Consider the following 86,841-nt stretch of genomic DNA (forward strand, 5'->3'; position numbering starts at 1 on the left):
AGGATGTGTTTTTTTGCGTAGACATGAGATTCACCTAGCCTTTATACGTTGGTGTTCTCATCATAAAACATCTGTTGGCTCTCGGGTACTCTGAAATTGTTTACCTTTAATTGGAAATATAGTGATACAAGATTAGACTCCAGAGACGCTATAAACAGAAATCCTGCTAATATTCCACTGTTTAGAGGGAATAACGTCATCTGAATCCGCTCCAAGTTCAGAACAACTTCATTTGGCAAATAACTACTATAGAGTCCGTTAGCTCCTATAAATGAGCTTCAACCTACAGTATGGAATGCTTTCATCAAGCATGTTTGACCAAAGTCTTGTGTCCAGCACTGATTATGACGTTGAACCATAAACGTATCTGTATTTCTCCAGCTCCGCAACCATTCAAAATAGAAGCGAGAGAGTGAACAGAGAGAGTGAGAAAAAGCGACCTCGCTAGGTCGCTTGAGGCCGCTTTTCAATTTACACAACTGTTAGCTATTGATTGAGTAAACTTATAATATCTACTTATTATTCAGCAATCGCAGGATCAGTGTTAATGCTTCGGCCCGCGTGGCATGTGCCAGCGGATCATAGCGGTTACCGTCCTTACCTTGCACTAGCCCTGCCTTAACAGCGGCGGCCAATTCGCCCCTCGCCCAAGCCGGAATGCTGGCTGCATCAACGAAGGTCAGCTGCGGGTGTTCTTCTGCCGCGAGCTGCGCCGCGCGGGCGGCGATGACCGCGATCTCTGTACGAGTAATATTCCCACTTGCTCTGAACGTGCCATCGGCATAACCGTTCAGTAAGCCTGCACGACTAAGTGCCGTTACCCCTTCAGTAGCCCAGGCCGGAATTTTGGCCTGATCCTTGAAAGCTGGCGCTGAAGCCGCTGCCGAGCCAAGTTCCAAGGCACGGCTCAGGAACACGGCGAACTCACCCCGGGTCACGATATCATCTGGCCGGAAGCTGCCATCCTCGAAGCCGCGCGCAATTCCGAGCGCGGTCGCCTGACGGATGGCATCCTGTGCCCAGTGGCCCTGCACATCGCGGAAGCTCACCGGCTCCGCTGTCGGCTCAGCGGGCGATGCTCCAGCAGAGCTGCCCTCGCCGCTTTCTGCACCCACGATGGTCCCTGTTACTGCACCGCTAGAAGCAGCGCCGCCCAGACTAGGGCTTGGCGTCCCTAACGAACCCGGGTTCGTGCCGGTACCAGGGTTCGTTCCTGTCCCCGGGTTCGTGCCGGTACCAGGGTTCGTTCCTGTCCCCGGGTTCGTGCCGGTACCAGGGTCCGTTCCTGTCCCCGGGTTCGTTCCAGTTCCCGGGTTCGTTCCAGTTCCCGGGTCCGTGCCGGTACCCGGGTTCGTTCCAGTTCCCGGGTCCGTGCCTGTCCCCGGGTTCGTTCCAGTTCCCGGGTCCGTTCCAGTTCCCGGGTTCGTTCCAGTTCCCGGGTTCGTTCCGGTACCCGGGTCCTTCACCACGGAAGCCTTCAGCTGCGCCACGGCTTCCGTCAGTGCAAGCAGCAGCTCATCCGATCGCTGCTGGGTACCGCCCAGATGCACCGCTACGCGGTGTGCATCTGCAATCGCCGCGGCCAGCGTTGCCTTGGCCGCTGCCGGGTACTGCCCCGCAGCCGTGCCAACCTCGGCTGCGTCGTGGACCTGCTGCGCAGCTGTAATCGCCGCCGACAGGCGGCTGTTATCCGCTGCGCCAAAGTTCAGCCGCACCGCGTACACGGTGCCGCCCACCCGCAGCTGCGCGTCATTCAACATCGCCGGGTTAACCGGCTTGATGTACACCACGCGCGCACCCGGCGCTGTCTCTTCATCAGGTGCAGCCGTGGCTGTGCCACCACTCACCTGAAGCTCATCGACAGCCGAATCCACCGTTACGATGGCGTAGGTATCCCCCGCCACCGTTGCAATCCGTGCGGGGCTATGAATGTAGCCCCCCGCCGGAGAGAACTCGTCTTTATCAGCAGCGGCAACTGAGACGTTCACGGCATATACCGCATTCTTTTTGAATACATTCAGCGCCGCTTGCAAAGCCTGTGCGGCAGCCTTTATTTGCGGCTGCGTAGCCGCCAGATTGGCTCCAGTCTTAGCAGCGGTTTGCACCGCTTGCTCGGCCTGCTGTTTGGCAGCGATGAATACTTCTTCCGCGCCGGACGGCGCTGACGCTGTCTCTAATAATCGCTTAGCGGCAGCTACCGAGTTGTTCAAGTCCTTCAAAAGCTGTGTATTATAGCTGATATACACGCCTCTGATTTCATCTCCTACCTTATAGCGGACATAAGAGAGGCCCAACCAATTCGCTCCAGCCGTCTCCGTTCCCATAGCACTGCGGATGGTAACCTGAACCGCTTGCTCCTTTTCTGCCACCCCATTCTTCAGTGGGATTGCCCGGTAGGCCTCCTGTGAATAATCCAGTCCGTCAATAGAGAATCCTCCTCTAAAGTTCGGTATAGACTGCACCATTTCTTTGGCCTGAGGCACAACCGTAAAGTTCGCGTACGCCTTATCGCCATATTCACCTGAAGCGAGCTTAAGTAGAACCGCTGTACGGCCAAAATCGGCTTCATATACGGACAGCGTCGCCGTTTCCGTAAGTGTATCAATTACATGGACAGGAACAGGTGCAGTCGCAATATAATATCTGTCCTTATTATTGTTATACCGGGTTGTGAGCGCTTGGACCGAAGCGTCCACCGCAGTCTGCGTGGCGCTGTCATTCCCCATTACCGATACAGCAGTCCGCAAAACATCACTATTTAGAGACGTTGAGACCCCTTTTACATACTCTCCTGCCGAGGCTGGCGCAAAATTATACCCTGGCTTGCCCTCAGCCGTTCCCAACTCTTTCAGATCAGCCAACAGATCTTCCACCTTAGCGATAATATATCGCAGTGCTGTCTTATTAGCCGTGTATACCGAAGTCTTATAAGCTGCAAGCCCATCATTGAGTGCGTGGTAAGCAGACTTAATATCATCTGGAGACGGAGCTGGCTGCGCTGCGACTTCCTCCGCATGAACAATATGCGTATAGAGCACACTCCGCGATCCAATTGGGTATTGACCAAACGCCGTCCCTTCCACTGTTGTGTCGTACACGGAACGGGATACCGTTACGAGTTCCTGCAGTTGTACAAGCGTAATTGCAGATGGTCCTTCGCCGCCCCCCGGCTCTCCACCTTCTCCAGGATTCACAGGTAATCCGGAAGGATCCAGCCAAAGCTGCACATTGTACCAGTAATCATAATCCAGACCTGGATAGGTCGGATTGTTCTTGATGATGACATGCATCAGGACATCTGTGGGCTTCTGAATGTCTGCAATCGGCACGGACATGACAGTCTTTCCTGCTGAACCGCTGCCGCGTGTCACTTGGTATTCCTGATATCCCTCCATCCCTTGTACATGACTGCCGGTAATCACAGCTTTTGCCGCACCCGGCTTACGAAAGGCGATATAAGGAATCAGCGCCGCATTCTCTGCTTTGATCTCATGCTCGAAGACCGCCTGGCCATTCTGCACGGTCAATTTTCCCGAATTCTCTACATACAGGAACACATTCGCTGCGGAGTCAGAAGAAGTGTTATCCATCAGATAACGGTAAAAAATATTGCCGTATGTACCGTTCTGCCCCCCTGCTGCCGCGGCTGTCTTTGCGCCCCCATCGAACGGAGTTACCAGGAGCAGCAATGCCAGCAGCAACGCTGCGTATTTTTTAAACTTCATCATTTCATCCCATTCTCCTCTTCTCAGTGTGCCTTTCTTGTGCCTGATATAAAAGAAGGAAGAAGAAACGGAGCCCCGCTTCTCTTCCTTATGCAGTCTTTAAGAACTCGGCCCCTTGGCCTACTGCTTGTTAATTCCAGTGAATGTCCAGATCGTACAGTTGACTGTGGAACACGGTGGAAACGTATAATTGAATACTAATGTCCGAATTTGGGTTGGTAGCGGTGAAAGTAAAGGTGGTCAAGTCGGTACTAGCATCGTAAGAACCGTAATAAGTAGAACTCTCTGCACTCAGGTAAGGGAAATAATCGCCTTTAAGCTTAATAGTAACTTCGTTGCCGTTCACTTCAGCCGGCCCGCTAATAAACCTGCTGGAGTGAGAATCGTAGGATCCTCCGTAGTAGAATTGATAGGATTTGCTTGCTGCAAATGCCGGAACGGCCAACATCAGTGTAAGTACAACCATCATCAACAAGGATACTGTCTTCTTCGCTTTTACCATTATGCAACACACTCCCTATGATTTGATATTAGAGCTTACGCTTTAACTGCTTGGTTCTCTGGACTTTACGACGAACAACAACCTTCCCTAGGCAAAAGCGGCTGTGCCGCTTCATTATGTGCTGAGCTTCTACCTGTACCCTTAAGATCATCCCGCCTTTCCGTAATTTCATTGCCCCTCTTAATTGATAATGATTATCAATATCAATTAATTGAGTTGATCTTACCTGTTTATCCCAGTCCTTGTCAATCCTTTTTTGTATAAAATTTGAATAATTAATATTAAATTAGTTCAAGCCCTTCCTTTTCGGAACGATGTACAGCCCAGTCTCCGGCTCCCTTTTTACCACGACCTCTACCCCATACACAGCCTTGACCGAGTCCGCAGTGATAACCTCCTCTGGTGGACCTTCCAGTACCACCTGACCTGCCTTCATCGCAATCAAATGATCGCTGTAATGAATCGCCTGGTTCATGTCATGCAGCACCATCACGACGGTCAGGCCATGTTCCCTGCCCAGCCGCCGGATCAGATCAAGCATTTCATACTGATAGAAAATATCCAGGTACGTCGTTGGCTCGTCCAAAAAAAGAATCGGTGTCCGCTGAGCCAAAGCCAACGCCAGCCAAACGCGCTGCCGTTCTCCACCCGACAATTCGGCTAGCGGCTTCTGCCGCTTGTCCTGCATATCCGTGCAGGATAGCGCCCAATCCACCGCCTCTCGGTCCACTTCTCGCTCCGGCACCAACAGCGAACGGTGCGGAAGACGTCCGAAAGACGCCAGCTTCTCCACGGTCAGATCGCCTGGCGCAGTATTCTGTTGATGCACCACCGCCAGCTTGCGGGCGATCTCCCGCGGCTTAAGACGGGCCAGCTCCTGCCCGTCCAGAATGACGGAACCGGAGGAAGGTGTATAGTTGGCAGCCAGCACGCTTAGTAAAGTGGACTTGCCGCTGCCATTGGGACCGATAATTGCCGTGGTGCAGCCCATAGGAATTGTCAGATTCAGCTCCTCCAGCAGCTTTTTGTTACGGTGATATGAGAAGGACAGTTCTTTAATCTCCATGGTTCACCTCTCCTTTACGCAGCAGGAAGATTAGAAACGGACCGCCGATCACCGTCATGATAATCGAAGCCGGAATCTCCACAGGTGCAAGCACTGTGCGCCCAAGCGTATCAGCCACCAGGATTAGCAACGCACCGGCCAGTGCCGAGAAGGGGATCAGCACCCTATGGTCCGAGCCAATGAGCTGACGTGCAATATGTGGCACCAGCAGACCGACAAAAGCGATCAATCCGCCAATCGCCGTCGCCGTTGCCGCCAGCAACACCGCCACCGCCGACACTGCAATCCGTACGCGACTTACATGCATACCGAGATTACGGGCCGTCTTGTCTTGAAGCACCAGCACATTGCACCAGGGGCTAATCAGTAAGGCCAGAATCAGACCAAGCGCGCCATATAGCACGATGATTCGCACATCTTCCCAGGTTTTCAGGTTAAAAATCGAAGTCGTCGCCATATTCACCATCGTGACTGCATAGCTACCCCTGTAGTTAAAAGACTGCCCCAGCCCAGTGAATGTCGCGTTCACAGCAATCCCGACTAGAACTAGCCTCAGCGGCTGAAGTCCTGACTTCCAGGACAAGGTGAAGACCAGTAGGCAGGCAATGGCTCCTCCGACAAAAGAGAATACCGGCATCCAAAAAAACATTGTCGGAAAAATCGTAACCATCGTCAGCGAAACAAAGCCCGCGCCTGAGGAAATACCGATCACTCCGGCATCAGCTAATGGACTACGCATCACGGATTGAAGCAGCACGCCGGAAACAGCCAGCGCGGCTCCGCAGAACAATGCCACAATGACGCGTGGCAAGCGTAAATCGCGAATGATCGCTACATTTTCATTGGTACCTGTAAACAAGCCCTGCAACAGTTCAAGCAAACTGACCTGCAAGCTGCCGCTAAGCACCGACCAAAGCACTGCTGCCAGCAGCAACACCAAGACAGCGGCAAAGCTCCACAGTAATTTCTTCATGTTCTCTTCATCCTCTGTCTGTTGTTAAAATACACACCGACTCTACTGCTTAAGCTCCGGGTAAAGCATCGGCAGCAAATCGCTAAGCGCCGCATCGGCTGCAAGGTTCGCCGTGGTGCCGAATAGCTCCTCGGGGAGATCGTATACACGTTTGTTCTTAACCGCATTGAAGTGCTTCCAGATATCATTTTTAATAAAATCCTCGTTGAACATCTTAATCACTTCTTCCGGCATCCCGTGCGCCGCGCGCAGAATCACATCGGGATTGCCCTGCTGCAAATATTCCGTATTGGAGGCCAAATACTCGACCGACTCCCCTTGGACGATATTGACTCCTCCGGCGATACGCACCAGATCACCGATGTAAGAATGTTCGGTCGCCACCAAATAGCTGCCCGGTACCCCAAGCAAGATAAGCACTTTTGGCGAGGGTTTCCCAGCTATAGCCGCTTTGATTTCGGCGATTTTATCTTCATAACGGGTAATTACGCTATCGGCCTGCGCCTTGCGATCATACTTCTCCCCAAGCTGAACCACCGACTCCTCCAGCTTCGCAAGGCTGGTCAGGTTGAGGAAGTTCGCTTCGATCCCGGCGCTCTGGAACAGCGGCTCCAGATCATATTTCAGTGTGGTGACCGACAGAACCTCGGTCGGCTTGAGTGATTTTACTTTTTCCATATCTGGACCCATGGGGTTGCCGACCTTCTCCACATTCGCATAACGTTCCGGCAGCTTCTTCGCACTGGTCGGTATACCCACCAGATTCAGATCGAGCAAGTCCATAATCTCAGTTGCCGACACAGTAGTTGCTATAATACGCGGCTCCTCCTTGGGTGTGGGCTCAGGTGTGACTTCCGCTGCTTGCTGCTGCGTGGCTGCCGGGGTGGACGCCGGACTCTTTTTCTTTGCGCTGTCCGTATTTGCAGCACAACCCACGATCAAGACAACCCAGCATAAGACGGCCATCCATCCTATCATTCTTTTCATAACAGGAACGTCCGCTCCTTTCTTCCTGCAAAACTGCGAAGGACGCCATAAATTCGGCATCCTCCGGTAGTCTGTGCTTATGTGTAGTAGATCCTTATTGCTCCAGCAATTTCACGAGTAGGGTTACTGCCTCTGCACGAGTTGCATAATCACCCGGTGCATAACGATTTCCACCTTTACCACTGATTAGCCCAGCTTGCTCCGCAGCTGCAATGTAAGGGCGTGCCCAAGCAGCAATATCGGCTGCATCACTGAACGTTGGTATTGCATTGGGATCAACCGTCAGTCCTTGCGCACGAACAATGATCACCGCGAGCTCGGCGCGGGTGATTTTGCGGTCGGCGCGGAAGCTACCATCTTCATAGCCACTGATGATTTTGCGAGCAGCTACCTGTGCTACACCGTCTGCTGCCCAAGCGGGAATGCTGCTTGCATCGCTGAAACCACGGCTGTTCGTAGCTTCGCCTTCAAGCTTCAGCGCCCGGCTCAGCAAAACAGCAAACTCAGCACGGTTTATCGGATTGTTCGGACGGAAGCTGTTGTCATCGTATCCTTTGACAAGTCCGGACTTGATTGCCTGCTCAATAGCAGCTTGTGCCCAGTGGCCGCTCACATCTGTCAGATTGACGGAGCTATCGCTCCCTGTTGCAGTCGATCCAGTATTAACTGCTGGCGCTGATGTCGGAGTAGCGGACACGGCTGGTGTAGCCGATGGGATTGCTGTTGCCGATGGTGTTGGTGTAGCTGCTGGCGCTGATGTACCCGAATCAATTCGGCCAGCCGGGTTGCTTGTCTGACCTCCTACCGTATTGCCTACTTTGATATCCACATTATAGGTGTGGAAGTAGTTGAATTCAGGCCAGTCAATCTTGACCCATGCTTTAAGTCTGACCCCGGTGTTGCTAATGGGGAACTGCACGGTACGAGTGTTGGCTGCGTTATCCGAAGCGATTACAGAGACCGACTGCTGTCCTACGGTGAATCCAGTGATTTCCTTGTTCTGCGTTAGTGTAATCGCCAAATATTTCTGCCCACCGGATACAACCAACGTACCTGGGTGCTGTACATACGTATCCATCATGGATACCTCGTTGCTGCCATCCTTGAGAATACTGTAGTCGATGCTGTAATAACCATCTGCGATGGAAGATCCCGGAGTTGTAGTTGGCGATGGACTTGGTGAAGTGACTGGTGCTGTTCCCCCGCCCTCACCTCCGCCAACGTCAGTACCTGTTGTTGGTGTAGGTGTAGGCGTCGGGGTTGGCGTTGGAGTAGATGTTGGCGTCTCTTCTCCGCCGCCACTTACAGCTGTGATGGAGTCCAGATTAAATTTATAACGCACCGCATGCGATTTGTCATAATTTGCGGAAGCTACGACAACACGGACTGTTCCGGGAAGAATAGCGGATAACCGCTCCACAGGAAAAGAAATCACACGCGTATTAGCAGCCGTATCCTCACTTACTGTCGTTACCGGCACAAGATTTGTTCCATCGCCGGCGACTTGGATTTCATGAATGGTAGAGCTGTCTTTAATTACGCTAAACGAGATGCTCTTCTGTCCTTTGTCCACCGTCAGTACTGCTGGAGTGCTGAAATACTTATTCATCGAGGACTCGGTGTCCCCGGTTGCCTGAAGCACTGAATAGGCAATAGTATACTGTCCATCGTTCAATACCGGGTCGGAAGGTGTTTCCGGCTGGGGCTCCGCGGCCGGAATCTGGCTTGGATCAAACTTGAAATCAACGTCGTACACGTTGAAATAGTTGATTTCAGGCCACTCAATCTTAACCCATCCCTTAATCGTGGAGTTCAAATCACCTAACTCGAATTTAACTGTTCTTTGGTTGTTAGATGCATTTTTATTCGTTACTGTTCCTTCGGATAATGTTCCGTCTACGGCTGTTAGCTTCAGCCCGGTAATTTCCTTGTCCTGAGTAACTGTAATAGAGACGTAGTTCTTGCCATCTTTAACTTCCAATGCAGCGGGCTTAAGGACAAATCCCTCCATTACAGAAGGGCTGGTAGTGCCATCCTTCAAGATGGAATACGGAAGCTCATACTGGCCGTCCTTGTAACGTGCGCTTTCAGCGTACGCTCCGCCAAGCGGCTGGATCACTGACCCTATAAGTAAAATGAATGCCATAATCCTTAGTACAAAACTGAATCTTGCTTTATTCAACAGAATCATTCCCCTTTAAACTTATTTTTTTCTGGCTTTAAAAACTGCATAACCTACCGCCGTAACCAGCACAGCCGCTCCACTACTCAACGCTGGGATAAGCTTCGGTCCCGCCTGCTGTTCCGCTACTATAACGGGTGCTGGCGTGGGATTTGCTGCTGCCGTCGGCTTCTTTGTCGGCGCTGGCGTAGCTGCCGACTTCTTCGCCGGTACTGGCGTAGCTGCTGGCTTCTTCACCGGCGCTGGTGTTGCTGCTGGCTTCTTCGCAGGTGCTGGCGTGGCCGCTGGCTTCTTCGCCGGTACTGGCGTGGCCGCTGGCTTCTTCGTCGGTACTGGCGTGGCTGCTGGCTTCTTCGCCGGTACTGGCGTGGCCGCTGGCTTCTTCGTCGGTACTGGCGTGGCTGCTGGCTTCTTCGCCGGTACTGGTGTGGCTGCTGGCTTCTTCGCCGGTACTGGTGTGGCTGCTGGCTTCTTCGTCGCTACTGGTGATATCGCCTTTAGCTTCCCGGCCTCAAACACAAACCGGATCGTATAGTCATGATCGTAATCAATAGACGGCACAGTGACATGAATCTTCGCAATCACCGGTTTTTCGACATCCTTGATTTCAAATTCCACTACCCGAGTATCTGCCGCCTTATTGCTGCTCACGACTTTGGCATTACCGCCTGGAACTTGGAACTCGGTAATCCACTCGCTATGATTCAGCTGCAAGCGGACTTTAACCGTTCCCCCTGAAACTGTCAGCTGCGCCGGCTTCTCAAAATAATCATTCGCCATGGAAACGGATTCATCTTCAGCCTTTTTGATGACATAATCGACGCTATAGGTTCCGTCGGCCGGAGCCGCGGAAGCATGAAGCAACGGCTGCACAGTGTAGGCAAACATCAGTAAGAGCATGAATACCAGTCCAAATTTTCTTCGAATCAACACGATATCGACTGCACCCCTTCCAAAATCATGCATTTATCATTGATAATCATTATCAATTTATCAGCAAAAAAAAAGCAACCCCTGCTCCCCTTTTTCTTGTATTTGCCAATATTTCTTGTAATGTTCCAGTAAAACATGTAGAAGTTAGACGCTGACATGATAATAATGTGATTTTTCAAGCTTTGTCAACCCTTTTCTATGATCTTCTTTTTTGAAATTACTCTGTTTTCAAAAAAAATTGAATGCAATTTTAGCGGCTTAACTCCGCATTTAGCGCTTTCCAATAAGGTTTCTTTCCTAAATTCCAAGGCTTGATATCAATATTTCGCCTTGTAAATGTGAATATTGTTTGACAACGATAATGAGATTCATTATCATTTGACGGGAAGAACTATTATCTTCCAGACTTTCACCCTCTTTCGGTGCACCTCCGAAAAATCATTATGGGGAAACTACAATCTCACAGGAGGCTATCCATGGTCAAACAATGGCATACACCTCTTCTCCTTCTAACCTTGTGTGCCCTCCTACTCACAGCCTGCGGGTCGGCAGGGCGGAGTGAAGTCGCTGGGGCCAATGCAGCTTTACCCGCGCTGACCCTGACTGATTTTGCAGAAAGGCAAGTCAGCTTCCCCACTGTACCACAGCATATTGTGGCGCTTGGTAATGGAGAAGCAGATATTATTATCGCCCTAGGGGGAGCCTTGGTTGGTAAACCGACTTCAAGTGGCGGCACCACGCCTAAGGGAACCGAGGACATTATGCAGATCGGCACGGCGCATGAAGTAGATTTGGAGAAGCTCGCCTATCTCAAGGCAGATGCGGTGCTTGGCAATACGCAGATGAATGCCAAGGATATTCCGGCTATCGAGAGCATCGGGGCCAAGATGGTGCTAACCCAGGCCAACTCGGTGGCGGATATTACAAAACAGATCACCCTTTTCGGCCAAATGCTGAACAAGGTCCCAGAAGCGCAGCAATTAAGCGCGGATATTGAGGCCGGGATAAAGGCTGCAGCAGCCACTCGTACAGGTGAGAAACCGCGAGTACTACTGGTATATGGCGCTCCTGGCACCTATATGGCGGCACTGCCGAATTCACTTGGCGGAAATATACTGGAGCTGGCGGGCGGAGCCAATATTGCCGCGGATTATCCCGCGCTACAGAGTTATCCGCAATACGCCACGTTGAATACGGAAAGGGTCATGGAGGCTAATCCACAGATTATCCTTATCATGACGCATGGCAACGGCGAGGAAGTGCAAAAAGGCTTCGAACAGGAAATGCGCCAGAATGCAGCTTGGAGTTCCATTGATGCGGTCGTACATAACCGGGTGCGCGTACTTCCCGCCGATCTATTCGGCACGAATCCCGGAACGCGAGTGAGCGAAGCCTTGCAACTGCTAGTATCACTGTTTGCCGAATTGGAGGCGCAATGAACAAGCAGCAACGCAATACCCGGAGAATTCTCGCTTTTATTCTTGCTCCTATCCTGTTGTTGCTGGCCTGCCTGTATGGGCTGACCTATGGTTCCGTCTCCATCTCTCCCGGTGAAGTCTGGGCCATTCTGCTGGGCGACCGCCCGGAAACATCGTCGCTTATTATTATGGACCTAAGGCTGCCCCGGGTACTGATCGGCCTCTTGGTTGGCGCTTGCCTAGCCGTTTCCGGCGCGCTGCTGCAAGGCGTGATGTCCAATCCCTTGGCCGATCCCGGCATTATCGGCGTCTCTGCCGGCGGAGGTTTGGCCGCCGTCATTGCGATGGTGGTTCTACCGCAGTACAGCTATCTACTGCCTGTCGGAGCTTTTCTCGGCTCGTTTCTCGCCGCAATCATGATTTACTTGCTGGCCTGGGACAAAGGTGCTTCGCCCATGAAAATTGTGCTGGCGGGCGTAGCGATCAATGCATTGCTCGGCGCTGCTATGAATGCCTTCATGGTCATCTTTAGCGACCGCGTTCAGGCGGTGCTGCCCTGGTTGTCCGGTGGACTGAACGGACGTAGCTGGCATCATCTCGGCTTCGCTGCGCCGTATGCCCTAGTCGGACTGGTCTTGTCGCTCCTGGCCATCAAACCAGCAAATCTTCTGCTGCTCGGCGACGATTCCGCGCGGCTGCTCGGACTGCGAGCAGAAGTATCCCGCCTCCTGATTATTCTACTGGCCGCACTGCTCGCCGGAACTGCCGTCAGCGTGGCCGGGCTGGTTGGCTTTGTCGGACTGGTCGTTCCGCACGCGGTTCGCCTGTTAATCGGCGGGGATTATCGTTTCCTGCTGCCGATCTCCATGCTGGGCGGCGGCGCGCTTGTCGTCTTCACAGATACGGCTGCCCGCACCTGGTTCGATCCGGTCGAGTTACCGGTCGGAATTCTATTAGCCGGAGTGGGCGCGCCCTTCTTCCTCTACCTACTGCGCAGAAGGAGGCTAGCTCCATGAGTACCACCAGTGGCAACAGCACAGTCGCCCCTGCCATTGAATGCCGTCGGTTGCATTATGCGCACGGCGGCTTCAAATTGAAAGATATTGAGCTTAGTATTCCGTTAGGACAGCTCACTGCAATTGTTGGTCCCAATGGCTCCGGTAAATCCACACTACTGCGTATCTTGGCAGGCCTTGTCGCTCCGGAGTCGGGAGAGGTACGGATTCTTGGCGAGGAGCTTCATAAGCTTCCGCGTCGAAAATTAGCCCGCACCCTTGCGATGCTCCCTCAGTCCAAGCAAGTGCCAGAAAATTTAACCGTTCGCGAACTGGTAGCCTACGGTCGTTCTCCCTACCAAAGTCCCTGGAACTACTCGGCAAGCGCCGAGGACCACCAATGGATCGACCATGCGTTGCAGCTAACGGGAACTGCCAGGTATGCAGACCGTATGTTTCATACTTTATCCGGGGGTGAACAGCAAAAAGCCAGAATCGCCATGACCCTGGCTCAAAATACGGACATTCTACTTCTTGATGAACCGACTACTTTTCTGGATATTACCCATCAGTTCGATGTTCTGAACATGCTTGCAGCCATCAACCGCGAGACCGGAATCACAATAGTGATGGTACTGCATGATCTGCCGCAGGCCGTTGCTTTCAGTCATCATATGGTGGCGATGCGGCGCGGATCTGTTGTAGCCACGGGAAGTCCGCGGGGATTACTGGACGATGTCTTTTTACAGAAAGTATATGATCTTGAGGCTTCAGTGAGTTATGTGGAGAATTACCCTGTAATTATTCCAAAAACCTATTATAAATTGGAGGAACGTAACATGATTATCGTGAACAATACTTCGCAAATTAAGAAAGGTCAGGCTTCGCTGCTGATTAACCGGTTCGATAAGGTCGGCAAAGTTGAAGAGATGGAAGGCTTTCTCGGCCTTGAGGTACTTCTGAATGAGAAACCGGCGGAATACGATGAAGTAACCATCAGCACGCGCTGGGTATCCAAAGAAGCTTTCCAGGGCTGGACTCGCAGCGACGCCTTCCGTGAATCGCATTCCCACCGCGAGACGCCGGAATATATTCTGTCTAACGCCATTTCCTTCCACGAGGTTAAAATTGTTCGCAATCCGATCAGTGCTTAACTTGATTTAAGCTACTGGATTAGTGAACGCAAAGATCTGTTAACTTGATATGTACCACTGTTGCTAAGTATGAGTTGAAGTAACAATTCACAGGAGCGGGAGCTAAGACCTTGTTATAGGCCAAAGGCTCTCGCTCCTGCTTATTTTAGATATATAAAACGATGGAATTATAGATTCTTCTCAACCATTAACCGACCATTTTTTTGGAAAAGAGAGCTCTTAGTTCGATTCATTATTTTTTTCTTTTCCAAAAGATTAAAAATATAATTCCAACGAGGAAAAAGCATGCTGCAAACAATTCTATTACGCCAAACTCTTTATTTATTAAGTATCTAGCCAGAAATAGGCCTCCAAATAAAACGGCTCCCCCAATACTGACGTGTAACAGACTATCACTCTTTTGCAAATGTTATCCCCTTCCTGACCTAGATACGATTCTGACTAACAAATTTGAAAATCTCATCGACAGCTTGGTGAGACCCGCCTGCTTTTAGAAAGGGTTCTCTAATAGCAGCAACAGCTTCCTTGAAGGATGGGTCACTTAACACATGATCTACGGCTTCACGTAGTTGCTTGGCAGTCAGGCTTTCCATTTGTAATTTAACTCCTGCTCCTATATTAGCCACTCGTCCGGCAATGACCGGCTGATCCGCGCTCTGTGGGATTACGATTAGCGGAACCCCGTAGTAGAGGCCTTCATTCGTGCTGTTCATTCCACCATGTGTAATAAATAATTTAGTGTACTTCAGTAGTTCCGTTTGTGGCACATAATTTTTTACGATGAAGTGATCAGGAATCTCACCTAAATCAGCGATTTGAACCCTACTCCCAATAGACATGACTATCGTATGCTCCGTGTCCCCCAGTGCCGCAAAACAAAGCTTATAGAAATCAATGGCTTGGTTGAAGATAGTCCCCAACGAAATGTATATTGGGCTTTTCCCCTTAATTGCCGTAAGGTCGAAGTTTTCTTGCGTTAATCGTGAAGAAATAGATGGGCCTACAAATTTATAGGTTTGGTCGATTGCTTCTTCATAAGGTTGAAACTCCCTCGTTGTATACACGATTGTAAGTGGTGCAGGATTACAAAATACATCATAAGGAGAAGTGATCTCCACATTATATTTTTCCTTCACCATGTCCGTCAGTTCTTGAAATTTATCATATATAGGTGTGGCTATTTCTGCAGGTACCCCTGTAAAAGACTGCTCCAATGTTCTATCGAATACTTCTTTGGTTTGCGCAAAAGTAGTACAAGAGCTGATGGCAGGAAGCTTAAGAATTTGCGCAAGTAAACGTCCACAACCAAACATGGAGTCATGGATGATGTAATCAAAATGCTCTCCTGCGATCTGTTCAAGAACGGTTGGTATCACTATATCTGCCGTAAGTAAGAGACCGTTGATTCTTTCGAGCACATAATCTTTTCCACCTGAGATAAAAGCATTAATAAACTTTTGACCGTCAAAGGTTCGTACGGTAGCCCCCGTCTGCTCAATCCGCTCCCTATAAGCTTCTATAGAAAAGTAAACTACCTCTTCCCCACGCGTGATAAGCTCTTGTACTACGCCAAGTGTTGGATTGATATGTCCCTCAGATCCACCGTTAATAAATAAAACACGCGCCATTTTTACCACTCCTTAGGGTTATTATTCTCTAAACTGAATAAGAGTACGAGGCACTATCCACAACGCCAATATAACAAATATTGGAATTTATTCTTATCATAGTACAATCCCTAAAAAATCTCAAAACTTTTATCATATAGGAGGGACTTGCCCCACGAAAAACTGACAACACGCAGAAAGACCACCTTCAAGGGTGGCCTTCACTGATACTATCTATAAAATTCATTTCCACTCATCTGCCAAAATAGCATAGACGCAATCATCATACCAAGCATCATTCATCCGGTAGCTTTTGATAAAATGTGCTTCTTTTCTAAATCCCAAATTCTCCAGCAGCTTTATCGACTTCAAATTGTCAGGGTCCACTGATCCTGTAATTCTATGCTTACCTAGCCCGGTGAACAAATAATCAATTACGGCCCGAACCGCCTCGGAGGCATAGCCTTTGCCTTGGAATTCAGGAGAAAGCGTATATCCTAGTTCGGCCTGAAAACCATCATACAAAAAATGAATGCCGACATCACCGATAAGCTGCCCGTCCTTCAGAGAAATAGCCACTTGAAGCCATGAATCGCTGGTATTCGGTACGACAGTCAGATTGTCCGAGATAAACTTCTCAACCTCATTAATATTCGCTGGTTTCCATGATTGATATTTATATACCTCAGGCATAGCACGATATCTGAAAAAATCCTCTTTATCTTTCATTTCCAGTGTTCTGATTAATAATCGGTCTGTTGTAATCACATTGAATGTACTCATATGATGCCTCCAATTTATATAAAAGCTAAAGATTTAGCAATTTACAATATAGACATATTGTCTACAAGAGCTCCATGTTTATACTAACTTAAAAATCCGTTGTGTACAATGAATCGGCAACGTAAGCACACACCCTAACCCGGACGATCTTCTCAATCTTGAACTAGTATAATGCACCGTGCAATCTCCTGGTACCTTTCAAACTCAACCCACAGTTGAACAATAACACATCCACTCATCTTGAAATAAATGGATTTCCCATTTCAAATTCTTATAATAAAAGGTAACGACGTCGTAATACACTTTTTTGGGAGATGTAAATATGTTGAGCAACGAAAAGGTCGGGAACAGAATCTCAATGCTCCGTAAAGAAAAACAATTATCGCAAGAACAACTGGCTGAGCAATTAAACGTTAGTGCCCAGGCAGTTTCTAAATGGGAGACGGGAAAATCTTTGCCCGAAACGTCCACCTTGCCTCTGCTCTCCACTGCACTGGGCCACTCGATTGACAGTATTTTGATGCCTCAGCAATTGGTTGTTCTCTATGCAGCATACACCGATGGCCATGAAAGTCATGATGTTACTCATTTCGTTAACCAGTTCGTTGTCGGCAATCATCTCACATTGACCGTAAATGAGCAGACTTTTCCCAGTCGTATTAATAGTAACCGGACCAAGCTGCTGCTGATCAAATATCAGACACCTTCCGGGACCTATGCTACTTATGTTCAGCAGAATAACCAATTAGTGCTTGATCTTAATACTGAAGGTTATCCATTGCAGCCAAAGGGACTGAATATTGTGCTTGCTACCTATGGTAATGAACAGGCAAATCAAAATGTCTTAGCCAAGATGGAACACTATGAGTATTTTAAATGGGAGCATTTTATCGCAAATCACGAACTGTTCCCCAGCCTGATCGACAATAACGGAGACGATTTCCTATTACTTGTATATGTTAACGCCACAGGTATTCATGCAATTAGCTGTCCCGAAGGCAATAGAATTCATTATGCACCGGACCGTTCTCGCCTATTTAGAAGTGACTCCCAGAATGATTATTATATTGTAGAGAATGTGGACCAGCTTGGTTTTGGTCAAGGAATGGATTGCTCCTGGGCAGGTGCGCTTTATCTTTCATTGAAGACTATGGGACAAGAAACAACCTATGAAACGGTGATGGGTGTTTCGGGAGCATGCTGGAGGATCGCTTTTAACCCCGTTTGGGATTACAGCTCTGCTGATGGACTGGTGGGTTACGACTATGCCAGCCTGGCATTCAAAGCTTATGGACTTCAGGCTAGCTGGGCCGATCGCATCACATCCGAGGAACGTAAACTGGAGAAGCAGATGATTATGGCCAGCATCAAAAAACATGAATTGCCGATAGCCATTAACCTCCGTGTAGCTCACGAGTGGGGAATTATCACCGGCTACCTGGATGGCGGGAGAACATTACTTTGCCGTAGCTATTTTGACCAAGAGACTTTTGAAGATCTAAAAGATGATCCGGAATTTCAGGAGTACATGAAAACCACAAAGGGATATCTTAATGTGGACCACTGGCCATTCGTCATCATTCGTTTTAGCAGCCAATTGGCTAAGCCATCCGCTCTAGAGAATCTTTACTCTTCACTCCAGGCCAAACTGGACTCCATGAAGGCTCCAGATAATAGAGGATATAAGCTAGGATACCAAGCCCTGAAGGAATGGCAGGAAGGCTTGCTCGATGAACAATGGTATCAACATGCGAACGATCAGGATTTTGCCAGAAGGCTAGGTGTTAATCACTTTTGTATGATGGCTCTGACCGATGCTAGAAGAAGTGCGGCAGTATATTTGAATCATTGCCTTTTAACTATGGGAACAACGTCTTCAATGAACAAATATTTAGATCTAATGACGAATGTCTACAACGAGATGTATACTCAGCTGCATAATTTCCAGAACAGCCTAATCGACCCAAAAGAACTGGCAGCCTTCAGCTCCCCCAAACAAGCTTGGACGAAGGAGCAACGACAGCTGCAAGCCGATTTATTTCATTCCATCATGGATCTGGAGTACTGTGGAGATGAGTTAGCCGAGAAAATATTGGAGGGTAGGGGAAACTAACGATAAGGCTAAAAAGGAGCTTTCATCCCGAGCTCCTTTTTTTATTTGCTAGATTTAAAACAACGGACAGCACCCTATTCCTTAAAGCCAAAGATAATTAACGTTAGAATCTAATACCTCCAATTAAACATCTTCAAACAAATAAATACTCATATTTGCGTATTTGCAATCTCAGGATCTTCGAGACTCTCCCCTGGTAGGAGGAAATCTTCAGAGTAGCATCCTTGATAATCAATACTGTCGTTTTCTCTCAATATACACTGACTATAAGGAACTACCAGCTGGGGAGAAATATTTGAAAGTTTGATCATTTCGTATGCTACCCATTCTGCCAAACCTTCGTAGCCAAATTTATTAGCTTTTCCCCATACGTTTCCCATTTTCCATTTCAGCTGATCACCCTTACTGCTGCTTACAAATGTCTGCCGAAAGTCCTTGCTCACTTGCAAAACGGGGATGGACATCAGCGCACGTCAACTCCTCACCAGAGAATCGAATCCACACGTAATCATCATATAGTACACCATGTGTTTGTTTTACTATATCGGTTGGTACATAATCTTGAAGATCTAGAGCATGCAGTACTTTTTCAATATGATGCCGGGTACGCGGTAGACACCGAGACTCGAAATAGTCTAGTACATCGCCAACTAGCACTTTTTGCTTACCGGGAAAAGGTAAAAAGACGGGCAACACCTCTTCATCTTGCCAAACATCAACGTTCTGATTCATGTAGTCCAGTTTAACTTTCGCAATTACCCGATCATGTTCTAGCACCTCAAACTCGAGCGGAGGAGAAATATACGATTTAAAATTTTTCATGTTCAACCTCCCACAAATAGAATAACTCGAATTGAATCCATAGTATTAATAGATACTATTATATCATTCAGCTATCTATTTTATTCTCTAAGAAATACCAACCCTTTTTCCGTCCAACGGCTTGTTAAGCTAGAACCGTCAATTACAATCTCGCCTTCTCTGGAGATATTTAAAATGACAGGCAGATCATTTATATAAAACTCGGTAGAGGTGCGCGCAATCAATTTATGTTTACTCCCATTAGGATCGATTAAGAAATATTCATCGTTATCTTGCTTGATCTTAAGCAATAACCCCAGATCGTTGTTCAAATAATCTCCTTCATAAATGCCAGCATCTATATCAGGGAGCCGTGTCAGTCCAAAGAAAGCAAGCATGCGCTCTTCGAACTCATTCCATTCTCCACTTGTAACCTCAATGGAAAGCTTCGGGCACTTCGCCTTGTTATACAGTTGTTGGGCAATTGCATGATAATCGGCTAAAAACTCGAAATACGTTTCCACCTTGTCCGGACGAGCTTTGTAGTAAGGCCTTAAGCGATCCCTTTCCCAGATGTTTAGAAAAAACGACTCTCCCCGTACCTGTCTAAGATGACTAATTGCATCAGTTATAGAATTGCGATAGAGATAAACCAATTTAGGACTGAGCGGTGTCAGACACTCCCATAAAGCTTCGATAAAATAATCTAACTGTTGTTGCGGAGCGTTAGCCAATTGAAAACTAAAGATTTGGTATTGGAAAATACAACTGTCTAAAATGACTACCTGCTCGGGATCACCTGCCACTTCCTTCGCAAAGAACCTCCACTTTTCCAGCGCAGCCTCTATATATTCATCCAGTGAGAATTTCCACACATCTCTTTCTTGAATTTCATTGAAGGCCATTTCGGATAATGCTTCTTTATAATTCCACGACAACTCGAGCAAATCGAAGCCAACAGACTCCTCACGGATTGTAACAAATTTTTCTAGGAGCGAAGTTGAAAGGTTATGGCGGGTCTTCCAATTGAGATATTCTTTCGTCTTCAAGTGAGATTCTTGAAAAAATAACACAGGATGCGGCCGATCAAGCTCATGTACCCATCTTGTTTTAAAGCCATGTCGCTCAAACTGACGAAATAATAAACCCGAGTTCGTTGACTTCCCAGCCCCAGGTAATCCTTCCATTAAGATAAGCATGGTCACTCTCCTCAATAAAGCATTTATCTTCAATCCAGTTAGTCACATCAGAGAATAATTCCGCTTGATATGGGTTAACACCTTTTTCTAAATCATATTATTATTAACATTTGTTCAAAGACCGCGACTGATGAACGCCAAAGCCCCGCAACCTGCTGCACATGCAGAGTTTGCGGGGCTCTCAATTAGGTATCAAAAATTCAAATTATTAAGCCACTGGGTCAACGCCGACAGCGGCCCCGTTCTAATTTCTTTTTCAATGGAAATCGCATCCTCAGGGTAATCTGTTATGATCCCATCGACACCCATACTGAAGAATCGTCTCATGCTGTCTTTGTCATTAACTGTCCAGACATAGATAGGCTTGTGATACCGTTTGGCTGAAGCGATGACCGATTCTTTGACCATATATTCTTCCATCACGACAAAATCAGCGGCAATCCGCCCCATATCCGGGACACCTGCGAACATAATATACCCCACCTGAAGATCCGGGGCCGCGGCTTTGACTTGCTGCACGATTTCATAATTCAGCGACTGTACAACACTTTCATTCTCAAAATGATTTTCGCGCATAATCCGGATAAATGTCTCCACCAGATTTTTTTCCTTGCCGTGTGTTTTGATTTCAATGTTTAGCTTTATTTTGCCTCTGGCCACATTCATCACTTCTGCCAGGCTACTGATTCGTCCTGTGAAACTCCCTTGTTTCACTTGTAGCTCTCGTAATTCATCCATTGTCAGATCATATACCTGTGCATGGGTACCTGTTAGACGCTTCAAATTAGTATCGTGTATGACGGCAAGATCCCCGTCCTTCGTTTCCAAGACGTCGATTTCTGCATAATCCGCATGTGCCTCAATCGCACCCTGTATTGCTTCAATCGTATTCTCCGGCCCTTTCGAAACGTATCCTCTATGGGCCATAATCTCAGCTTTTTGATCCTCCATCTGCATTCCATCAATGGCTGGCAGGAGTGCAAGTCCCGCTGCAAAAACAGTAACTGAACCAAGGACGATCAGCTTTCTCTTATGTTTCTGCAACAGTCCTTGATTCTGAACAGAACGGTCTTCCTTACTCTTCGGCTCAGGAAGCTGCAGCATAGCATGATTCGGGTCCGCTTTTACCATGTATAAACGCGTAGTCGTGGTAATATACAGCGGCATTAAAAAAAGTGTCGCCATATAAAAGGATAGTACAACGCTCTTTAAAGCGACGATCCGCACAACGCTGGCAAATATCGTCTGCTGCTCCCACAGGAAGTATAGAAGACCAACAGCTCCCACAAAAAATACAATCAGCAGAATGACAACGAGCAGATACAGTAAGAATACTGACAGCATAACCACTGATATGCGGATATATCTCTTTTTAAGGAGTGCAGCACTTTTCTTCGCCGCCTTCCGAAAGCTTGCCGCCCCCTCGATCACCACAATATGGAGCAAAAAGGTCCAGCGAATATTGAAGAATAACATGACCCCCAGTACACCAATAAGCAGCAAAGTTCCTCCGCCTGTTTTTATAAGCTCGCCCGAGATAAAATTCGGAATTTCCAAAGAAGGAATTAGCGAAGTACCTACCCCCGCACCGAGCGGAAGAAACAGCAACAGATAGATCACCAATCCTAGAAATCCTATTTTGAACAGGGACGGGAGATAGGAAAGCGACTGTAAAAACGCCGGAATAAGTCCGATTCGCTGCCTTTTTTGACCATAATACGAGAGGATAATTAGAACCGATAACTCTATAAAAATCAGCATTGTGGCGATAGGAATCAGAACCAGCATGCATAACAAGCCATACCTACTCATCGCAAATTGCAACAGTTCGTAATTGGTGGCTCCGGCAAACCCGCCTAAGCGGAGAAATCCACGAAATATGGATGAGATAGCCGGAATAAAGATAAATAACGTCAGCAACTTATACAGGAGTTCGAAAATTAATATTTCCCGGTAGGAAAACGCAAGCATCCGAAAGATATCAGTAATCTGCTTGTGTATCGGAACCTTTGAAGCCTCGCTCATTATTTTGCACCTGCTTGTAAAAGAATCATCCGTGACTGACAGACCACATGGCGGACTTTAACTATATTGTCTCATTTAACTATATATTAAACTTAAGGTACTTCCAAACGGTCTATCGGAATCTCATCCACTTATTCCTGCTACAGAGATCGTAATGTAAAAAGCAGCCCACCCTCAACGGAGGATGGACCGCTTTTTTATTTCCCCTGATCATAAACCAATTCAACCTTATCTTCTACCCGGGCGATTTCGATGTCATTCTCCTTATAATAGTCCTTCAATTCATCTTGGACGCTCTGCTCGGCTAACGGCACCTGGCTACGGTAAGCGGCCCGGCAGATCACATGGGCGGCCACTGGAGCTGTCAAAAATACAAAGAAGATACCCAAGATGAGGCGGATGCTGAAGAAACCGTCAGAAATTAAGAAGTACAGCAATGTTCCAACAAGCGCACACAGTACGCCAAGTGTAGAACTTTTAGAGGCAGCATGAGACCTTGTGTACACATCGGGCAAACGCACATTCCCGATCGCGCTGATTAAGCTGAAAATGGCTCCAATGAGAATGAGGACGGCCCCGATGATTTCACCGCTTACGCTCAATGACAACACCTCTTTCAATAAATCTGGCGAAGGCAACTGTTCCAATAAACGAAAGGATCCCGATCAGTAAGATAAGATCAAAAAAGGCATGTGTGTGCAGCAGCACAGAGAACACGGCGGTACTGGCAATCAGATTAATACCAATGGAATCCAAAGCTTGCACGCGGTCTGCACTGGAGGGCCCTTTTACAATCCGATACAAATTGGCCAGTATAGCCAGCATTAATAGACATAATGCAGTGATCAACACCGTCTCAAATATCATTTTCTCGTCACATCCTTTATCGCTTTTTCAAACACAGATTTTGATTTCAATACAGAATCCCTGGATTCAGGCATGTTCAGACCGTGGATGTATAGCACCTTGGAATCAGGGGTTACCTCCATGATGACTGAGCCTGGTGTTAAGCAAATTAATAAGGATAGGAGCGTAATTTCCAAATCCCCCTCCAAATCGGTTTCCACCTTGAAAATCCCTGGTTTCACATCGATTTTGGGACGGAGTACATGCTTCATAACCATCATCGCAGAAGTATTCAGCTCATGGATAAAGAGAATGAACAGCTTACCAATTGCGGCTAACGTGAATAGATAAAACGGCTTTTTAAAGAAACGGCGGATGCACATTAAAATAAACAGACCAACGAAGTAACCGCTGATAAAGTTTAATATGCTCATATCCTCTTGCAGAAACATCCACAAGTAGGCAATGAATATGTTGAGTAGCACCTGAACGGGCATGACTGTTTCCCCCCTTTAATCAAACACAGCCTGAATATATAAACTTGGATTGAGCAATTCCTCGGCAGCTTGGGCTACATAACCCGTAATCGCCTCAGCGCCGATTCCCATAGCAACACTAGCCAGCGTCAATAGAGCGATTGGAAGCAACAAGCCTTTCGTTGTTCCTTTCTCTTCGTCTATACTTAGAATCGTTTCACCCCAGAAAGCATTCATAAACAATTTGATCATCGAATACAGAATGAACAAGCTCGCCAGCAGTCCGATTCCTCCCAGCCAGTAATAGCCGGCTTCAAAGACGCCTTGCGTCGTGAACACTTTGCCAAGAAATCCGCTAAGCGGAGGAATACCAACCATAGACAACGCCGCGATGAAGAACATCCAGCCTAACTGGGGGTGCAGGCGAATCAATCCGCTAATTTTCTTCAAATCACTTGTCCCCGTGAGATGAACAATCGTTCCCCCAATCATAAATACAAGCCCTTTAATCAGCATGTCGTGAATCAAATAATAAATAGAACCGGTTATACCGGTAGATGTAAAGGAGACGAGTCCAGCCATAATAAATCCGACGCTGATGACTACATTGTAGGTTAATATTTTCCGCAAATCCCAAAAACCTATAGCGCCGATTCCGCCTAATATCATCGTAATAGCCGCTAAGATCCCGATAAACAGATGGGTTATCTGCGGTTCATGATAAAAGATGAGCGTGAACATTCTGAAGATGGCGTATATCCCTACCTTAGTGAGTAACGCAGCGAAAATAGCAGCGATTGCCGTTGGCGGCACGCTATAAGATCCAGGTAGCCAGAAGAAGAGTAATAGTCCAGCTTTCATGGCGAAAACAATCAGGAATAATAAGGCGACGGTAGTAATTAATCCGTCCTGACCAACCTCTGCAATCCGCATCGATAAATGGGCGAGGTTCAAAGTGCCCGTAATAGAATATAAGTAGGCAACCCCGATCAAGAAGAACGCAGATGCAATAATGTTCGTAAAAATATATTTGAGTGACTCGCCAAGCTGCCGCTTGCCTCCCCCCATTGTGATCAGTACATAGGAAGCAACCAGAAACAATTCAAAGAAGACATATAAGTTAAATAAATCCCCTGTTAAGAACGAACCATTGACACCTGTAATCAAAAATAAAAATAGAGGATAAAAATACAATTTTTCTTGTTTTCGGCCAATCGATGAAAAAGAATAAATCAAGCAGCATACCGCAACAATCGAGGTAGCCAACAGCAGCAAAGCACTGAACATGTCGCCCACGAAACTAATGCCGTAAGGCGCTTCCCAGCCACCCAACTGTAAGGTTTGAATACCGCCCTCTCTGATCCCATTCATCAATAGAACAGCAATGACACTGGTAGCTAACAAGGCAGCCAGACTAAGAATCCGCTGCAGCTTTATATTTTTCTGGAATATAATGAGGACCATCCCCATTAACAGAGGAATGATCACCGGCGTGATCAACAAATTATTCATGCTCATTCCCCCTTAATTGCTCCATGTCATCCGTCCCGAAGCTTTGATAGGCCCGGTAACATAACACTAGTACTAGCGCTGTCACGGCAAAATTAATGACAATCGCAGTTAAAATTAATGCTTGAGGAATAGCATCCGTAAAGTTCGCGACTTTCTCTCCCAGCAGAGGGGCACTCCCCGTCTTCAGCCCACCAGAAGTGATGAGCAACAAATTAACCGCATGGCCCACAATGGATGACCCAAGCACAATCCGCAGCAATTGCTTAGATAGAATCAAATAGGTTCCAATGGATATTAAAATACCGACCAGTATGACCATTAGTGTCTCCATATTAACGATCCTCACTTATGCTAAGAATAATATTGACTGCGGTGCCTATGACAGCCAAAGCGACTCCGGTATCAAAAATCAAAGCAGATGCGAGCTCCGTATCCCCAAAGATCGGTAAATCAAAATGACCGAAGGTCTGGGTTAAAAAAGGCTTACCAAAAACTACGCTCACTGTTCCGGTCGCAACGGCAATCAATACTCCCACCGCAGAAAGCTTTTTGAAATCCACCCGAATGTTTTCCCTTACCTTCTCGACTCCAAAAGAGAGATACAGCAGGACAATCGATGATGCCATACTCAGTCCCCCAATGAATCCTCCTCCTGGATGATGGTGACCGTTCATAAACAAATAGATCGAAAAGGTCAATATGATTACGGCAGCAACTCGGGTGACACTTTTCAATATCACATCATTCGGTTTCATGTTGTTCCCTCCTTTTGGAACGCTGGTGAACGAAGATATAGACCCCTAGCCCGGCAATGGTTAACACGGATATTTCCAGCATCGTATCAAATCCGCGGAAGTCCACTAATATAGCGTTGACAATATTTTTGGCACCCGCGAGCTCAAAGGCATTTTCAAAAAAGGATGTAATTGGTTCAAATAACTTGTGCCCATTCGCGGACAATGCGAGCACGGTCACCGTTAAGCCCATCGCAATCGAGATGACCAGATTCGTCAGTTTGAACGGAATCCGCTGAATGCTTTTCGTAAGCTTCGGTAGATGATAGAAGCACAGTAGGAACAGAACCGTTGTCACCGTCTCCACTACCATTTGCGTCAATGCCAAGTCAGGCGCCCTAAAGATTACAAAGAACATCGAAACCATATAGCCTAACGCTCCAAGTGCAACAATAGCCACGATTCGATTGCCGGCAAATAACACCGTACATGCGGAGATGATCATCCCCAGCACAAGTCCGACATCAAAAATACTGATAGCTGCATCACTTGAGAAATCGAACTGAAGACCATGGAGCAGCAGAAGCGAACTTATCAATACAATGACAAAGAAAGAAAAAATGTAGATCAGATACTGTCTCAGTGAGCCTGTCATATACCGATTCGTTAGAGATGCCGAGAGCCTCTCTGTACCTGCCAAGCCCTTATTGTACCAATGATTCAATGTTAAGCCCTGCGGGTAATTTCGCATGACCTGTATCCAACGCTTCGATGCTTTGAAGAGAAGGAGACCGACAACAATGACACCGAACGTCATCACGAGCTCCGTATTAATCCCATGCCAAGCACTGATTTTCAGGTCGTATGGAGACAAAGGCATCATCGGCAAAATCGAGGTTAACGCCGGGGTGAGAATATACTTACCCAATACATTGGGGAAGAAGAAAATGAGTATAACGAGTAATGCCAAAACGGCGGGTGAAAACAGCATTCCCCAAGGCGCTTCATGCACTTTTCGTGTCAATTTCTCAGGACGATATTGTCCTCCAAAGGTCTTGAATACAAAAATCATACAGTAAACAAAGGTAAAGATACTGGCTATCCAGGCGATGATCGGGAATATGAGACCAATGCTGCCTAAACCGAAAATACCGGCCTGGGATACCTCATTCACCGCTGCAAAGAACATTTCCTTACTCAAAAAACCGTTAAACGGCGGTAATCCCGCCATAGATAAACCGCCAATCAAAGCGATCGTGAACGTAATCGGCATAACTTGCATCAAACCGCCGAAATAGCGAATATCCCGCCGGCCTGTCTCATGGTCAATAATACCGACAACCATAAACAGACTTCCTTTAAAGGTCGAATGATTAAACAGATGGAATAGGGCGGCAAATGTAGCTACCGTAAAGATCGTGCCACTCTCACCAGGTCCGAAATAGACAGCTAAAGAGCCGACTCCAAGCAGACACATAATCAATCCCAATTGACTGATTGTAGAATATGCTAACATCGCCTTTAGATCGGTCTGCCTCAGCGCTGTCAAAGAACCATAAAGCAGGGTAATGAGACCAATTCCAGCCACAAGCCAGAACCACACGGAGCTCCCTCCGAAGATCGGAGTCATACGAGCCACTAAATAAATGCCAGCCTTGACCATCGTAGCCGAGTGGAGATAACTGCTCACCGGAGTTGGAGCCTCCATCGCATCTGGTAACCAAATCCCGAACGGAAATTGCGCGGATTTCGTAAATGCCCCGAGCAAAATACATAGCATTGCAGGAATAAACAAGACATGGCTTTGTATGACTTCCAGGTTCGCAATCATTTCTCGAATGCTGTAAGTATCCGCCATCATGATCAGCATAATGAACCCGGCTAACATGCCGAATCCGCCAAGAACAGTAATCAATAACGCCTTTAAGGCACCTTGGCGGGAGCTCTTGCGCTCGTACCAATAGGAGATTAATAAGAAGGAAGACACGCTGGTTAACTCCCAGAATCCGTACAGGACTAGGAGGTTATCTGAGAATACGACCCCCAGCATTGCGCCCATGAACATGAGCAAATAAATATAGAAGTTATGGAGAGCCTCTCGAACCTTAGACATATAAAATATAGAATAAATAATGACCAAGCTACCCACACCGCTGATGAGCAGACCAAATAACAGACTGAGCCCATCCACATAGGAGATCATATTCACATCAAGGGACGGAATCCAGGATAATGTGTACTTATAGGTGTCACCAGCCGCAACGCCAGGTATATACTGTACTAAATAGATAAAAATAGATAAAGGTACAAGTAAAACGAACCATCCCGTATGTACTAGGCGATTGAAATACTTATAAAGGAAGGGAACAAGTATTGCACTGATCAACGGGAGAAAAATATAGGTATAGAACATAGTCAAGCGTACTCCTCCTTATTCATGACTTCTGCTTCCGTATCTACATATTGACTCTTTTGTTAACTTCAACTATAGTCTTACATAGTTTAAACGAGTCCTACTACTAGCATTGAGGTGAAATACTTAAAATGATTAACGTATTTAATGAGAGTATTCTTGTTTGCGTTTATTATGGTCCCAATAGCGAAAGACTAATCAAACGTGGCTGTGCAATCGCTAATATCATGAAAGCTCCGCTGTACATTTTGACGATTGACCCGAAGCCATTCGACGAACTGGATGCCGAGAAATTACTCTATATCGAACAATGGAAAGAATATGCCCACGCTCATACAACGGCCCAATTTATCATGAAGGATAACGAAAGCCGCCCTGTCTATAAAGTCATTGCAGAAGTAGCTAGAGATAACAACATTACACAGATCATTCTTGGCCAGACAGCAAGCAGCCGATGGGAACAAATCACGAAGGGATCAATCATTAATTCTTTGGTACGCGAGATTCCCTTTGTCGATCTGCATATCGTTTCCGTTGCCCGTTATATTCGGGATGAAGAAGGCAATTATCAAAAGGGCATTCGTGCTTATTTGATTAAAGATGGGGAGCAATACCAGCTAACCTTCAGTCACGATAAAGAAACTGAATATGAAGGCCTTTTCTTCAAAGAAATTGATACAGATTTCGATAACGGAATTTTCCGTTTTATGAAGGATGCTTCAACTTTGCATGTTCTCGTAACTGACGGGATTGTAACTGAACTAACTAACGTAGATATCAATACAGCATTGGGTCTGGACGATGTTAAATAAAAGCGAATAAACAACTACCCTCTCCGTATGTTCCATACGGAGATTTTTTATTTTTTCAAAACACAGAGCATTTATAAATTAACATCCACTTTAATGGGCCGCTTCTCAGCCCTGTCGATTCCCAGATACTTTAGCGTCTCTGCCGTAGAATGGTGATGCAAAATCGACTTTAAGATGGAGATGGCAACTCCTCTATAATATGCATGGTAACCAAACGTCTTTCTCAGTGTATGGGTCCCAATCTTCTCAGATATTCCTACCTCCTTTGCTGAGTGGTTAATAATTCGATACGCCTGTTGACGGGTAATCGGACGACAATCCTTTTTGGATTTGAACAAATAATCCTCTGATTTGCAATCGACGTTAGATAAATACTCGCTTAGTATCTCCCCGACCTTGCTGTTTAAGTAATAAGCCTTTTCTTCTCCTGTCTTCTCATCCTTAATGTAAAGAAACTGTTTAGCATTCTGGCCATCCCAAACGTCCTGTACAGTAAGATTAAGCAAATCAAGAAGACTAATCCCGGTGTTAATTCCCAATACGAAGAGCAACAGATCCCTTACAGAGTGTTTTCGGAGCTCCTCTTTCATCGCTTGTATGGTTTTCACGTCCCGAATCGGATTAACAAATTGCACTAAAAACCCCTCCGATAATGTTACTTAATTTAAGGCTAACATATATTAAGTAACATAACAATTAAAAAGATCGCTTAATTTAGTAAATAAACTGCCGGTTAGTTTGTCAAAAAATAAAAAACGCCACATAAGAAGCTTTCCATTGAACATAATATCCAGCCGGACAAGAATCTAACCAACAAGCTGTAATACACGTATTCTAAAAGCATTTTGCAGTAGCAGGCGCTTCGCTCCTACAGTTCCAAAACAGCGCATCCCCTCCTTCCAAAAAAAAGACCCCCATTGCGGGGATCGTAAGGTTAGGTCTATTGTACTGACAGTTGGAAACATAGGGGTTTTCCTAATATCTATAAAAACTCCATATTCTAAAGCTCTCTATAGGCTGGCTGCATCAACCCTTGAGTGGACTGGTCCTTGGTAATCATAATATTGCGACTGAACGGAATCATACATTGGCGCTTCTACTTGGACTGATGGCTGCTGGTATGCCTCATCCACATACATGATTCTGCGCTGAATTTGCATGAGGCCATTCACGATGCGAAGCGCAATCCAAAAAAGTACAAGACCAACACCTACGTACAACAGATATTGCTGATTGTAGGTCCAATCTATGTGGAAGTAATTAAACAAGCCATGCTCTAAAATATCCAGTTGCATTTCATTCATCAAAATAATATGCACGGCTGGAAGAGCAATAAAGCCTAGTCCTAATGAAATCACCGTTACCATAATCACAAAGAATACAATGCCTGTAACAAATCTTAGGAATACGAGCAGCAAATTTCGAATGAATAACCCGCCGTCAAACCCTTTTACCATTCGCTTCAACCAGTTCTGTCCAGCGTCAGACTGTTGGTTGTTATTATACGAAACAGGCTGAATCGGCAAGCCTAAAATTTGTCTAATCATACTTTGTTCAAATTTTACAATCCCATCTAACAACTTAGCTACTCCAAAAAACAACGGGATCCCGATAAATAATGGAGTTAAACCGATGGATAGTACAACTCCCGTTATCGCTACTGTAAGATAGATAATCCCTAACGGAAGAGATATTAAAAAATAGAGGATTGTTGCATAAGTTTTCGGGTTAAAAAGCACCCAATTCACCTTACCTGTTGGCTCCTTTGCAGTCGCTTCTGTTGCGTTCATATTCAAACACTCCTTTGCTTCATTAGTCACGTTCTTCGCAATAAATTAATTATAGCCGTCTCATTAACCTAACATAACCGTCTTAGGGGGTGTTTGTGCCTAGACTTTAGGCTAGGACTAGTCCTGGTAGGATGAGCTTTTGACAGCAATGACGCTATATCACACACCTTCAAATGCTATAAATTTATGCTAAACGTTCTATCCTCTGCAGAATGCATAAAGAAATATGGCGTGCGCCCATTCACTTATCTCCGCTCCTACATACAATGTGTTAGCCCATCCATTAAGGAGTGACGAGATCATGTCATTTTTAACACCGCCAAGTACCCCAGGATTTCCAGGGCAGCCTGGACAGCCAGGATTCGCAGGGCAACCAGGATTCCCAGGACAGCCGGGGCAGCCGGGGTCCGCGGGACCCAGCTCCCCTCCCCCGGGATTCATCCCTCAGCAACCTGCAATTACCCCCTTTGCTGTCGACCCCGGAGCGATTGCTGGTTGTTTATTTCGGAATACGTACATTTGGCTTGTGAATAGAAACCAATTCTGGTTTTTCCCCGTTTTCGTAGGACGCACCTCGGTTGCAGGATTTCAGTGGAACGGAAGGTTCTGGGTGTACACCGGATTTGATTTGAATTTGATCCAATCGTTTACGTGTTTCTAAAAGAACTCGAGGAAAGCTCCGTTCCAGTAGGAACGGAGCTTTTTGTGTTTATGGCTGATTCTGTAGAGGCATTTATAAAATTAAAGAACGAAAAAGACACCCTTTGAGGTGTCTTTTACTGGCACTTTATATGGAGCTGAGAGAGTTCAACCCCTGCCCGAAAATAACGGCACATAAGTTTCTGCGAGTGTAGTGGCAATTTTTATGTCACCTAGGAACTTCCCGTCACAGAATTTCGAAAGAGTAACATGCCCATTTAATTATAAGCTTCCTAATGATAAAAGGTTCTATGCCCTTTTTACTTATCTGCCAATATCCGTTTGGCTTCCCGAAGATCGATCCTTGCTCGATGCCCATGCTTCTCTAGGAGGTGTAATAAATTTGAACCATTTAATAATGTAAGTGGCTTTCCTTTGGCAAATTCATATGCATCTGGGCCGTAATCAGCAGTAGAAACAAGAATTCCTTTTGTCGCACCTTCATTAACTACAGTTCCATATAAATCACGAACCGCAGAAAGTCCCACTGTATTTGTATATCTTTTTGCTTGAATTACGATTTTCCCGCCTCTAATCGGGTCAGGATCAAACGCAACCGCATCAACTCCACCATCTCTGCTTGCTTGCGTAACTTTAACCTCACCGCCATTAGTTTGGAACTCCTTTTCAAACAATTCCCTGATTAGATGTTCAAAATCTTCCCAATCCATTGCAGCCAAATTCGTTGTTTCATCCAAATGATTTGCTACATTGTAACTCTCAACAAATCGCTTATCCGTTTTACTGATTTGGAGTATTGGGTTGACGGGGCTAAGTGCACTAAGTTTACTACCAGCAACACCTTTTAAGCTCCTAAAACACATTTTCGGATCAACGTTTGCCAAATCAATAACTCTAAACTCTTCTTTTTTTACTTGGATTGTTAGTATACAATTGTTTTCTTCTTTTCCAGTAGCTTTATTAATGGCTGTGACCCACCCGTTGAATGAAATTGCGTCAATCGCTTCCGCCTTATCCGCTTCGAACAGTTCATGCAAAGTTCGTAAACTTATTTTATACATTGACTCATCAAACATCTTCTGAATCTGGTTTTCTGAATGATAAGCTTCTTTAAGTTCTTTCCTCGTTGCAATATATTTAACTTCTTTCAACAAAGGGAAACAATCGACCGAAGGCAATTGATATTCAACAATAAGAATTTTATTCTCAGGATTGTACTCCAACTCATAGCTCTTCGGAAAAGTCTCTGGATATTGGGAGTTTTCAAGCACCATTTCACAATATTCAATAATTGAGGCTTCGTTTTGCTCAAAGTAGGAACTCTTCATCTCTTCTATTTTATTGTTGAAAACTTCTTGTTCCCTCTCAAATACTTCTTTCCTACCTTCCCATTCTTTGGCCTTCTCCTGCCATTGTTGAGTTTCCAATTCGTACTCTTGATCCAATAAATTATTATAGTTATCCGTCTCTGACTTTTGTCTCTCCCAATGAGCTAGTGCCATAACGTGCTTGTTGTCATAATCTTTTATTTTTTGTTCTTTTTTTGATTTAAGTATTTTCTCTAATAGAGTAAAAATAGGTGTCTCTTTTATGGGTTCTTGCAAGTATTCCTTCTTCATCTTTGGAGATGGTTGAGATGGATATTCTTCAGCATATTTATCGTATCTTTTTAGAGAATTCCAATTAATAGCATCATCAATAGTCAATGTGTGTATCAGAAGACTATCAATAGCTCTAATTGCTTCAACTGCTTCCTCTGTCCTTTTAGCCGCCTCGTCAATACTTGCTTCCTTTTCTTCTAATATCCGTTGTCTTAAATCGATTTTCTCCCACTTTTCATTCCACTTTTCAATCTGCAGATCTACTTTATTCTGAAGAATGGCCAGATCAGGAGCGGATATAATCTTGTGTTCTTTTAACCCTTCGTCGAACATTTCAATAGAATATTTAATAATTCTAGTACCCGCTACATTCCAATGCTCCTCTGCATATCCTACATTGATACGTTTTCCTTTCACAGTACCCCTCCATCTGCTACTTCAATACGTTGGAACCATACTATATTATTTCAATATTCTCCATATTCCCCAATTTTCCTCCTGTATTATACAGAATAGAGACACTTAATCGAAAAACAAATTAAATCAAACAATTACAGGTAGGAGCAGTTACAATGCACGCAATAATTAGAACTCCCTTTGATAAACACAGAACAATGATGGTATGACTTCTCATAAAAATCAGCGGAACCAAGTTGGAAAAGCGTAATAAAAAAGCGACCCAGTTAAGATCGCTTATCTGATACTTCATATGAAGCCGAGGGGAATCCAACGACTGTCCGAAAAAAACGGCACGTGAGTTTCTGCGAGTGTAGTCATCTTCTCTTAACCAGCAGTTACTCTCTCAGGCCTGTCAGACGAATTTCGTTTAGCTCCCCCGGTGTCATTAATCCCGATTTGTACAGGTTCATATACTCCTGTGATACGCTTTGATTAAAAATCAACAAATCATCGGTATTAAGGGTCACCGGAACTCCATAATCACAAAGCTTACGAATGGGGTGGCTGCCGTAATTCTCCACAACACCTAGCATAATATTGCTTGTTGGACAGACATTCAATTGAATATGATGATCGGATAGCCACCTCATGATCTGAGGCGAGCGGGCTGCCGCAATCCCATGATGGACCTCCTGAAGCTCCAACTCCTCGGCCGCCTCCAAAACATCATCAGCGGTCCCGAACTCTCCCACATGCGCTTTAAGAACCAATCCCGCAACATTTGCCGCCCTGTAGATGGACTTGAAGCAGGTAATGGTCTGAGCAAATTCATCACCGCAAATATCTATCGACCGAAACCAACGGCAAGCGAATATAGCATCTAGTCGTTCATACACTTCATCTATCTTACAGCCACGATCCAAAGCCAGCTCCGGGAGAAACCTCGTTTTAGGAGCAAACCGGCGATGAAAATCATCCATGATCTGTACAAATGGCTCCATCCCTCCCAAGGAATCAATCTCGTCAATCCCAAAGCTTAACGCCAATTTTTCGATATGATCCTCGGCTGCCTGTACAAAGGAAGCTTCGAGGCGTTTCAAATAACCTTGGATACCAGGGCAATGGCGTTTCACATTTTCAACAAACCAGCTCTGCATTCCATGTAACGATTGAAATGGCTCAATCGGCGGTTGAATATTGACGTTGGCCCACTCACTAATATATCGAATCGACCCTCCACGTCCAGCGTGGTTGTGCAAATCGCTTTTCGGTATGACTTGCAGCCCTGAGAGTGAATCATTCGTCAAGCTATCTATAAATACTTGGTTAATAGAGAAGTCCTCAAGTCCTATTAGCACTCTCAACAATCCCTTCAAGATATTGGAATGTAACAAACTTATATTCCCATACCAAGAACTCACTGTCAAAGAATTTTCAGCTGTTTCGCATTCAGTCCGGACTACAATTTAGTCACGACATGCTTCACATATAGAACCCCTCCGTATGTGCAAATTGCACCGTGATGTGTACTTGCTGTGTCCTCCTCATCACTCGCACCTGCGATGCAAACTTGCTGATTAATGGATACAACATCTACGGATTGTGCACCTCGTGACGATCCAGTAACACAAATGGGCTAATGTGCATAGACTGGGCTTGAATATAAACCAGATTCTTTTGCATTGGAGATGTGAGAATTGAGTAATACAAAAACTAAGGATAAAGCTCAACAAATTCCTATGAAAAAGCTTTCTCACGTTAGCATTGTAAGGGAACTCCCCCCTGTCCGTGATATTGTAAGGACCTCCTCCTCGAATCCTACGCCCACAGATCATAAAAAGTGCACATCATCAGCTATCGATGCATGCGTAGATCGAGCTTTTCGAATTCCTATATTTTTGAGTACAACAAATACGGTAAATGACCTGCAAGGACAGTTTTTAGACCGGCTTATTACTGAAATTGAAGAGGCATTGCTCTTTCCCCGCACATTGCCCGTAAGCGAACAATATCCGGAGAACATCCTGACGAATATACGACGTTTAGTTTTTTCAAGCTATGGTTTGCTCGCGATCAACTTCCACAAATTTTACGTCGAAATTCTCCAATCCAATGTGGGACAACCGCCAAAGACCACCCCGTTCTGGGAAGGATCTACTTTTTCTCAAATCGAGCTTGCCATGGCTTTTCAATTCGGAATTCCAATTTTATTAGTTAGAGAGAAGGGACCGACGTAAACAATGGAATATGGGCTGGAGGAATCACACCTCTCAACATATTCGTTGATTGGGATTCCGGCAGCCAGTCCATAGACGATTTCTTTAACAGCATTCAATGGAGAGAGGTCTTTGCGAATTGGGCTGCGGAGGTAAGGGGTAACTATTTACTCAGGACGGAGCCTCTGTTCAATAATCAACACTAGTTAAAACACCACAGCCATAAGTGAAGTGACCCCATAAAGTTAGACAGGTTATATGATTAGGCGATTCGTTGGGCATGAGTTCGGTACTGTACCGGACTCATGCCTTTTAGTTTTGCCTTAATTCGCTTGTGATTGTAATAATCCATGTATTTTGATAGCTCTTGTTTAAAATGTGCGATGCTTTCAAATTCCTTTAAATACAGAAATTCAGATTTCATGGTGCCAAAGAAGCTTTCAATGACGGCGTTATCGTAACAGTTACCTTTGCGTGACATACTTTGCTTGATACCATGTTCTTTTAGGGCATGACGATAGGGTTTCATCTGATAATGCCAGCCTTGGTCAGAATGAATCAGGAGTTTATGTTCATCAGTTAATCGCTCGAATGCTTGATCTAACATCGTGGAGACCAGGGAATAGACCGGTCTTGATCCAATCGTATATGTAATAATTTCGCCATTATATAGATCGAGCATGGGAGATAAATATAGTTTTCTCCAAATAATTTAAACTCTGTTATATCCGTAACCCACTTCTCGTTCGGCTTTTCAGCGTGAAAGTCACGTTCTAATATATTCGGTGCAATCTTGCCAACTGTGCCTTTATACGAACGGTATTTCTTCATGCGTACAAGACTCTTTAATCCTAATGCTTTCATCAAACGTTGCACCTTCTTATGATTCACACGGTGCCCACGATTGACTAACTCATCTCGAATTCGGCGATAACCGTAGCGCCCTTGGTGCTCCTTATAAATCGCTTGAATCAATTCTGTTAACTCGACATCTTTGTCTGGCCTACCGAACGTTTTTACCGCGTAATAATACGTGCTACGAGGGATAACCGCTAGCTGCAGGAGTGCTTTCACCGAGAAGTCGTTCCTTAGTTCATAGACTACTTGCGCTTTGTCTTGTTTGGTGATTTTTCCTTGTTTTGAACTAAGGCATTCAACTTTTTTAAATACGCATTCTCCATACGCAAGCGTTCTACCTCTGCCTGTAAGGCCTCTACAGACCCTTCTACTAACGGTTGATTCTTTTGTTCATTTGAACTCTTTTTCATGGAGGGACGCCCCTTTTTCTTTGATTGTAGAGCGTCTATTCCATGTATTTCTAAGCTTCTTTGCCAGCTTAAAATGGTACTATGACTCGCAATATTAAATACCGCAGCCGTTTCTCTAACAGACGTCCCATATTCGTTCATATAATGAAGTACGTCTAGTTTATCTTGTGCGCTATATGATGTATAGCCCTTTATAAAAGCTTCTTCACCATGATGCTCATACTGCCTAATCCAGTTTGAAAAAACAGAATGGTGGACTTCTATGGATTGGGCAATGATTTTCAAGCTTTCCGATCCATTTTTATAACGCATTATTGCTTGTAATTTTTCATCTATACTAAACTTAGTCACAGAAAAACTGCACCTCCAATGTTAGATGGTGTCTAACAAATGGGGTGCAGTTCATAAGGCTGTGGTGTTTGGTTTTTTAGAATGGCCGAGTGGAGTCGCGTCTCTATACAAATGTAACGGCACATAAGTCTCTATGAGTGTAGCTGCACTTCAATCACAAATAACACAAAACCATGCTATAGTGAAAAATCGGTAACACCCTTTTTATAGGCATATTTCAAAGTATATCTTTCTTCTTTTCCGTAGGGCATTGTAGCAATTTTTATATGAGTATAATCAAGCCTGCTGTCTCTTAAAACTCTTTTTACCAAGGCTATACTCTGTTCTTCTTCCGTAATGATACAAAATATATTAAGGGCATACTTTTTCGGGTCGGAAATGCATTTGCCCATATCAAAACCATCAACATAGCCTAAATTAGCATCTGCTAGCGATATCTCCAAGTATTCCATTACTTTATCTCTTAACCAGTGGTCACGTTGACTTCCTTTTGCACTTTTCAAAGGATACTGTACCACTAACCAAAATTTTTCTCTCATTCAGATTCACCAGCCTATTTACAGGTAATAAAAAAGCCAAATGCTTTTGGTCATACTTCTCCTTCAAGGGATTTACATAATTCATTATAACAAAGGAACTTTGTAAAAGGGACTGCATATTAAAAGCAGCAAAATTACCATCCTCATGCAGATGGTTTTCATGGTGGAGCGGAGGATAGTCGAACCCCTGACCGAAGGTAACAGCACATAAGTTTCTACGAGTGTAGTCACAGTTTTGACGTCACCCGAGAATCGCCCCGTAACCGGCTACACGTTAAACCAGCCTAATCTTCTTTCGTTGACCCTAGGCGGAAACCAGACAGCATATCCCACTATTTGTTAGCTCCTATCCTTGTCACATGGACAGTTATTTCATAATTTTTCCATAATATTTGCTGAAAAAAGGAAGGTTTGGGTAGTTGAGAACAAGAATAAAGTTAAGATTCTAAATTTAGTGAAATGAGTTGATGAGCATGAGTGACAAGTTGGTACCATCTTAAGAAGACAGCTTGATTTGAAAGTAGAATGTTGAAGTATCTCATCGAAGTAAGGCCTAAATATTTTTGGATGGGTGCCAAGTAAAGACCTAGAAAAGGTACGTAGAAGATATTGAGTGGTTCGAAAGTTTTGATGAAATCAATGACGGCTGAGTATTGGAACCATGCGTACTATACGAAGAAATAACTAAAACTGATATAATCCTAATGCAAATTCAACATGTTGAATTCAAAACACCCAGAAGCAGTGAAGCGGCTATGATAACGGGAAAAATTGAAAGTAGCCTTTTACAATGAGGAGTGTTGTCTAATATGGATTATGAATTTGATAGTGAGATAAAGCTACTGGAAGGTAAAATGAAATGGAAGGTCGTTTATTTCCCATTTTCCGTAAGCGAACTATTTAATACTAATGGTAAAGTACCTATTCAAATCTTCGTTGACGGGCACGAGTTTGACCATACGCTGTTACCATCTAAGAATGGGCATTATTTTGTGTATAATGAATTTATTCGAAGAGCAGTACAAAAAGAGTTAGGTGATAGACTCCATGTAAGACTTAAGAAATGTGAGGGAAACCGTAAACTTGTTGTGCCTGATTACATTACTAAAAACCTCGAAGAGTACCACATTTTGAATACATTCCTAAAGCAGCCTGATTATATTAAGCGAGAGCAGATAAATTATATTGAGCTTGCTAAAAAGGAAGAAACAAAGAATAACCGAATGCTAGCTTTAATCAATAAACTTAAAGATTAATAAACGAGTGTGATCAAAGGCGAGAGCATTGTATGATCTAGATGAACAAAACAGATATGCTGAGATTCAGATTCGGAATGATAGATATGTGAAGAACGCAGATACTATGCCAACCAATAAGATTGACTTCCAGAGAGTTTTCTGTAGAATACGCGAAAATAAAAAAGCGACCTTAGTGGGTCGCTTTTTCTAATACTCCATATGGAGCCGAGGGGAGTCGAACCCCTGTCCGAAGATAACGGCACATAAGTTTCTACGAGTGTAGTCACAGTTTTGATGTCACCCGAGTATCGCCCCGTAACCGGCTATACGTTGGGTCAGCCTGATTATCTTCTTCCGTTGACCCCAGGCGGAGACCAAGCGGCGTATCCCACTACTAGTTAGCCCCTATCCCTGTCACATGGGCGATGCAGGGTAGAAGCACGCACACAGGTTATTAAGCTGCGAAAGCGTAGTTGTTTTGTTGTTTGCCGTTTAATAGGCTTTAGCGTTGATGAAGCGGACGCGTCCCCACTACTCGCTGCTCATGCTCGAACTACCCCCGTCGAATCCAAGAACGGCCCCTCATTAAAAAGGGCGCTTCGGATTAAGCGGATCATTCAGCAAGAGAGATCCAATCCACAGCTTCTTTATCAGAAGACTGTTTAGAAGCGAATCAATTACTTTACTTACACAGTATATCACATTTATCAACACTTTAACACGTAGGTTAAAGGAATTGAAGGTTTAAACTGGAACTGCTGCAAACAACGTACCAACGAGACTATCTGGCAATCTTCTGCTTCTCACGCAGTGCACGTTGAATATCGCGTTGTGCATCTCTTTTAGCTGCAGAATCACGCTTGTCAAATTGCTTCTTACCTTTACCAAGGCCAATTAACAGCTTCGCATAGCCATTGCGCACATAGATCTTCAGCGGCACGATGGAGTAGCCATCTTGCTTCGACAGACCAAGCAGCTTGTGAATCTGTGCTTTATGCATCAATAGCTTACGTGTACGGGTAGGATCATCAGGATTGGAACGGTTGCCCTGTTCAAAAGGGCTGATATGCATATTGTGAATGTGAATCTCACCGTTACGAATCGTAGCGAAAGCATCCCCAATATTGGCGCGGCCGTTACGAAGCGATTTGATCTCTGTTCCCGTCAGCACCATTCCAGCCTCAAAGGTGTCCTCGATAAAATAATCATGGGATGCTTTTTTGTTCTGGGCGAGCACTTTCCCGTCTGCCTTTTTACCCATGAGAATCACTCCTTGAATCATATTTCATAAGTTTAAAATAACCGCTATCGCTTTCTTGTTCAAAAGCACGATTATCAGAATATCAGAATTATATTGTAACAAATGGAATCCACGGAACGCAAGGAAGTTGGCAGGGAGTCTCTAATCTATTTTTTACGAGTCTTTGCATTTTGGAATTTACCTATCTTTGTGACTTAGGAGCATGATATCGAGCTTCATTACTGCGCCAAGACCCTTCAGATAACCAACTGCGTTTCTGCTACTGAAAAAAGAACGCCGTTCCCTGCAAACAGAGAACAGCGTCTTAATAAATACCTATTCAGCAGCTTATTGCGCTGCGATCTATTTCTTTTTCTTCTTCCGGCTCTTGCTCGCGCCATCTTTACCGCTACGTTTAGAGGCTGCCAGCTCCGAGGTTTCCACGTTGCCCGGGGTCACGGCTTGTCCGATGAACACGCCGCCCTTGTTTTTTTTCTTGCGGCGTCCTTTGCCTTCGGAACCTGCACTTGCGCCGCGATCCTCCCGGCTGCGGAACTTCGTGCTGCTGTCCACGCCGCGGAAATCGCTGCGGCCGTTGCGATCATGGCCGCTGCCTGGCGCGCTGTAGCCGCCCTTGCCGGAGCCGAAGCTGAAGTTGATGCCTCCACTTCGGCCCTGCTCCTTCGCGCCGCCAGCGGTGCGCTCGGCGCCGTCGCTGCGCTCTGCACCCGCGCTCACGCCGGGAGCGAGCACCGCTGCTGCCCGGCTCGCATCCTCGCCGGCCCCTCGGCCGCCGCGTTTGCGCTTGCCGCGGCCACCGCCAGCCGCGCCGCTTTCAGCACCGCGCGGCATTTCCCAGGCGCGTGCACCCGCCGCGCCTGTCTTCCCTTTTCCGGCCTTGCCAGCATCGGCCGTAACACCCGCGCCCTTGCCTTTGCCAGCTCTGCCAGCATCGGCACCTGAGCCGGGCTTGCCTTTGCCGCCACGGCCCTTACCACCGCCGGCCTTACCGCTGCCCGGCTTGTTGAACCCGCCTGGGCGGCCGCCCTTGCCGCCGCGGCCACCGCTAAAACCACCGCTGCGGCGCTCGCCTGCCGCGCGCGGCTTCATATCGACGAGCTCGAAGTCGATCGTGTGGTCGTCCATGTTCACACGGGCGACCCGAATCTTCACCTCATCGCCGATACGGAACACCTTGGAGGTGCGCTCACCGATGAGCGCCATATGGGCTTCGTCGAAGTGGTAATAATCATCCGTCAGCGCACTGAGGCGAATGAGACCTTCGACGGTATTTTCCAGCTCGATGAACATCCCGAAGCTGGTCACACTGCTGATCATGGCGTCGAATTCCTCGCCCACCTTATCCTGCATGTACTCAGCTTTCTTAAGCTGCTCCGTATCCCGCTCGGCCTCTACAGCAACGCGTTCACGCTCAGAAGACTGCTGAGCAATGTCTGGCATCCGGGTAGCTAGGTATTCCTGTCTCTTCGGAGTCAGCACACCGCCGCCTTCAATCACCTCACGCATCACCCGGTGAATGACCAGATCGGGATAACGGCGAATTGGCGAGGTGAAGTGGGAGTAGTATTCCGCGGCAAGGCCGAAGTGACCTGTACTTTCTGCATCATATTTGGCCTGCTTCATCGAACGAAGCATCATCGTGCTAATGACCGTCTGTTCTTTCGTACCGCGAATCTCCTCCAGGAGGTTCTGCAGCGCACGCGGGTGAACAGAGTTGCCCCGACCTTTGACATGATGACCGAAGTTGGCTGCAAAAGCCATAAAGTTCTGCAGCTTCTCCGGGTCCGGATCTTCGTGAATCCGGTACAGGAAAGGAACCTTCAGCCAGTGGAAATGCTCAGCCACCGTCTCATTGGCTGCCAGCATGAATTCTTCGATAATTTGCTCGGCGACAGAACGTTCCCGTTTTACAATATCTACAGCCTTGCCGTTCTCATCAACAATGATCTTGCTCTCTTCAAAGTCGAAGTCCACTGCCCCGCGCCGCATCCGTGCATCACGCAGCTTCATGGCTAGCTCTTTCATGAGGCGGAAGTCTTCAATCAGCGGACTGTAACGCTCCAGCAGCTCAGGATCTTCCTCTTCCAGAATTCTGCGAACATTTTTATAAGTCATCCGCTCTTTAGTACGAATAACGCTCGTGAAGACATCATGCTTCACAACCTTCATATGCTCGTTGAACTCCATCTCACAGGACATCGTCAGACGATCCACCTGCGGATTCAAGCTGCAAATCCCGTTCGACAGTCGGTGCGGGAGCATTGGAATGACCCGATCCACCAAATACACGCTGCATCCGCGGTCATACGCTTCTTTATCTAGCTCTGAGCTCTCACGTACATAGTAGCCGACGTCCGCAATGTGTACGCCCAGCTTATAGTTTCCGTTCGGGAGCCGCTCTACGTTGACTGCGTCATCAAGGTCCTTCGCATCCTCACCGTCAATGGTAACGATGTTCAGACCCCGCAGATCGCGCCGTCCTTGCTGAATGATCTCTTCTTCGGTAATGGCATCTGGAGCAGCGTTTGCTTCCGCCATAACCTCCTCCGGGAAAGCCTCTGGCAATTGATGCTTCCGGATAACGGACAAAATATCGATGCCCGGATCATCCTTATGCCCGAGAATTTCGATAATTTCCCCTTCTGCTGCCGAACGGCCCTCTGGATAATTCACAATGCGTACAACGACTTTCTCGCCGTCCACCGCCCCATTGAAGGACTCCCTGGGAATAAAAATATCCCGGTTAATCCGTTTATCATCAGGCAGCACGAAACCATAGGCATCCAGACTTTGAAATACACCTACAGTCTGTAGCACACCTCTTCTGACAATCCGTACAACCTCACCTTCCATCCGTCCACCGGACGGACTCTTGGAGCTAACGCGCACCAGTACGATGTCGCCGTTCATGGCTCCCTTAAGATCGTTCGCATGAATATATACGTCAGGATGTTCCCGATCATCGGGGATGAGAAAAGCAAAGCCCTTGGCATGTGCTTGCAGTCGTCCGCGCAACAGATCCATCCGCTCCGGCACGCCGTAGCGGCCATGGCGGGTCAGCACCATCCGGCCGTCCTGTTCCAGGGCAATCAGCAGCTCCTCGAACGCTTTGAACTCGTTGCTATCTTCCAGAGCGAAATGGCTCACCAGTTCGTCGTAAGTCATCGGTTTGTAGGCTGTTTCACGCATAAAATCAAGTAGTATTTCCTGTGTTATCATCTGTTCCTTCACCTCGGCCCTCCGCGGCTCCGTAGCCGCTGGCATATATGTATGGCTTGTCCCTTAGGATAAATATGCCGCAAGTAAAATTTACCTTTACCTACTTCATACCCTAGTATACACGAAATCAATCCTCGGCATCCCTAGAACTGTAATCTGGACGTTAAGTCGGGACAAAAAATTCAAATATACAACAAAAAAGCCTTCGCTCTGTTCCATTCAGAAGAGAGCCAAGGCTTTGCATTTACATTATAAGAAGTCTAGTCAACAAACACAGCAACAAGGATTGCCATGATGAAGAATCCAGCTGCCAGACCAACTGTTACACGTTGCAGTACGAGTTCCATACCACGTGCCTTTGTTTTACCGAAAAGATGCTCAGCACCGCCGGAGATGGCACCGGAAAGACCTGCGCTTTTCCCCTTTTGCAGAAGAACGACCGCAATCAGACCGATCGAAAAAACAAGGAGCAATACTTTCAAAAAGATATCCATTCACTTCCACCTCCTACGTCTAAGCATCCATAATCTATAGGCATTTAGGACTCACGAATCTTAAACAGCATTTTTATTTTATCATAACAACCGGGGTAATACAACCAGTAAGACCATAAGTTCCTTGGAAATCCGGCGATTTGCAGCAAGTTAACGTGTGAAGCGTCAGAGACATTTTCCCTACACAGCCACGTCTATGGAAAATGACTTCGCACTAACGTCCTATGACCACTCTCTAACGAAAAAAAGACCTGCCGAAAGCGGCAGGTCTACTGTACACCTCTACAAGAGAAGTGAATTATCTTTTAAGGTTGTAGAAGGATTTCAGGCCGTTGTATTGAGCCAATTCACCCAACTCATCTTCGATGCGAAGCAATTGGTTGTATTTAGCAACACGGTCTGTACGGGAAGGAGCACCTGTTTTGATTTGGCCAGCGTTAGTCGCAACTGCGATATCAGCGATGGTGCTATCTTCGGATTCACCGGAACGGTGAGAGATAACTGCTGTGTAACCAGCGCGTTTAGCCATTTCGATAGCATCGAAAGTTTCAGTCAATGTACCAATTTGGTTAACCTTAACCAAGATGGAGTTACCGATACCTTTTTCGATACCTGTTGCAAGACGCTCAGTGTTTGTAACGAACAAGTCGTCACCAACCAATTGAACTTTGTCGCCCAATTTTTCAGTAAGCAATTTCCAACCATCCCAGTCGTCTTCGGACATACCGTCTTCGATGGTGATGATTGGGTATTTATCAACCCAAGAAGCAAGAAGGTCAACATACTCAGCGGAAGTGTAAGATTTACCTTCGCCAGCAAGTGTGTATTTACCGTCTTTGTAGAACTCAGTGGAAGCAACGTCCATACCCAGGAATACGTCAACACCTGGTTTGTAACCTGCTTTTTCGATCGCTTCGATGATTGTAGTGATTGCTTCTTCGTTCGAACCAAGGTTCGGCGCGAAACCACCTTCGTCACCAACAGCTGTGTTCAGACCTTTGGAGCTAAGTACGGATTTCAGGTTGTGGAAGATTTCTGCACCAACGCGAAGAGCTTCTTTGAAGCTTGGAGCGCCTACAGGAAGAACCATGAACTCTTGAACGTCGATGTTGTTGTCAGCATGCTCACCACCGTTGATGATGTTCATCATTGGTACTGGAAGAGCTTTAGCGTTGAATCCGCCAAGGTATACATACAAAGGTACATCCAAAGCATCAGCAGCTGCGCGAGCTACAGCCATGGATACTGCCAAGATAGCGTTAGCGCCGAGTTTACCTTTGTTAGGAGTACCATCAAGGGCGATCATCAATTTGTCGATACCCAGTTGGTCAAGAGCGTCCATACCGATAACTTCTGGAGCGATGATTTCATTTACGTTCTCAACAGCTTTCAGAACACCTTTGCCGAGGAAACGGGATTTGTCGCCATCACGAAGTTCTACAGCTTCGTGTGCACCAGTGGAAGCACCGGAAGGAACGATAGCGCGGCCTTTAGCGCCGGATTCAAGGTAAACGTCAACCTCAACAGTAGGGTTACCACGGGAGTCAAGGACTTCGCGAGCATATACGTCAGAAATAATAGTCATGTTAGTTAATCTCCTTTTATCGTTGGTATAGTCTTAATCTTGCTTTATTAAACGTTCCAGCGCCGAATGAAGCTTACTTACGGCTGGCAATCATGGATTGTCCGGTCATTTCCGCAGGTTGCGGAAGGCCCATCAAATCCAGAATAGTTGGTGCTACATCCGCCAAGATGCCGGAATCGCGCAATACAACATTTTCATCGGTGAGGATGAACGGTACAGGATTAGTAGTGTGTGCCGTGAACGGACGACCTTCCTCGTCAAACACCATATCCGCATTACCGTGGTCAGCGATAATAATCGCTACGCCGCCCTTGGCAACAACCGCATCTACTACCTTACCTACGCACTCATCTGTTACTTCAACAGCCTTGATGGTCGGCTCCAGCATACCGGAGTGTCCAACCATATCAGGATTGGCGAAGTTCAGAATAATAGCATCTTGTCTGTCCGCTTCGATCTCCGCTACGCAGGCTGCAGCCACTTCGTATGCGCTCATCTCCGGCTTCAAGTCATAGGTTGCTACCTTCGGCGAGTTAATCAGAATACGGGTCTCCCCAGGAAGCTCTTCATCGCGGCCGCCGCTGAAGAAGAAGGTTACGTGCGGATACTTTTCAGTCTCTGCAATACGCAATTGCTTCTTGTTATTCTGTACCAGCACTTCACCTAGCGTATTATCCAGGTTCTTCGGTGCGTAGGCTACGTATCCTTGCACCGTTTCGCTGAATGTCGTTAGGCATACGAAATGCAGGTTTTGCGGGAACAACGGGCCCCGATCGAAGCCGCGGAAATCCGCATTGGTGAATACTTGCGACAGTTGAATAGCACGGTCTGGACGGAAGTTAAGGAATACGACGGAATCGCCACTTTCTACCGTTGTCAGAGGCTTGCCTTCGCTGTCCACGATTACACTTGGCTCTACGAATTCGTCAAAGACGGAATTCTCGTAGGAAGCGGTGATCGCTTGCAGTGCGTCGGTGTATTTCGGACCTTCACCATACACCATGGCACGGTAAGTCTTCTCTACCCGTTCCCAACGTTTGTCGCGGTCCATCGCGAAGTAACGTCCGGATACGGTAGCGATATGGCCTACACCAACTTCTTCGATCTTGGCCAGAAGGTCCGTAATGAACTTCTTACCACTGTCAGGCGCTACGTCGCGGCCATCCATGAAGGCATGGATGTACACGTCGTGCATATCTTCCTTCTTCGCCAGATCAAGCATCGCGAACAAGTGTTGAATATGGCTATGTACCCCTCCGTCGGATACAAGCGCGTACAGATGAAGCTTTTTACCGGTTGATTTGGCGTTTCTTACAGCCGCAACAAGCGTCTCGTTATCGAAGAATTCTCCGTCACGAATCGACTTGTCAATACGGGTAAGATCCTGGTATACAATCCGGCCGGCACCAATATTAAGGTGACCCACTTCAGAGTTACCCATTTGTCCTTCCGGCAGACCCACAGCTTCACCGCAAGCGGTTAGCGTGGTGTTCGGATATTGTTTCAGGTAACGGTCGTAGTTCGGCTTGTTGGCTTGGGCAACAGCGTTGCCTTCATCCGTGCCGCGCAGACCGAAACCGTCCATGATAATTAACGCTACAGGTCTTGGTGCTGACATTATTACTTCGCCCCCTCAACCAGGGCCACGAAGGAATCAGGTTGCAGACTGGCACCGCCGACGAGTGCGCCGTCGATGTCGCTTTGACCCAAGTACTCCGTTACATTCTCAGGCTTCACACTGCCGCCGTATTGAATGCGAACTGCATCAGCTGTTGCTTCATCGTACAGACCTTTTACAAGGCTGCGGATGTAGGCAATAACTTCATTAGCGTCCTGGGAAGTTGAAGATTTACCGGTACCAATCGCCCAGATTGGCTCATAAGCGATAACCACTTTAGCTGCTTGCTCAGCGCTAAGGCCTTGGAATGCAGCTTCAGTTTGAACTTTACAAACGTCTTTGGTTTGGTCAGCTTCACGCTCTTCGAGCTTTTCGCCTACACATACGATTGGAGTAATGCCGTGACGGAATGCTGCGTGCAGCTTCTTGTTCACGATTTCGTCTGTCTCGCCAAAGTAAGCACGACGCTCGGAGTGGCCGATGATAACATAATCCACACCAAGATCGCTAAGCATTACGCCGCTGATCTCGCCTGTGTAAGCTCCGTTATCTTCGAAGTGCAGGTTTTGTGCGCCAATCTTGATGTTAGTACCTTTTACTGCTGCTACCAAAGCAGGCAGGTTAGTGAATGGAGCGCAGATTACAGTCTCTACGCCTTCTACTTCTGCTTTGCCTTTGATGTCTGCGATAAAGCTTTCCGCTTCCGGAACAGTTTTGAACATTTTCCAGTTGCCGGCGATAATAGGTGTTCTCATGGCTTGGTTGCCTCCTTCTACGTCTTACTTATCGTTAAGTGCTTCTACGCCAGGAAGAGCCTTGCCTTCCATGAACTCCAGGGATGCGCCACCGCCAGTGGAGATGTGATCCATTTTGTCAGCCAGATGGAATTTCTCTGCTGCCGCTGCGGAATCACCACCGCCGATTACAGTGTAACCTTCTGTAGTTGCGCAAGCATTAGCTACTGCGAGTGTACCTTCAGCAAACTTGTCGATTTCGAATACGCCCATAGGACCATTCCATACAACCAGCTTGGAGTTTTTGATTACATCTGCATAGATTTCACGAGTTTTCGGTCCGATATCAAGACCTTCCCAGCCTTCTGGAATTTCATTGAAAGGAACAATCTTAGTGTTGGCATCAGCACCGAATTTGTCGGCTACTACAACGTCAACTGGCAGCAAGAAGTTCTTGCCAAGTGCTTTTGCTTTCTCGATGAATCCAAGAGCAACATCCAGTTTCTCGTTGTCCACCAGGGAAATACCGATTTCATAGCCCAATGCTTTAGTGAAGGTGTAGGACAAGCCGCCACCGATCAGGACATTGTCAGCCAGAGTCAGCAGGTTGTCGATTACGTCGATTTTGTCTTTTACCTTGGAACCGCCGATGATGGCAGTGAAAGGACGTTCCGGATTGGACAATGCTTTACCAAGTACGGACAATTCTTTCTCCATAAGTAGACCCGATACCGCTGGCAGGAAGTGAGCGATACCTTCTGTGGATGCATGTGCACGGTGAGCCGCGCCGAAAGCGTCATTCACGAACAGGTCAGCCAGTTCTGCGAACTGCTTCGCCAGTTCAGGATCGTTCTTCTCTTCACCAGGGTAGAAACGAACGTTCTCAAGAACGAGAACATCGCCTTCGCCAAGCTCAGCGATTTTAGCTTTAACAGCTTCACCAATCGCTTCATCTGCTTTTGCCACTGGTTTGCCGAGCAGCTCGGACAGACGCTCAGCAGCAACTGTCAAACGCATGGAATCTACGAATTGACCTTTAGGACGGCCCATATGGCTGGCCAGAATGACCTTTGCACCGTTCTCGATCAAGTATTTAATCGTAGGTAGCGTTTCACGGATACGAGTATCATCTGTAATCTTACCATCTTCTACAGGAACATTGAAATCGACGCGCACGAATACGCGTTTACCCTTTACTTCTACATCACGTACACTTTTTTTGTTCATGACAGTTTCCTCCACACCCATAGTTTATCCGAACAGGAATTACAAGGAATGCATTTAGAAAGAGCGGAAACAAGGAACATCTGTTTCCGCTCTATAGATAATGCTTATATAAAAGTGATATTACTTAGCGATTTTTGCGAAGTGCTCCAAAGTACGAACCAATTGAGCAGTGTAGGACATTTCGTTGTCATACCAAGCAACAGTTTTAACCAGTTGTTTGTCGCCAACAGTCAATACTTTAGTTTGTGTAGCATCGAACAGGGAACCGAAAGTGATGCCCTTAATGTCGGAAGATACGATTTCATCTTCAGTGTAGCCGTAAGTTTCTGGATCGGAAGCTTCTTTCATTGCTGCGTTCAGCTCTTCAACAGTTACGTTCTTCTCAAGTACAGTTACCAGCTCAGTCAGGGAACCTGTAGCTACTGGAACGCGTTGAGCCGCACCGTCAAGTTTGCCTTTCAGTTCTGGAATAACCAGACCGATTGCTTTAGCAGCACCGGTAGTGTTAGGGATGATGTTCTCAGCTGCTGCACGAGCGCGTCTGAAGTCACCTTTGGAGTGTGGAGCATCCAAAGTGTTTTGGTCGCCAGTGTAAGCGTGGATAGTAGTCATCAAACCTTCAACGATACCGAACTTGTCGTTCAGAACTTTAGCCATTGGAGCTAGGCAGTTCGTTGTGCAAGAAGCACCGGAGATAACAGTTTCAGTACCATCAAGGATGTCATGGTTAACGTTGTAAACGACAGTTTTCATGTCGCCAGTAGCTGGAGCAGAGATAACTACTTTCTTAGCTCCGCCTTTAAGGTGCTTCTCAGCTGCTTCTTTAGTTGTGAAGAAGCCTGTGCACTCCAGTACGATGTCAACGCCAAGGTCGCCCCAAGGCAATTCTTCTGGGTTGCGGTTCGCAAGAACCTTAACTTCTTTACCGTTTACTTTGAAGAATCCATCATGCACTTCAACATCGCCTTTGAAAGTGCCTTGAGTTGTATCATATTTAAGCAAATGAGCAAGCATCTTAGCGTCAGTCAAGTCATTGATTGCTACCACTTCGATACCTTCTACATTTTGAATACGGCGGAAAGCAAGGCGGCCAATACGTCCAAAACCGTTAATACCTACTTTTACACTCATTGAATAGTTCCTCCTAGATTTCTTTTTATTTATTCAAGACAAGCCGTAAAGCTTGTCAAGACAACAATATTAAGTATAATGCAAAATAATTAACGTTGCTCCCCATTTTCTGTAAAACTATAAAGGAAGCTGTATTTCACTGTCGATTTCTCTACCAATCTCCACCGCAGCGGCCTCATCGGTAATCAGAATATCCTCTTGCCCGAAACGAAGCATCGCATGGATGGCTTTGGCCTTACGTTTGCCGCCGGCAATTCCGACGACGACTTCCGTCCGCATGATATCCTCCAGACGCAGTCCCATGGTGAGCATGGTGTGAACCACCTTGCCCTCTTCATTGAAGTAATAACCGAAAGACTCGGCTACCGCTCCTTCTCCCTGAATTTCGGCCACTGTGGCTTCATCCAGATTACGGCGGCGGGTCATCTCCAGGGCGTCACCGATACCGTGCACGATGATCCGTGAGCGGCGGATGATGCCAACGATCTCTCCAATATTGGAGTCCAGCGCAAGGGACTGAAAAGCATCCTCGCTGAGCAGGTCCGGTACATGCAGCAGCCGGTAATTCGCGCCTACCCGTTTGGCCATCGTAGATGCGATCGTGTTAGCCTGAATCTCCATACTCTCTCCCAGCCCTCCACGCGCCGGTACAAACCAGGCGTCCTTATAGGAATGGGATAGCGGGGGGGACAACTGATCGGCCATCTCGGCTAGCGTTGAGCCGCCTGTGACGGCAATAGTATCGTCTGAACGCAATACACCGAGTAGCGCCTTGGCGCCAGCGCGTCCAAGCTCACGTTTGGTGAAAGGTGACGATTCGCAGTCACCCGGTACTATAATAACTTTACTAAGACCATAGGTTGTGCGGATTTTCTCTTCCAGATCATCTAGGCCAAACAGGCTCTTGGCGATCGGCTCCAGCAGGTCAAGCAGTCTGCGACCGGCATCGCTAATGCGCATGCCTACGCTCTCGATCTCGATGAGCCCTTGCGATTTCAGAAGATCCGTCTCGGCTCGCAGCACCCGCTCCGTCATATCCAGGGAAGCGGCCAGCGTTCTGCGCCCGATAATATCGGACAACATGATCTGATGAAGAATCGTGTACCGTCTCTTAAGGGTTTCCATGAGATCAGGCAGAAGCTGCTTTTGGATTTCCAATAAATTACGCATGCTTTCACTCCTGCAACTTCGTCTTTCTCTATTCCCTCGTTCATGGTCTTAAAACGTCCCGGGTTAACTTTTTAAGTCCCACCCATATTCTAACCAAATTTCGAGCGAAGCGCAAGTCTTCCGAGAGTAGAATTCACAACCTCTTTTCATCTTATACATATATCACGGGATGTAAGGGCTTTACCCCCCTCTTTTGCTGGATAATCCGCAGGGTGGACGGGCTTGTACGATTTTCATAAGACCCGCTAAAAGAAAGATTTCAACGCTTTGATATTAATACATTGCAATTGTAATCTTCTTGTATTATAATAATTTCTGTTGCGCCCGTGGTCCAATGGATATGACGTAGGCCTCCGAAGCCTGAGATCCAAGTTCGATTCTTGGCGGGCGCGCCACTATTTTTAATAGCTTCAATTGTGAGTTCTATATTGTTTTTAACCAAAGTGCCATGATGTGGCTCTTTTTTTTGCAACTAAGTTTGACTTTCTTTGACTTTTTGTTTGAATTTGTTTATCATGTGGTTATTACGGTAAGAGTAACAAATGAACACATTCGAAGAGCCAATACCAAGGAGGTTTTCCACGTGAGTTATATCCCAATGGTAGTAGAACAGAGCAACCGCGGTGAACGCGCTTATGACATCTATTCCCGCTTGCTGAAGGACCGCATCATTTTCCTCGGAACGGAGGTTAATGACGTGGTGGCCAATTCCATCATCGCCCAAATGCTGTTCCTAGCAGCTGAGGACCCGGAGAAGGATATTCACCTCTATGTGAACAGTCCTGGCGGATCAATCACTGCTGGTATGGCTATATTTGATACAATGCAATACATTAAGCCTGACGTTTCCACCATTTGTGTGGGCATGGCTGCTTCCATGGGAGCGTTCCTGCTCAACGCTGGCGCCAAGGGCAAGCGTTTTGCGCTTCCGAACAGCGAGATCATGATTCACCAGCCGCTGGGCGGAGCTCAGGGACAGGCAACGGATATCGAAATCCGCGCCCGCCGCATCCTGAAGCTGCGTGACAAGCTGAACCGTATTCTGTCTGAGCGTACTGGCCAGCCGCTGGAGCGTATCGAGAAAGATACAGATCGTGACTACTTCATGAGCGCTGCTGATGCTGCCGAATACGGTATTGTCGATAAGGTGATTGAGAAGACACTGGTACCTGGAGTTTAATTCTCCGAGCATGCAAAAGCCCCTGGATCCGCGATGCAGATTCAGGGGCTTTTTTTAACGTATCGAACTTTACACGCTTGGAACTCATCGTTTTAAGTAAACAACCTTTAACAACACCTGCACCAGTTACTCAGTACAGCATCCCGTACCGCAGCCCATCCAGCTTGTTCGCAATCACCCGGTATCCCCGTCCATTGGGATGGAGATGGTCAATGGATAGTAGGCTCCGCTCGTTACCAGCAAAATCACCATAGATCGAAGCAAATCCAACCACCCGACTGCTATAGCCAGAAGCATACTGGTTGAACTGGCGTACCCACGCTGTCGCCTCCGCTATCTGAGGGTAGGGATTATACAATCCCACTATTCTTATAATATAAGGCTCCCGTGTACCCGCCTTCAATTGTCTAAGCGAAGACATAATTCCGGCAAAGTTCTCCCGGCATTCCTGCAGTGATTTTTGCAAAACCCGGGGTGAAATCCCCGAGGGACCTCCTCCAGATTTCGCGGCATGGATCAAATCATTCCCGCCGATGGACATTGTAATAATGTCCGCTTCCCGCACCGACTGACGAAATCCGTTGCTTCTGCGAAGCTGCTGCTCCAGGTCGGCCGTAGTCATTCCATTGACACCCAGATTGGACGAAGCCACGAAGGCGCCTAGCCGGGATTCCGCCGTTCTGCGGTATACTGGCACGAATCCATTGCCCGGCAACGCGCCAAAACCCGTCGTCAGAGAATCGCCTATCGCCGTATACTGAAAACCCATAACTCTCCCTCCCCGCTCTGTGCTAGACCTCTATTCAGCATATGAGTCTCACATAGATTAGGTAACTGGAAGATGTCCCGAGGTTATTTTAAAGCGGAAAACGGGCTACTCCCATTTGGCAACAATTCCTTAAAAGTGAAGGTGAATTCAGGGAATCCGGCAGCGTATGGAGTGTATTCATAAAGTTGGAAAAAGATAACGACCTTGCCGTCTTTCAAATAGTAACTTTGCTCAGTATTCAGGCCTGTGAACCCGCCAAAATAACCTTCATCTGCTTTGAATCGCTGGCTCAGCTTGGTATTCAGGTCTTTCTTGTAATTGGGATTAGCGCCGAACAGATCACGCAGGAGCAGCTGTTTCCCATCCTTCAAGGAGAAGGTAAAGGCCTGACGATAAGACATGCCATGCGCACCTCCAGTATAGCCGTACTGGTTCAACAGCAAGCTCAGTACGCCGTTCTGATTGTAGGTCACAACATATCCTGCATCATATTCATAAGGACGACTCTCTTCGTCCCTGTCTGCAATGTCCGCTTCGGCCCCAGCCGCAAATCTCATGGTCGACTGCTTGAGTGCAGCATTAATTTTCTGTTGCGCATCAGCATTAGCCAGCCCACTTATTTGCGGGTAATCGAGGTTGATGACTGCCCCTTCATCCTCACTACCCTTGGCATAGTTCGCTGAGGTGATTTTTAACGCATTCTGCGGGCTGACCATAAGGTTTAGGCGGCCGGAAGGAGCGTTCCAATCGCCTTTATAACCCATATAGTCAGTCAGGAGACCCAGTGGAACATAAAGCCGGTTATTGACGTTTAGACCTTCATACTCCCTAATAAAAAAGTTATTCACCGTGATGGAGACCCCATACGAGGAGACCAGAAGCTTCGTCTGTGCACTGCCTTTTCCAATCGTATAGGCACTGTCCGTCTGACTGTAGCTCACCGGAAGCTTCACGACATCACGCAGAAAAGTTACTGGTACAAAGACCTCGCCAGATCGAACGATCCCTGTCTGCTGTGTAAGGACACCATTCCATTTCAGAACAGCCACCGTGTCCGCTTTACTCGGATTCTTCACCGCAGGTGCAGCAAAGCTAGTATGTACTGGCAGCACGCCTCCGCTCAGCAGCAGCCCCGCCGCCAGCAGGCCCACGCCCCATTTTCGACCATTTTTCATCGCTATTTTACTCATTGTCATTTCTCCCTCCAAGATCATGATGTATCCTTTGGAACATTACCAAGAGAGAAGCATCGTCCTCCGAGTCATTTCCACTCCTCTAATTATAGAGAACCCGCCAGATCCAGTCGTTACAATTCTCTTTACAATTCCTTAGTAAATTAGCAGCATTATAGTGAGTGTTATTACATTTCATTAAACAAAATGAGAGATTTCGCACCTTTTCTATTGAGTATCCGGAATATCCGCAGCAAAAAGAGGCCACCTCCTTCGCTCACGCGGTAGGAGATGGCCCCTTCATTGATTACAGACTGTCGTTATTCATTACGGGACTGCTGATTTATTTCAATTCATAGGTTACATTAAGCTGAGTAGTCACTTTAACTTCTCCCGGCTGCACGGATGTGTTGCCAGAGGCATCTGCCGAAGCGGCCATCGCTTTTAAAGTTTGATCGAAGAACACTGGCTGGCTACCAAGGTCGTTTTGGCTAACACTGATCACCTGACCCAGGCTGCGCTTAGAGGCCTTGGCAATCGCACCAGCTTTAACATCGGCGTTAGCCATTGCTTTTTCAATAACCTGTGCTTCAAAAGCAGCGCTGTCCTCTACTGCAAAACGTGCATTGCCGATATTGTTAGCGCCTGCAGCGGAAGCAGCATCCAACAACTCTCCTACTTTTGCCAGATCACGATAGGCAACCACCAATGTATGATTAGCGTTGTAGCCCTTTACCTGCTGTCCTTCTTTCTCACTGTAAGTGTAATTTGGCTGTACATAGAACTGGGTGCTTTGAATGTCCTTATCCGCAATCTTCCAAGTGCCCTTCAGCAGTGTAGTGATTTTTTGGATCTTGGCTGCGTTTGTTTTCTGTGCTTCCTGCGCTGTTGCTGCTGAGGTGTCTACAGCGATGGACAGATAGACGATATCCGGCTTGATAGACAATTCCCCTTTGCCGACTACATTCACGACATTCTTCTGTACTTCATCCGCATAAGCCGTGGCAGTCCCCTGGAATACAGCGCTCAACGCACTACCTCCAATCAACAAACTCCCTGCCAGCATTACTGTTCCAAATGATTTAGCTAATTTATTCATGTTTGCTATCCCCTTTCAGCCTTCTTGATTAGTTGGTACCCTTTAGACGGGACGGGTTGGCAAATGTTGCATCGTTTTATGCCTGAGCACAAAAATATTTATTGGTTGTTCCAGACTTCATGCATAATAATCCTTAGGTCTGAATCCAGAAGCGACGGACGACATTCCCATCTTCTTCAGTGTATGGCTCATCTTCCGCACCGTCGTTATTTGCAATCGTCTTCGCCGATCCTGTATTTACTGCATCACAAAGCACCAATGCTTTATCAATGCCAAGTTCCTGGGCTTTCACCAATGCCTGCTTTAGCAACTCTGTTGCATATCCCTTGCGTCTGGCCGTAGGTCTGATCCCATAGCCGATATGCCCACTCACAAGCAGACCCTGTTCAGTTAAAGTATGCCTAATATTAACGGCGCCAACAACTTGTCCCTCCTCGGTCACGAGCCAGAACGTTGAATTCGCCACCCATCCTTCCGGTAGACCTAGGCCTAATCGGTTCTCTTCCAGAAAGAGCAGCATCGCTGCAAAATCGTTAGGGTCCTTCTCTACAACCCAAGGAACGATATCTTCCCCACTATCCACCCATTCCTGGTAAAACTCCAGATAGGCCCCTTGATACTCAGAATTAGGCGATACCAACCTTACATTCTTCGCCATAACTTTGCACCCCATTATAGATAGTTTAATAAATTTAAATTTATAGTTTTAAGTATGAAAAAAAGCCCACAAGGGGGCTTTTGGTCCTGCGGATATAAAGTAAGGCCTTACAATTATTGGTTCTCGAGCTCTTCCTTGCTCACCAAACTGGTCAAAGCGGTTACAGCTTGATCCGCATCAGCGCCATCTGCGCTAATATAAATCTCCGTGCCGGAACTGATCGCCAGACTCATGATACCCATAATACTCTTAGCGTTTACTTTTTTATCGTCTTTTTCCACGAAAATCTCCGACGAAAACTTGTTGGCTTCTTGCACGAACAATGCTGCCGGCCGAGCATGGAGACCCGTCTTCAGCCGTACAACTACCGGGTGCTTTGTCATGAAACACTTACCCCCTAATTGAGATCTGCCCAAAAATTTCACATTAAATTTTATAATATTATATCATTATTACTTATTCCGCACTAGAAAAAAAATACCTAGCCGCCTCTTACCTTATCAGCCAGCTCATCAATCTTCCGTAATCGGTGGTTTACGCCCGATTTGCTGACCGTTCCCTTCAGCATCTCACCAACCTCCTTGAGGTTGATATCCGGATGCGCCAGCCGTATTTCTGCTACTTCACGCAGCTTATCCGGCAGGCTCTGCAGCCCAACTTCCCGCTGCAGCAGCTTGATATTCTCAATCTGCCGCACGGCGGCACTAATGGTTTTGTTCAAATTAGCCGTCTCGCAGTTCACGATCCGGTTGACCGAATTACGCATGTCGCGCATAATCCGCACATCCTCGAATTTGAACAAAGCTTGGTGCGCCCCAATCAAGCTAAGGAATTCGATGATTTTCTCGCCTTCCTTGATGTACAGAATGAAGCCCTTCTTACGCTCAATGCAGCGAGCATTCAGGTGAAATTCACCTGCAAGATCCACCAGCGCCTTGCAGTGCTCCTCATACATTGAAGCAATCTCCAGATGGTAAGAGGACCCCTCCGGGTTGTTGACCGAACCGCCGGCCATGAATGCTCCGCGCAGATAAGCCCGCTTGCAGCAATTCTTGGCGACAATCTCATGATCAATCCCATCTGTGAAAATAAAGCCCTCGGAGACGATTCTTAGATCATTCAAGATCTCCTGCACGTGGCTAGGGATGCGAACGATATAGACATTATTCTTCTTCAAACGCATTTTTTTACGCACGAGCAGCTCGATATGGACCTGGTAATATTTCTTAAGCAAAGAATATACCCGTCTTGCAATCGCGGCGTTCTCCGTCGAGATGTCAAGAACCACCTTTTTGCTCGAAAGCTGCACCGAACCGTTCATCCGGATCAGGGCTGACATTTCCGCTTTCTCACAGCAGGGCTGGCTCTCCACCATCGTCAGCTCTTTTTTGGTTAATGCCGCAAAAGACAAGAATCTCACCTCTTTCATGATATCACTTTGTTACCACCCGGGGAAATTCCACGGACAACTGAACCTAAGCCTCGGGGCTTGATCCGTTGCTGACAGGCTTTCTGGTCATCCAGTCCTGTACAAGCTGGTAAATGTGATGGCTTAGCTTATCCGTATCATGCCTTAAATACGTCCGAAATAATACAAGTTTGTCGGCAATCACCTTATAACGATTGCTTTCCAGGGCCTCCTGATCGAGCTGTACCGGCCGCGCGCCCTTTTCAGCGTATTTACTCTGGACCTGCTCTGGAATTTCGCCATCATTCACGATGACGTAATCGAACAGATGTAGACCAATATGATCATAGACAGCCTGGAGGTGGTCACTCACGGTGTAGTTATCCGTCTCCCCGGGCTGAGTCATGACATTGCAGACAAAAATCTTGATCGCATTCGAATTCACGACCGCCTCGGCAAGCTTAGGCACGAGTAAGTTCGGCAGAATGCTGGTGTAGAGGCTGCCCGGTCCAAGAAGAATGGCATCTGCCTCTTCAATGGCCTGCAGCGCTTCGGGCAGCGGTTCCACATTGGCGGGCTCCAGGAACACCCGCTTGATGACACCACCGGCCTCCGGAATCTTCGACTCGCCGGTGATGATGCTGCCATCCGCCATTTCGGCATGCAGCACAACCGCATCACCCGCGGCCGGCAGCACCCGTCCGCGTACCGCGAACAATCGGCTTAGCTCACGGACCGCGGTGACGAAGTCACCGGAGATATCGGTGAGCGCCGCCAGAATCAGGTTGCCGAGGCTATGCCCGGCAAGCCCCTCACCGTTGCTGAAGCGGTATCGCATGATATCCGCCATCAGCGGCTCCACATCCGCCATCGCCGTGAGGACGTTGCGGATATCGCCTGGAGGGGGCATCTGCAGCTCACTCCGCAGAATGCCGGAACTGCCCCCATCGTCGGCTACCGTAACGATAGCCGTTATATCAAGCGGCTTTTCCTTCAAACCGCGAAGCATTACAGACAACCCTGTCCCGCCGCCCATTACGACGATTTTGGGACGCTGTCTTTGTTCTTCAACCACTATTGATCCCTTCTCTCGTTAATGCCGATCACGCTCGGAATCACGGTGACTGACTGTGACGGATTCCGTCTCGCTGACTCCCAGCATTTTACCCAGGTATTCCGATATCGCTACCGAACGGTGCTTGCCGCCGGTACAGCCAATGCCAATAATAATCTGGGATTTGCCTTCTTTGCGGTACTGGGGAATCAGAAAATGAAGCATATCGAGCAGTTTGGTCAGGAACGCCTGCGTTTCAGGCCATTTCATTACGTATTCGTAGACATCACTATCTTGGCCTGTATGAGGGCGCAGGTGGTCCACATAATGCGGGTTGGGCAGAAAGCGGACATCGAAAACGAGGTCTGCATCAATGGGTATTCCGTACTTAAAGCCAAACGATGTAATGTTGACGGAGAGAGTGCTTTTTCCAAGGTGGGAAAAACGAGATACAATCTTCTCCTTCAACTGTGCTGGCTTCATGCTGCTGGTATCCAGGTACTGGGTCGCTGAACTCTTCAGCTCATCCAGCATTTTACGCTCCAGCTTGATGCCATCAAGCGGCATACCCTTCGGGGCAAGCGGATGCCGGCGCCGGCTTTCCTTGTAACGCTGGACAAGTACGGAATCGGTAGCGTCGAGGAACAAAATCTCGCAGCCGATGGTAAACTGTTCTTTAATAAAACTGAGCGACTCAGACAGGGCCGTGAAGAACTCCCGTCCCCGCAAATCGATGACGAGCGCGACCTTGGCGATCTTGCCTTTAGATTGCTCGATCAGCTCTGCAAATTTCGGGATCAGTACGGGGGGCAAATTATCGACACAGAAGAAGCCTAGATCTTCCAGACTCTGAACAGCAATCGTCTTGCCCGCACCCGACATACCTGTAATGATGATCAGGGTGGCTCCTCCGGTCGGAGCTTCCTCCAATTCCGTCATCAAGCGTCCCCTCCTACTCGGATATTATATGAATAAAGACGGTCCTTCGAGAACAAATCTAAGAGCGAAGCAGCAAGCCTGCGGCGCCAACAATACCAGCATCATTACCCAGCTCGGCAGGGATAATGCTTACGCCACCCTGAAGCGGTTCAGGTGCCAGCTTAGCGAATACCCGGCGAACCTCATCAAATAGAATATCTCCGGCCTTGGACACGCCTCCGCCAACAATAAAGCTCTCAGGGTTAAGCACAGCCGCTACAGCAGCCATGGACTTGCCCAGATAGTAAGCAGCGCGATTGACGATGCGGATTGCCACTTCGTCGCCAGCTTTTGCCGCATCGAATACTTCCTTGGCAGCGATTTTCTCCACCATGGACAGGGACGTACGGTCACCACGTGCAACAGCATCATTGGCCATACGAATAATTCCTGTTGCCGAGGAAACGGTTTCCAGACAACCCAGCTTGCCGCAACCGCATTGAATAGCTTCCAGATCCGGCACAACCGAGATGTGACCCAGTTCACCCGCGAGGCCTGCGAAGCCTTGATAAATCTTACCGTTAATGATAATGCCGCCGCCGACACCGGTTCCGAGAGTATAGCAAACGCAATTCTCTACACCGCGTCCCGCACCGCTCCATGCTTCGCCAAGAGCTGCCACATTGGCATCGTTGTCTATTTTGACAGGCTTGTTTAAACGCTCCTCCAGAATGGCACGGATCGGCACATCCCGAAAACCTATGTTCGGCGCAAGAATGATGATTCCCTCACGGATATTTGTGAACCCGGCCACCCCTGCTCCCACACCGGCAAGCTGGTCCCAAGTGTATGGAGAGTCTTCAACGATCTGACGTACGTACTTTTCGATATTATCGATAACCGTATCGACGCCTTCTTGGGTCCCTGTCGGACCTTCATAAGTATGCAGCAGGTGCCCCTCGGCATTGCAGATTCCAACCTTGATTGCGGTTCCGCCCAAATCCACGCCAACGTAGATATTTTCAGACATGTAACAAGCCACCTTTTTCTATACTAAAATAGTTAATCCTACGTACCCACTATAATAGAAGCCCTCCCTGCGGTCAAGGAAAGGCGACACACCCGGCTTTTTGTTATATATCGCCTGTAGATTCTATATTAGTAAAAAAGACTCCCTGCCCATTAGGGAAGAGAGTCATATATTCGGCTACCAGGACTCCCTGGTCTATTATAATCCACTCGCAATGCTGATGTTACTCCGATAAAATGCGTTTCTGCCCCTCTAGTGCTCGAATAGGAGCAATATTCTGCGTAAACTCTAGAGTACCCATATAATTACCTTCCTTATCCCGCACAGCAAAATAACGGATATAGATGAATTTGTCCTTGATCGCAATCCAGAAATCCTCGGCATCCTTGCGACCCGCCTTGAAATCTTCCAGCAGCTTCTCTACTACATGCACGCTTTGCGGCGGATGGCAGTTCTGAACAGTGCGGCCGATAACGGCTTTGGTCCGGGCGAAAATACGCTCCTTGCCGTGCGAGAAGTATCGCACCACATCGTTCTCATCGATAAAAGTCAGGTCCACCGGCAAATGATTGAGCACGGTCTCCAGTTGATGAAGTGACAACAGTCCAGTCTCAAAGCGGATAAAACCCTGCATGGCGTCCCCAGCTACTTCTGCAGTTGCAGATAGTGCTGCTCCCTCCGGCTCAGGAACACGCTCTGGGATCCATTCCTGCTCTGGGAAGGTCAGGCAAAAGCCAATTTCATCGCTTTCCCGGGCAATTTTCACCCATTCATCTTCAGTCAGTTTATCGAGCGCCATAGGGAATAGAATATTTTCTTCCTTAAATATCATCTCATTAACTTCCTGGATGATCTCTGCCAGCAGCTCACTAACCTCCTTCTGATTTCCCTGATAAGGACTTAGCTGCGCCTTGGCAGATTTAATCAAGCTGCGGATGCCGTCATCGACGCCCCACATCACTTTGGTCGGACCATAGATCCCGTATTTCTCTAGATAGGGAAACAATAGATTTTCCTTACGGCTGTAATGCTTATCGAGATCCAATAGCAAACTGAGGTCTTCCAGCAGCTTGTAGATTATCTCTTCGCTATCCTGTCTGGCAAATTTATCAGCGTGCAGGGACAGCCGGAAGTTCAGGAGCTTTTCCACCTCACGGTTCTCCAGCTTGAACGTATGCACAGGGTGTCCCGGCTGCTCCTCCGGCTTCGAGGAACGGTGAATGTCCTGAATAGAGCCTTTAAAGATCGCTGTATGCACAGAACACAGACGCTGCACCTCGGAGACCGGAATGCCCTCCTCTGTCATCAGCGCATGCTCCAACGCGGAAATTTCGGCTACCGTCACATCGCCAACCGCTTCTTCGAAGCGGGCTTTGACCTCCTCTACACTTTTTCCAGCATGCAGCTCCTTGATGATCTCCTTTAACATCGCTTGACGATGGGTCTGTTCCGGCACTGTGACTTCACGGTTATTGATCAGTTCGCTCATTGGATTCTCTCCTTGTCTATAATAGGGTTAGTCGGCGGAGCTTCTATTCCAGAACCTTGAACCCCCGCTGCTCAAAAGCCAGCTTAACGGTATCAGGGTCCATTTTCTTCAACTTGATTCCCTTAGATAGGGTCATGAAACGGCCGGCTGTCTGCAGCATGCCCGGCTTGGCAATATCGCGAAATCCCAGCTCCGCCATAATCTCCATCACCTCGGGATGTCTGCCCACCAATTCGAAGATGGATTCATCCAGCTTCAGTACCTTTTCCATGTGTACTCCCCCTCACTGAGAACTCTTCTCACAATCAGATTAGCATAGGAGAACATGCACCATGGTGATTGCAGTCACAAAGTGAAAAAAATAACTTTTTAGCGGATAAGTAGAGATGTATAGGCGAAAGCTGTTCGATAATCGTAAACCTATATAGATTGAACTTAGGATGTTCACAAGGCCAAAAATTTGTCATTCCTGAAAATGTTGGACTTCCAGCCGCTGTTATCCCCAGATTTGTTGGGATTGTACTGCCATTCGCGGATAAAATCCGGAGAGCCCATGCTTACGGATGCGAGTTTTCCTTCCGAAAGCTTTTAGGTGGATGCTATCACTACTACAGATCCAACTTCCCCCTTCAATCCTCTCCCTCAAATTAAATTTTTTAGTTGAGACGAATATAAGAGCATTTTTGTACCTTATTTTTCCTGAGAAGAGGTAAATAACAAAAATAAGGGCATTATTGTAGCCTATTTTGACGAAAGTACACCAAAAGGGCTAATGTGGAAGATTTAACGTACAATATTGCACTTAATTTCCATTAACCCCTAGTTGCAGACTATTTAAGGTACAAAAATGCCGTTATTTACACTTCGGATGTCATTATTATGAACTCTCTTTGTTCTAGGCTTTGTTTGTTATTGTAATACGTTCTATATAGATGGAATTTACGAATAATGTAGGGGAACAGAATTGGGGGGGACCATGCTCCGTATGAGGTTTACAACTGATTTAATATAAACGTTAAAGCTAATTTAATATAAACGTTAAAAAAACCGCGTACCCTCAACGGTACGCGGTTATACTACATTGCAAATATGCTTATTTATCGAGTGTCTCGCTCCAGTCATGCACAATGCTGCCTTCGAGGAATTTCTCTGCGTCCATAGCAGCCATACAGCCAGTGCCCGCAGCCGAGATCGCTTGGCGGTAACGGTTATCCTGCACATCGCCGCAGGCGAAGACACCCGGGATATTCGTCTCCGTTGTACCTGGATTTACCACGATATACCCGCCTTCATCTGTGGTAATTTGTCCGCCAAGAAATGCCGTGTTAGGCGTGTGCCCAATGGCAATAAATACACCGTCTGCTTCAACAAGCTCTTCCTGACCCGTCTCATTATTGCGCACTGTCAAGCCCTTCACGCCGGTCTCATCTGTCGTGACTTCAAGCGGAGTCCGGTTAAGCGCCCAAGCTACCTTACTGTTGTCCCGCGCACGATCCTGCATGATCTTCGAAGCACGCAGTTCGTCCCGGCGGTGTACCAGCGTAACGCTGGAAGCAAACCGGGTCAGGAAGCTGGCTTCCTCCATCGCGGAGTCGCCGCCGCCGACCACGACAATCTTTTTGCCGCGGAAGAAGAAGCCGTCACAGGTTGCGCATGTGCTAACCCCGCGCCCCACATTGTCCTGCTCGCCGGGAATGCCCAGATATCTGGCCGAAGCGCCGGTAGAGATAATCACTGTTTCCGCCTCCAGCACGCCTAAGCCGTCTACTGTTACTTTGAACGGACGCTGAGAGAAATCAACGGACTCCACCCAACCATTCTTGAATTCAGCGCCGAAGCGCTCGGCCTGCTTACGCATGTTGTCCATCAGGTCAGGACCAAGTATTCCTTCAGGGAAGCCCGGGAAGTTCTCTACTTCAGTCGTGGTGGTCAGCTGTCCACCCGGCTGCAAACCTTCAATGACCAGCGGGTTCAAGTTGGCACGTGCTAGATAAATAGCGGCAGTCAGCCCGGCCGGGCCTGTTCCGATTACAATTGTTTTGTACATCACAGTGGCCTCCTCGCAGATAGGGTTTTATAAGAAGAAACGGGGTGCCGTTCTCCAGAAAAGAGGAGCGGCATCCGTTTTCTTGTCAAAAAATAAAAATCATTTATATCATAACGCCTATAAATTGTTATATTTTCAGACATCCTCCGGTATGCACCAGGCACTTATCTGTTCTCAGTAAACGGGGTTAAGCTCCTGTCCAGACTCTCGGTGATTTCACATTCGGCTGCGATTCGCTTGGCATAGCGACTGACCATTGATTCGGTGACACCATACCGCTGTGCGACTTCACGGAACGTGACCGGCCGGCTGTGCAGCTTGGCGGTCAGATATTCCAAAGCGGCACACCAACCCTCTGCATGGCGGATGTAAGGTACATCCGGGTATAGGCGGCTAATGAACTGCTGCCACAGCTGCTCGGCGTCCTTCTTCTGGCTGGCATCATAGCGCCGGTCCATCATGCTTGCGGTCTGGTCAATGACCCGCTGCCAGTCCTCTTTCCATTCCGGTTGCCCATTCAGGAACAAGGGCGCCGGTTCAGGCTCTTGCTGCAGCGGCACCGTCTCCACCGGGCCACTGCTAATCAGCTTCTGCAGGCTAAGTAGAGCGGCCTCCTGCAGTTTCTCCTCCTGCAAAGGCTGCTGGCTCAGCAGGTCTTGCAGAATCTCGGACATCTCTGCGTCGTCAATCCAGCGCAACGCTTCGGTGACCTGCAGCTTCGTATTGGTATCGCCATAACGAAGCGCCCAGAAGAATGAGGAGCGCAGCAGCGGATTGGTCTTCACTTCCTCCGCGAAGCTGCCCTTATTGTCCTTCCACAGCTTCAACTTCTCCTGAAAGGGCAATTGATAGTTGTAGCTCACCAGCGGCATGTCGATCCCTTCACTCTGGGCTTGCTCCAGCTGAGCCAGAAAGAACTGCGGGACCACCGATTCGGGGTCCAGTTTAGTAACTTGCCGCCAGCAGCGCTGGGCTTCGGCATAAAGCCCGCTGTTGCTGGCTGCGGCCGCACAATAATGATAGAGACTGGCATCCCCGCCGACTTCTTCATCCTTCAGCAGACGCCGGAAATGACCGTAGGCGGTGCGGTGGCGTCCCAGAATGCCCATGGTCGTCGCCAGCTTGAAGACATGCTCTTGATGGAAAGGAACGGTAGCCTCCAACATGCGTACCAATCGGGTCAACTGATCCCGGTCCCCTTCATATTGCAAGAAGATCGCCAGATTGCACAGGGCATGCAAATTGCCAGGGTCTTGATCCAGCACCTCGGAGATGCACTCTCTAGCCTTGGCGAAACGTCCCATATAGAAATAGGCCAGCGCCAAATTGTTATGTGCAGCTAGAAAGTCCGGGGTAGCGCTCACGATCTCTTCCAGCAATCCGACTGCCTGCGTAAACTGACCTGCTTCCAGAAGCGCCCGGGCCCGGTCATGTTCCACGACCCCTTCCCGGCTCTTAATCCGGTTCAGTGGTGCCGGGCGATTCAGCTCATACTGCAGCAGTTCCATCAGTTCCTCAGATTCAGCCAGGAACTCTCCCTTGGCATCCTCTTCCAGATATGTGACGAGCGCCCGCTCCGCCTCTTCAAAGCTTTCCATATTAGCGTAATTATTAGCCATATAGAAATGGCATTCCGTCATTCCTGGATCTATTGTCTCCAGAACCTGGGCCAATATATCATTCGAGGCTTCATATTTACCCATCTCTGATAATATACCCGCCATGTTGCAATGATTGACCGGATTATCCGGTTCGTACTCTACAGCCTTGCGAAAATGTTTTAATGCCTTATCATATTGAAAGCGGTCCAGCGACCGAACGGCTCTTTCAAAGAAAAAATTGGCATCCAGAGTGACGGGGATCAGCTTGCTGTTTCCCGCATCGTTCTCTGAAGTGGTTTCCATCATGGAAGCAACGCACCTCCCTTGTTAAGCTTCCTTATCCTTATGAAAAACAGGAGAGCGGCGTCCTGCGGCAGCCCTACACTCCTTATTTAAGGTCTTTGTCGTTTCCAGTAATGGTTCCGACTGTCTTCACACAGTATACCACATGTAACAAGGAGATTCTCACAATGAGCACAGGGTTCACACTGCAAAAACAGGAAAAGGAAGCCTTCAGAGAGAGCCTCAGAGTTCAATCATTAAGATTACGCAAAAAAAGACGGGGAATCTAGATTCCCGCGTCTCTGAATAACTGATCAATGGAGCCACCTTCCAGAATGATACGCGTAGCCTGTGCCAGCATAGGGGCAACAGACAGCACTTTAAACCGGCTGGAGTGGTTATCGGGCAACGCGATAGAATCGGTGACCACGACTTCCTGAATGCTGGGATGATCCAGCTTCTCTACGGCATTCCCGGAGAACAGACCATGCGTAGCGCAAATGATGCTGTCCTTGGCGCCTCTTTCCTTCAAGCCCTCGACCACATTGACAATCGTGGTGCCCGTATCAATTAGATCTTCTATGATAATAGGCGTACGTCCTTCCACATCGCCGATCACATGCGTAATGACCGATTCATTATGGGCTGGACGCTTCTTGATCATGATCGCGAACGGCGAGTCCAGACGGTTCGCCAGCTTTTCGGCCATGGACGCACGTCCGGCATCCGGAGAGACGACCACGAGATCCGTAAGCTTCTTGTTCTTCAGATATCCGCTGATCAGGTCAAGCGCAGTCAGATGATCGACCGGAATATTGAAGAAGCCCTGAATGGCCGCTGCATGCAGGTCGATCGTAATAACACGGTTTGCACCAGCTGTGGTCAGTACATCCGCCACCATTTTGGCCGAGATCGGTTCACGCGGTGCGGACTTACGCTCCTGCCGGGCATACCCGTAATACGGCACAATAATATTGACAGTGCGAGCCGATGCGCGCTTGGCGGCATCAATCATAACCAGCAGCTCTACAAACATCTCATTGATGGGATGAGAGAGGGATTGCACCAAAAATACGTCGCAGTTCCGGATGCTTTCTTCGTAGTGCACGTAAATCTCGCCGCTCTTGAAGCGGGTCAGCTTGATCTGCCCCAATTCCACTCCTAACCGTTCCGCAATATCTGCGGCCAGCTTTGGATTCGACGAACCGGAAAAAATACGCAATTGATGATGATGCATGATGCCCTCCTGCAAGATTATATTTTTATAGTTCAAAAGGTACGAATGTGCGTGTGCGACCCTCGAATACCGCTAACTCGCGGAAGCCCGTCTCCCACAGCAGCCTGCGGGCCTCTTGGAGACCTTCTCCAAGCTTGGTTGGGTCGTGGGCATCAGAACCGAGGGTAAGCGGAATACCGAGCGCCAGCGCCTCCTTAAGCACATGCTCCGCCGGGAACATCTCGGCACAGGGCTTAGTCAGCCCGGAAGCATTCAGCTCCATGGCGATGCCACTTTCAGCAATGGCTTTCAAGGCACTGATTTCAAGCTCCCTCACCTCAGCCCGCCCTTCCGGGCTTTGCGGCCCATAGCCGAAGCGCTTAATCACATCCATATGTCCTATAATATCATATAATCCCGATAACGCCGACTTCCTAACCGCATCATAATATTTCCGGTAAACATCCAGGGGATCCTTGCCCTCCCAGCCATGAACTTGCCGGAAATCCGTGATGTCCCACTCTCCCAGAAAATGAACGGAGCCAATCAGATAATCCCACGGGTACGGAGACAGCAGCTCACGAATCTGCTCCTCGTACCCTTCGATATAATCAGCCTCTAAGCCTACTTTCAGTTCAATAATGCCCCGATATCGCTCTTTTAGCAATAAACACTCTTCCACATAGCGAGGCAGCTCAGATAGTGGCATCGCCATCTCGGGATAATAGCTGGCCGGGTCCACATGAATCAGCGGCAAGTGATCCGATAAGCCCAACTGTTCCAGACCTAGTTCTATCCCGCGCTTGACGTACTCCTCCAGCTTGCCCACGGCATGCCCACAGCGTTCATGATGGGTATGATAGTCGATATGCATCCCTTAAGAACCCCCTTAGTCGCGGCGTGGGCGTTCGTGGCGGGCACTCAGCTCAGCCATGATCTCGTCCAGCGGCAGCTTGCGTTCCTGCAGCAGCACGAGCAGGTGGTAGATCAGATCACTGATCTCCAGGCGCAGCTCGGCATTATCTTTATTCTTGGCGGCGATGATTGTCTCGGAAGCTTCTTCGCCCACTTTTTTCAGAATCTTGTCGACGCCTTTATCGAACAGATAGGTTGTGTACGCACCTTCCGGCCGTTCCACTTCCCGCTCGGCAATGACGCGTTCCAGTTCGCCAAGCACCGCGAAGCGCTGACCGTCTGTAAGATTGGCTAAAGTATTGGCCGCTTTCGCATCTTTCTCTGTCTCTGACTCCACCGCAGCCGGTCGATCCAACGGAATCTCGCGGTAGAAGCAAGAGGTTGCTCCTGTGTGGCAAGCCGGGCCTTCAGGAACCACTTTAAGGAGCAGCGTATCGCTGTCACAATCATAATGAATGGAAGTGATCCCTTGGGTGTTCCCGGAAGTACCACCCTTATGCCATAATTCGCTGCGTGAACGACTCCAGAACCAAGTCTGTCCACTCTCCAGCGACAGTCGCAACGATTCCTCGTTCATATAGGCGAACATTAGAACCTCCAGCGTATTTGCATCCTGAACGACTGCAGGCAACAGACCCGCCTCGTTCCAGCGGATGTCCTTCAAGACCTCTTGTTGTGTCAGCTCTTTCTTTCCTTGCTCCTGGCTCATCGGATCTCCACCCCTTTATGCTTCAAATCAGCTTTTAACTCCTGAATCGCAATTTCTTTATAGTGAAAAATAGTAGCGGCCAACCCAGCGTCCGCCTTTCCTTCCGTAAATACGTCGTAAAAATGCTCCTTCTTCCCGGCCCCGCCTGAGGCAATCACGGGAATGCTGAGCAGATCACAGACGGCGCTCGTCAGCTTCAGGTCGAAGCCATCCTTCGTGCCGTCAGCATCCATACTGGTAAGCAGGATTTCACCTGCGCCCAGTTTTTCCGCTTCCTTGGCCCAGGATAGTGCACGGATTCCGGTCGGCTTGCGTCCGCCATGGGTATACACTTCCCATTCACCCCAAGTATCATTGTATTTGGCATCTATAGCTACAACAATACATTGAGACCCAAAACGCCGGGCACCTTCCAAAATCAGCTGCGGGTTGGTGATAGCCGCGGTGTTGATCCCAATCTTATCCGCACCTGCGCGGAGCAGCCGCTTCATATCCTCCGGGGCAGAAATTCCGCCGCCGACGGTAAAAGGAATTCTGATCTCACCCGCCGTCTGCCGTACCACCTCAATCATGGTCGCCCGACCTTCCACTGACGCAGAGATATCCAGGAATACTAGTTCATCCGCTCCTTCGCGGTCGTATAACGCTGCCAGCTCGACTGGATCACCGGCGTCGCGCAAATTGACAAAGTTGACGCCTTTGACTACCCGCCCGTCCTTGACATCGAGGCAGGGAATGATACGTTTAGCCAACATAGATGATATCCCCCGATCTTATTTCTGTCCTAGCGCCTTCAGCGCTCCGGCAAGGTCGATATTGCCAGTGTAAAGCGCTTTACCGACAATTGCACCGCCAATACCGCTGCTGCTATGCACGTTCAGGCGCAGCAGGTCATCAAGGCTGGTCACGCCGCCGGACGCGATCACCGTTTTGCCGCTGGCAGCAGCCATCGACAGAATGCCCTCCACGTTCGGACCCTGCATCATGCCATCCCGGGAAATGTCAGTGTAGATGAAGGTCTCGGCGCCTTTGGCTGCCAATTCCTTCGCCAGATCCTCCGCGCGCACTTCCGAGGTTTCCAGCCAGCCATGCGTGGCTACGAAGCCGTTCCGTGCATCAATGCCGATAGCGACCTTGTCACCGTATTTGCCCAGCACCGCTTCGGTGAACTCACGGTCATTGATCGCCGCTGTCCCGATAATCAGACGACTGACTCCGAGACCCAGCAGCTTTTCCACGTCGGCAAGGGTACGAAGACCTCCTCCAACCTGTACAGGAACGTTCACGCTGGAAGCAATAGCGCCGATAATGGCATCGTTAACCGGATGCCCCGCCTTCGCTCCGTCAAGGTCAACCAGGTGGATAAACTCCCCACCTTGGGCTTCCCACGACTGTGCCACTTTCAGCGGACTGTCGCTGAAGATCGTTTCCTGATTGTAATCGCCCTGCTGCAATCTGACGCATTTTCCATCCCGGATATCAATTGCCGGATACACTATAAAAGAAGACATTGACGCTCCCCGCTCTCGTTACAATATGGTTATAGCCCAGTAACGGGCTTATGGTTGTTATGTTTGGTTGTTATGTTTGGTTGTTATGTTTGGTTGTTGTACTTGGTTATTATGCTTGGTTGTTAGGGTCGATACGGTGTTATTGTTACTCTCGCAACTAGCATTCTAATTCTCATGGTTACGGTCCAACACCTTAATCTTAGCCTTCACATGATCCTTAGGCGCTCATAACCGTAGCACTTTTAAATCCCTTAAGCCTGTTTCCGCGTAAGTTTCAAAAAATTCCCCAGCAATTGCACGCCAAGGTCCCCGCTCTTCTCCGGGTGGAATTGCATGCCGAAGACATTATCCTGTCCGACGATTGCCGTTACCGGATGACCATAATCAGTTACGGCCAGCAGATTGCTATCCCTGCCCACTTCTACATGATAGGAATGAACGAAGTACACATGTCCTTCCTCTAGCCCTTTCAGCAGTGGACTCTCCGGCTGGCGGAAACTCAAGCGGTTCCAGCCCATATGCGGCACCTTGTAGCCATCACGGGGCGCGAAGCGCACCACAGATCCGGGTAAAATATCTAGACCGGCATGGGAGCCATGCTCCTCACTGCTGCTGAACAGCAGCTGCATGCCGAGGCAGATGCCGAGGAGCGGCTGTCCAGCGGCAGCAACCTCTTTTACCACGATATCCAGGCCACTCTCCCGCAAATGCTCCATGGCATCGCCGAAGGCGCCGACACCTGGCAGAATAACGCTGTCTGCAGCCAGTATCTGCTCACGATCACCCGTCACCAGGGACTCGAAGCCGAGACGCTCGACGGCCTTGCTAACGCTGTGCAGATTACCCATGCCATAATCGACGATTGCAACAACAGCCATGTTACAGCACTCCCTTAGTGGAAGGCACACCCTTCACACGAGGATCAATCAAAGTAGCTTCATCCAGTGCACGTCCCAGCGCCTTGAACACAGCTTCGATCATGTGGTGCGTATTGGAGCCGTAGTGCACGATGACATGCAGTGTAATCCGTGCTTCGAGAGCAAATTTCCAAAGGAATTCTTGCACCAGTTCCGTGGAAAAGCTGCCTACCTGCTGAGAAGGGTATTCTGCCCGGTATTCGAAGTGAGGGCGGTTGCTGATATCAATAACGACCTGGGCCAACGCCTCGTCCATCGGAACGAACACACTCGCATAACGCTTGATTCCTTTTTTATCACCCAGCGCTTCACGCAGCGCCTGTCCCAGACAGATACCGATATCCTCCACCGTGTGGTGATCGTCAATATCAATATCGCCATTCGCTTCAACCTTGAGGTCGAACTGGCCGTGCTTGGTGAAGAGATCCAGCATATGGTTCAGAAAAGGCACCCCGGTCTCCAGCTCCGAAGTCCCGTTCCCGTCTACAGCAAAGGACAGCTTGATGTCCGTCTCGTTCGTTGTGCGGCTTAACCCCGCTTCGCGTGCTACCTGTCCGTTATTGCTCTCCATTACCGTTTCCACCTTTCAGTTCGTTCTCAAGTCTGATTTCAATGGCCCGCGCATGGCCTTCCAGCCCTTCACGGCGCGCCAGTTCTATAATCGTCTGCCCGTCACGCAGCAAAGCTTCCTTGCTGTAGTAGATCAGGCTTGATTTCTTGATAAAATCGTCCACATCCACAGGGGAGGAAAAACGTGCCGTACCATTGGTCGGTATGATATGGTTCGGTCCCGCAAAATAATCCCCCACCGGCTCTGAGCTATACGCACCCAGGAAAATTGCCCCAGCATTCTCGATCGCCCCGGTCAGGCTCATCGGATCGGCTGTTACAATCTCCAGGTGTTCCGGCGCTAGCCGGTTAACTACCGAGATGCCCTCTTCCATCGACTCTACGACGATGATCGCACCGTAGTTCTCTACCGAGGCCCGGGCGATGGCCTGCCGTGGCAATGCCTGCAATTGCCGCTCGACTTCAGCGGCTACAGCGTCCGCCAGGCTGCGCGACGGCGTCACCAGAATGGCCGAGGCCATTTCGTCATGCTCGGCCTGTGAGAGCAGGTCAGCAGCGACATAAGCCGGCTCGGCGGTCTCATCCGCCAGCACGACAATCTCGCTTGGACCGGCGATGCTGTCGATATCGACAGCCCCGTACACCTCGCGCTTTGCCAGCGCGACGTAGATGTTGCCGGGGCCGCAGATCTTATCGACAGGCGCAATGCTCTCCGTGCCGTAGGCCAGTGCGGCTATCGCCTGTGCGCCACCGACACGGTAGATCTCGTGTACGCCCGCTTCCGCGGCGGCCACGAGAATATAAGGGTCAATGCCTTCCTTGCCGCCGGTGGATGGTGGAGTCACCATCACAATCTCCGGCACCCCCGCGATTTGAGCGGGGATTACGTTCATCAGCACGGAAGACGGATATGCCGCCTTCCCGCCAGGAACGTATACGCCCACTCGCTTCAGCGGGCGAATGATCTGGCCGAGGATGGTGCCATCCGGCTGCAGATCCATCCAGGAATTGCGTTTCTGCCGGGCATGAAACGCCCGAATGTTGGCTGCCGCCGCGCGGATGGCGGAGACAAACGACGCCTCAACCTTGCCGTAGGCTGCCTCCAGCTCCTCCGGCTTCACCCGCAGTGTATCCGGCGTCAAGAGGGCGCCGTCATGACGCTCCGTGTACCGGAAAAGCGCAGCGTCTCCTTCTTTTTTAATATCGGCCACAATATCCTTCACGGCCTTATTCTGCTCCGGCGTTCCATATTCAACTTCCCGCTGAAGATTGAATTCCTTACTTGATTGGATCTTCACTGCTGGTTCCTCCTTTAGACATCCTTAACGCGGCTTGTTCACGCTAGCTTCGAGCCCTGGGCCTGCAATCACGCCTTGAAGGCGGTCGCACAGCTGCTGAATTTCCGCATTCTTCATTCGGTAGCTCACCCGGTTCGCCACAAGACGGCTTGTAATTTCAAAGATACTTGTCATTTCCACGAGTCCATTATCCCGCAGGGTCTGTCCGGTCTCTACCATATCTACGATCCGGTCCGCAAGTCCGATCAGCGGGGCCAGCTCGATAGAGCCGTTCAGCTTCACGACCTCCACCTGCTGTCCCTGCTCGCGGAAGTAACGGGACGCTACATTAGGATACTTGGTGGCTACCCGCTGCTGAATGCCCGGCTGCCAGTTCGGCAGTCCGATAATCGACATCCGGCACCGTGCAATACCGAGGTCAAGCAGTTCGTACACATCCCGTTCCTCTTCCAGCAGTACATCCTTCCCTACGATTCCGATGTCTGCCACGCCATATTCGACATATGTAGGGACATCTACCGGCTTCGCCAGTATGAATTCCATGCCAGCTTCAGGAATTGGGACGACCAGCTTGCGGGATTCTTCGCCATCCGGCGGAATCGGAAGCCCGGCCTGGCGGAATAATTCCGCCGCTTTATTGTAAATGCGGCCTTTAGGCATAGCCACCTTCAAAATCTGCGCCATTGTTCAATTGCCTCCATTTCCGGTGCGGTCATTTTATTGTTCTTCTGCCACGACAGTTATTCAGTTCTGGTTGATTATATGTTAATTCAAGGTCATGAACGGACCGCGAATGTTCGAATTTCTTCATATCTTGCTTCTTGCTGCTTGCCGTTATCAGCCCCTGATTTCTCAAGGCTATCAGAATCTCCTTGCTCGGAGACCAAACGGGTTACTACAACACGCCCCTCGGACCGCAAACGTGCAGCCTCCTGCAGCCCTTCCTGGCGCCGGGATACATCGTATTGAACCAGAATCGGCAGTTCTTCCGTCTCAGTCTCTGCAGGTACACCGTCCAAGATACGGTTCGTCTTGAGCGAGAAGCCTGTGGAAGGAACGGGACGACCAAACTGCTGCAGCAGATTGTCATAACGTCCACCGCTGCATACCGGGAAACCTAGCTCAGCCGCATAACCTTCGAAAGTCATTCCGGTGTAGTATGTGAAGTCTCCGATCATCGTCAGATCGATCAACACATGCTGAGACACCCCGTAAGACTCCAGCACTTCCCAAACCTTGCATAAGTGCTCGATTGAAGTCCGGGCCAGCGGATGACCGCTAAGCTCCAGCGCCTGACCGCATATTTCCTTACCTCCGCGCAACCGCAGCAGGCCGTTAAGCTCATTCTTCTGTGCTTCCGGCAGTTCAAGACGGTGGAGGGTCTCACGGAAGGAGACATAATCCCGGCCCAGCAGATGGCTCTTCAATTCCTCCTGAGCCTCCGGCAGACCGGGCACGGCTTCTTGAAATAGCCCATTCAGGAAACCCACATGTCCCATCGCGATTTTGAAAGACTTCACGCCTGCGGCCTGTAACGATGCAATCGCCAACGCAACCACCTCTGCATCCGCCTCGGGGGAATCGTCGCCTACCAGTTCAACGCCAGTCTGGAAAAATTCCGCTTCCCGCCCGGCCTCTTCCTCAATCGCCCGGAAGACATTCGCGTGATAAGAAAGACGTAGCGGCAGTGGCTCATCCTTCAGCAGCGAGGAGACCACCCGGGCTACGGGTGCAGTCATCTCTGAACGCAGCACAAGTGCCTGACCACGGTTATTCAGCAATTTATATAACTTCTGATCGGATGTAGAGCTGGCAACACCAACGGTATCGTAGTATTCCAGCGTAGGTGTAATCATCTGCCGGTATCCCCAACGGCTCATGCAATGCAGCACGTCTCTTTCAATCTTGCGCAGCTTCGATACCGCATGCGGGAGATAGTCACGCACGCCGGCTGGCTTCTCGAATCCTTTTGGTTTGGACATCTTCTAGGTTCACCTCATCAGGTATCATTGGATTTATAGATTCCACTTACTTCACTATGGTAAAGTGGTAGATAATTAAAGTATTTGCAATATCGTATCACGTACTGCTCTAAATCGTCAATTGTGCCTTGTAAAACTAGGGCTGTTCAAGCCTGATTTCTTAATTGTTAGCGTATCTACAGGCTTTCTTGACCTTCTACTCTGCTAAGACATAATGCAAATATCTGACTTAAAGGGGTTGGAACCACCCTCACGAGGTATGCTAAAATTATTCGAGAGTCCAGCTCGGCTGGTCTCTTGTACTTAGAATACGGGCATACGTCAGACATTTATTTAATTGTGTATGTAATATATTTTCTTCAGACTGCATGAAATCCCTTTAAAATGTTGTTTTCTTATGCAGCACTTCCAATGGAAAGAAGGACTGAAGCATGAGCAATTCCTATATGATTGGCGTGGATATCGGGACAACTAGTACCAAAGCGGTCCTCTTCCGGGAAAACGGTGACATTGTAGCCCAGGCTAATATCGGCTATCCGCTCCACCAGCCGTCCCCATCGGTGGCAGAGCAGGACCCGGATGAAATCCTGGAAGCAGTTATCCGCACCATTTCGGATGTAATGAATAAGAGCGGATCCTCGGCGAACGATGTATTGTTCGTCTCCTTCAGTTCCGCCATGCATAGTGTCATTGCCGTTGACCGCAGCGGCAATCCCTTAACGGCCTGTATCACCTGGGCCGACAACCGCAGCACAGGCTGTGCGCTGCGTCTCAAGAATGAACTGCAGGGCCAGGACCTGTATCTCCGAACAGGTACACCTATACATCCCATGTCGCCAATTACCAAGCTGATGTGGCTGCGGGAGGATCAGCCGGATGTGTTCGGGCAGACGGATAAGTTCATTTCCATTAAAGAATACATATTCGCCAAACTGTTCGGCGAATATGTCATTGATTACTCTATCGCCTCTTCGACAGGCATGCTTAACTTGGAGCAGCTGGACTGGGATACTGAAGCCCTTGATATCGCCGGGATTACCAAAGACCGGCTCTCGAAGATTGTGCCGACTACACATGTCATTCAGGGCCTGCTCCCCGGGCTGGCGGACAAGCTTCGCTTGCTCCAATCCACCCGGTTCGTTGTTGGTGCCAGTGATGGCGTGCTGTCCAATCTCGGTGTAGGTGCTATCCAGCCAGGCGTTGTTGCCGCAACAATCGGGACCAGCGGGGCTATCCGTACAGTTGTAGATCGTCCAGTTACAGATCCTAAAGGGCGGATTTTCTGTTACGCTCTTACAGCTGACCATTGGGTCATCGGCGGACCGGTGAACAATGGTGGCATGCTGTTCCGCTGGGTACGCGATGAATTCGCCGCCTCTGAAGTAGAGACAGCGAAGCGTCTTGGCATCGATCCCTACGAGGTTCTGACGCGTATCGCCGAGCAGGTCCCTCCCGGCAGCGGCGGCTTGCTATTCCATCCTTATCTGACAGGCGAACGTGCTCCGCTATGGAATCCCGATGCACGCGGCTCCTTTTTTGGATTGTCGATGAACCATCATAAGGAGCATATGATCCGCTCCGTGCTGGAAGGCGTTATCTTCAATATGTATACCGTATTGCTAGCGATGGAGGAGAGTATTGGCCGTCCGCATCAAATTCTCGCGACAGGCGGCTTCGCCCGCTCCCCGCTCTGGCGGCAGATGATGGCCGATATTTTCGACCAAGAGGTTGTTGTGCCGGAGAGCTTCGAGAGCTCCTGTCTAGGCGCGGTTGTCCTCGGGCTGCTCGCCACTGGGCGTGCCGATTCCTTCGACATCGTGTTCGATATGATCGGGTCCACTCATCAGCATCCTCCAATTCCTGATCATGCCAAGGTGTACAAGAAGCTCTTGCCGATCTATATCTCTGTATTCCGAAGCCTGGAAAGCCAGTACGAGGCTATTGCCGGGTTCCAGCGGGAACAAGCCGGGGAGTAGGATCAACTCCCTACATCTACTGTAACCAGAAAGCGCCGTACACCCCAGTGTGGGGATGTACGGCGCTTTTGAAGCTGTCATTGATTATCAAGTAATTACTGTAGACTACAGGTCGGCAGGTCAGCTATGCACACCTGGTTTGGCCTTCTGCGGTGCAGAGCCAAACACAATCCATGCTGGCTTCACATATCGGAAGGCTACAGCGACAATGATCCAAGACACCAGCAACGCGGCTAGCCAGCCTCCGGCAATGGCTGCAGTGTAAGCCAGCGAACCGCCATGGAATGGCAGTTTTCTATAGAAGAAGAGTATCGCCGGGTGGATCAGGTAGATCCCGAACGAGCAAGCGCCGGCGGAGGTCAACAATCTTGCTGTCAAACTGCGGCCTGCACCGTAGAGCAGGAAGGACAGCTGGAGCAGTACAAGACAGGAAAGCAGTGCATGCAGGTTGGAGAATGCCTCATACCACAAGCTGTTGATGACCGTTTTCTTGGTAAAGTTATTGAACCATAGCTCCACATGGACCACACCCGCCGCGATCCAAAGTAACCAGAGAGCAACCCAGGCAGAACCTCTACCGGCACGCCAGCCTTCGCGGGAAGGAACCAGCCATTTTTTTAACGATCCGTAATAGACCGCTACTCCTGCCCCGAGCAAGAAATAAGAGAAGTATGTGATGGCCAGACTCCCCTTCGTCAATTGCCAGTACCCGTGATTGGTCATATATTTGTTTAGAATGACGAAGCCCCACTGAAGCGCCAGCCCGATTAACGGGGCCCAAGCCGCCAGGGAGCGAACCTTTTGCAGACACCACAGGATGAGCGGGAACAGTACATAGAATTGAATAATGATAATGACGTAATAAAGGTGCGTATACGCCGTACCTGTCAGTAGATACTTCCCCAGCTTGGAAGCCAGCTCCATGGGCGGTAGACTCCATGTGTGGCCTGCGGTCATTTTCAGTGCAAAGTACATCAGCGAGAATATCACATACGGCACGACGATATAAATTAACCGTCTACTGTAGAATTTCCCAAGCGTCTTCCCGCTTAGTGGCCGATCTATGTAATTGTAGAACAAGACAAACCCGCTCAGGAATACGAATGAGGGTACCGCGAACTGACTGAATTTATTAATGAATAAGAACGGGTGAAACATTGAGGTTCCCAGCGTCTCCGCCAGCGTACGCGAAGTAGCATGAATCGCCAGCACTGCGAAAATAGCAATGGCCCGGAAAATATCCAGCTGCGGAATCCTTTCTTTTTGCTTCATCATCTTCCCTCCTGTTAAACTATGTATTTCTATTATTCATACAAGACGCGAAAAACCCTGCAGGTGTTGCGCACAAGCACGCAATATTCAACTGCAGGGTCCAAGCCGTTATTCACGATTCTTCCACACGATCTGCGGTTTGGGACGGTCTCAGGTCTCTAAGTGGATTACCTCCCACAAAAGCACCGGCTGGCACATTTCTGTGGACTACAGAGCCCGCAGCTACAACAGCCCCATCCCCAATAGTCACCCCGGGAAGGATCGTGGTATTGGCACCAACCAGCACGTTCTCCCCGATAATGACTTCACCCAGGCGATATTCCTTAATGAGATACTCATGCGCCAGAATAGTTGTGTTATAGCCAATAATTGAGTTTTCACCAACCGTTATTTTTTCCGGAAAAAATACATCCACCATCGCCATCAGTCCAAACGCGGTATGCTTCCCCACCTTCATGCCGAGCACCCGCCGGTATATCCAGTTCTTTAGCGGCAGGATGGGACAGTAACGGGCAATTTGGATGAAAATAAAGTTTTTAACACCCTTCCACGGGCTGACCGTGCGGTAGATGTACCACAGCGAGTTATGTCCTTCTACCGGATAACGGGTCACATTTCTCACGATTAATCCGTCCCTTGATCCACGAGATCACAGATTTCCTTCATATCGTGGATAATATAGTCCGGTCCATATTTGCTAAGCGTCTCCGCGCCCTTGAGTGACCAGGCAACAGCCGCCGCGTAAACCCCTGCAGCCTTGGCTGACTGAATATCCACGATACTATCGCCCACCATCAGGGTCGTGCCGGGATCAGCATTCAGGTTGCGAACAGCTGTCAGGACAGGCTCTGGATGTGGCTTAGGTTCCGTAACATCGTCCACCGTCACAATGGTATCCATGTACTTGAGTAGGTCGAACATTTCTAGGGCCTTGATGGTCGTCGGACGGATCTTGGTGGTTACAATCCCCATCTTAATCCCCCGCTGGGCCAATGCTTCCATCGTCTCATTCACATGTGGAAAAGAACGAATCAGAGCATCATGATGCTCGTAATTATAGGCGCGGTAGGAAGACTCCAATACGCTTACATCCTCTAGCCCCGAGAATACTCTCATCTGGTGTTGAAGCGTAGTCCCCATATGAGGAATCATCTCATCCCTGCTCAGTGCGGGCAGGTTATTGTGCTGTAGTGCATGCATGAACGAATTGAGAATCAGCTCATTCGTATCAACAATCGTTCCATCCAGATCAAAAAGAACGCATTCAATTTTCAAAGTTTACTGCTCCTTCTTATCCTCTTCAGCAGGCGGCTTGAGACCGGCCTGTGACCCTTGAGAAGTCTTCTGTGGTGTATGCTCTGCACTATCAGGTACAACGGTATCAGCGTTCCCGATCTTAGTCGAGACAATAGGATCGGAATAATGAGCCTTGGGCTGTCCTGTAGTCCGGCGGATAATAATGAGCACTACAGCGGCAACAATAATTAACAAGGACAACAGCTGAGAAATGCGGATATTTCCGTAGTTCGGGTCCAGGTACCCAGGTTCAAAGCCTAACCATTTCATCGGGCTCCACAGTCCACTGATGAACGAGGCCAGACCACTGCTGCCATTGTAACCGAGGCTGTCCGTACGCAAGGCCTCAATAAAGAAACGTCCAATAGAGTACCAGATGAAGTAAGACAGGAATATTTCACCCGCTCGGACGAACTTCTGGCGCCGCAGCACCATTAGGAGTGCGATCCCCAGCAGACTCCAGAGTGACTCATAGAGGAAGGTAGGATGATGAAAGGCATCTCCTATGTACATTTGATTGACAATGAAGTCAGGCAGATGCAGCTTGTTGCGCAGGAAAGATTCCTCAACAACGCCGCCATAAGCTTCCTGATTCACAAAGTTCCCCCAACGCCCGATCATCTGACCAGTGAGCAGCCCAGGTGCGCAAATATCAATAATGCGCCAGAATGGATAACCTTTATACCGGAAATAAATGATTCCGCATATTATGGCTCCAATCAGCGCGCCATAGATGGCAATGCCCCCGTTCCAGATTTTAAAGACATCGACAAAGTTATCCTTATAGTCACTCCACTTGAACGCTACATAGTAAATGCGGGCACCGATAATTGCGGAGGGTACACCCAGCAAAAGCATGTCCATAAAAAACTCCTGAGGAATGCCAAAACGGTTACCTTCGCGAATGACCAGAAATAACCCCGCCAATGCCCCCAGTCCCAGAATCAAGCCATACCAGTGAACCGGCAGAGAACCAATTCTAAAGACTATAGGGTCTAAAGCTAAAGGGAACATTCTCTCACACTCCTAGTCCAGATCATCCATATCCTCGGAAATGGTGGCTGTTAATTTGTTGGTAAATTGCAGAGCCGCATTAAAGCCCATTTGCTTCAAACGGTAGTTCATCGCCGCAACCTCGATAATAACCGCAAGGTTACGTCCCGGACGAACTGGAATGGTTACCAGCGGAATATCGGTATCAATGATACGAGTCGTTTCCTCATCGAGTCCCAGGCGGTCGTATTGCTTATCCTGCTGCCAAGCTTCAAGTCTTACTACTAGCGTAATACGCTTATGATTGCGAATTGCTCCTGCCCCAAACAGCGTCATCACGTTGATGATCCCTACACCGCGAATCTCCAGCAAGTGACGGATCAGTTCCGGTGCTGTACCATGAAGCTGGTTATCCGAAGTTTGGCGGATCTCAACCGCATCATCGGCAATCAGACGGTGACCGCGTTTTACAAGCTCAAGTGCTGTCTCACTCTTACCGATACCACTGCTACCTGTAATAAGCATCCCTACTCCATACACATCACACAGTACGCCATGAATGGTAGCTGTGGGAGCCAAGCGACCTTCCAGGAAACTCGTCAGACGGCTGGAAAAAATCGTAGTCGCCATCGAGCTGCGCAACACAGGCAATCCCTTTTCATTACTTATATCAATAAGTTCCTGTGGCACTTCCAAAGCACGGGTGATTACAATACAAGGCGTATTGTCATTACAAATGCCCCGAACACGGCTCTTCCGCTCTTCCTCCGGTAGCATGGAGAAGAAAGCCAGCTCGGTCTTGCCCAGCAGCTGAACTCGTTCTTCAGGGTAATATTCAAAATAACCGGCCATTTCCAGACCAGGGCGGTTGAGGTCATCGACCGTGATCGGCCGCTTCAGGCCCTCATGTCCCGATACCACTTCTAATTGAAAATTTTGTACCAATTCCGATACTTTAACCTTCTTAGCCATGTGAATTCTTCCTTTCCTCGCCTGCGGTTTTTTATCCGCTATCCCGCGTTCGGTTAGGATGATATTCCCATTCCATCCGCAGGTAATTCTCCTGCTAATCTTAATGGATAATGCCTATGAATGCAATCTTATAGCCCTCTAACTAAGGGTATATCCCCTTTTGACGAAGATAATATTCCCTCCACAAGACAACAAAAAAGCCACCCCAAAGGGGTGGCTCGTAAAACTGGATAAGTCTTATCCCAGCAAGATGTTCTTTTCGGATTCTTTGTCGAAGAAATGAACTTTGTTCATGTCGATCGCGAGTTTTGGCTTGCTGCCTTCACGAGTTGTAGAACGTCCGTCTACACGTGCAATCACAGTACCGTTACCCACACCGCTCAAGTACAAGAGCATTTCGTGACCAAGGTTCTCGGTAACATCAACCAACGAAGAGAAGATTGTGTTCGGAGAAGCTTCCAGGAATACTGGCTCTTCGTGGATATCTTCCGGACGAACGCCCATAACCACTTCTTTACCAATGTAACCTTTGTTACGAACGATTTGAGCTTTGCCGCCTGGAACTTCAACATCCAGGTTATCAGCGCGGAAACGAACAGATCCGTTTACTTCGCTCAAAGTACCAGTGATAAAGTTCATAGTAGGGGAACCGATAAAGCCCGCTACGAACAGGTTTTGAGGTTGGTTGTACAGCTCTTCAGGAGAAGCAGCTTGTTGAATGATACCATCGTACATAACTACGATACGGTCACCCATTGTCATAGCTTCTGTTTGGTCATGCGTTACGTAGATACAAGTGGTTTCAAGGCGTTTAACCAGCTTAGTGATTTCCGCGCGCATTTGACCACGAAGTTTAGCATCCAAGTTGGAAAGAGGCTCATCCATCAAGAAGACTTGCGGATCACGGACAATCGCACGTCCCAAAGCGACACGTTGGCGTTGACCACCGGAGAGTGCTTTTGGTTTACGCTCAAGCAAGTGCTCGATGTCGAGAATCTTCGCAGCTTCACGTACCTTCTTGTCGATTTCTTCTTTCTTCACTTTACGCAGTTTCAAACCAAACGCCATGTTTTGGTACACGCTCATGTGCGGGTACAACGCGTAAGATTGGAATACCATCGCGATATCGCGGTCTTTAGGAGCAACGTCATTCACGACACGGTCGCCAATGTACATTTTACCTTCAGAGATTTCTTCCAGACCTGCGATCATACGAAGTGTAGTAGATTTACCACAACCGGAAGGTCCTACCAGTACCAAAAATTCCTTATCTTTAATATCAAGATTGATATCTTCTACTGTAGCTTTATCAGAACCCGGGTATTTTTTGAAAATATGCTCTAAACGTACGCCTGCCATTGTATTTCCCCCTCGAGTCATTTATTGGATTAAAACATCAATTCGTTTCTTGTACACTTATCTTACCCCAGTTATGCCGGGATGGCTATTTGTAACGTTCACAAAAAACCTATTTTCTTTTCGTCACTTTATACAATAGCATGGTGAGCTTTACAATTGCGGCGTCTCCAAAGCTTCGGACATCGGCCCCTGTCTCCTGTTTGATCTTGTCCAGGCGGTACAGCAGCGTGTTGCGATGGATATATAGCTTCTTGGCGGTTTCGCTCACATTACAGTCCATTTCAAAAAAAGTCTCCAGTGTCAGCAGCATCTCCTTGTCAGACAAGACAGAGGTATAGTCGCCAATCTGCCCAAGCAGCTTGCGTCGTCTGGAATCAGGAATACTATTCACTAAACGCTCCAAGCGAAGCTCCCATGGCAGATGAATATATTCACCAACCTGAAAAATTCGCCCTAAAATGATGGTTTCTCGTAGTAACGCCACTGAACCGGTAAGACCTTTGACCGGAACGACCGCTGGTGCTACCGCTAGATGGAAGATCCCCACCCATTCACTGGCAATCAGCTCATGCAGCCCCATTGAAGTCTGGGCCAGCAGATCATCCTCATTCTCTTCCTCATCTTCCTTATCATCCCCGCCGGTGAGCAGTTCCTTACGCGCTAAAATCAGCCATTCCTTCTCCTGCAGCGGAATAAGTAAAACCTCATTCTCAAAATAACTCCGCAGCAGCTTCATCAGCGATCTGTAAGATATCTGAGGACTGTGTACGTTTTCACTACTTAGGAGAAAAGGAATCATATCGCTGAATAATCGGCTCTTTAAAGCCATATCATCAGGGATCTCCGCGTCATCCTTCTCTTGCTCCAACTGGACATTCAACCAACTGCTAAGCTGGCGGGCTTCCGCCTCGCCTTCTTCGCGGAATCCCGTGGCCTTCAGCGCTACTGCAAAGTTCTGGGCTGCATAATTGACCAACTGAACTTCCCGCGGACTAAGACCTTCCAATTCTACCCACAATGCCATTATACGGCCATCATTATCATATAAGGGCACCCACAAATTTCCCTCAGAGATAACAGGCTGATCCTTACCTTCCGTTCCTATGCCAAAAAGGGAAGCCGATTGCTGCCTCCCTAACTGCTTAAGTCCGGTTCTTTTTCCGGTGAGCTGTTCCAACTTTTGACGCAATGCCTCGCTATCCATCGTCACCATACTCCACCACTCTTACTCTTTTCGACTATCTTAACATATTTCTACACAACATGCGGTGTCAGAAAAGGTCGAACGATAATATCTTGTGCAATTCCATGTCATATTTCAGTTCTGCTCTAAGTATGGTTATGGTCTTCACGTTTCAGTTTCTTTAAAGCCTTGTTCATCCAGATTGCAGCCAGGGCACCCTCGCCCATAGCTACTGTCGCTTGCTCTGCATGAACTGCTACATCTCCTGCCACCCATACATGTTCCACATTGGTTGTCATTGAACGCTTATTAGCTTCTATGTGCTTGTTCTTATGCAATTCTACCCCCAGCTGGGCTGCAAGTTCCGAATGTACAGGATTCCCACCAAAAGCAATAAATCCACGCTCTGCAGGAAGAAATGTCCCATTTTCCAGAGCTACTCCTGCAATCATTCCATCCTCATGTCCGTCCACATGCGATATAGCTTCTTCTATATATGTTATGCCCTCTGCGTTCAGACGCTTTAGCAGCTCAGGGGTCAGCACCTTTTTCTCATGATTAATATAGGTTAACTGACTGGTTCGTTCACGTAAAATAAACGCCATATTCGCCCCGGCTTCCCCCGCACCCAGCAGCACAGTCTGCTGGTCCTGAATCTCATATCCGTCACAGTCGGGGCACACATAGACACTACTGCCCAGCAAGGAGATCAATCCTGGAAGTTCTGGAAAACGGTCTGATACCCCAGTTGCCAGTAATATCGTCCTCGTGTGATAGGTTTGGCCTTGGCTACCCTGCAGTTGAAAATGCCCCTCCTGCTTCTCCGCCTTTAGGATCTCATCCGCCAGAAATTCAACGCCGACACGCTCCGCCTGCACCCTACCACTGGCCCTCAGCGCCTCACCGGATATGCCATCTGGCCACCCCAGTATATTATGATAGCTCCGGCACAGATTCGAACGACCCTTCCCAGCATCCACCACCAGTACACGATGAGCCGAGTAGCGTCCCAACTGAATCGCTGCCTGTAAACCAGCAATCCCACCACCGATAATAATTGCATCATATATCAAGGAATATCCCTCGTTTCTACACTGCATGGATATTCTTATAATTCAACAAAGACAGAATTTTTAAACTGAATTACTACGATTCTGTTTCAGAATTTCACTGGAAAAACAAAAAAGCCACCACCATAAAGGTGATGACTTTTTCTAATTGGGATGAGCCATGAAGGACTCGAACCTTCGACACCCTGATTAAAAGTCAGGTGCTCTACCAACTGAGCTAATGGCTCATAAATGGTGGGGGATGATGGATTCGAACCACCGAACACGTACGTGAGCAGATTTACAGTCTGATGCGTTTGGCCACTTCGCTAATCCCCCAAGAAAGGTGGCTCGGGACGGAATCGAACCGCCGACACGAGGATTTTCAGTCCTCTGCTCTACCGACTGAGCTACCGAGCCATATGAAATTTTACATGACAATGCAGTGGAATAGTTATGCACTTCCACTTTCATGTGGAAAACTATACTTCATAAAATAAGTGGCGGAACCGACGGGATTCGAACCCGCGATCTCCTGCGTGACAGGCAGGCATGTTAGGCCAACTACACCACGGTTCCACACCTAGATAAAAGATGGTGCCGGCGAGAGGACTTGAACCCCCAACCTACTGATTACAAGTCAGTTGCTCTACCAATTGAGCTACACCGGCACAGTGTAAGGTATTACGGTTTTATAAATGGTGGAGGCTGAGGGGATCGAACCCCCGACCCTCTGCTTGTAAGGCAGATGCTCTCCCAGCTGAGCTAAGCCTCCAGGTATTATGGTAGCGGCGAAGGGGATCGAACCCCCGACCTTACGGGTATGAACCGTACGCTCTAGCCAGCTGAGCTACACCGCCACAATAATTAGTAATGTTATGGATTGGAATGGCGGAGAGAGTGGGATTCGAACCCACGCACCGCTTACGCAGTCTAACCCCTTAGCAGAGGGTCCCCTTATAGCCACTTGGGTATCTCTCCAAAAAAGACTTCTTTCCATATAATCCATATCAGGCTTAATCGCCTGAAAACTGGATCGAAACGAATTTGCATTCTAAATGTTAGGATAAGCCCTCGACCGATTAGTATTGGTCAGCTCCATGCATTGCTGCACTTCCACCTCCAACCTATCTACCTCGTCGTCTTCAAGGGGTCTTAC

At 48.1% G+C, this 86,841-nt stretch carries 74 protein-coding genes, 9 tRNA genes, 1 rRNA gene, 1 other RNA gene and 2 pseudogenes; 11 read left to right on the forward strand and 76 right to left on the reverse strand.

Annotation, left to right across the window (positions count from 1 at the left end):
- Nucleotides 1-512 precede the first annotated feature (512 nt).
- The 7 genes from AC3Y23_RS26575 to isdC form a co-directional block, all read right to left on the reverse strand.
- Nucleotides 513-3,728, reverse strand: coding sequence for an S-layer homology domain-containing protein (locus tag AC3Y23_RS26575; protein ID WP_379204840.1), 3,216 nt, complete (start codon nt 3,726-3,728; stop codon nt 513-515).
- A gap of 127 nt (nt 3,729-3,855) precedes the next feature.
- Nucleotides 3,856-4,227 carry a hypothetical protein gene (locus AC3Y23_RS26580; protein WP_379204842.1) on the reverse strand — a complete coding sequence of 124 codons (372 nt, stop codon included), beginning with the start codon at nt 4,225-4,227 and terminating at the stop codon, nt 3,856-3,858.
- A gap of 286 nt (nt 4,228-4,513) precedes the next feature.
- Complete coding sequence (locus AC3Y23_RS26585) at nt 4,514-5,293, reverse strand: ABC transporter ATP-binding protein (RefSeq protein ID WP_379204845.1); 780 nt, start codon at nt 5,291-5,293, stop codon at nt 4,514-4,516.
- Nucleotides 5,283-6,266, reverse strand: coding sequence for a FecCD family ABC transporter permease (locus tag AC3Y23_RS26590; RefSeq protein WP_379204847.1), 984 nt, complete (start codon nt 6,264-6,266; stop codon nt 5,283-5,285). Before AC3Y23_RS26590 ends, AC3Y23_RS26585 begins: the two co-directional genes overlap by 11 nt.
- A 42-nt stretch (nt 6,267-6,308) precedes the next feature.
- Nucleotides 6,309-7,253, reverse strand: a complete 945-nt coding sequence (gene isdE, locus AC3Y23_RS26595) for a heme ABC transporter substrate-binding protein IsdE (protein WP_379204850.1) — start codon at nt 7,251-7,253, stop codon at nt 6,309-6,311.
- Between the two features lie 94 nt (nt 7,254-7,347).
- A complete protein-coding gene (locus tag AC3Y23_RS26600) occupies nt 7,348-9,435 on the reverse strand; it encodes an NEAT domain-containing protein (RefSeq protein WP_379204852.1) in 2,088 nt (695 codons plus the stop codon).
- Between the two features lie 21 nt (nt 9,436-9,456).
- Entirely contained in the window at nt 9,457-10,368 is a 912-nt protein-coding gene (gene isdC, locus AC3Y23_RS26605) for a heme uptake protein IsdC (protein ID WP_379204855.1), read from the reverse strand.
- A 476-nt stretch (nt 10,369-10,844) separates the two neighbouring features.
- On the opposite strand from isdC, the gene AC3Y23_RS26610 reads away from it, so the two are divergent.
- From AC3Y23_RS26610 to isdG, 3 genes are read left to right on the forward strand one after another with little or no spacing between them, the layout of a single operon-like run.
- Nucleotides 10,845-11,807, forward strand: coding sequence for an ABC transporter substrate-binding protein (locus AC3Y23_RS26610; RefSeq protein ID WP_379204857.1), 963 nt, complete (start codon nt 10,845-10,847; stop codon nt 11,805-11,807).
- On the forward strand, nt 11,804-12,802 hold the full coding sequence (locus AC3Y23_RS26615) for a FecCD family ABC transporter permease (protein WP_379204859.1): 999 nt from the start codon (nt 11,804-11,806) through the stop codon (nt 12,800-12,802). The genes AC3Y23_RS26610 and AC3Y23_RS26615 overlap by 4 nt, the downstream gene beginning before the upstream one ends.
- A complete protein-coding gene (gene isdG, locus AC3Y23_RS26620) occupies nt 12,799-13,935 on the forward strand; it encodes a heme oxygenase (RefSeq protein WP_379204861.1) in 1,137 nt (378 codons plus the stop codon). Before AC3Y23_RS26615 ends, isdG begins: the two co-directional genes overlap by 4 nt.
- A gap of 425 nt (nt 13,936-14,360) precedes the next feature.
- Here the strand turns inward: isdG and AC3Y23_RS26625 are convergent, their stop codons facing one another.
- Both AC3Y23_RS26625 and AC3Y23_RS26630 read right to left on the reverse strand, forming a co-directional pair.
- Nucleotides 14,361-15,563 carry a macrolide family glycosyltransferase gene (locus tag AC3Y23_RS26625; RefSeq protein ID WP_379204863.1) on the reverse strand — a complete coding sequence of 401 codons (1,203 nt, stop codon included), beginning with the start codon at nt 15,561-15,563 and terminating at the stop codon, nt 14,361-14,363.
- Between the two features lie 222 nt (nt 15,564-15,785).
- Nucleotides 15,786-16,325 (reverse strand): GNAT family N-acetyltransferase, encoded by a 540-nt coding sequence (locus AC3Y23_RS26630; RefSeq protein WP_379204865.1) that lies wholly within the window; start codon nt 16,323-16,325, stop codon nt 15,786-15,788.
- 322 nt (nt 16,326-16,647) lie between these two features.
- Here AC3Y23_RS26630 and AC3Y23_RS26635 point away from each other — a divergent pair, with 322 nt between their 5' ends.
- Nucleotides 16,648-18,438, forward strand: a complete 1,791-nt coding sequence (locus AC3Y23_RS26635) for a helix-turn-helix domain-containing protein (protein WP_379204868.1) — start codon at nt 16,648-16,650, stop codon at nt 18,436-18,438.
- A gap of 149 nt (nt 18,439-18,587) precedes the next feature.
- Here the strand turns inward: AC3Y23_RS26635 and AC3Y23_RS26640 are convergent, their stop codons facing one another.
- The 11 genes from AC3Y23_RS26640 to AC3Y23_RS26690 all read right to left on the reverse strand — a co-directional run bounded on the left by AC3Y23_RS26640 (nt 18,588) and on the right by AC3Y23_RS26690 (nt 28,444).
- Complete coding sequence (locus AC3Y23_RS26640) at nt 18,588-18,818, reverse strand: hypothetical protein (RefSeq protein ID WP_379204870.1); 231 nt, start codon at nt 18,816-18,818, stop codon at nt 18,588-18,590.
- 22 nt (nt 18,819-18,840) lie between these two features.
- On the reverse strand, nt 18,841-19,260 hold the full coding sequence (locus tag AC3Y23_RS26645) for a hypothetical protein (RefSeq protein WP_379204872.1): 420 nt from the start codon (nt 19,258-19,260) through the stop codon (nt 18,841-18,843).
- Nucleotides 19,261-19,340: 80 nt separating this feature from the next.
- Nucleotides 19,341-20,438 carry a P-loop NTPase family protein gene (locus AC3Y23_RS26650; protein WP_379204874.1) on the reverse strand — a complete coding sequence of 366 codons (1,098 nt, stop codon included), beginning with the start codon at nt 20,436-20,438 and terminating at the stop codon, nt 19,341-19,343.
- A gap of 192 nt (nt 20,439-20,630) precedes the next feature.
- Nucleotides 20,631-22,463: a glycerophosphoryl diester phosphodiesterase membrane domain-containing protein gene (locus tag AC3Y23_RS26655; RefSeq protein WP_379204876.1), complete on the reverse strand. Its 1,833-nt coding sequence runs from the start codon at nt 22,461-22,463 to the stop codon at nt 20,631-20,633.
- A gap of 197 nt (nt 22,464-22,660) precedes the next feature.
- Nucleotides 22,661-23,065 (reverse strand): Na+/H+ antiporter subunit G, encoded by a 405-nt coding sequence (locus AC3Y23_RS26660; protein ID WP_379204878.1) that lies wholly within the window; start codon nt 23,063-23,065, stop codon nt 22,661-22,663.
- The gene (locus AC3Y23_RS26665) at nt 23,049-23,330 is read right to left on the reverse strand and encodes a Na(+)/H(+) antiporter subunit F1 (protein ID WP_379204881.1); all 282 of its coding nucleotides are present in this window, start codon (nt 23,328-23,330) and stop codon (nt 23,049-23,051) included. The genes AC3Y23_RS26660 and AC3Y23_RS26665 overlap by 17 nt, the downstream gene beginning before the upstream one ends.
- Nucleotides 23,327-23,806, reverse strand: a complete 480-nt coding sequence (locus AC3Y23_RS26670) for a Na+/H+ antiporter subunit E (protein WP_066375557.1) — start codon at nt 23,804-23,806, stop codon at nt 23,327-23,329. Before AC3Y23_RS26670 ends, AC3Y23_RS26665 begins: the two co-directional genes overlap by 4 nt.
- A gap of 15 nt (nt 23,807-23,821) precedes the next feature.
- A complete protein-coding gene (locus tag AC3Y23_RS26675; protein WP_379204884.1) occupies nt 23,822-25,297 on the reverse strand; it encodes a Na+/H+ antiporter subunit D in 1,476 nt (491 codons plus the stop codon).
- On the reverse strand, nt 25,290-25,628 hold the full coding sequence (locus tag AC3Y23_RS26680; protein ID WP_379204886.1) for a Na(+)/H(+) antiporter subunit C: 339 nt from the start codon (nt 25,626-25,628) through the stop codon (nt 25,290-25,292). The genes AC3Y23_RS26675 and AC3Y23_RS26680 overlap by 8 nt, the downstream gene beginning before the upstream one ends.
- 1 nt (nt 25,629) lies before the next feature.
- Complete coding sequence (locus AC3Y23_RS26685) at nt 25,630-26,052, reverse strand: Na(+)/H(+) antiporter subunit B (protein WP_066375562.1); 423 nt, start codon at nt 26,050-26,052, stop codon at nt 25,630-25,632.
- The gene (locus tag AC3Y23_RS26690; protein WP_379204988.1) at nt 26,039-28,444 is read right to left on the reverse strand and encodes a Na+/H+ antiporter subunit A; all 2,406 of its coding nucleotides are present in this window, start codon (nt 28,442-28,444) and stop codon (nt 26,039-26,041) included. The genes AC3Y23_RS26685 and AC3Y23_RS26690 overlap by 14 nt, the downstream gene beginning before the upstream one ends.
- A gap of 131 nt (nt 28,445-28,575) precedes the next feature.
- Here AC3Y23_RS26690 and AC3Y23_RS26695 point away from each other — a divergent pair, with 131 nt between their 5' ends.
- Nucleotides 28,576-29,256 carry a universal stress protein gene (locus tag AC3Y23_RS26695; RefSeq protein ID WP_379204889.1) on the forward strand — a complete coding sequence of 227 codons (681 nt, stop codon included), beginning with the start codon at nt 28,576-28,578 and terminating at the stop codon, nt 29,254-29,256.
- A 71-nt stretch (nt 29,257-29,327) separates the two neighbouring features.
- Here AC3Y23_RS26695 and AC3Y23_RS26700 read toward each other — a convergent pair whose 3' ends face one another.
- Both AC3Y23_RS26700 and AC3Y23_RS26705 read right to left on the reverse strand, forming a co-directional pair.
- Nucleotides 29,328-29,891, reverse strand: a complete 564-nt coding sequence (locus tag AC3Y23_RS26700) for a tyrosine-type recombinase/integrase (RefSeq protein ID WP_379204891.1) — start codon at nt 29,889-29,891, stop codon at nt 29,328-29,330.
- Nucleotides 29,892-30,256: 365 nt separating this feature from the next.
- Nucleotides 30,257-31,046, reverse strand: a pseudogene (locus AC3Y23_RS26705) (sensor domain-containing protein).
- A gap of 301 nt (nt 31,047-31,347) precedes the next feature.
- Between AC3Y23_RS26705 and AC3Y23_RS26710 the strand changes: the two are divergent.
- Nucleotides 31,348-31,707: a collagen-like triple helix repeat-containing protein gene (locus tag AC3Y23_RS26710; RefSeq protein ID WP_379204893.1), complete on the forward strand. Its 360-nt coding sequence runs from the start codon at nt 31,348-31,350 to the stop codon at nt 31,705-31,707.
- Between the two features lie 298 nt (nt 31,708-32,005).
- Here the strand turns inward: AC3Y23_RS26710 and AC3Y23_RS26715 are convergent, their stop codons facing one another.
- Nucleotides 32,006-33,724, reverse strand: a complete 1,719-nt coding sequence (locus tag AC3Y23_RS26715; protein ID WP_379204896.1) for a restriction endonuclease — start codon at nt 33,722-33,724, stop codon at nt 32,006-32,008.
- A gap of 377 nt (nt 33,725-34,101) precedes the next feature.
- The gene (locus AC3Y23_RS26720; protein WP_379204898.1) at nt 34,102-35,082 is read right to left on the reverse strand and encodes an amidohydrolase family protein; all 981 of its coding nucleotides are present in this window, start codon (nt 35,080-35,082) and stop codon (nt 34,102-34,104) included.
- A gap of 321 nt (nt 35,083-35,403) precedes the next feature.
- On the opposite strand from AC3Y23_RS26720, the gene AC3Y23_RS26725 reads away from it, so the two are divergent.
- A complete protein-coding gene (locus AC3Y23_RS26725) occupies nt 35,404-35,943 on the forward strand; it encodes a hypothetical protein (protein WP_379204900.1) in 540 nt (179 codons plus the stop codon).
- 241 nt (nt 35,944-36,184) lie between these two features.
- Here AC3Y23_RS26725 and AC3Y23_RS26730 read toward each other — a convergent pair.
- Both AC3Y23_RS26730 and AC3Y23_RS26735 read right to left on the reverse strand, forming a co-directional pair.
- Nucleotides 36,185-37,541 (reverse strand): annotated as a pseudogene (locus AC3Y23_RS26730) (IS3 family transposase).
- A 176-nt stretch (nt 37,542-37,717) separates the two neighbouring features.
- The gene (locus tag AC3Y23_RS26735; RefSeq protein WP_379204902.1) at nt 37,718-38,080 is read right to left on the reverse strand and encodes a hypothetical protein; all 363 of its coding nucleotides are present in this window, start codon (nt 38,078-38,080) and stop codon (nt 37,718-37,720) included.
- An 809-nt stretch (nt 38,081-38,889) separates the two neighbouring features.
- On the opposite strand from AC3Y23_RS26735, the gene AC3Y23_RS26740 reads away from it, so the two are divergent.
- The gene (locus AC3Y23_RS26740; RefSeq protein ID WP_379204904.1) at nt 38,890-39,336 is read left to right on the forward strand and encodes a DUF1905 domain-containing protein; all 447 of its coding nucleotides are present in this window, start codon (nt 38,890-38,892) and stop codon (nt 39,334-39,336) included.
- A gap of 199 nt (nt 39,337-39,535) precedes the next feature.
- Here AC3Y23_RS26740 and ssrA read toward each other — a convergent pair.
- The 10 genes from ssrA to AC3Y23_RS26790 all read right to left on the reverse strand — a co-directional run bounded on the left by ssrA (nt 39,536) and on the right by AC3Y23_RS26790 (nt 51,757).
- Nucleotides 39,536-39,900: a transfer-messenger RNA gene (gene ssrA, locus AC3Y23_RS26745) on the reverse strand.
- 199 nt (nt 39,901-40,099) lie between these two features.
- Nucleotides 40,100-40,579: an SsrA-binding protein SmpB gene (smpB, locus tag AC3Y23_RS26750; protein ID WP_379204906.1), complete on the reverse strand. Its 480-nt coding sequence runs from the start codon at nt 40,577-40,579 to the stop codon at nt 40,100-40,102.
- A 342-nt stretch (nt 40,580-40,921) separates the two neighbouring features.
- Nucleotides 40,922-43,798, reverse strand: coding sequence for a ribonuclease R (rnr, locus tag AC3Y23_RS26755; protein WP_379204909.1), 2,877 nt, complete (start codon nt 43,796-43,798; stop codon nt 40,922-40,924).
- A 260-nt stretch (nt 43,799-44,058) separates the two neighbouring features.
- Complete coding sequence (gene secG / locus AC3Y23_RS26760) at nt 44,059-44,292, reverse strand: preprotein translocase subunit SecG (protein ID WP_066375641.1); 234 nt, start codon at nt 44,290-44,292, stop codon at nt 44,059-44,061.
- A 298-nt stretch (nt 44,293-44,590) separates the two neighbouring features.
- Nucleotides 44,591-45,877, reverse strand: coding sequence for a phosphopyruvate hydratase (gene eno / locus AC3Y23_RS26765; protein ID WP_379204912.1), 1,287 nt, complete (start codon nt 45,875-45,877; stop codon nt 44,591-44,593).
- Between the two features lie 73 nt (nt 45,878-45,950).
- A complete protein-coding gene (gene gpmI / locus AC3Y23_RS26770) occupies nt 45,951-47,495 on the reverse strand; it encodes a 2,3-bisphosphoglycerate-independent phosphoglycerate mutase (RefSeq protein ID WP_379204915.1) in 1,545 nt (514 codons plus the stop codon).
- A gap of 2 nt (nt 47,496-47,497) precedes the next feature.
- Nucleotides 47,498-48,250 (reverse strand): triose-phosphate isomerase, encoded by a 753-nt coding sequence (gene tpiA, locus AC3Y23_RS26775; RefSeq protein WP_379204917.1) that lies wholly within the window; start codon nt 48,248-48,250, stop codon nt 47,498-47,500.
- Between the two features lie 24 nt (nt 48,251-48,274).
- On the reverse strand, nt 48,275-49,456 hold the full coding sequence (locus AC3Y23_RS26780; protein ID WP_379204919.1) for a phosphoglycerate kinase: 1,182 nt from the start codon (nt 49,454-49,456) through the stop codon (nt 48,275-48,277).
- Nucleotides 49,457-49,576: 120 nt separating this feature from the next.
- Nucleotides 49,577-50,587 carry a type I glyceraldehyde-3-phosphate dehydrogenase gene (gene gap, locus AC3Y23_RS26785; protein WP_379204921.1) on the reverse strand — a complete coding sequence of 337 codons (1,011 nt, stop codon included), beginning with the start codon at nt 50,585-50,587 and terminating at the stop codon, nt 49,577-49,579.
- A 117-nt stretch (nt 50,588-50,704) separates the two neighbouring features.
- Entirely contained in the window at nt 50,705-51,757 is a 1,053-nt protein-coding gene (locus AC3Y23_RS26790) for a sugar-binding transcriptional regulator (RefSeq protein ID WP_379204923.1), read from the reverse strand.
- A 320-nt stretch (nt 51,758-52,077) separates the two neighbouring features.
- On the opposite strand from AC3Y23_RS26790, the gene AC3Y23_RS26795 reads away from it, so the two are divergent.
- Both AC3Y23_RS26795 and clpP read left to right on the forward strand, forming a co-directional pair.
- A tRNA-Arg gene (locus tag AC3Y23_RS26795) sits at nt 52,078-52,152 on the forward strand.
- A gap of 188 nt (nt 52,153-52,340) precedes the next feature.
- Nucleotides 52,341-52,937 (forward strand): ATP-dependent Clp endopeptidase proteolytic subunit ClpP, encoded by a 597-nt coding sequence (gene clpP, locus AC3Y23_RS26800; RefSeq protein ID WP_175369966.1) that lies wholly within the window; start codon nt 52,341-52,343, stop codon nt 52,935-52,937.
- A gap of 130 nt (nt 52,938-53,067) precedes the next feature.
- On the opposite strand, the gene AC3Y23_RS26805 is transcribed toward clpP, so the two are convergent.
- The 23 genes from AC3Y23_RS26805 to AC3Y23_RS26915 form a co-directional block, all read right to left on the reverse strand.
- Nucleotides 53,068-53,706: a GDSL-type esterase/lipase family protein gene (locus AC3Y23_RS26805; protein WP_379204926.1), complete on the reverse strand. Its 639-nt coding sequence runs from the start codon at nt 53,704-53,706 to the stop codon at nt 53,068-53,070.
- 83 nt (nt 53,707-53,789) lie between these two features.
- A complete protein-coding gene (locus AC3Y23_RS26810; protein WP_379204928.1) occupies nt 53,790-54,896 on the reverse strand; it encodes a PdaC/SigV domain-containing protein in 1,107 nt (368 codons plus the stop codon).
- Between the two features lie 325 nt (nt 54,897-55,221).
- Nucleotides 55,222-55,977, reverse strand: a complete 756-nt coding sequence (locus AC3Y23_RS26815; protein WP_379204930.1) for an SIMPL domain-containing protein — start codon at nt 55,975-55,977, stop codon at nt 55,222-55,224.
- 133 nt (nt 55,978-56,110) lie between these two features.
- The gene (locus AC3Y23_RS26820; RefSeq protein WP_379204933.1) at nt 56,111-56,635 is read right to left on the reverse strand and encodes a GNAT family N-acetyltransferase; all 525 of its coding nucleotides are present in this window, start codon (nt 56,633-56,635) and stop codon (nt 56,111-56,113) included.
- Nucleotides 56,636-56,748: 113 nt separating this feature from the next.
- On the reverse strand, nt 56,749-57,018 hold the full coding sequence (locus AC3Y23_RS26825) for an HPr family phosphocarrier protein (protein WP_019914358.1): 270 nt from the start codon (nt 57,016-57,018) through the stop codon (nt 56,749-56,751).
- A gap of 98 nt (nt 57,019-57,116) precedes the next feature.
- Entirely contained in the window at nt 57,117-58,046 is a 930-nt protein-coding gene (gene whiA, locus AC3Y23_RS26830; RefSeq protein ID WP_175369961.1) for a DNA-binding protein WhiA, read from the reverse strand.
- 64 nt (nt 58,047-58,110) lie between these two features.
- Nucleotides 58,111-59,079 carry a gluconeogenesis factor YvcK family protein gene (locus AC3Y23_RS26835; protein ID WP_379204991.1) on the reverse strand — a complete coding sequence of 323 codons (969 nt, stop codon included), beginning with the start codon at nt 59,077-59,079 and terminating at the stop codon, nt 58,111-58,113.
- A 57-nt stretch (nt 59,080-59,136) separates the two neighbouring features.
- Nucleotides 59,137-60,036, reverse strand: coding sequence for an RNase adapter RapZ (gene rapZ, locus AC3Y23_RS26840; RefSeq protein WP_066375696.1), 900 nt, complete (start codon nt 60,034-60,036; stop codon nt 59,137-59,139).
- Between the two features lie 58 nt (nt 60,037-60,094).
- Entirely contained in the window at nt 60,095-61,045 is a 951-nt protein-coding gene (locus tag AC3Y23_RS26845) for an ROK family glucokinase (protein ID WP_379204936.1), read from the reverse strand.
- A 223-nt stretch (nt 61,046-61,268) separates the two neighbouring features.
- The gene (locus tag AC3Y23_RS26850) at nt 61,269-62,534 is read right to left on the reverse strand and encodes a DUF438 domain-containing protein (protein WP_379204939.1); all 1,266 of its coding nucleotides are present in this window, start codon (nt 62,532-62,534) and stop codon (nt 61,269-61,271) included.
- A 43-nt stretch (nt 62,535-62,577) separates the two neighbouring features.
- Nucleotides 62,578-62,805 carry a DUF1858 domain-containing protein gene (locus AC3Y23_RS26855; protein WP_379204942.1) on the reverse strand — a complete coding sequence of 76 codons (228 nt, stop codon included), beginning with the start codon at nt 62,803-62,805 and terminating at the stop codon, nt 62,578-62,580.
- Nucleotides 62,806-63,627: 822 nt separating this feature from the next.
- A complete protein-coding gene (gene trxB / locus AC3Y23_RS26860; protein ID WP_379204944.1) occupies nt 63,628-64,581 on the reverse strand; it encodes a thioredoxin-disulfide reductase in 954 nt (317 codons plus the stop codon).
- A gap of 164 nt (nt 64,582-64,745) precedes the next feature.
- Nucleotides 64,746-66,488: a tetratricopeptide repeat protein gene (locus tag AC3Y23_RS26865; protein WP_379204946.1), complete on the reverse strand. Its 1,743-nt coding sequence runs from the start codon at nt 66,486-66,488 to the stop codon at nt 64,746-64,748.
- 262 nt (nt 66,489-66,750) lie between these two features.
- Nucleotides 66,751-67,701 (reverse strand): ribose-phosphate diphosphokinase, encoded by a 951-nt coding sequence (locus tag AC3Y23_RS26870; RefSeq protein WP_379204948.1) that lies wholly within the window; start codon nt 67,699-67,701, stop codon nt 66,751-66,753.
- A 25-nt stretch (nt 67,702-67,726) separates the two neighbouring features.
- Nucleotides 67,727-68,554 (reverse strand): histidinol-phosphatase HisJ, encoded by an 828-nt coding sequence (hisJ, locus tag AC3Y23_RS26875; protein WP_379204951.1) that lies wholly within the window; start codon nt 68,552-68,554, stop codon nt 67,727-67,729.
- A gap of 15 nt (nt 68,555-68,569) precedes the next feature.
- Entirely contained in the window at nt 68,570-69,304 is a 735-nt protein-coding gene (gene hisIE, locus AC3Y23_RS26880) for a bifunctional phosphoribosyl-AMP cyclohydrolase/phosphoribosyl-ATP diphosphatase HisIE (protein ID WP_379204953.1), read from the reverse strand.
- On the reverse strand, nt 69,301-70,059 hold the full coding sequence (gene hisF, locus AC3Y23_RS26885) for an imidazole glycerol phosphate synthase subunit HisF (protein WP_379204955.1): 759 nt from the start codon (nt 70,057-70,059) through the stop codon (nt 69,301-69,303). Before hisF ends, hisIE begins: the two co-directional genes overlap by 4 nt.
- A gap of 18 nt (nt 70,060-70,077) precedes the next feature.
- Nucleotides 70,078-70,815, reverse strand: a complete 738-nt coding sequence (hisA, locus tag AC3Y23_RS26890; protein WP_379204957.1) for a 1-(5-phosphoribosyl)-5-[(5-phosphoribosylamino)methylideneamino]imidazole-4-carboxamide isomerase — start codon at nt 70,813-70,815, stop codon at nt 70,078-70,080.
- Between the two features lie 251 nt (nt 70,816-71,066).
- On the reverse strand, nt 71,067-71,693 hold the full coding sequence (gene hisH, locus AC3Y23_RS26895) for an imidazole glycerol phosphate synthase subunit HisH (protein WP_379204960.1): 627 nt from the start codon (nt 71,691-71,693) through the stop codon (nt 71,067-71,069).
- A gap of 1 nt (nt 71,694) precedes the next feature.
- A complete protein-coding gene (hisB, locus tag AC3Y23_RS26900; RefSeq protein ID WP_379204962.1) occupies nt 71,695-72,303 on the reverse strand; it encodes an imidazoleglycerol-phosphate dehydratase HisB in 609 nt (202 codons plus the stop codon).
- Nucleotides 72,290-73,600 (reverse strand): histidinol dehydrogenase, encoded by a 1,311-nt coding sequence (hisD, locus tag AC3Y23_RS26905; protein WP_379204964.1) that lies wholly within the window; start codon nt 73,598-73,600, stop codon nt 72,290-72,292. The genes hisB and hisD overlap by 14 nt, the downstream gene beginning before the upstream one ends.
- 24 nt (nt 73,601-73,624) lie before the next feature.
- A complete protein-coding gene (hisG, locus tag AC3Y23_RS26910) occupies nt 73,625-74,284 on the reverse strand; it encodes an ATP phosphoribosyltransferase (protein ID WP_379204967.1) in 660 nt (219 codons plus the stop codon).
- Between the two features lie 92 nt (nt 74,285-74,376).
- Nucleotides 74,377-75,582, reverse strand: a complete 1,206-nt coding sequence (locus AC3Y23_RS26915) for an ATP phosphoribosyltransferase regulatory subunit (protein WP_379204969.1) — start codon at nt 75,580-75,582, stop codon at nt 74,377-74,379.
- A 431-nt stretch (nt 75,583-76,013) separates the two neighbouring features.
- On the opposite strand from AC3Y23_RS26915, the gene gntK reads away from it, so the two are divergent.
- Nucleotides 76,014-77,558: a gluconokinase gene (gntK, locus tag AC3Y23_RS26920; RefSeq protein ID WP_379204971.1), complete on the forward strand. Its 1,545-nt coding sequence runs from the start codon at nt 76,014-76,016 to the stop codon at nt 77,556-77,558.
- A gap of 120 nt (nt 77,559-77,678) precedes the next feature.
- Here the strand turns inward: gntK and AC3Y23_RS26925 are convergent, their stop codons facing one another.
- The 17 genes from AC3Y23_RS26925 to AC3Y23_RS27005 all read right to left on the reverse strand — a co-directional run.
- Nucleotides 77,679-78,830 (reverse strand): acyltransferase, encoded by a 1,152-nt coding sequence (locus AC3Y23_RS26925; RefSeq protein WP_379204973.1) that lies wholly within the window; start codon nt 78,828-78,830, stop codon nt 77,679-77,681.
- A 112-nt stretch (nt 78,831-78,942) separates the two neighbouring features.
- Entirely contained in the window at nt 78,943-79,452 is a 510-nt protein-coding gene (locus AC3Y23_RS26930; protein WP_379204975.1) for an acyltransferase, read from the reverse strand.
- Nucleotides 79,453-79,454: 2 nt separating this feature from the next.
- Nucleotides 79,455-80,105, reverse strand: a complete 651-nt coding sequence (ppaX, locus tag AC3Y23_RS26935; protein ID WP_379204977.1) for a pyrophosphatase PpaX — start codon at nt 80,103-80,105, stop codon at nt 79,455-79,457.
- Between the two features lie 3 nt (nt 80,106-80,108).
- The gene (gene lgt / locus AC3Y23_RS26940) at nt 80,109-81,140 is read right to left on the reverse strand and encodes a prolipoprotein diacylglyceryl transferase (protein WP_379204979.1); all 1,032 of its coding nucleotides are present in this window, start codon (nt 81,138-81,140) and stop codon (nt 80,109-80,111) included.
- Nucleotides 81,141-81,152: 12 nt separating this feature from the next.
- On the reverse strand, nt 81,153-82,091 hold the full coding sequence (hprK, locus tag AC3Y23_RS26945; RefSeq protein ID WP_379204981.1) for an HPr(Ser) kinase/phosphatase: 939 nt from the start codon (nt 82,089-82,091) through the stop codon (nt 81,153-81,155).
- Between the two features lie 237 nt (nt 82,092-82,328).
- Nucleotides 82,329-83,450, reverse strand: a complete 1,122-nt coding sequence (locus AC3Y23_RS26950; RefSeq protein WP_379204993.1) for an ABC transporter ATP-binding protein — start codon at nt 83,448-83,450, stop codon at nt 82,329-82,331.
- Nucleotides 83,451-83,559: 109 nt separating this feature from the next.
- A complete protein-coding gene (locus AC3Y23_RS26955) occupies nt 83,560-84,654 on the reverse strand; it encodes a PucR family transcriptional regulator (RefSeq protein ID WP_379204983.1) in 1,095 nt (364 codons plus the stop codon).
- A gap of 125 nt (nt 84,655-84,779) precedes the next feature.
- A complete protein-coding gene (locus tag AC3Y23_RS26960; protein ID WP_379204985.1) occupies nt 84,780-85,706 on the reverse strand; it encodes an NAD(P)/FAD-dependent oxidoreductase in 927 nt (308 codons plus the stop codon).
- A gap of 151 nt (nt 85,707-85,857) precedes the next feature.
- Nucleotides 85,858-85,930 (reverse strand) — tRNA-Lys (locus AC3Y23_RS26965).
- Nucleotides 85,931-85,935: 5 nt separating this feature from the next.
- A tRNA-Tyr gene (locus AC3Y23_RS26970) sits at nt 85,936-86,021 on the reverse strand.
- Between the two features lie 8 nt (nt 86,022-86,029).
- A tRNA-Phe gene (locus tag AC3Y23_RS26975) sits at nt 86,030-86,102 on the reverse strand.
- An 81-nt stretch (nt 86,103-86,183) separates the two neighbouring features.
- A tRNA-Asp gene (locus AC3Y23_RS26980) sits at nt 86,184-86,261 on the reverse strand.
- 16 nt (nt 86,262-86,277) lie between these two features.
- Nucleotides 86,278-86,353 (reverse strand) — tRNA-Thr (locus tag AC3Y23_RS26985).
- 28 nt (nt 86,354-86,381) lie between these two features.
- Nucleotides 86,382-86,457 (reverse strand) — tRNA-Val (locus AC3Y23_RS26990).
- 8 nt (nt 86,458-86,465) lie between these two features.
- Nucleotides 86,466-86,542 (reverse strand) — tRNA-Met (locus tag AC3Y23_RS26995).
- 29 nt (nt 86,543-86,571) lie between these two features.
- Nucleotides 86,572-86,663: transfer RNA gene (locus AC3Y23_RS27000), tRNA-Ser, on the reverse strand.
- An 81-nt stretch (nt 86,664-86,744) separates the two neighbouring features.
- Nucleotides 86,745-86,841: ribosomal RNA gene (locus AC3Y23_RS27005) — 23S ribosomal RNA — on the reverse strand; the annotation flags it as partial.

Source organism: Paenibacillus sp. MAHUQ-45 (assembly GCF_058133325.1).

Coding starts and splice junctions, on each gene's coding strand:
- AC3Y23_RS26575 (WP_379204840.1), bottom strand. CDS start 3,728: ATGATGAAGTTTAAAAAATACGCAGCGTTGCTGCTGGCATTGCTGCTC.
- AC3Y23_RS26580 (WP_379204842.1), bottom strand. CDS start 4,227: ATGGTAAAAGCGAAGAAGACAGTATCCTTGTTGATGATGGTTGTACTT.
- AC3Y23_RS26585 (WP_379204845.1), bottom strand. CDS start 5,293: ATGGAGATTAAAGAACTGTCCTTCTCATATCACCGTAACAAAAAGCTG.
- AC3Y23_RS26590 (WP_379204847.1), bottom strand. CDS start 6,266: ATGAAGAAATTACTGTGGAGCTTTGCCGCTGTCTTGGTGTTGCTGCTG.
- isdE (WP_379204850.1), bottom strand. CDS start 7,253: ATGAAAAGAATGATAGGATGGATGGCCGTCTTATGCTGGGTTGTCTTG.
- AC3Y23_RS26610 (WP_379204857.1), top strand. CDS start 10,845: ATGGTCAAACAATGGCATACACCTCTTCTCCTTCTAACCTTGTGTGCC.
- AC3Y23_RS26615 (WP_379204859.1), top strand. CDS start 11,804: ATGAACAAGCAGCAACGCAATACCCGGAGAATTCTCGCTTTTATTCTT.
- isdG (WP_379204861.1), top strand. CDS start 12,799: ATGAGTACCACCAGTGGCAACAGCACAGTCGCCCCTGCCATTGAATGC.
- AC3Y23_RS26625 (WP_379204863.1), bottom strand. CDS start 15,563: ATGGCGCGTGTTTTATTTATTAACGGTGGATCTGAGGGACATATCAAT.
- AC3Y23_RS26630 (WP_379204865.1), bottom strand. CDS start 16,325: ATGAGTACATTCAATGTGATTACAACAGACCGATTATTAATCAGAACA.
- AC3Y23_RS26635 (WP_379204868.1), top strand. CDS start 16,648: ATGTTGAGCAACGAAAAGGTCGGGAACAGAATCTCAATGCTCCGTAAA.
- AC3Y23_RS26640 (WP_379204870.1), bottom strand. CDS start 18,818: ATGGGAAACGTATGGGGAAAAGCTAATAAATTTGGCTACGAAGGTTTG.
- AC3Y23_RS26645 (WP_379204872.1), bottom strand. CDS start 19,260: ATGAAAAATTTTAAATCGTATATTTCTCCTCCGCTCGAGTTTGAGGTG.
- AC3Y23_RS26650 (WP_379204874.1), bottom strand. CDS start 20,438: ATGCTTATCTTAATGGAAGGATTACCTGGGGCTGGGAAGTCAACGAAC.
- AC3Y23_RS26655 (WP_379204876.1), bottom strand. CDS start 22,463: ATGAGCGAGGCTTCAAAGGTTCCGATACACAAGCAGATTACTGATATC.
- AC3Y23_RS26665 (WP_379204881.1), bottom strand. CDS start 23,330: ATGATATTTGAGACGGTGTTGATCACTGCATTATGTCTATTAATGCTG.
- AC3Y23_RS26670 (WP_066375557.1), bottom strand. CDS start 23,806: ATGCCCGTTCAGGTGCTACTCAACATATTCATTGCCTACTTGTGGATG.
- AC3Y23_RS26675 (WP_379204884.1), bottom strand. CDS start 25,297: ATGAATAATTTGTTGATCACGCCGGTGATCATTCCTCTGTTAATGGGG.
- AC3Y23_RS26680 (WP_379204886.1), bottom strand. CDS start 25,628: ATGGAGACACTAATGGTCATACTGGTCGGTATTTTAATATCCATTGGA.
- AC3Y23_RS26685 (WP_066375562.1), bottom strand. CDS start 26,052: ATGAAACCGAATGATGTGATATTGAAAAGTGTCACCCGAGTTGCTGCC.
- AC3Y23_RS26690 (WP_379204988.1), bottom strand. CDS start 28,444: ATGTTCTATACCTATATTTTTCTCCCGTTGATCAGTGCAATACTTGTT.
- AC3Y23_RS26695 (WP_379204889.1), top strand. CDS start 28,576: ATGATTAACGTATTTAATGAGAGTATTCTTGTTTGCGTTTATTATGGT.
- AC3Y23_RS26710 (WP_379204893.1), top strand. CDS start 31,348: ATGTCATTTTTAACACCGCCAAGTACCCCAGGATTTCCAGGGCAGCCT.
- AC3Y23_RS26735 (WP_379204902.1), bottom strand. CDS start 38,080: ATGAGAGAAAAATTTTGGTTAGTGGTACAGTATCCTTTGAAAAGTGCA.
- AC3Y23_RS26740 (WP_379204904.1), top strand. CDS start 38,890: ATGGATTATGAATTTGATAGTGAGATAAAGCTACTGGAAGGTAAAATG.
- smpB (WP_379204906.1), bottom strand. CDS start 40,579: ATGGGTAAAAAGGCAGACGGGAAAGTGCTCGCCCAGAACAAAAAAGCA.
- rnr (WP_379204909.1), bottom strand. CDS start 43,798: ATGATAACACAGGAAATACTACTTGATTTTATGCGTGAAACAGCCTAC.
- secG (WP_066375641.1), bottom strand. CDS start 44,292: ATGGATATCTTTTTGAAAGTATTGCTCCTTGTTTTTTCGATCGGTCTG.
- eno (WP_379204912.1), bottom strand. CDS start 45,877: ATGACTATTATTTCTGACGTATATGCTCGCGAAGTCCTTGACTCCCGT.
- gpmI (WP_379204915.1), bottom strand. CDS start 47,495: ATGTCAGCACCAAGACCTGTAGCGTTAATTATCATGGACGGTTTCGGT.
- tpiA (WP_379204917.1), bottom strand. CDS start 48,250: ATGAGAACACCTATTATCGCCGGCAACTGGAAAATGTTCAAAACTGTT.
- AC3Y23_RS26780 (WP_379204919.1), bottom strand. CDS start 49,456: ATGAACAAAAAAAGTGTACGTGATGTAGAAGTAAAGGGTAAACGCGTA.
- gap (WP_379204921.1), bottom strand. CDS start 50,587: ATGAGTGTAAAAGTAGGTATTAACGGTTTTGGACGTATTGGCCGCCTT.
- AC3Y23_RS26790 (WP_379204923.1), bottom strand. CDS start 51,757: ATGCGTAATTTATTGGAAATCCAAAAGCAGCTTCTGCCTGATCTCATG.
- AC3Y23_RS26805 (WP_379204926.1), bottom strand. CDS start 53,706: ATGGGTTTTCAGTATACGGCGATAGGCGATTCTCTGACGACGGGTTTT.
- AC3Y23_RS26810 (WP_379204928.1), bottom strand. CDS start 54,896: ATGAGTAAAATAGCGATGAAAAATGGTCGAAAATGGGGCGTGGGCCTG.
- AC3Y23_RS26815 (WP_379204930.1), bottom strand. CDS start 55,977: ATGAATAAATTAGCTAAATCATTTGGAACAGTAATGCTGGCAGGGAGT.
- AC3Y23_RS26820 (WP_379204933.1), bottom strand. CDS start 56,635: ATGGCGAAGAATGTAAGGTTGGTATCGCCTAATTCTGAGTATCAAGGG.
- AC3Y23_RS26825 (WP_019914358.1), bottom strand. CDS start 57,018: ATGACAAAGCACCCGGTAGTTGTACGGCTGAAGACGGGTCTCCATGCT.
- AC3Y23_RS26835 (WP_379204991.1), bottom strand. CDS start 59,079: ATGGGCGGCGGGACAGGGTTGTCTGTAATGCTTCGCGGTTTGAAGGAA.
- rapZ (WP_066375696.1), bottom strand. CDS start 60,036: ATGACGGAATTGGAGGAAGCTCCGACCGGAGGAGCCACCCTGATCATC.
- AC3Y23_RS26845 (WP_379204936.1), bottom strand. CDS start 61,045: ATGTCTGAAAATATCTACGTTGGCGTGGATTTGGGCGGAACCGCAATC.
- AC3Y23_RS26850 (WP_379204939.1), bottom strand. CDS start 62,534: ATGAGCGAACTGATCAATAACCGTGAAGTCACAGTGCCGGAACAGACC.
- AC3Y23_RS26855 (WP_379204942.1), bottom strand. CDS start 62,805: ATGGAAAAGGTACTGAAGCTGGATGAATCCATCTTCGAATTGGTGGGC.
- trxB (WP_379204944.1), bottom strand. CDS start 64,581: ATGTACAAAACAATTGTAATCGGAACAGGCCCGGCCGGGCTGACTGCC.
- AC3Y23_RS26865 (WP_379204946.1), bottom strand. CDS start 66,488: ATGATGGAAACCACTTCAGAGAACGATGCGGGAAACAGCAAGCTGATC.
- AC3Y23_RS26870 (WP_379204948.1), bottom strand. CDS start 67,701: ATGCATCATCATCAATTGCGTATTTTTTCCGGTTCGTCGAATCCAAAG.
- hisJ (WP_379204951.1), bottom strand. CDS start 68,554: ATGCATATCGACTATCATACCCATCATGAACGCTGTGGGCATGCCGTG.
- hisIE (WP_379204953.1), bottom strand. CDS start 69,304: ATGAGCCAGGAGCAAGGAAAGAAAGAGCTGACACAACAAGAGGTCTTG.
- hisF (WP_379204955.1), bottom strand. CDS start 70,059: ATGTTGGCTAAACGTATCATTCCCTGCCTCGATGTCAAGGACGGGCGG.
- hisA (WP_379204957.1), bottom strand. CDS start 70,815: ATGTCTTCTTTTATAGTGTATCCGGCAATTGATATCCGGGATGGAAAA.
- hisH (WP_379204960.1), bottom strand. CDS start 71,693: ATGGCTGTTGTTGCAATCGTCGATTATGGCATGGGTAATCTGCACAGC.
- hisB (WP_379204962.1), bottom strand. CDS start 72,303: ATGGAGAGCAATAACGGACAGGTAGCACGCGAAGCGGGGTTAAGCCGC.
- hisG (WP_379204967.1), bottom strand. CDS start 74,284: ATGGCGCAGATTTTGAAGGTGGCTATGCCTAAAGGCCGCATTTACAAT.
- AC3Y23_RS26915 (WP_379204969.1), bottom strand. CDS start 75,582: ATGTCCAAACCAAAAGGATTCGAGAAGCCAGCCGGCGTGCGTGACTAT.
- gntK (WP_379204971.1), top strand. CDS start 76,014: ATGAGCAATTCCTATATGATTGGCGTGGATATCGGGACAACTAGTACC.
- AC3Y23_RS26925 (WP_379204973.1), bottom strand. CDS start 78,830: ATGAAGCAAAAAGAAAGGATTCCGCAGCTGGATATTTTCCGGGCCATT.
- lgt (WP_379204979.1), bottom strand. CDS start 81,140: ATGTTCCCTTTAGCTTTAGACCCTATAGTCTTTAGAATTGGTTCTCTG.
- hprK (WP_379204981.1), bottom strand. CDS start 82,091: ATGGCTAAGAAGGTTAAAGTATCGGAATTGGTACAAAATTTTCAATTA.
- AC3Y23_RS26950 (WP_379204993.1), bottom strand. CDS start 83,450: ATGGCAGGCGTACGTTTAGAGCATATTTTCAAAAAATACCCGGGTTCT.
- AC3Y23_RS26955 (WP_379204983.1), bottom strand. CDS start 84,654: ATGGATAGCGAGGCATTGCGTCAAAAGTTGGAACAGCTCACCGGAAAA.